Origin of the sequence: Mycobacterium sp. 852013-51886_SCH5428379 (genome assembly GCF_001665575.1) — a bacterium.
In the GTDB taxonomy this organism is placed as follows: Bacteria; Actinomycetota; Actinomycetes; order Mycobacteriales; family Mycobacteriaceae; genus Mycobacterium.
The window spans coordinates 172756-285068 of record NZ_LZSU01000042.1 but is presented as its reverse complement, the minus strand read 5'-3'; the positions used below and the strand labels follow the sequence as shown (position 1 = coordinate 285068).

The window sequence follows — 112313 nt, the reverse complement described above, 5'->3', positions numbered from 1 at the left end:
GGTCGAACATCGCCCGCGCCGCGCCCCCGGAGCGGCGGGCCACCATCAGATGCAGCCCGACGTCGCGGGCGTGCGGCAGCCAACTGACCAGCGGGCCGAGTCCGGGCCCCTCGGCAACGAGGTCGTAATCGTCGACCACCACGTAGAGCTCCGGACCCGACCACCACGATCGGGTCCGCAACTGCTGCTGCGTCACCTCCGGACCCGGAAGCCGCGCGCGGAGTCGGTCGACGAGTGCGGACATGGCCGTATCCAGTCCCGCCTGCGACATCACGTAGCCGGCGAGGTGTGCCCCCTCGACGACACCGAGCAGCGTCCGGCGAAAGTCGACGATCAGCAGTTGCGCGGCGTCCGGGGATAGGGTGTCCACCAGTTCCGTGCACAGGGTTCGCAACGTCGCGGTCTTTCCGCATTCGACGTCGCCGAGCACGAGGAGATGCGGCTGCGACGCGAAATCGAAGGCCACCGAACGGTGTTCACGTTCGTCGATACCGATGACGACGTGGGCCGGGTCGGACTCCGCTGTGATGTCCCGTCGGCGCACGAGCTCGGGGAGCACGGCGATCGGCGGGGCGCTGCGACCGGCGTAGCGATCCCGCAGGATCGCGGCGGCGTCGCCGGATCCCGCCGCAACTCTCCCGTCGAGTTGCGGCAGGGCGAGGACGAACTCGTGGCCCTGCCGGGTGATGCCGCGGCCGGGCGGGCGGTCGGCCAGTTGGCGTGCGCGTTTGCGGTCCATCTCCGATTCGGCCGGATCGCCGAGCCGCAGCTCGATCCTGGTGCCGAGCTGGTCCTTGAGTGCGGGCCGCAGGTCAGCCCACCGCGATGTCGCGATCACGATGTGCACGCCGTAGGAGAGCCCCTGCGCGGCCAGCGCGGTGATCGGAGCCTCGAGGTGTTCGAAGGCGCCCCGCAGCACCGCCCAGCCGTCGACGAACAGGAACACCTCACCGAACGGATCGTCGGCTACGCGCCGTCTGCGGTAGGCGTCCATCGACTCGATTCCGTCTCGGCGGAAGCGCATCTCGCGGGACCGCACCAGTGATTCGAGTTCGTTCACCGTGCGCCGCACCAGGTCGGCCTCGTGACGGCCCGCGACCGCACCCACGTGCGGCAGCCCTGCCGCTGTGCTCAGTGATCCGCCGCCGAAGTCCAGACCGTAGAGCTGGACGTCGCGCGGATCGTGGGTCGCCGCCAGGGACAGCATGAGGGTATGCAGGGCGGTGGACTTACCCGACCGCGGGCCGCCGACCACGGCGACATTGCCTGCGGATCCGGCAAGTTCGGCCATCAGCAGATCGCGGCGCTGGTCGAACGGCGAGTCGACGATGCCGATCGGGACCGTCAGGGGCGGTGTGCGATCGGTCGGACTGCGAGACAACAGGCTGTCCAGCGTGGGTGGACCCGACAGCGGCGGCAGCCACACCTGGTGGGCGGGGGTGCCGTGACCGGTGAGCCGGTCCAAGACCGTGTCGAGCAGCCTGAGTTGCGACTCCCGCGCGGGTGCCTGCGGTATCTCCGCGGCCGGGGCCAACTGTCGCGCCGTGAACACCTGCACCGCGGGTGCCGCTCGCTGCACCGGACTGGGGGCCGGCGGGCCGCTGACGTACGTCGTGCGGAACCGGGTCACCTCGCCGTCGGCGGTTTTGAGGAAGGCTACGCCGGGGGTGCCGGCCAGAGTGTGCGCGTCCGGAATGCCCAGTACCGCCCGCGATTCGGCGGCCGAGAAGGTCTTGAGGCATACGCGGTAAGACAGATGGGTGTCCAAACCGCGTAGCCTGCCCTCGTCGAGGCGCTGGCTGGCCAGCAGCAGATGCATCCCCAGCGAGCGACCCAGGCGGCCGATCGCCAGGAACAGTTCGGCGAAATCGGGATGTTGCGTGAGCAATTCGGAGAACTCGTCGACGACGATCACGAGCGCGGGCAGCGGCGCCAACTCCGGGCGGCGTTCGCGCAGTCGCGCGTAATCCCGCACGCCGACCGCGTTGCCGGCCGATCGGAGCAACTGCTGCCTGCGGTGCATCTCGCCGGCCAGCGCGTCCCGCATCCGGGCCACCAACTGCGCCTCCTCGGCGAGGTTGGTGATGACCGCCGATACGTGGGCGGCCCGCTCCATACCGAGAAACGTAGCCCCGCCTTTGAAGTCGACGAGGACCAGGTTGAGTTCCTCCGGCGGGTGCGAGGCGATGAGACCGAGCGTCAGCGTGCGCAGAAACTCGGATTTACCGGAACCGGTGGCGCCGACGCACAATCCGTGCGGCCCCATGCCACCCTCGGCAGCCTCCTTGAGGTCGAGGCGGACCGGCGTCTCGTCGTCGGCGAGCCCGACCGGAACGCTCAGATGGTCCGCGGCCCGCCGGGGCCGCCACGCGATGGCCGGATCCAGTCGGGTGGGGTCCTCGATGCCGAGAAGTTCCGGCCAGGTCCGCGCCCGACCGCCGACCCGCCCCTTCGGCGTCTCCCGGCGATATCGGGCCAACCGCCGGGCGCACGCCGTCGCCTCCGCCACGCTCAGACCGTCACCTCGTCCGGTGATGGTTCCGCCGTCGCCGTCGGGCAGCGACACCTCGTCGGCCTCGATCCGTATCGTCGGGTTGGCCCCACCGACCGACAGGACAGTGCCCGGGCGGGCGTCCGGCGGGGCGCCGTCGCGGACCGTCACCACATACGCGCCCGCGGACTCCGGCCGGACGTGGGGCAACCATTTGAGCCAATCCCATTCTGCCGCGGCTACATCCGAGATGTCGGCGGCGATGACGAGGTCGACCGGATCGTGGAGCACCGCGAGTTGACAGACCGCTGCCCGCAGCAACGCCCTGACGCGGGACGAATCTCCGGCCACGGCGATGACCGGGGTTTCGGTCACCGACATCGTGAGCGGCACGGCGTCCACGGTGGACCGGTGCTGAAGCAGTCGGCGCAACGCCTGGGCGGTGACGGGGTCGGCGTCCTCGGCCGGATCGCGGTCCGGCCCGACCAGGCGAACCGCCAGCGGCAGACGCCCGACGCCGATCCGCATCCGTCCGAAATCGCGGTCTCCTGGTCGCCGCGCCCATGCCCGCTCGGTGCCCACCACCGTCCACAGCGTGGCCGGATCGGGATCGGCGCGGTGCGCGTCGGTGTGCTGTCGGTACGCGGTTCCCGCGGCGGCCCGGTCGATGCCGTCGAGGTAGCGGAGGTAGTCGCGGCGCAGGCGGTCGATCTCCCCGCCGCGCTGGGTGCCCCGGGCGCCGTAGGCCAGTGTGCCGACCAGCGACATCACCATCATCAGCGGGAAGAAGCCGGCCATCGGCCCACGCTGGCCGGCCTGCCCTGAGGACAGAAAGAGCGCCATCATGCCGACGGCGGCGACGACCATCGCGACCGGCAACAGTCGTGCCAGCGGGTGGCCCGGCGACGCCTGCGGGAGCTCCGGCGGTGCGTCCACGACCAGCCGCGCGGGGGCCTGCGGCGCAAGGCGGGGTACGTCCATGCTCGATCAGACGCACATGGTGGGCATCAGGTTCCCTGTCCACAGGCCCGAAAACTGGTGCGGCGCCGTATCGGTGGGGGTGGATACGTTGGCTGCACGACGAGCTGACGGGAGGACGCGGTGTCGGAGGCGATGTGTCTGGTGTCGGTGCACACGAACGCTGAGACGGCGGATGGCGTCGATCTTGCTCTGCCCGCGGGTGTTCGGCTCGCGGAACTGCTCCCGGACATCGTGGATCTGACGGCCGCCCGTGACGGCGGCGCGGACGGCTGGCGGTTGTCCCGCGTCGGCGGTGCGGTGCTCGACACCGACCGGACACTGCGCGAACTCGACGTCCGCGACGGCGATCTGCTGCTGCTGGAGACGGCCGACGTCACCACTCCGCGACTCGGCCGCGACGATTGGGTGGCGCGGGTCATGGCGAGTACGCCGGATCCGGTCACCGTGAATCCCGCTGTCGCCGTATTAGGTCCGGTGTTCGCCGTGGTCGGCGCTCTGGCGTGTGCCGTACCGGGAACGGGACCGGTAACGGTGGGGCTCGTCGTGGTCCTGCTGTGCGGTGCCGCGGTGTGCGCGGCGGCGGCGGGGCGGTCTCAGTCCGCTGCGGCCACGCCGCTGAGCGTGCTGACCGTGGCGCTCGCAGCGGCGACCGGCATGCAGGTGGTTCCTGGTGAGATGGCCGCATCGCATGCCCTGCTCGCCGCGACGGCCGCGGCGGTGGCTTCGCTTGCGCTGCTGCGGTTCCACATCGGGGACACCACGCCGTTGACGGCGCTCGCCTCTACGAGCGCGTTGACGGCCGGCGCCGGTCTGGCTGCGGTGTCGGTACCACTGCCGCCGGCGTCCGCCGCCGCGTTGCTGACCGTTGTGTCGCTGGCCGCGCTGAGTGCGTCGCCGCGGGTGTCGCTGCTGTTGGCGGGCCTCGGTCCGGCCGCGGTCGATCCCGATCCGACCGCCGACGCCGATGACCGCTGCGCCTCCGGACACCGGATCCTGGCCGGCCTGGTCCTGGGCGGATCGGCGACCCTCACGCTGGCGTCGCTCGCGGTCGCGGCGGCCACGCTGCATCGCACGGGTCCGTGGGTCGCCGGCGCGCTGCTGTGCGGTGCGGCGGGCCTGGTCCTGCTGCTGCGGGGCCGGACGTTCGCGTCCGCGCGTGCGCGGTGGGCCTTCACGATCAACGGAACCTGTTGCCTGGTATTCGGTTTCGTGATCGTCGCCTCGGCGTTGCCGCGGCATACGCACTGGCTGGGTGCCGCACTGGTGTGCGCTGGGGTGGCCGCGATCATGCGGACCGGCCGGGGCGAGATGTCGCCGGTCGCGGTGCGCGCCCTCGACATCACGGAGTATCTGGCGATCGCGGCGGTACCGCCGCTGGCGTGTACCGTCCTCGGCCTGTACCGCCTCGTCCGTGATCTGGCCCTGACATGACACCGGCGGGTCGGTTCCTGGCCGGGGCGGCGGCAACCGCGCTGGTGGCGGTGACACCGATCGCCACCGCGCCCCCGGCCGCCGCAGTGACCCCGCCGCCACCGGATGACGCGTTTCTTCCGGCTGCCATACCGCCCGCACCGCCGCAGGCAACCGAACAGCGCGAGCCGTGCGTGGCCGGATCCAGCCACGCCGCCCCGACCGATCCTGCTGCCGCGCAACTGAACATGCTCGATCTGCCGGCAGTGTGGCCGCTCACCCGCGGCGCAGGCCAGACGGTCGCGGTGATCGACACCGGTGTGGCCCGCCATCGACTGCTGGGCCGGCTGCTGCCCGGCGGCGACTACGTGTCGAGCGGAGATGGCACCGACGACTGCGACGGCCACGGCACCGTGGTCGCCGGGATCATCGGCACCCGTGGCGCATTCAGCGGTATCGCTCCGGAGGCGGCGATACTGGCCATTCGCCAGTCGAGCAACCGATTCGGCGCCGTCGAGGATCCGGCCGTCTCCGGTTACGGCGACGTCCACACCCTGGCGCTGGCCGTCCGGCTGGCCGCCGATCTCGGTGCGACGGTGATCAACGTGTCGTCGGTGGCGTGCGTGGCGGCGGCGGATACCCTCGACGACCGTGCGCTGGGCGCGGCGCTGGCCTATGCCGTCGACGTCAAGAACGTGGTGGTGGTCGCCGCCGCAGGCAACGTGGGCGGCTCCGGCCAGTGCCCGGAACAGAATCCGGTGACACCCGGACGGCCGGACTGGCAGCGCGTGGCTGCGGTCGCGAGCCCGGCCTGGTACGACGATCTGGTACTCACCGTCGGATCGGTCGACCGGGACGGTGCGGCGTCGACGTTCAGCCTGGCCGGACCGTGGGTCGATGTCGCTGCCCCCGGCGAGGGCGTGATCTCCCTCGATCCCGACGGCGAGGGACTCGTCGACAGGCAGTTCGAAGATGACGAAAAGCCCATCGCGGGAACGAGTTACGCCGCACCGGTGGTGTCGGGTCTCGTTGCGCTGGTGCGGTCGCGGTGGCCGCAGCTGAGCGCGCGACAGGTCATGGCCCGCATCGAGGCCACCGCCCACCGGCCGCCTGCGGGGTGGGATCCGGTGGTCGGAAACGGCATTGTCGATGTAGTGGCGGCGGTCAGCGGTGGTGCGGAACCTGCCCCGGTGGCGCACCCCGAACGCCGGTTCGGCGCCCCGCCCGCAGAGGTGGCCGATCCGCGCCCGCGGCGGGTGGCTGTCGCTGGAGCGGGCCTGGGCGTCGCCGCGGCGATCCTGATCGCGGCCACCACCTCAGGGCGCCGCAGGGGCGGTGGGGACACCAGGAACGGCGTCGCGGACGACTGATGCGCTCTCCCGACTGAGCTCCGGACCGCGCGGCAGCCGCGCCAGCACCGGCCACGGCGCAGGCAGCGGTGCCTCGGCGATGCCGAGGCTGCCGGCGGTGTCGTCGTCGGGCACACCGAAGAGCACCCCGGAGTCGGTCAGCAAGAGACGCGGTTCCGCCGATCCCCCTGCGCCCGTGGCGCTGACCGGCCGTAGATAGGCGCTGCGCCCGGCGGGGACGCGCACCGCGTCGATGTTCGGTGCGGCGCCGTCGGCCTGGGCCAATTCGACGGTGCCCGGCGCCGCCAGGAGCTCCCGGCCGTCGCCGAGCACGGCGGCGGACCGGCCCTGGCCTGCGGTCCAGTGCACACAGGGCACCACCGGATCGGCGATCGCGATGCGCGCCGGGAACGTGGCGACCGGAAGCGGGTCGACGATGCCGGCGTCGGCCAGTACGTCCGGCGCGACGTCGGGCACCTCGCCGTGCGGTTGCCGGACGGTGAAGCGGATCAGGTCGGCGGTGACCTCGCCGATCCGCTGGAGACCGTCGGCCAACACGACGAAGAACTCGCTGCCACCGCCACGCGCCACACGGACCACGGTCCCGACGGGCCGGCCCGGCAGCACACCGGGGGCACCGGCGTCGGCGATTCGCGGCGCGGTGATCGGCGGACTCTCCGGGACCGCGTCGAGCAGGACACGCGACACCGGTCGCGGCACCACCCCCTCGACTCGCAGCGCCCGGACGACCGCCGGGTCGCGCAGGTCGACGGCCGCGCGGCGGCCGCCGTAGAGCAGGTAGGTCATCGCCGGGCCCTCCGAGCGGGCGACGACCAGCAGTGCGGCGTCGGGTTCGCTCTCGGCGGGCCGTGGACCGACCAGCACCGTCGTCGCCATCGCGGTGTCGCACACCGTCCAGGTCGACTCACCGGCGGAGATCGGCGCGCCCACCGCGGCCGGGGCGCCGGGGATGCCGACCATCGGCCCGCGCGGCAATCCGGCCAGCGCCGACGGCCCGACCGTCTTCGGCTCGGCCGGCGATCCGGTGATCAGGCGGGCCGAAGCCAGGTTCGGCACCGGATGCAGGGTCTCACCGATCCGCACATGCAGCGCCCCCGAGACGCGGTCGCGCACGATCGGCGCGTCACCCGGTACCCCCTGCGGCCGGAGCACGGCCATGACACCGCACGCGCCGAGCGCGACGGCCGCGATCACACATCCCGCCGTCAATGAAACCGATTGCGCGCGAAGCGGATCGTCGATCATCCGGACGTCTGCGCGGACCAGCGCGTGCGCGAGCCTACGCATCGTGAATCGGTACCCGCTGACCTGCAGACGGGTGGTCTGTCGCCCCATGTGCTCCCCCGACAGCGAGCCTAAGCGCCGCCGCGCCACCCCGCGTGCACCGATTCGGCACGATCAAGGTCGCCGACTCGATCCACATGTCACCGCGCGGCCTTAAAGTATGTGCACCGGGAGGTGAGGCCATGTTCAAAGCCGTGCGACACTACTGGCGCCAGCCCGAACACTTCTACTGGCTCACGTCCTTCCTCGCCGCCCGGGAAGCGCAAACCGCCACCTGCCGCCTGATCGCCGCCGTCGTGGCGACGCTCGGTGTCGTGCCGCTGATGATGCAATGGAGCGCCGCGGGACCCCAGACGCCCGTCGCGCGGCTGATCGGAGCGTGGGTCACCGTCTCGTCTCTGCTGCTGGCGCTGGGTTGGCTGCGGCCCCGCTGGCCGACGCCGCGGCAGTCCATCGGGTTCGTCGTGCTGACGTCGGCGAACATCGCCGCGGGATGTCTGATCATGTCCGATCCGCGGGCGGGACTGGTGCTCGCGGCGGGCTTCGCCGTCCTGGGCGGTTACATCGCGCTGTTCCACACCGCCGGATATCTGCTGTTCGCCCTGCTCGTCGCGGAGGCGACCACGCTGGCGCTCACGGCACAGCTGTGGACGGCCGGCGACGGGGTGTTCGCCGTGACGGCGCTGGTGATCGTGATGGCGGTCAACATCGCTGTACCTTTCGCCTGCCACCTGTTGCTGTACGCCTTCGACATCAACGTCGACAACGCCGACATCGATCCGCTGACCGGACTCCTCAACCGCGCAGCCATCTACCGGGCCGCCAGTGCCATGGTCGCCCGCTGCCGCGACGACGATCAGCGCCTCGTGCTGGTGCTGCTCCGGCTGGACAACATGCGCCTGCTCGGCGCGACGGACGGCGCGGTCGCAATCCAGCGCGCCCGCGTCGCGATCGCCCAGACGTTGCGGGAGACCACCCGGCACAACGCTTTCGTCGCCCGGCTCGAGGACGACGACTTCCTCATCGCCGACACGTTCTCCACGCCGGACTCGTTCCCGCTCGTAGAGCGGGTCCGTAAGGCGATCGCCGCGACGCCACCCCGCGTGACCGCGAGTTTCGGCGTGGTCAGCACACCGATGCGCGGCCTCGGATCGTGTCCGCCGGACGAGCTGCTCGACGAGCTCATCGCCAGCGCGTCGACCGCCATGGACACCGCCCGCGAGGCAGGGGGCAACCAGGCTCGCTACATCACGTGCGACCGGCCGTCGGTGTTGGGCACCGTCGACCCGCGCAGCGTGGAAGACCTCTAGCCGTCCTCCCTGGCCCGCCGCTCGCGGTAGGCGGCGACGTGCTGGCGATTGCCGCAGTTGCCGGTGTCGCAGAACATCCGCGACCGGTTGCGCGACAGGTCGATCAGGGCGGCGTGGCAATCCGGCGCCGCGCAGATCTTGAGGCGTCGTAGCTCACCGGCGCGGATGAGGTCGGCCAGCGCCATCGCCATCTCGGCGCCCATGCGCTGCCACAGCGGATCGTGGACCGACGCCAGATGCAGGTGCCACTCGGGCATCTCCGGATGCCGGGTCAGCCACGGGGAGGCGCGGGTGTCCGACAGCAGTGCGTTGACCAGACCGACGGTGCGCTCCTCGTCGTCGGCGGCCTCCCACAGCATGCCGAGCCGCTCGCGCAGCCGGTGCACGCCCGACAGTTCGGCGGCGTCCCGGTCCCGCCGGCCCGTCCACCCGAACCCGTCGAGGTACTCGTCCAGCGCCGCCATCTCGGCGAGCTGCTCGCCGTCCACCCGGTCGGTGTTGATCAACGCACACGCCGCCCGCAGAGTGAGCTCCGTGTCATAAGTGAAATTCATTTGACTCATGACTCCCTTCGCTCCTATGGTCACTACCAAACGTCATTTTACTCATTACATCGTCAATCACCGGAGGAAGCCGTGGTCGCGTCGCGCGCCGTCACCCCCCGAGCCGACCAATTCCGGCTCGGCCTCGCCTTCGCCATCGGCTCGGCACTCGCCTTCGGTATGTCCGGCCCGCTCGGCAAGTCACTGATGACCGCGGGCTGGAGCCCGACGGCGGCCGTGACGGCGCGACTGGCGGGCGGCGCACTGCTGATGGCGATCTTCGCGACGTGCGTGCGCCCCGGTTGGCTGCGCGACGCGCTGGCGCACTGGCGCATCGTGCTCGCCTACGGCCTGGTGCCGATCGCCGGCGCGCAACTCTTCTACTTCAACGCCGTCTCACATCTGTCGGTCGGCGTGGCGCTGCTGCTCGAGTACACCGCCCCGATCCTCGTGGTGGGCTGGCTGTGGGCGAGCACCCGTAGGCGTCCCTCGAACCTCACGCTGGCCGGTGTCGCGCTCGCCGTCGCCGGGATCATGCTCGTACTGGACGTGTTCTCCGGTGCGCATATCAACACCGTCGGGGTCGGCTGGGGCATGGCGGCAGCGGTCTGCGCGGCCTGCTACTTCCTGATGTCCGGCCGCGTGGCCACTGACGACGACGCCGACGCCGTCGACCCGGTCACCCTGGCCACCGCCGGCCTCGCCGTCGGCGGCACCGCGACCGCACTGCTCGGCCTGGTGGGCATCATGCCGATGACCTTCACCGCCAATGACACCGTGGTCGCCGGTGTGACCACATCCTGGATCGTCCCGGTGCTGGCACTCGGGCTCATCCCGACCGCGATCGCCTACACCCTCGGCATCATCGGGATCTCCCGACTGCGACCGCGATTCGCGTCCCTGGTCGGATTGTCCGAGGTGCTGTTCGCGGTCCTCGCAGCCTGGGTGCTGCTCGGCGAGTCGATCGGTCCACTACAGGCCGTGGGCGGCGCCGTCGTTCTGATCGGCCTCGCGCTGGCCCGTCAGGGTGATCGGCGGGACACCGAATCGACGCCGGTCGAGGACGCCATGTGGCCCGACACCCCGGCCGGCGAACACACGTCGGATCCCCCGGTGGGCGACGCGACCCGGTCTGCCCACGCAGGTGGTCCTAGCTAGCCGGTCTATGTGATTATGTGCCGGTGACCGTTCTCCGTGCCGGCGGCCGTCTCGCCGCCTCCGTGCTCACCGTCGCCGCGGCCTCCGCGCTGCTGGTCGGCGGCCCCATCCCCACCGCAAGCGCACAGGGCTGCTCGGACGTCGAGCTGATCTTCGCGCGCGGGACCAGCGAACCGGCGGGCATCGGCCGCGTCGGCCAGGCACTCGCCGACGCGCTGCGCCCACAGCTGGGCGGGATGACGCTGAGCACCTACGGCGTCAACTATCCGGCGACGTACGACTTCCTGACCACCGCCGCCGGCGCCAACGACGTCACCGCGCGCATCGCATCGGTGTCCGCGCAGTGTCCCGGCACCCGCTTCGTGCTGGGCGGCTACTCGCAGGGCGCCGCGGTGATCGACATGCTGGCCGGGGTGCCGCCGCTCGGCAACCGCATCGGCGACATCGGATCGGCCCCACCACTGCCCGGCAATTACGCCGACGACGTCGCCGCGGTGGCCGTCTTCGGTAATCCCGCAGCGAAATTCGGTAGTCCGCTCAGTGCCCGCGGCCAGTTCGCTGGCCGCAGTGTCGACGCGTGCGGCGACGGCGACCCGATCTGCTCGGACGGGCGCAATCCGTTCGCGCACACGCATTACGAGTCGTCACCGTTCATCGGTCAGGCCGCCGGCTTCGTCGCCGGCCGGATCTGAGCGACCTCCGCGATCGAAGGGTGGTGTCCCCCGTGTTCGTTACTATCGGCGAGGTGAGAAATCATCCCGCGTCGGTCTTCAGGTCTCGTCCGTTGCTGGCGCTCGTCGCCTGCGTCGTCGCAGCGGCCGGTCTCCTTGTGGCACCGGCACTGTCACCGCGCACCGCCGCCACCGCGTCCGCCCAGTCCTGCCCAGAGGCCGAGCTGATCTTCGCGCGCGGCCGCGTCGAGGCTCCCGGCGCGGGGGTGATCGGCAACAACCTCATCAGCGCGATACGCAACAAGACCAACAAGGACATCGACCTCTACGCGGTGCAGTATCCCGCCGACCATGAGATCGACATCGGCGCGAACGACATGAGTTCGCGCATCCAGGACATGGCGGCCCGCTGCCCCGACACCCGGCTGGTGCTCGGCGGGTACTCGCTCGGCGCCGCGGTCACCGACATCGTCCTGGCCGCGCCGATTGCCGCGTTCGGATTCGACAAGCCGCTGCCGCCGGGGATGGACCGCCACATCGCGGCCGTCGCGCTGTTCGGCAACGGCGCAGCCTGGGTGGGTCCGATCACGAACTTCAGCCCGCTCTACCGCGAACGCACGATCGAGCTCTGCCACGGTGCGGACCCGATCTGCAACCCCGCCGATCCGAACACCTGGGAGAACAACTGGCCCGACCATGCGGCCCGGGCGTACATCAACGCGGGCATGGTCAACCAGGCCGCCGACTTCATCGTCGGCCGGATCTGACCGTCTCCCGCCGCCCGCGGTTGCAGACCGCCCCAAGGGGGTATTGCGTTGCGGGCTGCCGTCGACGGCCCTGATATCGGCCCTCGCGAAAGGTTCTCGGCGTCGGTATGGATTCCGCCGGACGGTCAGACGATGAGGCAGGCCGCCTGACCATTCTGGCCGACTACGCGGTCGTCGGTACCCCTCCCGAGGCCGCGTTCGACGCGTTGGCCGCGCTGGCCGCCGACTTGTGTGACGCGCCGATCGCACTGATCACCTTCGTCGACGGCGCACGCCAGTGGCACAAGGCGCGGTACGGGATCGACGTCGACGAGTTGCCGCTCGCGTTGTCGTTCTGCCTGCACGCGATCACGACGGACACCGTCACCGAGGTACGCGACACTGCGCTCGATCCCCGGTTCGACCGCCACCCGCTGGTCCTGGCGGAACCCCGCGTGCGGTTCTATGCCGGTGCGCCGCTGATCACCCCGGGAGGTCACCGCCTCGGCACCCTGTGCGTGATGGACGTCGCACCCCGCTCGCTGTCCGATCGGCAGTGCGGACATCTGCGCGCGCTGGCCGACCAGGTGGTCCACCTGCTCGAGGTGCGCCGACAGATCCGGCCGACCACCGACACCGCACTGCGGCGCCAGCAACGGATGCTCGAGGGCGTGCTGGCGCACACCGACGTCCTCATCTTCGCCAAGGACCCCGACGGTCGGTTCGTGATGGCCAATCACGCCCTGGAATACGTCACGGGTCACGGTGGACTCACCGGGCGCACCGACCACGAGGTCTTCGACGCGGAGCTGGCCGACCAGTTCCGACGCCACGATCTGCACATCCTCGCGACCCGGGAGTGGCAGATCTTCAACGAAGACGTCATCCATCCCGACGGTTCGGTGCACATCTACCGGTCGACGAAGTTCCCGCTCATCGACGACGACGGTGACGTGATGGGCATCGGCGGCGTGTCGACTGACGTCACCGAGCTGGCGGCCGCGCGCGCGGCGCACGCCGAGGCCGAACTGCGCTGGCGCACCGTCCTCGAACAGTTGCCCACCGCTGTCATCGTCGTCGACCCGAGCCTGACGATCACCTACATGAACGCAGAGGCGATGACCCTGCTCGGAGCCCGGTCGCTCTCCGACGTCGAACCGACCACCGCGACGCACCTCATTCCCGACAGTCTTCGACCCATTGCCGAAGCGATGATGACCGACGTGCTGGCCGGCGGAGCCGACATCCGCGCCCAGCGCGGTGTGCTACGCCGGCTGGACGGGCGCGAACTCACCGTCGAGTTCAACGCCAGGGCCGTGGCGCACGACGGAGTGCGGAGCGTCCAGCTGGAGGTCCGCGACATCTCGGCCGTGGTGGCCGCGTACGCCGAGCTCAAACACAACGCCACCACCGACGCCCTGACCGGACTGCTCAACCGGCGCGCCTGGAACGACCGCATCGAGGTGCTCATCGCAGACGCCCGGCAGCGAGGCAGCACGCTGACCATCGCCGTCCTGGATTTCGACAATTTCAAGTCCTACAACGACACTCGCGGCCACAGCGCGGGAGACGTTCTGCTGCAGAGGTTCTCGGCCGCCGCCGCGGCCACGCTTCGACACGGCGACGTCATCGCGCGGTGGGGCGGCGAGGAGTTCATCATCGCCCTGGCCGACACCCCGGCCGAGCAGGCGTCGCATGCGCTGACCCGACTCGCGAAATGCATGCCGTACGGCCAGACCTGTTCGATCGGCTACACCATCCTGGGCCCCGGTGAAGTCCTGCAGGACGCCGTCGTGCGCGCCGACGAGGCGTTGTACCGCGCCAAACGCGAAGGCAAGAACCGGGTCCGCCGGTCCTGAGTCGCCCTAGGGGCGAACCCGCAGATCCCGGGTGATCAGGGTGCGCGCAGCCAGTTCGTCGTCGGGCGGATAGTCGACGCCGACGAGGGTGAGCCCGCGCGCGGGTGCGGCGGCGAATTCGCTCGACCGACTCGGAGCGTCCAGCAGACCCGCGCACCACGCGGGTTCGCGTCGGTGCTCCCCCACTGCGAGCAGTGCGCCCACCAGGGACCGAACCATGTTCCAGCAGAACGCGTCTGCGGTGACGTGCGCGGTGAGGATGTCCCCGTCGCGCGTCCAGTCCAGCCGCTGCAGATCGCGGATCGTCGTCGCACCTTCGCGGTACCGGCAGAACGCCGCGAAATCGTGCAGTCCGACCAGTACGCGGCCGGCCTCGGTCATCGCCTCGACGTCCAGGGGCCGCGGCCATGCCGTCACATACCGCGCCTGCTGCGGGGTGACCCCGAAATCCGCGGTGCCCAGGCGGTATTCGTAATGTCGGCGCAGCGCGGAGAAGCGAGCGTCGAAACCGGACGGTGCGCGCACTACCCGGGTGATCCGCACGTCCTCGGGCAGGAAGCGCCCCAACCGCCGCACCAGCGGCGAGAATTCGGGATCCGCCGGACGCGGGGTGCGGGGATAGGCGTGTTGAATCGCCTCGGACGGTACATCGACGTGCGCGACCTGCCCGGTGGCGTGCACCCCGGCGTCGGTGCGCCCGGCCGCCCGCACCGTCACCGGCGTCCGGAACACCGTCGACAGCGCCTCGTCGATCAGCCCGGCCACGGTGCGCTGCCCCGCCTGCGGCGCCCACCCCGCGAAGTCGGTGCCGTCATAGCTCACTTCGAGCCGAAGACGAACAAGCCCGCCATCGGAATCGATGGCGGGCTTGTTCATGTCGTGACTAGGACTTGTCAGCGTCCGAACCCTCGGTGTCCGTCGGATCGTCGGTCTCGGTGGACCGCGACGCCTCGGTCGCCGTGGTGTCCTCGGCCGTCAGCTCCTCCGCGTCCGGACCCTCGGCGGCCTCCGGCTCCACCGCGGCCTGCGGCGCAGCGGCGGCCGCGACCTTCTGCGACGCATCGGCATCCGGCTCGATGTCGCCACCGGAGCGGCTCCGACGCGCCCGGTTCGCCTCGCTGGTCACCGTCTTCTCCCGCACCAGCTCGATGACCGCCATCGGGGCGTTGTCGCCCTTGCGCGGCTCGACCTTGATGATGCGGGTGTAGCCGCCCTCACGGTCGGCGTAGAACGGGCCGATCTCGGCGAACAGGGTGTGCACGACATCCTTGTCGCGGATCTTCTTGAGCACCTCGCGCCGGTTGTGCAGCGCACCCTTCTTGGCGTGGGTGATCAGCTTCTCCGCGTAGGGCCGCAGCGCCCGCGCCTTCGGCTCGGTCGTCTTGATCCGGCCGTGCTCGAACAGCGACGTGGCCAGGTTGGCCAGCAGCGCCTTCTGGTGCGAGGACGACCCGCCGAGGCGAGGACCCTTGGTGGGTTTGGGCATTGCGACTATCTCCTAAATGGGGCCGGTCCCCGTATCAGGTAGGACCGGGACGGTTCTCTTTCGAGATTGGGCGGGCGAAGCTGGGTGGGAATGTGCCCCGGGGTCAGAGCTGTTCGGTTTCGGCGAAGTCCTGGTTGTCGTCAGACTCGTACGCCGAGTCGTAACCGGCGTCGCTGTTCCAGGTGCCGGTGGCGGCGTCGTATCCGGCGACCTCCGACGGATCGAACGTGGCCGGGCTGTCCTTGAGCGAGAGACCCAGCTGGTGCAGCTTGATCTTCACCTCGTCGATGGACTTCTGACCGAAGTTGCGGATGTCCAGCAGATCGGACTCCGTGCGGGCCACGAGCTCGCCCACGGTGTGCACGCCCTCGCGCTTGAGGCAGTTGTACGAGCGCACCGTGAGGTCGAGATCGTCGATCGGCAGCGCGAACGACGCGATGTGATCGGCCTCGGCAGGCGAGGGACCGATCTCGATGCCCTCGGCCTCGACGTTGAGTTCCCGGGCCAGACCGAACAGCTCGACCAGCGTCTTACCCGCCGAAGCGAGCGCGTCACGCGGGCTGATCGAGTTCTTGGTCTCGACGTCGAGGATCAGCTTGTCGAAGTCGGTGCGCTGCTCGACGCGGGTGGCCTCCACCTTGTAGGTCACCTTGAGCACCGGGCTGTAGATCGAGTCGACCGGGATGCGGCCGATCTCGGCGCCGGACGCCTTGTTCATCACGGCCGGCACGTAACCGCGGCCGCGCTCGACGACCAGCTCGACCTCGAGCTTGCCCTTGTCGTTCAGCGTCGCGATGTGCATATCCGGGTTGTGGACCGTCACACCGGCGGGCGGGACGATGTCGCCCGCGGTGACCTCACCGGGACCCTGCTTGCGCAGGTACATGGTGACCGGCTCGTCCTCCTCGGACGAGACCACCAGGCTCTTGAGGTTCAGGATGATGTCGGTGACGTCTTCCTTGACCCCGGGAACGGTGGTGAACTCGTGCAGCACACCGTCGATGCGGATGCTGGTGACGGCCGCGCCCGGGATGGACGACAGCAGCGTGCGCCGCAGCGAGTTACCCAGGGTGTAGCCGAAGCCGGGCTCCAGCGGCTCGATGACGAACCGTGAACGGTTTTCGGCGACCGACTCTTCGGCCAGTGTGGGGCGCTGAGAGATCAGCATGTGTTTTCTCCTTCTTCACGACACCCGCTATTTGATGTCGCACAAACCCTGCCGTCATCCGGACGGCCGGGGGTTACTTCGAGTAGAGCTCCACGATCAGCTGCTCGGTCAGCGGCACGTCGATCTGCGCGCGCTCGGGCAGCTGGTGGACGAGGATGCGCTGACGCTCGCCGACGACCTGCAGCCACGACGGAATCGGCCGGTCACCCGCGGTCTCCCGCGCGATGATGAACGGATCGGTGTTCAGCGACTTGTCGCGGACGTCGATGATGTCGTACTGCGCCACCCGGTAGCTCGGGATGTCGACCTTGACGCCGTTGACGGTGAAGTGGCCGTGGCTGACCAGCTGACGGGCCATCCGACGGGTCCGTGCCAAGCCGGCGCGGTAGACCACGTTGTCCAGGCGGGACTCCAGGATGCGCAGCAGGTTGTCACCGGTCTTGCCGGGCAGCCGGTTGGCCTCGTCGTAGTAACGACGGAACTGCTTCTCCAGGACGCCGTAGGTGAAGCGGGCCTTCTGCTTCTCCTGCAGCTGGGTGCGGTATTCGCTCTCCTTGATCCGCGCGCGACCGTGCTGGCCGGGCGGGTAGGGGCGCTTCTCGAACGACTGATCACCACCGACCAGGTCGACGCCGAGACGGCGCGACTTGCGGGTGGCGGGTCCGGTATAACGAGCCATATCTGAAGATCCTCCCTAGACCCTGCGCCGCTTCGGCGGACGGCAACCGTTGTGCGGCTGCGGTGTGACGTCGGCGATCGCGCCGACCTCGAGGCCCGCGGCCTGCAGCGAACGGATGGCGGTTTCACGGCCCGAACCCGGACCCTTGACGAACACGTCGACCTTCTTGACGCCGTGCTCCTGCGCCTTGCGCGCGGCGTTCTCGGCGGCCAGCTGCGCGGCGAACGGCGTCGACTTACGCGACCCCTTGAAGCCCACGTGACCCGAGGACGCCCAGGCGATCACGTTGCCCTGGGGATCGGTGATCGACACGATCGTGTTGTTGAAGGTGCTCTTGATGTGAGCGGCGCCGTGCGGGACGTTCTTCTTTTCCCTGCGGCGGGTCTTCTGACCCTTCTTGGCGGACGCGCCGCCCTTCTTTGCCTGTGCCATCCGGGGTTACCTGGCCTTCTTCTTGCCGGCGATGGTGCGCTTCGGGCCCTTGCGGGTACGCGCGTTGGTCTTGGTGCGCTGTCCGCGCACGGGCAGGCCACGACGGTGGCGCAGACCCTGGTAGCAGCCGATCTCGATCTTGCGGCGGATGTCTGCCTGCACCTCGCGGCGCAGGTCACCCTCCACCTTGAGAGTCGCCTCGATGTAGTCGCGCAGCTGGGTGACCTGGTCGTCGGTCAGATCCTTGCTGCGCAGGTTGCGGTCGATACCGGTGGCGTCCAGGATTTCCTGGGAGCGCGTCCGGCCGACGCCGTAGATGTAGGTAAGTGCGATCTCCATGCGCTTGTCGCGCGGCAGATCAACGCCCACTAGTCGGGCCATGGGTGTGCCATTCCTTTACTTGGCGGAGGTCTGATCCCAGTCCGTTCCCACTCAGGTGTGGGGCCCGGCCTCCGACCGGGCGCGTCCGAGCGGCCAATCCGCTCGGTGGTACTGGGAGGTCATCATTCAGTTGTGTGTGGCGTGGGCCAGCCCTGCGGTGCTCGTCAGCCCTGCCGCTGCTTGTGGCGCGGATCAGAGCAGATCACCATGACCCGCCCATGCCGACGGATCACCCTGCACTTGTCGCAGATGGGCTTGACGCTCGGGTTCACCTTCACGGCGTGGAGATCCTTCTTGCTTGGTTGCTGGTCTGTTTACTTGTACCGATAAACGATGCGGCCCCGGGACAGGTCGTAGGGAGACAACTCCACCACGACGCGGTCCTCGGGCAGGATGCGGATGTAGTGCTGCCGCATCTTGCCGCTGATGTGGGCGAGAACCTTGTGACCGTTCTCCAGCTCAATGCGGAACATCGCATTGGGCAGGGGTTCGACCACGCGACCCTCGACCTCTATGGCACCGTCTTTCTTGGCCATACTTTTCGGAGATCCTCCGGTTGTCTTCTGGTTGGTTTCGGCGCCGGCCGCCGCAAGCGGCGACTGCTGTGCACTGGGGGGTGCACCGGCGCAGTCCGGCCCCGACAACAAAACGTGAGCCGAGGCCGGGAAATTCCGCGAGGATTCCGTGGCGGGCACGCAAAGAGTCGGCGCGGTTCCGCACCGTTGGTCGATACTACCCGCTCGGCGCAGTCGGCCAAAATCGCCGAACGTGCTGCTCTGTGCCGCCCGGCGACACCCGAACGATCGTACGGTTCCGCATCTCCGGTCCTTCCCCCCGCTCGACCGCGTATTCGCTGGACGACCGGCGCATACTTGATCACGATGACCGGCCCCGCTACCGCCTCCCGTAAACCCGTGATCCTCACGGTCGACGACGACCCTGCGGTGTCCCGCGCGGTCGCGCGCGACCTGCGCAGGCATTACGGCGAGAACTTCCGCATCGTGCGCGCCGAATCCGGCCCCGACGCCCTCGAGACACTCAACGAACTCAAGCTGCGGGGGGAGACCGTCGCGGTGTTCGTCGCCGACTACCGGATGCCGCAGATGAGCGGTATCGAGTTCCTCGAAGAGGCGATGGACATCTTCCCGATGGCCCGCCGCGTGCTGCTCACCGCCTACGCCGACACCCATGCGGCCATCGACGCCATCAACGTCGTCGACCTCGACCACTACCTGCTCAAACCGTGGGACCCGCCGGAGGAGAAGCTGTATCCGGTGGTCGACGCGCTGGTCGAGGCGTGGCGGGAGACCGGCGACCGCGCCATCCCCCACACCAAGGTCATCGGGCATCCGTGGAACGCCCGGTCCTCCGAGGTGCGGGAGTTCCTGGCCCGCAACCGGCTGTACTACACGTGGTTCCGGGCCGACGAGCCCAAGGGCGTCCGGCTGCTGGAGGCGGCGAAACTCGACGGGCTGACGCTCCCGGTGATCATCACCGAACAGGGCGAGACGCTGGTGGACCCCACCGACGCCGACCTGGCCGCCACCCTGGGTCTGACCACCACCCCGGCCGAGGACTTCTACGACCTCGTGGTGATCGGCGGCGGTCCCGCCGGCCTGGCCGCGGCCGTCTACGGCGCGTCGGAGGGGTTGGAGACCGTGCTCATCGAGCGCACCGCCACCGGCGGGCAGGCCGGTCAGAGTTCGCGCATCGAGAACTATCTCGGCTTCCCCGACGGGCTGTCGGGGGCGCAGCTCGCCGAGCGTGCCCGGATGCAGGCCGAGAAGTTCGACGCGGAACTGATCACCGCCGCCGAGGTGACGGCACTGGAGGTGGACGGGTCGGCCCGCACTGTCCGGCTCTCCGACGGCCGCTCGATCGGCGCGCGCTCGGTGATCCTTGCGATGGGCGTCGAATACCGGCAACTTCCTGCCGAGGGCTGCGACAGTCTGACCGGCGCAGGCGTCTACTACGGTGCGACGGCGTCGGTTGCGGCAGACTGCGACGACGACGAGGTGTACGTGATCGGCGGAGCCAACTCCGCCGGTCAGGCCGCGATGCATCTGGCGCGCACGGCGAAGTCGGTGACCATCGTCAGCCGCCGCACACTCGAGGATTCGATGTCGCACTACCTGATCCAGCAGATCAGGGCCAACGACAAGATCCACGAACTGCCCAACACCGTCGTGCACGCCGTCAAGGGCAACGGCCACCTCGAGGGCATCTGCCTGCAGAACACGGAGACCGGCGAGCGTGAAGACCGCGCGTGCGGCCGCATGTTCATCTTCATCGGCGCCGAACCGCGCACCGACTGGCTCGACGGCATCGTGGTCCGCGACGACCACGGATTCATCCTGGCCGGCCCGGATCTGCGCGAGGTCGCGGGCTGGACGCTGGACCGTCCACCGCATCACCTCGAGACCAGCGTGCCGGGGGTGTTCGTCGCCGGGGACGTGCGCGCCGAATCCGCCAAACGGGTGGCCGCCGCCGTCGGCGAAGGGTCGATGGCGGTCATGTTGGTGCACCGGTATCTGGCCGAAGCCTGACCGAGACGCGGGAGGAGCGCGGCAATGGCGTGTGACGTCGAAGCGCTGCGGGATCTGTTCATCTTCGACGGCCTGACCGACGCGCAGCTTCGCCGACTGTGCGCCGACGGGCAGATCGCCGACCTCCCAGCCGGTGAGCTGTGCCGCGAGGGCGAACCCGCCGACACCTTCTACGTGTTGATCGAAGGCGAGATCGCGCTTTCGAAGCGCTCCGGCACCAGAGACATCGACATCCTGCGGGCGACGACGCCCGGGTCGTATTGCGGCGCGTGGTCGGCGTTCCTGCTCGACGACGACGTGCTCTACGAGAACACCGCGATCCTGACCCGCCCGTCGCGGATCTTCTCGCTGGACGCCACGATCCTCGGCACCTTTCTGCGCTCGGAGTTCCCGATGGCGACGCATCTGCTCGTCGGGCATTCGCACGGGCGGTTCTATCAGCGGCGCATCCTCGGCCCGCACGACCGGCTCGTCCAACTCGGCCAGCTGACCGCCGGCCTCACCCACGAGTTGAACAACCCGGCGGCCGCGGCGGTGCGGGCGGCCTCCGCGCTGCGCGCGCAGACCGCCACCATGCGGCACCGGCGGGCCGAACTGCCCGACCCCCTGCTGGACCGCGAGGCCATGGCGGCGCTGACCGAACTGCAGGACCGTGTCGCCGAGGTTGCCGGCAAGCCCAACGATCTGACCTCGGTGCAGAAGTCGGATCTCGAGGAGGCCATCGGCGACTGGCTCGACGCGCGCGGTGTGCCCGACGCCTGGGTCCACGCGGCGACGTTCGCCGAGGCCGGCCTGGACATCGACTGGATGGAACGCATCTCGGCGTCGGCCTGCGGCGTGACCCCCGAGTGCCTCGCCGCGGCGATCCGATGGCTCAGCAGCACCGTCGAGACCGAACTGCTGCTCACCGAGATCGGCGACGCGACCCGGCGGATCTCCACCCTCGTCGACCACGCCAAGCAGTACTCGCAGGTGGACCGGGCGCCGTTCGGTTTCGCCGACCTGCACGCACTGCTCGACAGCACGTTGGCGATGACGTCGCACCGGCTGGGCCCGGAGGTCACCGTGGTGCGCGACTACGACGTCACCCTTCCGGAGGTGCCGTGCTATCCGGCCGAGCTCAACCAGGCGTGGACGCACCTCATCGCCAATGCGCTCGACGCGCTGGCCAAGATGCCGTCGGGGGTGCTGACGCTGCGCACCCGCAGGTACGAGGACATGGTGCGGGTCGAGATCGGTGACACCGGCGGCGGCATCCCCGACGATCTGATGGCCCGGATCTTCGACCCCTTCTTCACCACGAAGCCGTTCGGCGAGGGCACCGGGCTGGGCCTCGACATCGCCGCGCGCGTCGTCGATCGGCACGGCGGCAGCCTGTGGGCGGAATCAATCCCGGGCGATACGCGTTTTATTGCAGCACTGCCTCTGTCCGTCGCGCCCGAGGACCCGGCCGTCCAGGAAGGATCACCATGGGCGAGAAATGCCTGAAAGAAGAGTTGCGTTCGCTGTTTCTCTTCGAGGCCCTGACCGACGAACAGCTCGAGACGCTCTGCGCGGACGGTCACATCGAGCACTTCCCGCCGGGCCCGCTGTGCCACGAGGGCGACGAGGCCACCTGCTTCTACGTGCTGATCGAGGGCGAGCTGGTGATGTCGAAGCGCTCCGGCGGTGTCGACATCGAGACCAACCGCACCTCGCAGCGCGGGGTGTACTGCGGCGCCTGGTCGGCCTACGTACCGGGTGAGGAGCACGTCTATCAGGCCTCGGTCCGGCTGACCCGGCCCTCGAGGTTCTTCGTCCTCGACGCGGCCGCGTTCGCCCGGTTCATGCAGAGCCAGTTCCCGATGGCCGTGCACCTGCTCGAGGGCCACATGGTCGGCGGCCGCAGACAGAGCCAGATCATCGGTCAGCGCGAGAAGCTGCTCGCGCTCGGCCAGCTGTCGGCCGGTCTGACCCATCAGCTCAACAACCCGGCGGCGGCCACCGCCCGAGCGGTCAGCGATCTGCAGGACCGCGTCGGCAAGATGCGCCACAAGCTGGCCATGCTCGCCGACGGCAAGTTCACCGCGGCGGCACTGCGCACGCTGGTGAGCGTCCAGGACGAGGTCGCCGAACAGGTCGCCAAATCCAAGAGCCAGGAACTCACCGCGCTGGAGACCTCCGACCGCGAAGACCACATCAGCGACTGGCTCGAGGATCACGGCATCTCGGGCGGCTGGGACTACGCCCCGACGTTCGTGGAGGCCGGCCTCGACGTCGACTGGCTGGAGCGGGTGTCGGCGTCGGTGGAGGACTGCACCGACGACGGCGACGCCACCTCCATGCTGCAGGGCGCGATCGGCTGGCTGAAGTACACGATCGAGACCGAACTGCTGATGACGCAGATCGCCGAGGCCAGCAAGCGGATCTCTGCGCTGTTGGCCGGCGCGAAGCAGTACTCGCAGATGGACCGGGCGCCGTACCAGAGCGCGAACGTCCACGAGCTCATCCACAGCACCCTGATGATGTTCGGCGGCAAGGTCGGCAAGGACACCCCGGTCAAGCTCGTCTGGGAGAAGGACAAGTCGCTGCCGGAACTGCTCTGCTACCCGGGCGATCTCAATCAGGTGTGGACCAACCTCATCGACAACGCCCTGCAGGCGATGAACGGCCATGGCACGTTGACGATTCGCACCATGCGGGAGAACGAGGCGATGGTGCACGTCGAGATCTGCGACGACGGGCCCGGCATCCCCGAGGACATCATCGAGCGGATCTTCACCCCGTTCTTCACCACCAAACCGTTCGGCGAGGGCACGGGACTGGGCCTCGACCTGGCCTGGCGCATCGTCGTCGAGAAGCACGGCGGCAACCTGTCGGTGCAGTCGAAGCCCGGGGACACCCGGTTCATCGTCTGCCTACCCTTGCAGGCGCCCGCACCGGAAAGTGAACCCCTCCAGAGCGGAAGTGTGTCGGCATGACCAAACCTGATCTGGGTCGATTCGGCGTGATGGGGCTCTACAGCCAGTTCGCCGAACTGTCCGCCCAGCAACTCCGCGACATCGAGACACTCGGCTACGGCGCGATCTGGGCCGGTGGTTCACCGCCGGCCGAACTCGATTGGGTCGAACCGATCCTCGACGCCACCGAGAACCTGCAGCTGGCCACCGCGATCGTCAACATCTGGACCGCGGAGGCGGGGCCGATCGCGGAGTCGTTCCACCGCATCGAACGGACGCATCCCGGCCGTTTCCTGCTCGGCATCGGCGTCGGTCATCCCGAGGCGCACCAGGAGTATCGCAAGCCCTACGACGCACTGACCGAATACCTCGACAAGCTCGACGAGTACGGCGTGCCGTCCGAGCGCCGGGTGCTGGCAGCGCTCGGTCCCCAGGTGCTCAAGCTGTCGGCGCGGCGCAGCGCCGGCGCGCATCCGTACCTCACCACGCCCGAGCACACCGCGGGAGCGCGCGAGCTCATCGGACCGGATGCGTTCCTCGCCCCCGAACACAAGGTGGTGCTGACGACCGATCCGGAGAAGGCCCGCACGGCCGGCAGGCGCGCCCTGGACATCTATCTGAATCTCGCGAATTACGTCAACAACTGGAAACGTCTCGGATTCAGTGATCAAGACGTCGCGAAACCGGGTAGTGACCGACTGGTGGACGCGGTGGTCGCGTACGGGACACCGGAGGCCATCGCGGCCCGGCTTCACGAGCACCTCGAAACGGGCGCCGACCACGTACCGGTGCAGGTGCTGACGGGCCCCGACAAGCTGGTGCCCGCATTGGCCGAACTCGCGGGCCCACTGGGCCTGCGGTAGCAGACCCCGACTGAAGGGACGGACATGACCGAAGGGGTTTCCCTCAAGCCAGGACTCGGCCGTTACGGCGTGTGGACCGGTGGCGCGCCCAAACCCGAGCAGGCCGCGGAGATCGAGAAACTCGGCTACGGCGCGGTCTGGGTGGGCGGCTCCCCCGCCGCGGAACTCGAGTTCGTCGAGCCGATCCTCGAGGCGACCGAGACCCTGCAGGTTGCGACCGGCATCGTCAACGTGTGGGCGTCGCCGGCCAAGGACGTCGCCGCGTCCTTCCACCGCATCGAGGACAAGTTCCCCAGCCGCTTCCTGCTCGGCATCGGCATCGGCCACCCCGAGGCCAGCGCCGAATACCAGAAGCCGTACGACGCGCTGGTGGAGTACATCGACGCCCTGGACGCGGCGAAGGTGCCCACCAGCCGACTCGTCGTCGCCGCGCTGGGCCCCCAGGTGCTCAAGCTCGCCGCCCAGCGCAGCGCGGGCGCGCACCCGTACCTCACCACCCCCGAACACACCGGGCAGGCCCGCAACACCGTCGGCCCCACGGTGTTCCTCGCTCCGGAGCACAAGGTGGTGCTGAGCACCGACGTCGAGGAAGCACGCGAGATCGGCCGCGGCACCGTCGACTTCTATCTCGGCCTGAGCAACTACGTGAAGAACTGGAAGCGGCTCGGGTTCACCGACGACGACGTCGCCAAGCCGGGCAGCGACAAGCTCATCGACGCGGTCGTCGCCCATGGCACCGCGGAGGCGGTCGCGGCGCGGCTGGAGGAACACCACGAGCGCGGCGCCGACCACGTCGCCATCCAGGTGCTGGGCGGCTGGGACAAGCTGATCCCGACGCTGACGGAGCTGGCGGGCCCGCTCGGCCTGAAGAGCTGAGTCGCATCGCCCGTTAAGGTCGGCGGCATGCGGTTGCTGGTCACCGGCGGCGCCGGCTTCATCGGCGCGAACTTCGTGCACCGTTGTGTGCGCACCGGCGCGTACACATCGGTCACCGTTCTCGATGCGCTGACGTATGCGGGCAGCCGCGAATCGCTGACCTCAGTGGCCGGACAGATCGAAGTGGTCGAGGGCGACATCACCGACACCCGGCTGGTCGACGAACTCGTCGCGCGATGCGACGCGGTCGTGCACTTCGCCGCCGAGACCCACGTCGACAACGGACTGGCCGATCCCGAGCCGTTTCTGCGTAGCAACGTGGTCGGCACCTACGCGATCCTCGAGGCCGTGCGCCGCCACGGGGTGCGGTTGCACCACATCTCCACCGACGAGGTCTACGGCGACCTCGACCTCGACACCGCCGAGCGGTTCACCGAGGCGACGCCCTACAACCCCTCGAGTCCGTATTCGGCGACCAAGGCCGCCGGGGATCTGCTGGTGCGGGCGTGGGTGCGGTCGTTCGGAGTGCGCGCGACGCTGTCGAACTGCTCCAACAACTACGGCCCCTATCAGCATGTCGAGAAGTTCATCCCGCGCCAGATCACCAACGTGCTGACCGGCAGGCGGCCCAAGCTCTACGGCACCGGCGCCAACGTGCGCGACTGGATCCACGTCGACGATCACAACAGCGCCGTCGACCGGATCCTCGCCGCCGGCACGATCGGCCGCACCTATCTGATCGGCGCGGAGGGTGAAGCCGACAACCTGACGGTGCTGCGCACGCTGCTGCGCATCATGGACCGCGATCCCGACGACTTCGACCACGTACCCGACCGGGCCGGGCACGACCTGCGGTACGCGATCGACCCGTCGGTGCTGTACCGGGAATTGGGCTGGCGGCCCGAACATCGCGACTTCGAAGCGGGACTGCGCGCGACCGTTGCGTGGTACCGGGACAACGAATCCTGGTGGCGCCCGATCAAAGACGAGGTCGAGGCGCGCTACGCGCAGCGGGGCCAGTGAACCTCTTGTCAATGCCCACCCTCGGTTACTAGGATGTCCTAGTATCTCAAGCGAGGGGGCCTTCCATGACCAGACAAATCCAGCACTTCATCAACGGCAAGCGCACCGACGGCGTGTCCACCCGGACCGCGGACGTGCTGAATCCGAGCACCGGCGAGGTGCAGGCCCAGGTGCTGCTCGGTTCGCGCGCCGACGTCGACGCCGCCGTCGCCCTCGCGGTCGAGGCACAGAAGGAATGGGCCGCCTGGAACCCGCAGCGCCGCGCCCGCGTGATGATGCGGTTCATCGAGCTGGTGAACAAGAACATAGAAGAGTTAGCCGAACTCCTTTCGCTCGAGCACGGCAAGACCGTCCCCGATTCCAAGGGCGACATCCAGCGCGGTATCGAGGTCATCGAGTTCGCGATCGGGATCCCGCACCTCATCAAGGGCGAGTACACCGAGGGCGCGGGCACCGGCATCGATGTCTACTCGATGCGCCAGCCGCTCGGCGTCGTCGCCGGCATCACCCCGTTCAACTTCCCCGCGATGATCCCGCTGTGGAAGGCCGGCCCCGCGCTGGCGTGCGGTAACGCGTTCATCCTGAAGCCCTCGGAGCGGGACCCGTCGGTGCCGGTCCGGCTGGCCGAGCTGTTCCTCGAGGCGGGCCTGCCCGCGGGCGTCTTCCAGGTGGTGCACGGCGACAAGGAGGCCGTCGACGCCATCCTCGAACATCCGGACATCCAGGCCGTCGGATTCGTCGGCAGTTCCGACATCGCGCACTACATCTACTCCGGCGCCGCCGCGAACGGTAAGCGCGCCCAGTGCTTCGGTGGCGCGAAGAACCACATGATCGTCATGCCCGACGCCGATCTCGACCAGGCCGTCGACGCGCTGATCGGTGCCGGTTACGGCAGCGCCGGGGAACGCTGCATGGCGATCAGCGTCGCGGTGCCCGTGGGCAAAGAAACGGCGGACCGCCTCCGCAACCGCCTCGTCGAGCGGGTGAACCAGTTGCGCGTCGGGCACAGCCTCGACCCGAAGGCCGACTACGGTCCGCTGGTCACCGAGGCCGCCCTCAACCGGGTCCGCGACTACATCAACCAGGGTGTCGAGGCCGGCGCCGAAGCGGTCGTCGACGGCCGTGAGCGGGCCAGCGACGAGCTGCAGTTCGGCGACGACAGCCTCGAGGGCGGCTACTTCATCGGCCCCACCCTCTTCGACCACGTCACCCCCGACATGTCGATCTACCGCGACGAGATCTTCGGACCCGTGCTGTGCATCGTGCGTGCCGACACCTACGAAGAGGCGCTCCGGCTGCCCACCGAACACGAATACGGCAACGGCGTGGCGATCTTCACCCGCGACGGCGACACCGCCCGTGATTTCGTGGCGCGGGTGCAGGTCGGCATGGTCGGCGTCAACGTGCCGATCCCGGTGCCAGTGTCGTACCACACCTTCGGCGGCTGGAAGCGGTCCGGCTTCGGCGACCTCAACCAGCACGGCCCGCATTCGATCCTGTTCTACACCAAGACCAAGACGGTCACGCAGCGCTGGCCGTCGGGCATCAAGGATGGCGCCGAGTTCGTCATCCCGACCATGAATTAGGTCTCGCCCGACGAGCGCTTGCGCGAGGAGAGTTCAACGTGGACTATTTCGGTCTCGACGACGACGAACGGGTGATCGCCGAGACGGCGGAGGCGTTCGCCGCGAAGCGGTTGGCGCCCAACGCGCTGGAGTGGGATCGCACGCACCACTTCCCCACCGACGTACTGCGGGAAGCGGCCGAACTCGGCATGGCGGCGATCTACTGTCGTGAGGACGCCGGCGGCAGCGGTCTGCGGCGCATCGACGCCGTCCGCATCTTCGAGATGCTGGCCGCCGCCGATCCGACGATCGCGGCGTTCCTGTCGATCCACAACATGTGTGCGTGGATGGTCGACGTGTACGGCTCCGAGGAGCAGCGCTCGACCTGGGTGCCGCGGCTGGCATCGATGGAGTCGATCGCGAGCTACTGCCTCACCGAACCCGGGGCCGGCTCCGACGCGAGCGCGCTGCGCACCCGCGCGGTCAGAGATGGTGACCACTACCGGCTCGACGGGGTGAAGCAGTTCATCTCCGGCGCAGGCACATCCGACGTGTACATCGTGATGGCCCGCACCGGTAGCGACGGCCCGAAGGGCATCTCGGCGTTCATCGTGGAAAAGGACACGCCGGGGCTCAGTTTCGGCGCCGACGAGGAGAAGATGGGCTGGAGCGCACAACCCACCGCGCAGGTGATCCTCGAGGGTGCGCGGGTGCCCGCGGCGAACATGCTCGGCGGAGAAGCCGGTGAGGGCAAGGGCTTCGGCATCGCGATGAACGGCCTCAACGGCGGCCGCATCAACATCGCCGCGTGTTCCCTCGGCGGCGCCCAGGCCGCCTACGACAAGGCGGCCAATTACGTGGCCGACCGGCAGGCGTTCGGCGGATCGCTGCTCGACGAGCCGACCATCCGGTTCACCCTGGCCGATATGGCCACCGCTCTGCAGACGTCGCGCACCCTGCTGTGGCGTGCGGCCACCGCACTGGACGACGGCCACCCGGACAAGGTGGAGCTGTGCGCGATGGCCAAGCGCTACGTCACCGACGCCTGTTTCGAGGTGGCCGATCAGGCGCTGCAACTGCACGGCGGATACGGATACCTCCGCGAGTACGGCATCGAGAAGATCGTGCGGGATCTGCGCGTACACCGGATTCTCGAGGGATCCAACGAGATCATGCGTGTGGTGATCGGGCGGGCAGCCGCGGGCCGCGCCCGCGCATCGGCATAGGAGAAGATGACAGTGACGACAATTGCGTTCTTCGGGCTCGGCCACATGGGCGGTCCGATGGCGGCCAACCTGGCCAAGGCCGGTCACACCGTGCGCGGATTCGATCCGGTACCGGCCCTGCGATCGGCCGCCGAAGACAACGGCGTCAGCACATTCGGCAGCGGCGCCGAGGCGGTCTCCGGCGCCGAGGTCGTCATCACGTCGCTGCCGAACGGGGCGGTGGTGAAGTCGGTCTACGCCGAGGTGCTGCCCGCCGCCCAGGCGGGTGCGCTGTTCATCGACACCTCCACCATCTCGGTCGCCGATGCGCGGGAGATCAACGCCGACACCACCTCCCGGGGTTTCGCCCAGATCGACGCACCGGTCTCCGGTGGGGTCAAGGGTGCGACGGCCGGGACGCTGGCGTTCATGGTCGGCGGTTCCGAAGACGCAGTCGCAGCGGCTCGGCCCGTGCTCGAACCGATGGCCGCGAAGGTCGTGCACTGCGGCGCATCCGGCAACGGTCAGGCCGCCAAGCTGTGCAACAACATGGTGCTCGCCGTCCAGCAGATCGCGATCGGTGAAGCCTTCGTGCTGGCCGAGAAACTCGGGTTGCCGGCACAGTCGCTGTTCGACGTCATCACCGGCGCGACCGGCAACTGCTGGTCGGTGCACACGAATTGCCCTGTGCCGGGACCGGTTCCGACGTCGCCGGCCAACAACGACTTCAAGCCGGGCTTCGCGACGGCGCTGATGAACAAGGATCTCGGACTGGCGATGGACGCGGTGCAGTCCACCGGTGCCGCGGCGCCGCTGGGCAGCCACGCCGCCCAGCTCTATGCGGGGTTCGTCAGGTCCGGTGCGTCCTACAACGACAAGGACTTCAGCGCAATCATCGAGATGCTGCGCGGCTGAGCCTCGCACGCCGTCGGGCGGCGGTCGGCGACCCCTCGGACACCGCCCGCCCCCGGCGCGACTTCAGGCGGCCGAATTCGTCTGCGCGGCCGGCCACCGGCCCCGCATCCGGCCCAGCGCGGCCAGCGTCAGCGGCACCGCACCCGCATAGTCGGCCACCACGGCCATGGCGGTCGACGCATCGCGCGCGGCGCCGGCGGACGCACCGACGAGCACCGTCGCCAGCTCCGCGGATCCCGCCATCCGCAGTCCGCGTGACGATCCGGCGAAGGCGACGGCGTGCTGCGGCCACACCCCCAGCTCGGCCAGCGCTTGACGGTAGGGGTCCGCACCGGGAGTGGTGACGTCGTCGGCGGTGACGATCACCTCGACCAGCCCCTCGCCGACGAGTTGGCGAATCAGCGGTTCGGCCCAGCTGCGCCGCCCGGCGGTCACGACGGCGACCGGGATGTCGGCGGCGAACGCCTCGTTCATCAGATCCGTCAGCCCCGCACGCGGGGACAGTTCCGCGTCGACCACCATCTCGTCGAACATGATCGTCTTGGTCGCGCAGACCTCGTCGGCGAGGAGCTCGGTGAGCACGTCACATTCGGGTCCGACGCAGTGCTTGCGGAGTTCGGCCAGCACGCGCTGCCGTTCATCGCGCAGCACGAGCAGTTGGCGGTACCGCGCGACCGACCACTCGATCGGCAGCCCGTGGGCGGCGAAGGCGGCGTTGAACACCACGCGGTGGGCGTCACGCTCCAGATCGGCCAGCGCGTCCAGATCGAAGATCAGGGCGCGGACCGGGCTGGCGTTCTGCTCAGCCGGTCCCCACCAGAACCGGCCGGCACACCATGTTCTCTGCTCTGTTGTGGACACGGTCCTACAGTGGTCTACGTCACACCTCGGCGTCCTCCCCCCTATGGGGGATTGGACCGGCGAAGTTGAGCTACCCGCGTCCGCGCCGCCTCTAATGTGTTGCGCATGGTCCAGCCCGTGCCGATGCCCGTGCGCATCGTCCTGGTGGACGACCACGAGATGGTCATCGAAGGCCTCAAGGCCATGCTGGCGTCGTTCGACGACCGGGTCTCGGTGGTGGGTCAGGCGGTGGGCGCCGAACGGGCGCTCGGCGTGGTCGACGAGCTGCGTCCGGACATCGTGCTGTGCGACGTGCGGATGCAGGGCGCCAGCGGATTGGACCTGTGCCTGCAGCTGCGTCAGCGCGATCCCGCGCAGAAGGTGGTCATGCTGTCGGTCTACGACGACGAGCAGTACCTGTTCCAGGCGCTGCGGGTGGGAGCGTCGGGCTATCTGCTCAAGAGCATCAACAGCGACGAACTGGTGCGCCAACTCGAGTTCGCGCACAGCGGCGAGATGGCCATCGACCCGAAGATGGCGGCCAGAGCCGTCGACACCGCGGCCCGGCTGCAGCGCGCCGAGTTCTGGCCGGGCGCCCGGCAGGGGCTCACCCAGCGCGAGAGCGAGATCCTGTCGTTCGTCGTCAACGGGCTGTCCAACCGCGGTATCGCCCACAAGTTGGTCATCGGCGAGGAGACCGTGAAGACCCACCTGCGGGCCATCTACCGCAAACTCGGGGTCAGCGACCGGGCCGGCGCCGTGGCGACCGCGCTGCGCGAGGGGATCTACCAGTGACCAGCGCCGATGATCTCCCGGGTCGCTCCGCTCCTGCCCGCCGGAACGTACTCACCGCCGACCGCGAACTGGCCCTGCTGCGTGAGTTGATCCAGGCCACCTCCAGCGGACCGGGCGTCGAACCGCTCGCCGCCGCGGCGGCCCGAATGATCACCGCGGCCACCGCCACCGACGTCTGCTTCGTGCACGTGCTCGACGATTCGGACCGGTCGCTGACGCTGACCGGCGCCACCCCGCCGTTCGACAGTGAGGTCGGCAAGATCCGCCTACCCCTGGGACACGGCATCTCCGGATGGGTGGCCAGCCACCGCGAACCGGTGGTGATCAGCCACGACAAGGAGTCCGATCCGCGGTATCTGCCGTTCCAGTCGCTACGCGGCCGCGATTTCACCTCGATGGTGTCGGTACCGATGCAGACCGATCCGGGCGGACTGGTCGGCGTGCTCAACGTGCACACGGTGGCGCGCCGGGAATTCACACCCCGCGACGTCGAACTGCTGCTGGTGATCGGCCGGTTGATCGCGGGCGCGCTGCATCAGGCGCGGCTGCACCGCCAGTTGGTGGCCCGCGAACGCGCGCACGAGAACTTCGTCGAGCAGGTGATCCAGGCCCAGGAGATCGAACGCCGACGCCTGGCCGGCGACATCCACGACGGCATCTCCCAGCGACTGGTCACGCTGTCCTACCGCCTCGACGCCGCCGCCCGGGCGATCGCCGATCCCGAAGCCGCGGCCGAACAGCTCGCCAAGGCCCGCGAACTGGCCGATCTGACGCTGGCCGAGGCGCGCGCGGCGATCAGCGGGCTGCGTCCGCCGGTCCTCGACGACCTCGGACTGGCCGGCGGGCTGGCCAGTCTCGCCCGCACGATCCCGGAGGTCGACCTCGCGGTGGATCTCGCGGAGGTGCGGCTGCCCGACCACACCGAGCTCGCGCTGTACCGCATCGCGCAGGAGTGCCTGCAGAACGTCGTCAAACACGCCAGAGCGCGGACGGCCGGGCTGACGTTCAGCGTGGAGGACGGCCCCGCGGGACCGACGGCGCGGCTGGAGATCGTCGACGACGGCGTCGGATTCGACACGTTCGAACATCCGGTGGGCGGGGACGAGATGGGCGGCTACGGCCTGCTGTCCATGGCCGAACGCGCGGAGATCGTCGGCGGCCGGCTCAACATCCGGTCCCGCCCGGGTGCCGGGACCGCGGTGACCGCGACGATCCCGCTGCCCGCACCGGTGGCGGACTGACGGTCACGCCAGAGAGCAGTCGGTGCCCCGATGGGTCTCGACCGCCGCGACGACGTCCTCGGCGATACCGCGCAGCACCTCCAGACGCTCCGGTCCGATCACGTCGATGAACAGCTCGCGGACTCGGGCCGCATTGGCCGGTGCGCACGCCTCCAGCGCGGCGCGTCCTGCGTCGGTCAGCACGACGACCGGATAGCGGCCCTCCCCCGGTTCCCGCGCCACCAGCCCCCGCGCGGCCATCCTGCTCAGATGATGCGACAACCGGCTCTTCTCCCACTGGGTGGCCGCCGCGAGGTCGACCGGGCGAAGCCGCGCACCGTCGGCTTCCGAGAGGTTCACCAGGATCTCGAAATCGGAGTCCGACAGGTTGAAGTCGCGCTGCAGGTGCTGGTGGAGGTGCCGGCTCAGGGTCTGCTGCATGGCGATGTAGGCGCGCCACGCCTGCTGCTCGTCGTCGGTGAGCCATCGCGTCGAGGCCATACCCCGATGTTAGCCGACGGGTTGACGCGTCAACCAGAGCACGCCTACTGTTGGAAACAGGTTGATACATCAACTTGGAAGGGATGAACGATATGACGGACAAGAAGATCATCGCGGTCGTCGGAGCAACCGGTTCCCAGGGCGGCGGTATGGTCCGCGCACTGCTCGACGACGACGCGTTCACCATCCGGGCACTGACCCGTGACCCGCAGTCGACGAAGGCGATGGCATTGACCGCCGCCGGCGCCGAGGTCGTCGCCGCTGACCTGGACGACGAGGAGAGCCTGGACGCCGCGTTCGCCGGGGCCCACGGCGCATTCGTCGTCACGAATTACTGGGCTCCGCTGCCGCAGGACGCGCAGCAGACAGCAGCGCAGCGGGAACTCGCCCAGGCACAGGCCGCGGTGCGGGCACTCGACCGGGCGGGCGTGCGTCATGTCGTCTGGTCGACGCTCGAGGACTCGCGCGGCCGATTCGCCGACGACGCCGCCGTCCCCGACGTCGAGGGGTACAAGGTGCCGCACTTCGACGCCAAGGCTGAGGCGGACCGGTTCTTCGCCGCGGTCCCCACCACGTATCTGCGGACCACCCTGTTCTACGAGAACTTCGCGAACTCGTTCCCGCCCCGGCCCGGCGACGACGGCACGTTGACACTCGGCATCCCCATGGCCGATCAGCCGTTGGCGGGTATCGCCGTCGAGGACATCGGCCGGACGGCGCTCGAGATCTTCCACCGCGGCGATCCGCTGATCGGCCGGACCGTCAGCATTGCCGGCGACATCCTCACCGGCGACGGCTACGCGGCCGCGTTGACCGAGGCGCTCGGCCGACGGGTGGTCTACCGGCCGATGACGTTCGACGAGTTCCGCGCACAGGGCTTCCCGTCAGCGGTCGAGATGGGCAACATGTTCCAGTACTACGCGGAGGACGCCGCGACCTTCACCGGCGACCGCGACCTGGACCGGGTGCGCGAACTCAACCCCGGGCTCCAGTCGTTCCCGGACTGGCTGGCGCAGCACGGCGACGACATTCCGCTGCCGTGAGCGAGGTGCTGGTAGACCTGCAACAGTGAGCGAATCCCACCGCGCGTACGACGTCTGCACCCACGCAGACGTCGTCCGCGTCCTCGACGACCACACGACGTTCTCCAACGCCGTCTCGACGCAGCACGTCGCCGTGCCCAACGGCATGGACCCGCCCCAGCACACAATGTTCCGCGCCGTCGTGGACCGGTACTTCACCGCCGACCGGCTGGCGGCGTTCGAGCCGAGATTGCGGGCGCTCACCGCCGAGCTGGTGGCAGGTCTGCCGCGCGACGCCGAGTTCGACTTCGTCGACGCGTTCGCCGAGCCCTACGCCGGCCGCGCGCAATGCGCGTTCATGGGATGGCCGGACGCGCTGCAGGACGCGCTGCGCGAATGGGTCAAGCGCAATCACGCGGCCGTTCACGCGCAGGACCGGCAGGCGATGGCCGCGGTGGCGCTGGCGTTCGACGGTTACATCCGCGAACAGCTCGATGCCCGGCGACAGCGCGGCGCCCCGACAGACACCACCACCGATCTGCTGAGCGAGACCGTCGACGGCCGGCCGCTGCGGGACGACGAGATCGTCTCGATAGTGCGGAACTGGACCGTCGGCGAGCTCGGCACCATCGCGGCCGGCGTCGGGATTCTGGCGCAAACCCTGGCGGCTTATCCGGAGGTGCAGGACCAGTTGCGCGCTGACCCGACGCTCATCGAGCCGGCCTGCGACGAGATCCTGCGGCTGCACGCGCCCCTGATCAGCAATCGTCGGCGCACCACCCGAGAGGTCACGCTCGGCGCGTCCCGCATCCCGGCCGATGCGCCGCTGACGGTGGTGTGGGCGGCCGCCAACCGCGACCCCCTGGCGTTCGACGACGTCGAGCAGTACCGATTGGATCGCGATCCGTCGCTGAACCTGCTGTACGGCCGCGGCATCCATATCTGCCCGGGCGCGCCGCTGGCGCGGATGGAGTTCCGGATCGTGCTCGAGGAACTGTTCGCCGGGACCCGACGCATCACCCTCGGCGGTCGGGCGGTTGCGGCGACCTATCCGTCGGCCGGCTTCTCCGAACTGTCCGTCCGGCTGGGTTGAGTCCCGTCAGAAATCGCCGGAATGCCGGCGCAACGTCTCGATGGAGGCGGCCAGCGCCCGGGATTCATCGGCCGACATGCCGATGTCGGCGAAGACCTCGTCGTTGAGCGTCACGGTCGCGTCCTCGACCGTGGACCGGCCCAGGTCGGTGATCCGCACCAGCGTCGTGCGGCCATCGGTCGGATGGGGCAGGCGCTCCACCAGGCCGGCGGCCTCGAGCCGGCGGACGGCGTGGGTGACGCTGGTGACGTGCACCTGCAGCCGGTCGGAAGCCTTGGTGATGGGTAGTTCACCGGAGCGGCTGAACGCCAGCAGTCGGAGCAGCTCGTAGCGGGAGAAGCTCAGATCGTAGGGCCGCAGCGCGTTCTCGACGCGGGCCAGCAGGATCTGATGTGCCCGCATCACCGACGTCACTGCGACCATGCCATCGGCGACGTCGCCCCAGCCGGCGGCCTCCCAGTTGGCGCGGGCCAGGGCGATCGGGTCTCGCAGTCCGGCCCCGTCGGTCACCGGACTTTCATACCATTGCGCGCTCAGAGCGTGAGGATCCGCGGTCCGTCGTCGGTGACGGCGACGGTGTGCTCCCAGTGCGCGGCGCGGGTGCCGTCGGCGGTGACGACCGTCCACTCGTCGGCGAGCACGATCGTCTTCGTGGTGCCCAGGGTCAGCATGGGCTCGATGGCCAGCACCGAGCCGGGCGCGAGGTGGGGGCCGCGGCCGGGCGATCCCTCGTTGGGCAGGAACGGGTCCATGTGCATCTGCCGGCCGATGCCGTGTCCGCCGTAGCCGTCGACGATGCCGAAGGCGCGGTCGTAGCGCTTTTCGGCGGCTCGGGTGCCGGTCTCGATCGCGTGGGAGACGTCGGTCAACCGGTTGCCGGGGACCATCGCGGCGATCCCCGCCTCCATCGATTCGCGGGTGGCCTCAGACAGGTTGTGGTCGGCGTCGATCAACGGCCCCACCCCGAAGGTGATCGCCGAATCGCCGTGCCAGTCGTCGAGGATGGCGCCGCAGTCGATGGACACCAGGTCACCGGAGGCCAGCACGTCGTCGGTCGACGGGATGCCGTGCACGACGCGGTCGTTGACCGAGGAGCAGATGCTGGCCGGGAAGCCGTGGTAGCCGAGGAACGACGGGGTGCCGCCGCCGTCGCGGATCACCGATTCGGCGATCGCGTCGAGGTCTTTGGTGGTGACGCCGGGGACGGCGGCCTCGCGCACCGCGCGTAGCGCGGCGGCGACGAGCGCACCGGCGGCGGCCATGGCGTCCAGCTCACCGGGGGTGCGCTGCGGGACGACCTTGCGGCTGCGCAACCTCAGATTGGCCACGTCACTGACCGAGTGCCTGCAGCGCCCGGGCGAAGACCTCGTCCATGGTGCCGACGGCGTCGACGGTCTTGAGCTCGTCGCGGTAGTGGTCGAGCAGCGGTGCGGTCTCGTCCCGGTAGACCTTCATCCGGTTGAGGATGACGTCCTCGGTGTCGTCGGCGCGGCCGCGGCTCTTGAGGCGGCCGAGCAGCTCGTCCTCGGACACCCGGAACTCGAGCACCGCGTCGAGGCTGGTGTTGCGCGCGGCCAGCATGTCGGTCAGCGCCTTGGCCTGCTCGACCGAGCGCGGGTAGCCGTCGAGGATGAACCCCTGGGCCGCGTCGTCGTCGTTGAGCCGGTCGTCGACCAGCGCGTTGGTGAGCGTCGACGGGACCAGGTCACCGGCGTCGAGGTACTTCTTGGCCTCGACGCCCAGTTCGGTCTCGTTGGTGATGTTGTGGCGGAACAGGTCGCCGGTCGAGATGTGCGGAATGCCGAGCTTCTCGGCGAGCTTCTGGGCCTGCGTGCCTTTGCCCGCCCCAGGCGGTCCGAGAAGAACGATCCTCACTTCAGGAACCCTTCGTAGTTGCGTTGCATGAGCTGGCTCTCGATCTGCTTCACGGTGTCCAGACCCACGCCGACCATGATCAGCACACCGACGCCGCCGAACGGCAGGTTCTGCACCGGGCCCGAGCTGCCGGCCTGCAGGAACAGGTTGGGCAGGACCGCGACCACGCCGAGGTAGATCGAGCCCGGGAGCGTGATGCGGCTGAGCACGTAGCGCAGGTAGTCCGCGGTCGGCCTGCCGGGCCGGATGCCCGGGATGAATCCGCCGAACTTCTTCATCTCGTCCGCACGCTCGTCGGGGTTGAACGTGATCGAGACGTAGAAGTAGGTGAAGAAGATGATCAGGCCGAAGTAGAAGGCGATGTAGACCGGGCTGCTCGGATTGCTGAGGTACTCGGCGACGAACCGGTCCCACCAGCCGGAGCCCGGGTTCGCGCTGTTGGACTGGATCAGCTGGGTGATCAGCTGCGGGATGTAGATCAACGACGACGCGAAGATCACCGGGATGACGCCGGCCTGGTTGACCTTCAGCGGCAGGTAGGTCGACGTACCGCCGTACATCTTCCGGCCGACCATGCGCTTGGCGTACTGCACCGGGATGCGGCGCTGACCCTGCTCGACGAACACCACGGCGATGATGATCGCCAGCGCGGCCACGCAGACCAGGCCGAAGACCAGGCCGCCGCGGCTGTCCAGGATCATCTTGCCTTCGGCGGGCATCGCCGCGGTGATGCTGGCGAAGATGATCAGCGACATGCCGTTGCCGATGCCGCGCTCGGTGACCAGCTCGCCCAGCCACATGACCAGGGCGGCGCCCGCGGTCATGACGATGACGATGACGACCAGCGAGAAGATCGACGAATCCTCGATGATGTCGAGGGTGCAGCCCTGCAGGAGGCCGCCGTTGGCGGCCAGCGCCACGATGCTGGTGGCCTGCAGGAGCGCCAGCGCGATCGCGAGATAACGCGTGTACTGCGTCATCTTCGCCTGACCCGCCTGGCCCTCCTTGCGGAGCTGTTCGAAGCGCGGGATCACCACGGTCAGCAGCTGCACGATGATGCTCGCGGTGATGAAGGGCATGATGCCGACCGCGAACACCGACAGCTGCAACAGCGCACCGCCGGAGAACAGGTTGATCAGCGAATAGATCTGACCGGAATCACCGCCGCTGACCTGGGCGATGCACTCCTGCACATTGGGGTAGTTCACGCCGGGCGACGGAACCTGAGCGCCGATGCGATAGAGGATGACGGCACCCAGGGTGAACAGGATCTTGCGCCTGAGGTCGGCCGTTCGCAGCGACGAGATGAAAGCCGAAAGCACTCTTCCTCCTGCGCAGCCGACCTCATGGAGCGCGGCGTGCGGATGGGGCTGGACGACCCAGCGTCGTGGTCAAGTCATGCGCGCCGCTACGGCAGACGTCTAGCCTGCTCGAGTCGCGCATCGAACAGTCTACGAGATTAACAGTCATCGCCCGTCATCCCCGCATCGACGGCGGTCACAGCGGGCGTTCAGAAACGACGCGTACCCTCGCCGATAGCTGATGAGACCAGCTAACTAAAACAGGACGATTCGCGAGGAAGGGTGGTCACCATGGCCCGCACCGACAACGACACGTGGGATCTGGCGTCCAGCGTCGGAGCCACTGCAACCATGGTGGCCGCTGCGCGCGCGGTGGCCACCAGGGCCCCCGACGCGGTGATCGACGATCCGTTCGCCGAACCGCTGGTGCGTGCGGTCGGCGTCGACTTCTTCACGCGTCTCGCCGCGGGCGAACTCGCCCTCGAAGATCTCGACCCCGACGCCACCGGCGGTGCGGGCAACATGGACCGGTTCGCCGACGGGATGGCCGCACGGACCCGCTTCTTCGACGAGTTCTTCGCGGCGGCCACCAAGGCCGGCATCCGGCAGGCGGTGATCCTGGCCGCCGGTCTGGACGCCCGGGCCTACCGGCTGACCTGGCCCGCCGGCACCGTGGTGTTCGAGGTGGACCAGCCCGAGGTGATCTCCTTCAAGACCGAGACGCTGGCCGGGCTCGGCGCCGAGCCGACCACCGAGCGCCGCACCGTCGCCGTCGATCTGCGCGACGACTGGATCGGCGCGCTGCAGGCCGCCGGCTTCGACGAGACCAAGCCGACCGCCTGGATCGCCGAAGGACTGTTCGGATACCTGCCGCCCGAGGCGCAGGACCGGCTGCTCGACCAGATCACCGAATACAGCGCACCCGGGAGCCGGGCGGCGGTCGAAGGGGTCGTCGCCCCCTCCGACGTCGAAGACGACGAGATCCGGGCCCGGATGCAGGCGGTGTCGGAGCAGTGGCGCAAGCACGGCTTCGACCTGGACTTCTCGGAACTGGTCTACACCGGTGAACGCGCCGAGGCGGCCGAGTACCTGACCGGGAAGGGCTGGAGGACCGACAGCATCGCCGGCGTCGATCTCCTCGTGAAGTACGGACTCACGGCGCCCGACGACGATGCGGGGTTCGCCGACGTCCGCTACGTCACCGCGGTCAGGTAGGCCGGCGGTGGTGCGCAGCGACGCAGACAGCTGGGATCTGGCCTCCAGCGTCGGGGCGACGGCGACGATGGTCGCCACGGCCCGGGCGGTGGCGAGCCGCGAGCCGGACGCGTTGATCAACGATCCGTACGCCGAGGCCCTCGTGCGCGCGGTGGGCGTGGACTACTTCGTCAAAGTGCTCGACGGCTCGATCACGCTGGAACCCGACAACGCCACGATGCTCGCGATCATGACCGACGTGATGGCGGTGCGGACCCGGTTCTTCGACGACTTCTTCCTCGATTCGGGAGTGGACTCCGGGGTCCGGCAGGCGGTCATCCTGGCCTCCGGGCTGGACGCCCGCGCCTACCGGTTGTCGTGGCCGGCGGACACCGTGGTGTACGAGATCGACCAGCCGGAGGTCATCGAGTTCAAGACCCGCACGCTGGCCGATCTCGGTGCCTCCTCCACCGCCGAGCTCCGCACCGTCGCCATCGACCTGCGTGAGGACTGGCCCGCAGCCCTCCGGACCGCGGGGTTCGACGACACCGCGCCCACGGCGTGGATCGCCGAAGGCCTGCTGATCTACCTGCCGCCCGACGCGCAGGACCGGCTGTTCGACAACATCACGGCGCTCTCGGCGCCCGGCAGCCGACTGGCCACCGAGTTCCACCCCGACCCCGCCGCCCGCATCGGCCCCAGTTCGCAACGGATGAGCCAGGAGTGGCGCCGCCACGGGCTCGATCTCGACATGGCCGACCTCATGTACGAGGGCGAGCGCAATCCCGTCGTCGACTATCTGCAGGAGCGGGGCTGGGACGTCAGCGCCCGCAGCAGACCCGACGTGTTCGCCCACTACGGCCGCCCCTTCCCCACCGCCGACGAGGTCGCCGCGCTGCGCGACTCACTCGCCGTCACAGCCATCAAGAGATAGGGAGCCCGCATGTCCCGCACCGATGGAGACACCTGGGACCTGGCGTCCAGCGTCGGCGCGACCGCCACGGCCGTAGCCGCATCCCGCGCCCTGGCCTCGCAGGGTGACGACGCCCTGCTCGACGACCGGCTCGCCGATCCGCTGGTCCGCGCCGTCGGCGTCGACACCTTCATCAAACTCATCGACGGTGAGCTGCCTGCAGCGGACGACCGCGCGGCCGCTCCGGCAGCAGATCCAGCCATGAACCGGCAGACGATGCGCGAAGCGATCACCGTGCGCACCCGCTACTTCGACGACTTCTTCCTCGCCGCTTCGGCGGCGGGTGTCCGGCAGGCCGTGATCCTCGCCTCGGGTCTCGACACGCGCGCCTACCGGCTGCGGTGGCCGGCGGGCACGGTCGTCTACGAGATCGACCAGCCGCAGGTGATCGAATTCAAGACCAGGGTGCTCGACGAGTTGGGCGCTGCGCCCGCGGCCGACCTCCGAACGGTCCGCATCGATCTGCGCGACGACTGGCCGGCCGCGCTGCGGGCGAGCGGTTTCGACCCTTCCGCTCCGACGGCCTGGATCGCGGAGGGCCTTCTCATCTATCTGCCGCCCGAGGCGCAGGACGCCCTGCTCGACAACATCACTGAGCTTTCGGCGCCCGGGAGCCGATTGGCGACCGAGCACATGGACGCCGGCTCGCTCCCGGCGGATTGGGCGCAGCGGCTGTCCGAGCGGTCCAAGCGGTTCGGCTCGGACATCGATCTCGCGGAGCTCTTCTATCTCGAGGATCGGCGTGCGGCGGGTGATTATCTGAGCGAGCGGGGCTGGCAGACCACGATCACCTCCACCGACGACGCATTCGCCGCGCACGGGTTCTCGGTTCCGGATGACGAACTGCGGGCCTTGGTCAGCACGTCGGGCTATCTGACCGCGACCCTGCCCTAGGGGTGCGATGCGCGCGGTTCGACGAGTTCGTCGATGTTGGCGCTGACGAACGTCATGATCTCGTGCAAACGGGTCAGGAAGGTCTCGAACTCCTCGAGCACCTCCGGTGATGTCTGCGACATCAGGGCGTCGATGGACATCCTGGTCAGCGGCGCAGGGATCGCCGGGCCCGCCACGGCCTACTGGCTGCAACGGGCCGGCCACCGGGTCACGGTGGTCGAGCGCGCGGCCGAACTGCGCACCGGCGGACAGAACGTCGATGTCCGCGGCGGCGCCCGCGACGTACTGCGTCGCATGGGCCTTGAGGACGCCGCGCTGGCCGCGCGCACGGGCGAGACCGGGTTGCGCTTCGTCGACCACGCCGGCGCGGCCATCGCCGAATTCCCCGCCGGTACCGGCGACAGCGACGGCCCGACGGCCGAGCTCGAGGTGCTGCGCGGCGCGCTGTCCGGTCTGTTGGTCGACGCGGGCGGTCCCGGGATCGACTACCGCTTCGGCGTGCAGATCACCGTTGTGTCGCAGGATGATTCGGGTGTGGACGTCGACTTCTCCGATGGGACGCGGAGGCGCTTCGACATCCTCGTGATCGCCGACGGGGTGCGGTCGGCGACCCGTCGACTGGTGTTCGGCGACGTGGATGTGCGTGCCTTGGGTCTCTATACGGCCTACGGGACGATCACGCGGTCCGCGACCGATGACCTCTGGTGGAGCTGGTACAACGCGCCCGGCGGCCGGTCGATCACGGTACGGCCGGACAACGTCGGGACAACCCGCGTGGCGCTGTCCTTCCTGTCCGAGGGCCGCGGCTACGAGAATATGGACGGCGGTTCGTTGCGCGCGGCGCTGCGGACCCGCTACCGCGACGCCGGGTGGATCGCCCCACGCATCCTCGACGAACTGGACGTGACCGAGGAGCTCTACGTGGACTACCTCGGTCAGGTGCGCATGCCGCGGTGGTCGTCGGGACGGGTCGTGGCGCTCGGCGATGCCGCTTGGTGCGCAACCCCGATCAGCGGGATGGGCACCTCACTCGCGCTCACGGGTGCGTACGTCCTCGCGGGCGAAGTGGCCACCCGGCCGACTGTCGACCAGGCGCTCGCCGGATACGAGGCGGTGATGCGGCCCATGGTCGAGCGCGCCCAGCGGCTGCCACCGGGGACACCACGGCTCGCGCATCCCCGCTCCCGCCTCGGAGTGGCCCTGTTGCGCAATGTCATCCGCGTTGCGGGCTCGGCGCCGGCCCGGGCGATCGGACGCCACCTCCCCTCCGGCGGCGGTGAGGCCGAGCCTCTGGCGGAGTACCGGTTCGACGGCTGACCCCGTGCGGTCTCACCTTGCCGTGACTTCTCCGCCGACGCCGAAGACGCGTGGGCGCGGATCATTGCCTTCTTCGTCACCATCTGCGGGTTGGGTAGCGTCACGGTCGGGGTCACACTTCTCGAGGAGGTAGCCATGGCACGCACCGAGGGCGACAGCTGGGATCTGGCATCGAGCGTCGGCGCCACCGCCACGCTGGTGGCGGCGGGCCGCGCGGCCGCGAGCCGCGATCCGCGAGGTTTGATCGACGATCCGTTCGCCGCACCGCTGGTGCGGGCGGTCGGCATCGAATTCTTCACCAAGCTGGTCGACGACGAGTTCGACATGTCGGCGCTGCCCGCGGCGTCGAGTGCCGGCATTCAGGCACGCATCGACGAGATGGCGCTGCGCACACGTTTTTTCGATGAGTACTTCATCGACTCGACCGACAGCGGGATCCGGCAGGCGGTGATCCTCGCCTCCGGGCTCGATGCTCGCGCCTACCGGCTGCCGTGGCCGGCGAACACCGTCGTATACGAGATCGACCAGCCGGCGGTGATCGAGTTCAAGACCAGCACGCTCGCCGGTATCGGCGCGCAGCCGACGGCCGAACGGCGCACGGTGTCGATCGATCTGCGGGAAGATTGGCCCGCCGCGCTGCGGGCCGCCGGATTCGACAACTCCGCCCCGACCGCCTGGTGCGCCGAGGGTCTGCTGATCTATCTGCCGCCCGAAGCCCAGGATCTGTTGTTCGACAACATCACCGCGTTGAGTGCGCCGGGAAGCACCGTGGCCACCGAATACGTTCCCGGGCTGAAGGATTTCGATCCGGAGAAGGCGCGCGCATCCACGGCGCAGATGCAGGAGCTGGGCCTGGATCTGGACATGCCGTCGCTGGTCTACCGCGGTGAGCGCAACAACGTGATGGAGTATCTGACGTCGCTGGGTTGGTCGGTGCGCGGTCTGCCCCGTCCAGAGCTGTTCGCCCGGCACGGGGTTGAGCTGCCCGTGGTACCCGACGAGGAGGACCCGCTCGGCGAGATCGTGTACGTCAGCGCCACTTTGGGCGGCTAGAAGCGGTACTCCCCCAGCCACAGCGCGGTCGTACCCTCCACCGAGCGGCCGGCCTGGTCGAGCAGACCGACCACGGACCGGCCGACCAGCGCACCCACCGCATCGGGCAGCGAGGCCGCGACCGGTTGCGAGGATGCCTTCGGACGCAACGCGTCCAGCAGCGATGAGCCCGGATATCCGACGATACGCACCTCGGCGTCGGCATCGAGTCCCGCGGCGACTTTCGCCCGGGTGATGGCGGTACGCAGCCCACCGAGTTCGTCGACCAGGCCCCGCTCCTTGGCGTCGGCTCCGGTCCACACCCGTCCGCGGGCCACCGCCTCGACCTCCTCGACCGTCAGTCCGCGGCCGGCCGCGACCCGTTCGACGAAGTCGGCGTAGAACAGATCGGCCTCGGCCTCGACGTGCGCCCGCTGCTCATCGGTGAAGGGCGCATTGGGTGACCAGGCATCGGCATTGGCGTTGGTGCGCACCGAATCCGAGCCCACTCCGAGCCGATCCTTGAGTTCGCGCGCCACCAGCTTGCCCGTCACCACACCGATGGAACCGGTGATCGTCCCGGGATTGGCGACGATCGCATCGGCGCCCATCGACACGTAGTAGCCGCCGGAGGCCGCCACCGCACCCATCGACGCGATCACCGGGGTGCCACCCTCGCGGGTTCGCACGACCTCCCGCCAGATGGTCTCGGATCCGGTGACCGATCCACCCGGACTGTCCACCCGCAGCACGATCGCCGAGACCGCGCCGTCGGCGGCCGCCTCACGCAGGGCCGCGGCGATGGTGTCGCCGCCCGCGCTCGAATTGCCCAGCGGAGGGAAGCCGGGGCCCCCGCGGCCGCTGACGATCGACCCGTGCAGGGTGACCACCGCGATGGTCGGTTTGGTCTTGCGCAGCGGATTCGGCCCCGACGGGCGCGCACCGGTTCCGCGGGCATAGCGGGACAGGAACAGCCGGGGCGGCGCATCGGGGCTGTCGGCGCCCCCGCGTTCCGGCGAGATAACCTTCGCCCCAACGAGTTCGGCGATCCGCGTGTAGGCCTCGTCGCGGAACCCGACCCGGTCCAGCAGACCGCCGTCGATCGCGGCGTCGCGCAGCAGCGGCGCCTTGTCCGCGAGCGCGTCGATCGCGGCGGAGTCCAGTTTGCGGGATTCGGCGACCGCGGCGAGCACCTGCTGGTGGAGGCTCTCGATCAGCCGGCTGTCGGCTTCGCGGTGCGGTTCGGTGTAGCGGTCCTGCGTGAACAGGTTCGCCGCCGACTTGTATTCACCGCGGGCGACGAACTGGGCCTCGATACCGGCTTTGTCCAGGGCGTCGCGCAGGAACATCGCGCTGGTGGCGAAGCCGATCAGCCCGACCGTGCCCGACGGCTGCATCCACACCTCGCGGAACGCGGAGGCCAGGTAGTAGGACAGCGTGCCCGGATAGGTCTCCGCCCAGGCCAGGGAGGGTTTCACTGCGCTGAACGCGGCGACCGCCTCGCGGAGCTCCTGCACCGGACCGGGAGGAGCGGCGGTGATCTGCACGCGCGAGATGAGACCCGCGACGCGGTCGTCCTCGGCGGCGCGGTGGATCGCGGCCACGGCCTGGCGCAGCGTCAGCGGCCGCCCGCCGCTGGAGATCATCGCGAGCGGATCGAAGCCGGTGGTCTCGGGTGGGGCGCTCATCAGATCGAGTTCGAGCACACATCCGTCCGGCACCCCCTTGTGGCGGGCGGTGTCGACACGCCGGACCAGGGCACGCAGGTCGTCGGCGCCGGGGACGTCGGGCAGGAGTGCGAACATCTTTCGAGCCTACCGACGCTCGGCGTGGGCAACGGGTGCCGTCGTACGGTGGTCGGGTGAGGTTCTCCATCTCCATCCCGCAACTGGACGTGGACGGTTTCGACGGCGATGGCGTGCGCAGCTATCTGCGTCGGGCCGAGGTGCTCGGGTTCGAGGGCGGCTGGGTGGTGGAGCAGCCGATCGGGCCGACGCCGCTGATCGCGCCGCTCGAGCTGCTGGCGTACTCGGCCGCATGCACGACGACCTTGCGACTGGGCGTCGGTGTGATGGTGTCGTCTCTGCACGATCCGCTGCAACTCGCTGCGGCCGCCACCGCGGTGGACCGTCTCAGCCACGGCCGGCTGGATCTCGGGGTGGCCTCAGGCGGCGGCACCCGCAAGTTCGCGGCCTACGGGGTGGCACAGGAGACGTTCGTCAGTTATTTCGTCGAGGGCCTGGAGTTGATGAAGGCGGCGTGGTCGGACGAGCCCCGCGTGACGTACCGGGGGCGCTTCCGGCAGATGCACGATCTGCCGATCCAGCCCAAACCCGTTCAGCGGCCGCACCCGCCGATCTGGTTCGGCGCCAACGCTCCTGCCGCGTTGAAGCGTGCGGTCCGCTACGGTGACGCGTTTCTCGGCGCGGGATCGTCGACGACGGAACGATTCGCCGGAGCGGTCGATCTGCTGCGCCGCGAATTGGAGCAGACCGGAACGGACAGAGCGGAATTCAGGATCGGTAAACGGGTCTACCTGACGGTCGACGACGATGCCGCACGCGCCGAACGGCGGGTGCTGGCCGGTCTGCACCGCATCTACGGCGACATGGCAGGAATCGAGGCGGTTCCGGTGTTCGGCACACCCGCCCAGGTCGCCGACGGCCTCCGCGCCGTCATCGACGCCGGGGCGGAGATGGTGCTGTGCAACCCCGTCGGCGACACCGTCGCCGAAGATCGCGAGCAGATGGAAATCATTGCCGCTGAGGTGATTCCGCAGTTGCGGTGACGCCAGAACTGTCGGTCCCCCCACCTAGAATCGAAGCATGTTCGATCCGGCGCAGGCGAGTTTCGACCAACTGCTTGCCCCGACGCGTCCCGAACCCGCGCAGGCCGGCGAATTGATCGCCGCCATCACGGCTGCTGCCCGTCGCGAAAACCAGGACGCTGCTGCACGATTGACCGCCATCGGCGATCTCTACGCGCTGCGCATCGCCCAGCGCGACGAGATCAGCGATCAGTGGGCGGTCGACACCCAATGTGCCGTGACCGCCGAGGTCGCCGCCGCCTTGTCCATCGGTTACGGGTCCGCCTCCACGCAGGTCAGCATCGCGCGAGGCTTACGCGAGAGACTTCCCGCGGTGGCCGCGGTGTTCCGCGCGGGCGACCTGAACGCGGCGACCGTCGACACGCTGCTGCACCGCACCGAACTCATCACCGACCCTGACGTCTTGGCGTGCGTCGATGCGAAATTGGCCGCCGCAGCGGCGCGGCTGATGGGCTTGAGCCTCGGCCAGGTGGGCAGCCATGTCGACCGGATCATCGCCCGGCAGGATCAGGACGCGGTGCGACGGCGGAAGAAAGCCGCTGACCGACGCGAGATCTGGTTCAGTTACGGGCTCGACGGTATGAGCGATTTCGGCGGCACGATGCCCGCCGCCGAGGCCGCGATCGTCGAGGGGAACCTCAATGCGATGGCCGATACCGTGTGCAAAGACGATCCGCGCACGAAGAAACAACGCCGTATCGACGCCATGATGGCGATGTCCAACGGCGACGTCCGCATGCAGTGCCGCTGTGGTCGATCCGACTGCGCCCAACGCGACGCGACGGCCGTCCCCGCCGTGATCCATGTGATCACCGGCCCCGCACCGACAGAGCCGGCGGCATCGTTGGTGCGCAACGACGGCGCCCTTCCTGCCGAGCAGGTGTCACGGTTGGAGCAGACAGCCACCACCCGCCCCCTCGTCCATCCAGGTGACGCTGCGCCCGAACCCCGCTACACGCCGTCGCGCGCGCTGGCCGACTTCGTACGCTGCCGCGACATGTCCTGCCGCTTCCCCGGCTGCGACGTACCGGCCTGGAACACCGACATCGACCACACCATTCCATACGGACAGGGCGGTCCCACGCAGGCGTCCAATCTCAAATGCCTTTGCCGCCTTCACCATTTGCTCAAAACATTCTGGGGTTGGACCGACCACCAGCGCCGCGACGGCACCGTTGTCTGGACCAGTCCGGCCGGCGAAACCTACGTCACCACCCCGGGCAGCGCCGCGCTGTTTCCCTCGCTCTGCGTCCCCACCGCTCCGGTCCGCACCCGCCCAGTCGTCGATGACCAGCCCGGCGATCGCGCAGCGATGATGCCCCGCCGCCGACGCACCCGCGCGCAGAACAGGTCTGCCCGGTTCGCCGCGGAACGCGCGGCCAACCGGGAACGCCGGCGGGCCCGACTACGCGCCACCCATCCGTACTTCCAACCCGCGCCACCACCGGCGCCGGGTGACGATCCGCCACCCTTCTGACGCATGACGCCGGCTCCCTTCAGGAGTTCCGGCGAAACTCACTCGGCGAGCGACCGGTGAGCTTGCTGAACGCGGTCGTGAACGCGCCCGCCGACTGATATCCCACCCGCCGGGCGAGCTCGGCCATCGACGGTTGCTCGGTGCGCAGAATCTCCTGAGCCAGCGCCATCCGCAATTGCAGCAGATACTGCATCGGTGACATTCCTGTTGTGCGGCTGAACCTTTCGGCGAAAACGGTCCGTGACACGCTGGCCTCGCGGGCGAGTTGCGCCACCGTCCACCCACGAGCCACATCCGCGTGCAGCTGCCGCAGCGCGGGCGCCAGCACGGAGTCGGACAGCCCCGCGATCAGACCCCGCTGCGCACCACCGGTCGTCACGCGCAGGCGCATCGCCTCGATCAGCAGCACTTCGACGAGGCGGTCGAGGATCAGCTCGCTCGGTGCCGCCGACGCCGTCTCGTCGGCGATGAGCTCGACGATCCGGTGCAACCGCACCGCCGCCTGCTCGTCCTGGTGCACCACCAGCACACGCGGCAGCATCGGCGTCAACAACGCCGCATTCGTCGCGTCGAACCGGAAGTATCCGCCGAGCATGCGCATCGTCTCCGGGCCGTCCGGGCTGCCGTGCCGGACCGGTTGCGACGCCGGCTCCACAGTGAGCGCCGGCACCACACCGTCGTGTCCGCTCTCCATGACGAAGCCGGGCATGTCGGCGACGAACAGGAAGTCGCCGCGGCACAGCTCGATCTGATCGTGGTCGTCCAACCGCAGTACGCAGGACCCCTCGAGCATCACGCAGAACGCAGGGTCGGCATATCGTGGTACCCGTACGGCCCACTCCCCCGAGCCGCTGATGACCTTGGCCCCGACCGTCGCCGGGCGCAGCAGGGAGACCAGCATCCCCACGGGATCGACTCTCTCGGCGACGGCGGCCACACCGGCCAAACTACGCGGACGCCGCCAAGGCCACTGCGTCTTCACCGGCCGGAAACCTCATCCGCGCCGACGTGTCGGTCGCCGCCCGCAGCACCACGTCGGCCACGTCATCGGCGGTCGTCACCAGTCCCGGCTCACCGAAGCCCGCGAAGACCGGCTCCGCGAATGCCGCATACGCCTCCGGGATCACACCTTCCATCCGGGCGCTGCCGTTGCTCGTGAAGTTCGTCGACGGCCCATACCCGGGCTCGACGAGTTTGGCGCGCGCACCGAAGAACTCGAGCTCCAGCGCGAGCGCGGTCGTGAAACCCTCGATCGCCATCTTGCTCGCCGTGTACGCCGCCGTGAGGGGCATCGGAGCCAGCGTCACACTCGACGTCACGTTCACCACCACCCCCGAGCGACGTTGGCGCATCTGCGGGATGACGGCCTGGGTCATCGCCATCACCCCGAAGGTGTTGGTCTCGAACAGTTCTCGCACCAACGCCATCGGCGTGGCCTCGAACGCCCCGACGCCGCCGATGCCCGCGTTGTTGACCAGCACGTCGATCGTCCCGGCGGCCTCGACCGCGGCGGCGATGCTCGCCGGATCGGTGACGTCGAGTGGCAGGACGGTCAGCCGCTCCTGCGCGGCGAGCACTTCGGCGCGGGGCCGCCGCATGGTCGCGACGACGTTCCACCCCGCGTCGTGGAATCGGCGTGCGGTCGCCAACCCATAGCCTGACGAGCACCCGGTGATCAGTACAGTTCTCATGCAGTCGACGCTAGGGCGCGTCCTCAGGGTGGGAAAGATCGCGGCGTCCGGACTTCTTTCGCGTTCGTCCGGGATGGGCCGAACCGTTTAGCGGCCGGTGAGCCGGTAGTGCTGAGGGCAGTAGACGGCGACCGAGGCCTTCATGAAGCCCACCGCCTGCTGACGCGTCAGGTTGCTGTTCTCCAGCGACGTGATGATCCCCCGCACCAGGGGCGCCGGGTTGGGGTTGACGGCCATCTGTTGGGTCAGCGTGTTGCAGACGGACTGTCCCATCGCGGGCAGGTCCGTGTCGGGCCCGGCCTTGATGTCCATGGACGTCAGCATCTCCTGGAAGCGCTCGTCGTTGGGTTGTGCGGCGGCGGTCGCCGCGCTACCGCACACGGCCACGCCGGCGACGGCCAGCGCTGCGACGGTACGACGGGTCCAGGACATCGGCTGCTCCTCGATTGGGTCTTCGAAAGTGTAATCGCACTTAGGTGGTCGTGTCGTTACGGACCAACGCGAAGAGACCCCGCACGCCGATGCGTGCGGGGTCTCTCTGACGAACCGGGCGTCAGGACAGTTCGGTGGCCGAACCGCCTGCAGCCGAGATCTTCTCGCGGGCGCTGCCGCTGAACTTGTGCGCCGTGACGTTGACCTTCACGGACAGCTTGCCGTCGCCGAGCACCTTGACGAGCGTGTTCTTGCGAACGGCACCCGCTGCGACGAGCTCGTCGACGCCGACCTCGCCACCGTTCGGGAACAGCCGGTTGATGTCCTCGACATTGACGACCTGGTACTCGGTCCGGAACCGGTTACGGAAGCCCTTGAGCTTCGGCAGCCGCATGTGGATCGGCATCTGGCCGCCCTCGAACATCGGGTTGACGTTCTTGCGGGCCTTCGTGCCCTTAGTGCCGCGACCCGAGGTCTTACCCTTCGAGCCCTCTCCACGACCGACGCGCGTCCTGGCCTTCTTCTCACCGGGAGCCGGCTTCAGATCATGCAGTTTGATGGTCATTTCTCCACCGCTTCCACTTCTACGAGGTGATGCACGGTCTTGATCAGCCCACGGGTCTGCGCGTTGTCCTCACGGACCACCGACTGGCGGATCTTCCGCAAGCCGAGTGTGCGCAGACTCTCCCGCTGCTTCCAGCGGGCACCGATGGTGCCGCGGACCTGGGTGATCTTCACTTCTGCCATGGTCACGAATTCCCTTCACGCGCAGCGGATGCGGCCAGCGCATCGGCTTCACGCCGGGCCTTGAGCATCCGGGCCGGCGCGACGTCCTCGACGGACAGACCGCGACGGGCCGCCACCTCTTCGGGCCGCTGGATCAGCTTGAGCGCGGCCACGGTGGCATGCACCACGTTGATCGCGTTGTCGCTGCCCAGCGACTTGGCCAGGATGTCGTGCACGCCGGCGCATTCCAGCACCGCACGGCACGCGCCACCGGCGATCACACCGGTACCGGGGCTGGCCGGGCGCAGCATCACGACACCGGCCGCCGCCTCACCCTGCACCGGGTGGACGATGGTGCCGCCGATGAGCGGCACGCGGAAGAAGTTCTTGCGCGCTTCCTCGACGCCCTTGGCGATGGCGGCCGGAACTTCCTTGGCCTTGCCGTAGCCGACGCCGACCATGCCGTTGCCGTCGCCGACGATCACCAGCGCGGTGAAGCTGAACCGGCGACCACCCTTGACGACCTTGGAGACGCGGTTGATCGAGACGACCCGCTCCAGGTAATTGCTCTTGTCGCCGCCGTCGCGGCCACCACGGCCACCACGGTCGTCGCGACGGCCACGGCCGTCACGGTCACCGCGTGCGCCGCGGCCGTCCTGCGTGCCGCCGGCACCAGTTGCCTGCTCGGCCATCATGCAGTCCTTCCACTGTTGTTCACGTCCATCATCAGAATTTCAGCCCGCCCTCGCGCGCGGCATCCGCCAGCGCGGCGATCCGGCCGCCGTAGGTGTATCCACCGCGGTCGAACACGACCTCGTCGATGCCGGCGGACTTCGCGCGCTCGGCGATCAACTGACCGACCCGCACGCTGTGCGCCTTCTTGTCGCCCTCGACGGCCCGGACGTCGGCCTCGATCGAGGAGGCCGCCGCCAGCGTGGTGCCGGTCAGATCGTCGACCAGCTGCACGTGGATGTGACGGGACGAGCGGTGCACCACCAGACGCGGACGCTCGGCGGTGCCGGCGACCTTCTTGCGGAGCCGGGCGTGCCGACGGATGCGGTCGCGGCGGCGCGTCTGGGAGATGTTGGTCCCGACCGGCTTGTATGCCGTTGCCTGTCCGTTGCTTGTAGCCATGGCTTACTTACCTGTCTTTCCGACCTTGCGGCGGATCTGCTCACCCTCGTAACGCACGCCCTTGCCCTTGTACGGGTCGGGGCGGCGCAGGCGGCGGATGATCGCCGAGATCTGACCGACCTTCTGCTTGTCGATGCCCGTGACCGAGAACTTGGTGGGCGTCTCGACCGCGAACGTGATGCCTTCCGGCGGCTCGATGACCACGGGGTGGCTGTAGCCCAGCGCGAACTCCAGGTTCGAACCCTTGAGCTGCACGCGGTAACCGACCCCGTAGATCTCCATCTTCGTGGTGTAGCCCTGCGTCACCCCGGTGACCAGGTTGGCCACCAGCGTGCGGGACAGACCGTGCAGCGAGCGGTTGCGGCGCTCGTCGTTCGGCCGCGTCACCACGATCGAACCCGTGTCGTCACGGTCCACCACGATGGGCTCCGCGACGGCCAGCGACAGGGTGCCCTTGGGACCCTTGACCGACACGTTCTGGCCTTCGATCGTCACGTCGACTCCGGCGGGAACCGGAACCGGCTGCTTACCAATACGAGACATGGCTTGCTCCTTTCCTGGTTCCGGCTACCAGACGTAGGCGAGGACTTCGCCGCCTACGCCGGATCGTGCTGCCTGACGGTCGGTGAGCAGGCCCGAGGACGTGGAGATGATCGCCACGCCCAGGCCGCCGAGCACCCGAGGCAGATTGGTGGACTTCGCGTAGACCCGCAGACCGGGCTTGGACACGCGCCGCAGACCGGCGATGCTGCGCTCGCGGCTGGGGCCGTACTTCAGCTGGACGACCAGGGACTTGCCCACGCGGGCGTCCTCGGTGCGGTAGTCGGAGATGTAGCCCTCGGACTTGAGGATCTCGGCGATGTTGGCCTTGATCTTCGAGTGCGGCAAGGCCACCTCATCGTGGTACGCCGAGTTGGCGTTGCGCAGACGCGTCAAGAAGTCTGCGATCGGATCCGTCATGGTCATGACAGCCGGTTCACCTTTCTCGCGGCGGTTCCCTGCATGTCAGGGCCTTCCGCAACTGTTTTCGTAGTGGTTGGCTGGCTTACCAGCTGGACTTCTGCACACCGGGCAGTTCGCCGGCGTGGGCCATCTCGCGCAGGCAGATCCGGCACAGGCCGAACTTGCGGAAGACGGCGTGCGGACGGCCGCAGCGCTGGCAGCGGGTGTAGGCCCGCACCGCGAACTTCGGCTTCTTGTTGGCCTTGTTGACCAGTGCTTTCTTCGCCATGCTCAGTTCTCCTTGAAGGGGAAGCCCAGGGCCCGCAGCAGCGCTCGTCCCTCGTCGTCGTTGGTCGCCGAGGTGACGACGGTGATGTCCATACCGCGCGGGCGGTCGATGCTGTCGACGTCGATCTCGTGGAACATCGACTGCTCGTTCAGGCCGAAGGTGTAGTTCCCGGTCCCGTCGAACTGCTTGGGGTTCAGGCCGCGGAAGTCGCGGATACGCGGCAGCGCGATGGCCACGAGGCGGTCCAGGAACTCCCACATCCGGTCGCCGCGCAGCGTGACGCGGGCGCCGATCGGCATCCCCTCACGCAGCTTGAACTGGGCGATGGACTTGCGGGCCCGGCGGATCTCCGGCTTCTGGCCGGTGATCAGCGCGAGGTCGTTGACCGCACCGTTGATCAGCTTCGCGTCGCGGGCGGCGTCACCGACACCCATGTTGACGACGACCTTCACCACGCCCGGGATCTGCATCACGTTGGCGAAGTTGAACTGCTGCTGGAGCGTGTCGCGGATCTCTTCGCGGTAGCGCTGCTTGAGCCGCGGCTGCGTCTTTGCTGTGTTTTCTACCGTGGTCATGTCAGCCGATGTCCTTGCCGTTGCGCTTGGAGACGCGCACCTTCTTGCCGGTCTCTTCGTCGAAGCGGTAGCCGACGCGGGTGGGGTTGCCCTCGGAGTCGACGACCATCACGTTCGACACGTCGATGAGTGCCTCCTGCGTGACGATGCCGCCGGAGGAGGCGCCCCGCTCGTTGGCCGACTGCGCGGTGTGCTTCTTGATCCTGTTGACGCCCTCGACGAGGACCTTGTTACGGGCCGGGTAAGCCTGGATGACCTTGCCCTTGGCGCCCTTGTCCTTACCGGAGATCACCAGCACGGTGTCGCCCTTGTGGACCTTCATCTACAACACCTCCGGGGCGAGCGAGACGATCTTCATGAAGCGCTTCTCCCGCAGCTCGCGGCCGACGGGGCCGAAGATGCGGGTGCCGCGCGGGTCGTTGTCGTTCTTGATGATCACCGCGGCGTTCTCGTCGAACCGGATGTAGCTGCCGTCGGCGCGACGGCGTTCCTTGACGGTGCGCACGATGACGGCCTTCACCACGTCGCCGCGCTTGACGTTGCCGCCGGGGATGGCGTCCTTGACGGTCGCCACGATGACGTCACCGATACCGGCGTATCGCCGGCCTGAGCCGCCGAGCACACGGATGCACAAGATCTCCTTGGCGCCCGTGTTGTCGGCGACCTTCAACCGCGATTCCTGCTGAATCACTCGATCTCCTTGACCTGGGTTATGTCTGCACGCCAGATACCGACCTGACGTACGCGGTCCTTGCTGTCACCGAAGAGCACGCAGGGCCGGTCTGAGCGCTTACGCGTAAGATGCGTCAAGCAGTGGATCGGCCGAGGTCTGCCCAAGGCAACCGTTTGATTCTAGGCGACGACCTGGGCTAAACCAAATCGTCGCTGGTCAGCCTCGGACCACTCCGAAGCACCCCGTCAGGGTGTCCGGATGCCGAAATCGGACAGGATCACGTCCGCTGCGGCCGACACCGCCTCGCCGCCCTGTGGACCTTCGACGCGGATCGCGACCAGATAGGACGGGCCGCCGGTCCAGACGTGGGCGATCCGGTCCCGGTACTCGACCGCCGGCCCGGCCCCTCCCGACAACATCCCCAGCATCTTCTGTCCGCTGTATCCGCACAGTTCGGCGGGCAGCACGCTCACCGAGGATATCGGTGCGCCGGCCGTGCGGTCGTCGGAGTACGTCTCGAAAGCCTCCGCCGGTCCCAGGTCGGTGGGTGTGACGGTCAGGACGCCCGTCGTTCCGTCCGGGCCCGTCAGTGTCAGCGCGGAGCCATCCGGGGCCGGCTCGGACGTCCACGCGGCAGGCAGTGCGATCGCGATCTCTGGGGCGTCGAGGGCGGACGGCGCGAGGAATGCCACGCTGCCACCGGCTGGCGGCGCCGGCTCCGGACACGTCCAGGTCGCCGGTTCGAGGGGCCGGCGGGTGGTCTCGACGACACCGAAGTCCGGCATTCCGGACGACGGCGACGCACTCGAGGTGGCGGGGGCCGCACCGGTGGTGGCGGGCGCCGAGGTGGTCTCTGCCGCTGACGTGGTGCCGGTTGCCGACGCGGTCACGTCGGTGGACGTGCCGTCGGTGTGCTGCGTGCACGCGCCGAGCAGCGCGATCGCGGCGACACCGGCGAGTACCACCCTGACCACGTCGTCAGTCCTTGGCGAAGGCGCGCGCGAAATCCCGCTCGATGTCGAGGTAGGGCTTACCGGAGACATCGAACGTGACGAGCGCGATGGTGCCGCCGGTGAAGGCGAACGGCGTCCGGTAGGCGCGCGACACCGGCGAACCGGTGTTGCGTCCGATACTCAGCGTGGCCCCGGCCAGACCGAATGTGCCCGGATGGACCATCAGGCCCGGATACGACGCCACCTCGTAGCCGTCGATGTAGAGCGCCGCGTCACCGACCGGGGTGTGGCTGCCGTCCACGGTGCCCGTGCGGGTGTAGGCGACACCGAAGGTGTGCCTGCCGAGCGGGATGGGTTCCGACGACGTCAGCCGCTGCTCGACCTCGCCGAGGAAGTTGTAGACGTAGTTCAGATGACCGTCCTGGACGAACAGCACATGCCCGCCATGTCCCCCACCGTGTTTGAACAGCACGCCTTGCGCACCCTCGGCGTCGACGCCGACTTCGGCCAGCACCGCGAACGACCGGCCGCCGAGCTCCACCGCGGCGCCTGTCCCGATGTCGGCGGTCCCCGGGTAGTACCGGTAGGACTGCCGGGCACCCGAGAGGTGCGGCCGGTACCGCGACAGTGTCTCCATGATGTTCAGATCGCCGAGCGGCAGCCCGTTGTACTTTTCGGCCTCGGCGAACCACAGCGCCTTGAGTTCCTCGAGTTTCTCGGGATGCTGGTCGGCCAGATCGTGACACTGGCTGCGGTCCCTCTCGATGTGGAAGAGCTCCCAGCGGTCGGTGTCGAAATGCGACCAGCCCGCCGGTGACGCGGCGTGGATCGCGCCCGCGAACCAGCCGCGGTGCCAGATCCCGCGGGTGCCGAGCATGGTGTAGAACTGCGTCTCCTTGCCCGTCGGCGTGTTCTGGTCGGCGAGGGACACCTTGAAGCTCACGCCGTCCAGCGGCTTCTGCGCGACGCCGCGCACCGTGGCCGGCGGGGTGATGTCGAGCAGGTCGTACACCGTCGGCGTGATGTCGCTGACGCTGACATAGTTGTCGCGGACCTCACCGTGCGCGGGAATTCCCTTGGGCCAGGAGATGATCGCCGGATCGGCGATACCGCCCTCATGGGAGGCGTAGCGCTTGAACAGTTTGTACGGCGTGTTGAACGCCATGGCCCAGCCGGTCGGATAGTGGTTATAGGTGTCGGGCCCGCCGAGGTCGTCGATGCGCTTGAGGCCCTCCTCGGCGGTGTCGACGTAACCGTTGAAGAACTTCACCTCGTTGACCGAACCGTTGGGTCCGCCTTCACCGCTGGCGCCGTTGTCGGAGATGACCACGATGATGGTGTTGTCCAGCTGGCCCGACTCCTCGAGATAGTCGAGGATCCGGCCGATCTGGGCGTCGGTGTAGGACAGGAATCCGGCGAACACCTCGGCCATCCGCGCGAACAACCGCTTCTCGTCGTCGGTCAGATCCTCCCAGGGACGCACCGTGTCCTGGTCCGGCCACGCCTCTCCGTTGGGTCCGGTGACACCGACATAAGGGTTCATCGGGGACATTTCAGTGTCGGGAGGGACGATGCCCAGCCGTTTCTGGTTCTCCAGCACGATGTCTCGGTACCGCTCGTAGCCCATGTCGAAGCGTCCGGCGTAGTGGTCGGCCCAGTCCTTGAACGTGTGGTGCGGCGCATGGCCGGCGCCCGGGCACAGATAGGTGAACCACGGTTTGTCGGGCGCGATCACCTTGGCGTCGCGGATGAATTCGATCGTCTTGTCCGCCAGGTCTTTTGACAGGTGGTAGCCCTCTTCTGGCGTGGCGGGCGCCGACACCGGGTGGTTGTCGTAGACCAGTTCCGGATACCACTGGTCGGTCTCTCCACCCATGAACCCGTAGAACCGCTCGAAGCCGCGCGCGAGCGGCCAATGCCGCTTGGTGGACGCCAGATTCGACTCTTCGAGCGGAGTGAGATGCCACTTGCCGACGCAGTAGGTGTTGTATCCGTTCTCGACGAGGACCTCCGACAACAGTGCGGTGTCGAACGGTATGCGCCCGTTGCAGTTCGGGAACCCGTCGGTGAACTCCTCGATCGTGGCCATGCCCACGGTGGTGGGGTTGCGGCCGGTCAACAGTGACGCCCTGGTGGGTGAACACAGTGCGGTGGTGTGGAACTGCGAGAATCTGATGCCACGTTCGGCGATCCGCGACATCGCCGGCATCTCGACCAGACCGCCGAAGCAGTCCCACGTCGCGATGCCGGTGTCGTCCCAGACGAGGTAGAGCACGTTGGGGGCGTCCGGTGCCGCCGTCGGGGCGGCATATGGTCCCCAGTCCGGCTCGGAGTCGCGGATGTCGAGCTCGATCGTGCCCTTGAAGGCGTCTCCCGGTGCCATGCCAGCCTCATCTGCAGTACGTGCGTAGGTGGCCCGGAGATTACACCCCACCGCGTTTCGGATTCTGGATAACAGGAACCATGGCGCGCCCCTCCCGCAGACGGAAAGACCCCGCGCGCCGAAGCGTGCGGGGTCTTTCGTGCGTCCCTTTTCGGGACGGATGCCTACTTGGCGCGCTCGAGCACCTCGACCAGGCGCCAGCGCTTGGTGGCCGACAGCGGTCGGGTCTCCATCAGCGAGACACGATCGCCGATGCCGGCGTCGCCGTTCTCGTCGTGGGCCTTGACCTTGGTGGTGGTCCGGATGATCTTGCCGTAGAGCGGATGGCTCTTACGGGATTCCAGCTCCACCACGATGGTCTTCTGCATCTTGTCACTGACCACGTAGCCGATCGCCGTCTTGCGGCGGTTACGCGGCTTCTCGGCCCGCGGCGTGCGGGCCGGACCCTTTTCGGTCTTGTTCTCTGCCATTACGATTCCTCACCCGTGGGTCCGGAAGCCAGACCCAGCTCACGTTCGCGCAGCACGGTGTACACGCGCGCAATCTCCTGTCGCACCGTGCGCAGCCTGCGGTTGTTGGAGAGCTGACCGGTGGCCATCTGGAAGCGAAGGTTGAACAGCTCTTCCTTCGAATCGCGCAGACGCTCGGTCAACTCGTCGTCGCTCAGCTCGCGCAGTTCACCAGGCGAAATGCCGACTGCCATCAGAACTGCTCCTCTCGCGTAACGATGCGTGCCTTGATCGGCAGCTTGTGGATCGCGCGAGTCAGCGCCTCGCGCGCGGTCTTCTCGTCCGGGTAGCTGAGCTCGAAGAGCACGCGACCCGGCTTGACGTTGGATACCCACCATTCCGGCGAACCCTTACCGGAACCCATGCGGGTCTCGGCGGGCTTCTTGGTCAGCGGGCGGTCCGGGAAGATGTTGATCCACACCTTGCCGCCACGCTTGATGTGCCGGTTGATGGCGATACGGGCGGACTCGATCTGCCGGTTCGTGACGTAGGCGTGCTCGAGTGCCTGGATGCCATAGTCACCGAAGCTCACCGAGGTGCCGCCGCTGGCGATGCCGCGCTGCCTCGGGTGATGCTGCTTGCGGTGCTTGACCTTACGAGGGATCAGCATGACTAGCTCCCAGAATTCTCAGTTGTCTCGGCTGCTGCTCCCGCAGCGGCCTCGGTGCCCTGAGTCGCTTCCGCGACCGCAGGAGCCTCGGCGGCACGACCGGCGTCGGTGCTCGTCGCGGTGGTGCCTGACGCGCCGCTGCGGCGCGGACGGGTGCCCGACGGACGCTCACGACGCGGACGGTCCGCGGCGGGTGCGGCGGCGGTCAGCTCGCGCTTGCCACCGACGATGTCGCCCTTGTAGATCCACACCTTCACACCGATGCGGCCGAAGGTGGTCTTGGCCTCGTAGAGGCCGTAGTCGATGTCCGCGCGCAGCGTGTGCAGCGGAACGCGACCCTCGCGGTAGAACTCCGAGCGGCTCATCTCGGCGCCGCCGAGGCGGCCCGAGCACTGCACCCGGATGCCCTTGACGTTGGGCTGGCGCATCGCGGACTGGATCGCCTTGCGCATCGCGCGGCGGAAGGCCACGCGGTTGCTCAGCTGCTCGGCCACACCCTGCGCGACGAGCTGGGCCACCGACTCGGGGTTCTTCACCTCGAGGATGTTCAGCTGCACCTGCTTCTTGGTGAGCTTCTCCAGGTCGGCGCGGATGCGGTCGGCCTCGGTGCCGCGGCGACCGATGACGATGCCGGGACGCGCGGTGTGGATGTCGACGCGCACCCGGTCGCGGGTCCGCTCGATCTCCACGTCGGCGATGCCGGCGCGCTCGAGACCGGTGGCCAGCAGACGGCGGATCGCGACGTCTTCCTTGACGTAATCCTTGTACTGCTTGTCGGCGTACCACCGGGACTTCCAGTCGGTGGTGATACCGAGGCGGAAGCCGTGCGGATTGATCTTCTGGCCCACTACTCCGAGCCCTCCTTCGCTTCTGCGGAAGCCTTGGTGGTGGGAGCCGCCGTCTTGGTCGAAGCGGCCTTGCTGCCCTGCGCACGACGCGCACGTGCCGCACTCGCCGAGGCGCCCTGCTGACGCGTCTGCTTGCTGGGCCGGCTCTCCACGATCACGGTGATGTGGCTGGTGCGCTTGCGGATCCGGAACGCACGCCCCTGGGCGCGCGGACGGATGCGCTTGGCGGTCGGGCCCTCGTCGGCGTGGATCGTCGCGACGACCAGCGTGGCGGGATCCAGGCCCTCGTTGTTCTGGGCGTTGGCCGCAGCGCTGGCGATCACCTTGGCGACCGGCTCGCTGGCCTGCTGTGGTGCCCACCGCAGGATGTCGAGGGCCTGCTCGACGCTCTTGCCGCGGACCAGGTCGATGACGCGGCGCGCCTTGCTGGCCGAGATGCCCACATAGCGGGCGACGGCCGTCGCGGACGGATACTCAATCGTCGTAGTCATTACCGGCGCTTCGCCTTCCGGTCATCCTTGATGTGACCCTTGAACGTGCGGGTGGGGGCGAACTCGCCCAGCTTGTGTCCAACCATCGCCTCGGTGACGAACACCGGGACGTGCTTGCGGCCGTCGTGCACCGCGAACGTGTGTCCGATGAAGTCCGGGATGATGGTCGACCGGCGCGACCAGGTCTTGATGACCTGCTTGCTGTTCTTCTCGTTCTGTACGTCGACCTTCTTGAGCAGATGGTCGTCGACGAACGGGCCCTTCTTCAGGCTGCGTGGCATCGTGGAATCCTTTCCGGCCTAGCGCTTCTTGCCGGTGCGCCGGCGGCGGACGATGAGCTTGTCGCTCGGCTTGTTGGGCTTGCGGGTGCGGCCCTCGGGCTTACCCCACGGGCTCACCGGGTGACGGCCGCCGGAGGTCTTGCCCTCGCCGCCGCCGTGCGGGTGGTCGACCGGGTTCATGACGACGCCACGGACGGTGGGACGCTTGCCCTTCCACCGCATACGGCCGGCCTTGCCCCAGTTGATGTTGGCCTGCTCGGCGTTGCCGACCTCGCCGACGGTGGCGCGGCAGCGCACGTCGACGCGGCGGATCTCACCGCTGGGCATACGCAGGGAGGCGTAGGTGCCCTCCTTGCCCAGCAGCTGGATGCTGACGCCGGCCGAGCGGGCCAGCTTGGCGCCGCCACCGGGGCGCAGCTCCACGGCGTGGATCACGGTGCCCGCGGGGATGTTGCGCAGCGGCAGGTTGTTGCCGGGCTTGATGTCGGCGTTGGCGCCCTGCTCGATCACGTCGCCCTGCTTGAGACCCTGCGGCGCGATGATGTAGCGCTTCTCGCCGTCCAGGTAGTGCAGCAGTGCGATGTTCGCGGTGCGGTTCGGGTCGTACTCGATGTGTGCGACCTTGGCGTTGACGCCGTCCTTGTCGTGGCGACGGAAGTCGATGACGCGGTAGGCGCGCTTGTGGCCACCACCCTTGTGACGAGTGGTGATGCGGCCGTGGGCGTTACGGCCACCGTGCCCGTGCAGGGGGCGCACCAGCGACTTCTCCGGAGTCGAGCGAGTGATCTCGGCGAAATCGGAGACGCTGGCACCGCGACGACCCGGGGTCGTCGGCTTGTACTTGCGAATTGCCATGATTCTCTAGGTCTCTCTGCTATCCCCGGCCGTCAGGCCGGAGCTCCGAAGAGGTCGATCGGCTTGCTCCCGGCGGCCAGCGTGACGATGGCGCGCTTGGTGCTCTTGCGTTGGCCGTACCCGGAGCGGGTGCGCTTGCGCTTGCCCTGCCGGTTGGCGGTGTTGACCGAGTCGACCTTCACCTTGAAGATCTTCTCGATCGCGATCTTGATCTGGGTCTTGTTCGAGTCCGGGTGCACGATGAACGTGTACACGTTGTCCTCGATCAGCCCGTAGGACTTCTCTGAGATCACCGGCGCGAGGATGATGTCGCGGGGATCGGTCACGGTTGCCATCTACGCAGATACCTCCTGCTTGCTGTTGGCCTCGATGTAGGCGTTCAGCGCCTCGACGCTGAACACCACGTCGTCGGCCTTGAGCACGTCGTAGGTGTTGAGCTGATCGGGCGACAGCACGTGCACACCGGGCAAGTTGCGCACGCTCTTGAGGCCCGTCTCATCGGTGCGGCCGATGACGATCAGCACCTGCTTGCGCTCGGTCAGCGTCGACAGGAACGTCTTCGCACTCTTCGTCGACGGCGTCTGGCCGGCCACCACCTCGGTCACCGCGTGGATCCGGCCGTTACGCGCCCGGTCCGAGAGCGCCCCGCGCAGGGCGGCGGCGATCATCTTCTTGGGGGTGCGCTGGCTGTAGTCGCGCGGCTGCGGGCCGTGGACGACGCCGCCGCCGGTGAACTGCGGCGCACGGGTCGAACCCTGGCGGGCGCGGCCGGTGCCCTTCTGCCGGTACGGCTTCTTACCGCCGCCGGAGACCTCACCGCGGGTCTTGGTCGCGTGCGTGCCCTGCCGCTTGGCGGCCAGCTGCGCGTTCACGACCTGATGCATCAGCGCGATGTTCGGCTCGACGTCGAACAGCTCGCCGGGCAACTCCACAGAGCCGTCGGTCTTGCCGTCCGGGGTGCGGACGTCAATCGTGACTGCCATTACTTCTCACCTCGTTTGATCGCGCTGCGAACCATGACGAGACCGCCGTTGCGGCCGGGGATGGCGCCCTTGATCAACAGCACGCCCTTCTCGGCGTCGACCTTGTGCACCAGCAGGTTCTGCGTGGTGATGCGGTCGCTGCCCATGCGGCCGGACATCCGGGTGCCCTTGAAGACGCGGCCCGGGGTGGAGCAACCACCGATCGAGCCGGGGCGACGGTGCACCGCCTGGGCGCCGTGGGCGGCACCCTGGCCCTTGAAGCCGTGCCGCTTCATGGTGCCCGCGAAACCCTTACCCTTCGAGGTCCCCGTGACGTCGACGTACGCGCCGTCGGTGAAGATCTCGGCGGTCAGTTCCTGACCGAGCTCGTACTCGGCGGCCGCGGCCTCGTCGTCGAGCCGCAGCTCGGCGAGGTGGCGGCGCGGGTTGACACCCGCGGCGGCGTACTGACCCGTGACGGGCTTGGTCACCTTGCGGGGGCTGATCTCGCCGTAGGCGAGCTGCACCGCGCTGTAGCCGTCGCGCTCCGTGGTCCGGATCCGGGTCACGACGTTCGGGCCGGCCTTGACGACCGTCACCGGCACGACCCGGTTGTTCTCGTCGAACACCTGCGTCATGCCCAGCTTGGTGCCCAGAATGCCGCGGCGCGGAGCGCCGGACTTAGCACTGTTAGCCATTCTCTGAACTCTCCTACTGGATGTTGACGTCGACGCTGGCCGGCAGATCGATGCGCATGAGTGCGTCAACGGTCTTCGGAGTCGGGTCGAGGATGTCGATCAGGCGCTTGTGGGTGCGCATCTCGAAATGCTCCCGCGAGTCCTTGTACTTGTGCGGAGACCGGATGACGCAATACACGTTCTTCTCGGTCGGCAGCGGCACCGGGCCCACCACGCTGGCACCGGTACGGGTGACCGTCTCCACGATCTTGCGCGCCGAGGCGTCGATGGCCTCGTGGTCGTAGGCCTTGAGCCTGATGCGGATCTTTTGTCCCGCCACGCTTTTCCTACCTCACTCCTGCTTGTGGTCCGCGCTGGGAGAATCCCAGCACGGACTGGTGTCCGTTGCGCTCGCCGTTTGACCGCACCCGTGAGGGCCGCCTCGCAACGCGCGCTGGCTGTTGCCGCCGCTGTTTACCTGTCTGTGGTCCACCGGCCCCCGCGGTCGGGTGTGTCGCCCTACGCGCACTCGATCGCGCCGGGAAATCCGTCACGCTCGTAGTCTGGGACCGATGCGCCCGCTGGGGGCGCAGGTCGTATGCCTCGGCCAGACGGTCTCGAACAGCCACCGACCCGGCTCAAGGCAACCCGAACAGTATGCCCCAGATCGGCGGCTCATCCAAATCCTCCCGGACGGCCTCCCGAGCGGCCCAGCAGCTGCCCGGTTCAGCCCTCCAGAGAGGCCCAGAACCCGCACTGGTGCTCGTCGGCGAAGCCCGTAGTCACCTGATTTCCGTCGGGGCGCAGAGACAGGTACGGGCCGCCGACGGGGTCCGAACCGAACCGCGGCCAGGCGGGTCCGTCGGCCGAAGCGGGGACGCCGTCGGCGACGAAGCTGCTCCAGTAGTCGATCATCTGGTCGGACAGCGTCTGCTGCGCCGGCGACAGCGGCGGTGCGCCGCCGACGTCGAACAGATACCGCAGCTCCAGGGAGTGACTGGCCCCGACCGGGAACGGCAGGGTGCGCAGCGGCTCGGGCGCAGGCGCCTGGCGGTCGTCGAACTCGTAGGCGTAGACGGGCTGGTGCGCGGACAGGTCGCGGGCCATCCGGTCGCTAACACACGCGAATGCGCCGTCGGTCACCGCGGCCGCGTACGCCAGGGCGGGGCTGTCGTACCGCTCGAGCGGGTAGCGGGCCGCCACCGCGCCGGCGTTCGGTCCGAAGGTGTCGGCCAGCAGACCCGGATACTCCTCGGCGGTGTAGCGCTGCCCCTCCTGCAGATACCGCAGGGCGACGAACAGGGTGAATTCGTCGCGGGTGGTCCCGATCAGCACCGGCAACCGGGCCGCCGCCCCTTCGGCGAACGCCACCGGCGGGGCCGTCGGCAGCACCGCCGACCCGGTCACCGGCCCGGCCAGCTCGTCGGCGCCGATCCCGTAGAACCACACCGGCCTGCGAAGTTTGTCGGTGGGCAGGGTGCGCAGGCAGTCCGCCGCCGTGGCGGGGTCGCCGCAGCCGACGCCTGCGGCGTAGTCGAGGCTGCGCTGCTCTCCGGTCGGCAGGTCAGCCTGGGCCTGACAGGGTCCGCTCTGGATGACGGCGGCGCGGAACAGCCCGGATGACGCGGGAGCGACGAGGTGGTCGCACACCGACATCGCGCCCGCGGACTCACCGGCCAGCGTCACCTTCTGCGGGTCGCCGCCGAATGCGGAGATGTTGTCGCGGACCCAGCGCAGCGCCGCCTGCTGATCGGCCAGCCCGTAATTGCCGACGTCGCCGGGGGCGCCGAGCGCCGGGTGCGCGAGGAAGCCCAGGGTGCCGAGCCGGTAGTTGACGGTGACGACCACGATGTCGCCGCGCGCGGCCAGCCACCGGGCGTCGTAGACGTTGCTGCTGCCGTTGACGAAGGCACCGCCGTGGATCCACACCATCACCGGCCGCTTCTGCTCCGACACCGGCGGCGTCCAGACGTTGAGGCTCAGGCAGTCCTCGTCGGTGTTGGTGCCGAATTCCGGATCGGGGCCGGGGTTCTGCACGCAGCGGGGTCCGGCCCGGGTGGCGTCGCGTTCGCCGGCCCAGCCGCGCGAAGGTTCGGGCGGCCGGAAGCGCAGCGGCCCGACGGGCGGCGCGGCATACGGGATCCCCGCGAAAAACCGGTGGTCGTCGGCGACCACTCCGCGCAGGACTCCGGCGGCGGTGTGCACGACGGCCGGGTCCGATTCTGGTTCTGGCGGCTCGGGCGCCGCGCCGGAGGTGCAGCCGACGATCAATACGAACGCGAGGATCAACGCAGGCAGCCAGGGCAGGCGAACCGGTCCGGGCGGCACGTTTCCGACCTTACTGACGACGGCGGGCACCCTGGTTCGCAATCGTGTCGACGATCACATAAGCTCGCTTTTGACACCCGTCAAGTTCACCGAGCGAGGAACTATGAGCAGCCCGACCATCGACGACGCGGCGAGCGTACTGGCCGATCCCAAGGCCTACACCGACGAGGCCCGGCTGTACGCCGCTCTGGCCCATCTGCGGGCCCACGAGCCGGTGGCTTACGTGGACGTCCCGGACTACCGCCCGTTCTGGGCCGTCACCAAGCATGCCGACGTCATGGCGATCGAGCGCGCGAACGATCTGTGGATCAACGCGCCGCGCCCGATGCTGGTCACCGCCGCGACCGACGATCTGTCGCAGGCCAACCTCGCCGCAGGCGGCGGACTGCGCACGCTCATCCACATGGACGATCCGCTGCACCGCGACATCCGCAAGATCGGTGCGGACTGGTTCCGCCCGAAGGCCATGCGCGCGCTGAAGACCCGCGTTGACGAGCTGGCCAAGATCTACGTCGACAAGATGGTGGAGAAGGGCGGCGAATGCGACTTCGTCCAGGAGGTCGCCGTCAACTTCCCGCTGTACGTGATCCTGTCGCTGCTCGGCCTGCCCGAGTCCGACTTCGGCCGCATGCTCAAACTCACCCAGGAGATGTTCGGCGGCGACGACGACGAACTGACCCGCGGTAAGAGCCCGCAGGAGCTGCACGAGGTCATCACCGACTTCTTCCGCTACTTCACCGCGCTGACCGCCGAACGCCGCCAGAACCCCACCGAGGATCTGGCCTCGGCGATCGCCAACGCCAAACTCGACGGCGAGTACCTCAACGACATCGACTGCCTGTCGTACTACGTGATCGTCGCCAGCGCCGGCCACGACACCACCAGCGCCGCCATCTCCGGCGGACTGCTCGCGCTGATCCAGAACCCGGATCAGCTGGCGCGGCTGAAGGCGCACCCGGAACTGATGGGCACCGCGGTCGAGGAGATCATCCGCTGGACCGCCCCGGTCAAGGAGTTCATGCGCACGGCCACCGCCGACACCGAGGTGCGCGGCGTGCCGATCAAACAGGGCGAGTCGGTCCTGCTGTCCTACGTCTCGGCGAACCGGGACGAGGACATCTTCGATCACCCGGAGCGCTTCGACGTCGGCCGCGACCCCAACAAGCACCTGTCGTTCGGCTACGGCGTGCACTTCTGCCTCGGCGCCGCGTTGGCCCGGATGGAGATCAACAGCTTCTTCACCGAACTGCTGCCGCGCCTGGACTCGATCGAGCTGGCCGGCGACCCGGAATTCATCGCGACGATCTTCGTCGGCGGGCTCAAACACCTGCCGATCCGGTACTCACTGCGCTGATTCGCCGGCGCAGTGGCGCCGATCACATAGGCTGTCGTTGACACCCGTCAAGAACAGCTGTGTGAGGAGCGCGATGACCACGTCGACGACGGCCCAGGATGCGCAGGAGGCCGCGAAAGTCCTCGCCGACCCGTCGGCGTACGCCGACGACGACCGCCTGCACACGGCGTTGGCGTACCTGCGCGCCCACGAACCGGTCGCCTACGTCGACCACGGGCCGTACCGCCCGTTCTGGGCGATCACCAAGCACGCCGACATCATGGCCGTCGAGCGGGCCAACGACCTGTTCCTGTCCGAACCGCGGCCGCTGTTGGCCACCGCTGAGGCCGACGATCTGGCCAAGGCGCAGCAGGAGATGGGGCTCGGGCTGCGCACGCTGATCCACATGGACGACCCGCACCACCGCAAGGTGCGGGCCATCGGTGCGGACTGGTTCCGACCGAAAGCCATGCGGGACTTGAAGGTACGCGTCGACGAACTCGCCAAGCGCTACGTCGACACCATGCGCGACATCGGCCCGGAATGCGACTTCGTCACCGAGATCGCTGTGAACTTCCCGCTGTACGTGATCCTGTCGCTGCTCGGCCTGCCCGAAGACGACTTCGGCCGGATGCACATGCTGACCCAGGAGATGTTCGGCGGGGATGACGACGAGTACAAGCGGGGCACCACGCCCGAAGAGCAGATGGCGGTACTGACCGATTTCTTCAACTACTTCTCGGCGCTGACCGCGTCGCGGCGCGAGAACCCGACCGACGACCTGTCCTCGGCGATCGCGAACGGCCTGGTCGACGGCGAACCGATGTCGGACATGGACACGCTCTCGTACTACGTAATCGTCGCCAGCGCCGGCCACGACACCACCAAGGACGCGATTTCGGGCGGCCTGCACGCGCTGATCGAGAACCCGGGTGAGCTGACCCGGCTACAGAACAACCTCGATCTGATGCCCACGGCGGTCGAGGAGATGATCCGCTGGTCCACCCCGGTCAAAGAGTTCATGCGCACCGCCGCCGAGGACACCGAGGTGCGCGGCGTGCCGATCGCCAAGGGCGAAAGTGTTTACCTCGCATACGTTTCCGGCAACCGGGACGAGGAGATCTTCGACGAGCCGTTCCGGTTCGATGTGAGCCGAGATCCGAACAAGCACCTGGCTTTCGGCTACGGCGTGCACTTCTGTCTGGGAGCGGCGCTGGCCCGCATGGAGATCAACAGCCTGTTCACCGAGCTGCTGCCCCGGCTGGAATCGATCGAGCTGGCCGGAACGCCCGAACTGTCGGCGACGACGTTCGTCGGCGGGCTCAAACACCTGCCTGTTCGGTACTCGCTGCGGTGACACCGGACGGCCGGCCGTGGACGGCCAAAAAGCCGTCGACGGCCGCCTCCGCGCACGCCGTGTAGTCGAAGTCGGCCAGCGTACTCATCCGGCCGAGGATCAACGGCCCGATGAGCAGCGCGATGACCTCGATGCGCTGCAGCCGCCCCAGGTCGAGCCGGTCGGCGTTCGGACCGTCGAAGATCGCGTCGAACGGCGCCGAGTACAGCTGCAGGATGCGTTCGCGCAGCGTCCGAACCGCACACCCGGCCTCGCCGTCGCGGCCGGCCTCCCGCGCCTCGGCCCACGGCCCCAGATCCGGCCCGGACGCCAGCCACGTCATCGCGGCCAGTGTGGTCGGCACCTCGGCGATCGCCTCGGCCCAGCCGACGACGACCGCGATCAGCTGATCCCGCAGATCGCCCTCTTCCGGAGGCATGGGCGCCGGCTGCAGCAGGCTCTGGAAGGCGGCCGCCAGCAGGTCGTTGGCGCTGGAGAAATGCCGATAGAGCGTGGCCCTGGCCACGTTCGACGTCCGGGTGACGGCGTCGATGGTGACCGCGCTCGGCCCACCGGCCCGCAGCAGCGTGGTGGCGGCTTCGAGCAACCGGGCCCGCGAGCGTGCCGGTCTGGGGTCACCCGACACGTCCGACATCGTTTGCATCGTCTCCTCGCGGGCTATAAGACTGTTCGTCTCGGTACGAGACCAATAGTCTCGAACCTAACCCGAGCCCCGGAGGGCGCATGGCGAACACCTTGACCCGGCCCGACCAGCCTACCGACCCGAAGATGACCGAACTGTCATCTCGGGCCAGGAACTGGCTGCTCACCGTCGCCTGCCTCGACGTGCTCATGGTGGTGGCCTCGATGGTGGCCCTCAACGCCGCGCTGCCCGATCTGGCGCTGGAGACCTCCGCCACCCAAACCCAACTCACCTGGGTGATCGACGGCTACACCCTGGTACTGGCGTGTCTGCTGCTGCCCGCGGGCGCGATCGGCGACCGCTACGGTCGCCGCGGCGCCCTGCTGGCCGGCCTGGTGATCTTCGCCGTCGCTTCCCTGGCGCCGCTGCACTTCGACAGCCCAATGGAGATCATCCTCAGTCGCTGCCTCGCGGGGGCGGGCGCGGCGCTGATCATGCCCGCCACCCTGTCGTTGCTGACCGCCGCCTGGCCGAAAGCCGAGCGCAACAAGGCCGTCGGCATCTGGTCCGGTGTCGTGGGCGCCGGCGCGGTCGCGGGGTTCCTCGGCACCGGCATCCTGTTGAACTACTTCGAATGGCAGTCGATCTTCTGGGCGTTCGCGATCGCCTCGGCCGTTCTCTTCGCCATCACCTGCACCATCCCGTCTTCCCGCGACGAGACGGGCAAGCCGATCGACTGGCTCGGTGGCGCACTCGTCGCGGCCGCGGTCGCGGTCTTCGTCTTCGGCGTCATCGAGGCGCCGATCCGCGGCTGGGCGCACCCGTCGGTGTGGGGCTGCATAGCGGGCGGGCTCGCGCTGGCCGCCGCGTTCACCGTCGTGCAGGTGCGCCGCCGCCACCCGCTGCTGGACGTGCGGCTGTTCCGCCGCCCGGATTTCGCGACCGGCGCGATCGGCATCGTCTTCCTCTTCGCCGCGAATTTCGGCTTCTTCTTCGTGGTCATGCAGCACATGCAGCTCGTCATGGAGTACAGCGCGCTCAAGACGGCTCTCGCGTTGGCGCCGCTGGTGGTCCCCGTCGTCGCGTTGGGCGGCACCACGCATCTGTGGCTCCCCCGCATCGGTCTGCGTGCCGCGCTCGTCGTCGGATTGACCACGATCGCCGTCGGGCTGGTCTGCATGCGCGTGCTCGACATCGGTTCGCCCTACATCGATCTCGCGTGGCCACTGCTGATCATCAGCACCGGGATCGGCTTCTGTACCGCTCCGACGACGTCGGCGATCATGAACGCCGTCCCCGACGACAAGCAGGGTGTCGCGTCGGCGGTGAACGACACGACCCGTGAGGTCGGTGCCGCGCTGGGCATCGCCGCGGCGGGGTCCGTTCTCGCTGCGCACTACCAGGCGGTCCTGCGGCCGGCCCTCGAGGCGTTCCCGGAAGCTGCGCGCGGGCCCGCAATGGACTCCCTGGCCCAGGCGCTCGGGGTGGCCGAGAAACTCGGCCCCGCGGGTGACTCGCTCGCCCTCGAGGCGCAGCGGGCGTTCCTGTCCGCGATGGACCTGTCCCTGTCGGTGCTGGCGGGCCTGGTTCTCGTCGCGGCGGTCTTCGTCGGGGTGTGGGCGCCGGGCCGCGACGGCAGGCAGCTGCGGATCGTGCGGGAACGCCTGGCCCGCGACACGGACGACTGACGCGGCGGCGCACTATCCTGGCCGGGTGCGGTTGCTCCTGGTGAATCCCAACACCACGGCGTCGATGACCTCGGCGATCGCCGCCGACGAACACCGCTGTGTTCCACATCTTCTGGACGTCATCCGGGAGGCGCAGGCACGGCCGCGCGAGCAGCGCCCCGCACCAGTGTCTGGGCGTGTACGCCTGCGACATCCCGGTGCTGCGTATCGACTCCGATCCCCGCACCATCGACCCGATCGGCGAACTGTGCGAGCGCGCACTGCGTGAGGACGGCAGCCGCTCGATCGTGCTCGGCTGCGCGGCGATGGCGCGCTTCGCCGGACCGCTGCGGGAGCGTCTCGGTGTCCCGGTCTTCGACGGCGTCGCGGCGGCCACCCGGCTCGCGGAGGCCCTCGGTCCTCTCAGCCACTGACGAACTCGGCCGCGCGGTGCCCGATCATCGTGATCGTGGCGTGCGGCCCGCGGCTGGTGATGGCGGGCATGATCGATCCATCGACCACCCAGAGTCCGTCGACTCCCCTTACGCGGCAACGATTGTCGAGGACAGCCCTAGGGTCGCCGTCGTCGCCCATCGGGGCAGTGCCGGCGAGATGCTGTGACGTGGACCAGGAGGGATCACCGAAATCGACCGTGCCGCTGACGATGTCGCGGGCGATGTCGGCGCCGACGGTCAGATCGTCGACGTCGGCAGGTTCGGTGTCGTAGCGGTGTTCGACCAGCGGCGGCGTCAGCGGATCGGCGGACACGAGCATCACCCGGCCACGCGCCCTGGGCCGCATCAGCGCCACACCGATGTGCGGACGATCCAGCGGATCGTCGCGATGGCCGTGCACCATCGCCTCGAAACCCGCTGTGTACGGCCTGATCTCGACGCCGGCGTCGGTCGTCAGCAGCGCCTCCAGGGGTGGCACCCCACGCGTCGGCGTCCAGCCCACCGGGATCACCCACTCTGGATGATCGACCGTTGCAACGCCGACCGGCAGGTCCGCAAGCGCGCGAATACCCAACTGACGCAACATCTCCGTCGGACCTACGCCGGACAGCATCAGCAGTTGCGCGGTGCCGATCGCTCCGGCGGACAGCACGATGCGGTCGGCCGACAGTAACTGCGCGCCGTCCGGACCCACGCACTCCACACCGACCGCGCGGCCGGAATCGAACCGCACCCGCACTGCGCGGGTGTCGGGTAGCAGTGTCAGGTTCGCCCGGTTCAGCGCCGGTTGCAGGAACGCTCCGCCCGGTCCCACCCGGGTGCCGCTGTCGATGTTGAGCGGTACCGCTCCCACGCCGGCGGGCAGCGGCGCGGCGCTGTCGCCACCGGACAGATCGTCGATCCAGGGGTGTCCGGCCGCTTCGGCCGCCGCGACGAACGATGCGGTACAGCCGTCGAACTCGCGGACCCGCCGGACCGTGATCGGTCCGCTGTCACCGTGCAGCGGACCGGCGAAGTCGAGGTCGTTCTCGATGGCGCGGAAGTGCGGCAGCACGTCGGGCCACGTCCACCCGGCCAGTCCCCAGCCGTCGAAGTCGGCGGGCAGCCCGCGGCAGAAGTAGCCGCCGTTGACCGCACCCGATCCGCCGACGACCGCGCCGCGCATGATGTGCGTGTGCCGCGGCGGCGACTCGGTGAGGGTGGTCCGATAATGTCGCACGACCGCGCTGGCGGTACCGATCGGCAGCCTCAGGGCGTCGCTGATGTGCGCGGCGACGCGCGGATCGGTGGGCGCGGGACCTGCGTCGAGGATGGTCACCCGGCACCGGGAATCTGCGGAAAGGCGTTCTGCCAACACTGATCCGGCACTTCCGGCGCCGACTATCAGCACATCACTGTGCACGGCGGCTACGTTCGGATCTGGGGTTTGAGCGCACCGAGATGTCGTTCGCGGACCACACCGGTCCACAACCCGAGACCGTAGGCGATGTCGTCGAGACGCCGCAGCAGCAGATACGCCGGAAGGCTGACCTGTTTGGTGTCGTCGTCTGCGTTGCCGTGCCGGGACGCCCAGTCCACCACCCCGTCGACGACGGCGGCCACCAGCAGGGTCTGCCGGCACCGTCGCGACAGCACCGCCGCCAGCAGCGCGATCGGCCAGTAGTGCCGGCACAGCGCCGAGGCCAGCTGCAGCGCGGCGGACCACAGTCCGCGGGCGGCGACCGCGGCGACCTGTTTGGGTTCGGTCTGCACCGGCCGCAGCGAGGTGGCCACCCGCCGCGCGGTGAACGCGGCGACGAGCACCGAGGCCAGATATCCCAGACAGGAGCCCATCGCCATCAGCACCCAGACCACCAGGGTCCAGCCCGAGATCACCAGCGGCGCGGTCTTGCCGGGATGGCGCACCGACAGGGGTGCGGCCGATTCGCCGTAGAAGGCCTTGCGCACGAACCACTCCCGCAGGCCGGTCCGGTGTTCGTGGGCCACCAGCGCGATCGGCTCGTAGCGCAACCGCTGCCCCGCCTCGACGAACCGCCAGCACAGATCCACGTCCTCACCGGAACGCAGCGACTCGTCGAAGCCGCCCACCTCCTCGAGCACGCGGCGCCTGCAGATGATGGCGGCGCTGGGCACGTAGGACACCGGACCGTACGGCACCACGGGTGCCTCGCGCTGTCCGAGGTCGAGCGAGGAGCGCACCGCCTCGTACCGCGCCACCAGATTGCCTGCGGGCTCGAGTCCGACGATGCGCGGCGCGACCAGCGCGACGGCCGGATCGCAGAAGTGGCCGAGCAGAGCCTCCAGCCAGCCTCGCCGCGGCACCACGTCGGAGTCCAGGAACGCGATGAAGTCGGTGGTGCAGGCTCGGGCGCCGATGTTGCGCGCCGCGGCCGGACCCAAGCTGTCCTCGTGTCTGAGAACCGTGACGTCGCAGTGCAACTCACCGAAGTCGCTCTGCTGGACGGGGATCGCGGAGCCGTCGTCGACGACGATCACGCGCAGCCCGCGCAGCGAGGTCAGCAGCCGGTGCAGACCCGCAGCGTTGTCCCGGACCGGGACGACGACGGTGACATCGCGGTGCGACGGTCCACCGGCGGGGCGTGGATGGGCCACGGTCGCGTCGAGCAGCGTGCGTGCCAACTGGGCGCTCTGCGCGTCGTGCACCTCGAGGCGGCCGCTGGTGAGCATGGTCTGCGCGGCCGGGGCGAGCTTGAGCAGTCGGGTGGGCGACCCGCCGAGCAGGGCCGCGCCCTCCCCCAGCACCTTGACCCGCCGATCCACCTGCACCGCGAACCCGTCCGGTAGTCGCGGCCCGGTCACCTCAGCATCCCGTCGGGACCGGGGTTCCACCGGACGATCCGGTCGGTGCAGCCCTGCACCATCTCGGTGAAGATCCGGGCGCCCTCGGCCGCGGTCGCGGTGGTCGGGTCACCGAGCACCCCGAGTTCGCTCACCGCGGCCACTCCGCCGCGGCGCATCGCCGGCATGAGCTCGCTCAGCGGTGCGGTGTTCCCGCGCCGCCGTTCGGTCAGGTTGACGTCCGACGGCGAGATGTACAGCAGAACAGACGTTTCGGTGTGGCCGGCGTGGGGGTCGGAGTCCGCGGCGATGCACGGGCACCAGGTGGCGTCGCGGCCTTCCTCGCACAGCAGGGCGGTGGCCGCACGCAGTGCCTCGGTGTTCCCGCCGTGACCGTTGACGAACACCAGGCGCGACGCCCAGTTCATCGCCGAGCGGCCGTACTCGACGAGGACGGCCTGCAGGGCCGAGGTACCGATCGAGATGGTGCCCGGAAAGCCCTCGTGTTCGCCGCTGGCGCCGTATCCGATCGCGGGCGCGACCATCCAGTCCGTCTGCCCGGTATCGGTGAGCAGACCCGCGGTCGCGCCGGCCACTGCCGTCGCGATGCGGGTGTCGGTGTCCAACGGCAGGTGGGGACCGTGTTGTTCGGTCGAACCCACTGGAACGATCAACGCAGGCGACGTGCTGTGCAGCTGCCTCGACGTCGAGTTCCCAAGCTCGTTGGGGAGAACCACCCGCCGATGGTAAGCCGAATTCACCAGGCGTGCGCCGATTGTTGGCGCAACCGCAGGGATTGATTTCGGACCCGGCTGCTCAGAAGCGCCGTTCGCGGTCACGTCCGCCCCGCCAGCCACCTCCGTCACAGCGCCGACGGATTACGCCCCGTCGGCCGGGACGCCCAGCGCGCGGGTGAAGCCGTCGGGCACCAGGACGTCGCCGGGTCCCAGATCGTGCACCGACGCGCGGCCGAGCCCCATCAGCGCCGAGTCGATGCCCCCGCGCAGGATGTCGAGAACGTTCTCGACACCCGTCTGTCCCTCGGCGGCCAGACCCCACAGGTAGGCCCGCCCGATCATCACCGCACGGGCGCCCAGCGCCAGAGCCTTGACCACGTCGCTGCCCCGGCGGATACCGCCGTCGAGCAGAACCTCGACCTGATCGCCGACGGCGTCGGCGATCACGGGGAGCGCCCGGATCGACGCCGGGGTTCCGTCGAGGTTGTTCCCGCCGTGGTTCGACACCGAGATGGCCGAAACACCAGCATCGACAGCACGTTTGGCGTCGTCGACGCGCATGACACCCTTGAGCATGAACGGCCCGCCCCAGAGTTCGCGCAGCCAGGCGACGTCCTCCCAGGTCGGCGGGGGCGTACCCATCCACTCGCCGTAGGCCTGGAAGAACGGCGGACCCGCCTCCCCCTTCGCGGACTGGTTCGGCACCGACAGGGCGGGCGGCCCCATGGTCTTGGCCCACTGCAACAGCCAACGGGGCTTGGTCAGGACCTCCGGGCTCATCTTGACCATGGTCTTGATGTCCATCTGCTCGGGGATCTTCGGGCTGCCCCAGTCCCGCCCGTGCGAGAAGCTCCAGTCGGTGGTCAGGATAAGTCCGGCGGCCCCGGCGGCGCGGGCCCGCTCGACGCGGGCGGCAATGGCGTCGCGGTCGCCCAGCCAGTAGATCTGGAAGAACAGCTTCGGATTGGCCGCGACGACCTCTTCGATGGGCTTGCTGGCGAACGACGACAGACCCATCGCGGTGCCGCGTGCTGCGGCCGCACGGGCGACCGCGACCTCACCGTCAGGGTGCACGGCCTGCACGCCGGTCGGCGAGATCAGCACGGGCAGCGAGATCTCCTGGCCCATAACGGTTGTCGCCAGATCGCGTTTGGCGACCGCACCGATGACATGGGGTGCGAAGCCGATCTCGTTGAACGCCTCGTTGTTCCCGTTGACCGTCAGCCCCTTCTCACTGCCGCCGATCAACGCGCCGTAGGCGGATTTGGGGAGTCGCTTGCGCGCACGTTCCTGCGCGATCGCGACGGTCTCGAACCATTTGTCGCGGGCCATGGTCACACCGGACTTTCGTTGCACAGCCGCGCGGGCGGCTTGGAGGGCGGCGCCAGGAGCGTGAGCGGGACCGGCCCGCGCCCCGGCGATTGTTTGGTGCCGCGGGAATGGTCACCACTGGGCTTGGGTTTGACGCGTTCGGCGGCCAGCGCCGGAGCGCCGTAGCCTTCGACGCATTCAGGGTCAGGTCCGTCCAGCGGCAGACCGGTGAAGAACTTCGCGGCCATGCATCCGCCGCGGCATGCGTCGTAGTGCGCACAGCCGCCGCAGGCGCCGGCCGACTGCGGCTCGCGCAGCTCACGGAACAGCGGCGCGTTCTGCCAGACGCTCTGAAAACCGCCGTCGGACAGGATGTTTCCGGCCAGGAACTTGTCGTGGATGGCGAACGGGCAGGCGTACACGTCGCCGATCGGATCGATCAGGCAGACCACCCGGCCCGCACCGCACAGGTTCAGCCCCGCCAGTGCGCCGGGCGCCCCCAGGCCGGACAGGTGGAAGAACGAGTCTCCGGTGAGCACCCGCTCACCCTTGGCCACCAGCCAGTTGTAGAGCTGCACCTGCTGCTCGGCGGTGGGGTGCAGTTCGTCCCACACGTCGGCGCCCCGACCGGAGGGACGCAGCCGCGTGATCCGCAGCGTGGCGCCGTAGCGGTCGGCCAGCGCCTTGAAGTCGTCGAGCTGATCGACGTTGTGGCGGGTGACCACCACCGAGATCTTGGCGTCGGAGAATCCGGCGGCGGCAAGGTTCTCCAGGGCGCGCACCGCCATCGCGAAGGAGCCCGTGCCCCGCACGGCGTCGTTGACCTCGGCGGTCGCGCCGTCGAGCGAGATCTGCACGTCGACGTAGTCGCTGGCGGCCAGCTTCGCGGCCACCTCGGGGGTGATGCGGACGCCGTTGGTGGAGAACTTCACGCCGACGTGGTGCTCGGTGGCGTAATCCACCAGCTCCCAGAAGTCCGGGCGCACAGTCGGTTCCCCGCCACCGATGTTGACGTAGAACACCTGCATACGCTCGAGCTCGTCGATGATGTCCTTGCACTGCTGGGTCGACAGCTCGCGCGGATCGCGTTTGCCCGACGCCGAGAGGCAGTGCACGCACGCCAGGTTGCAGGCGTAGGTCAGCTCCCACGTCAGGCAGATCGGCGCATCGAGACCGCGCTCGAACTGGTCGATGAGGCGGGGCACGGGCGCGCCGCTCGGGGCAGGAAGAACGGATGTCATGACTTCTCCTCGCGGACGAGCATCTGGGACGTCACCAGCACGCCGAGTGCGTGCAGATAGGGCGCCAGCGCTGCATCGTCGATTCCGGCTGCGCGGCAGGCGGATCGAGCGTCGGGGTGGTCGGCCAGCGAGCTGACCACCTCGACGATCGTCCGGTTCTTCAGGAACGACAGCTTGCGCGTCCCGAAGTGGTAGAGCAGTGCCCCGAACGGCTCCGGGCGCACTGCCACCTGAGGATGCAGCCGCCAGGGCAGATCGGGGTCGAAGGTGACCCCGCGGACGGTCGAGTCCGAATCGGGGACTGTCACGGTCAGTAGACCCCGCACATCCCGTCGATCGACACCTCTTCGACGAGGGTCTCGGTGACGAGCTCGGTGTCCTCGACGTGCTGATTCGGCTCCATGTTCGCTGCCTTTCGTCGCGTAGGGTCCACGGAAGTGTGACCTAGGTCGCCTACAATATGGCATCGAGTGCACAAACGGAAGGGCGGGCCCATGGAACACCAGTCCGCGCCCCGACTGGGCCGTCGCCCGTCCACCACCCAGGACCACATCGCCGATGCCGCCCTCGACCTGTTCGCCGCCCGCGGCTTCGACGAGGTGAGCGTGGACGATGTCGCCGCGGCCGCAGGCATCGCCCGGCGCACGCTGTTCCGCTACTACCCGTCGAAGAACGCGATCCCGTGGGGCGACTTCGACTCGCACCTCGACCACATGCGCCGCCTGCTCGACGGGGTCGATCCGGAGGTCCCGATCGGCGCCGCGCTGCGCGCTGCGTTGTTGGCGTTCAATGACTTCGACGAAGCAGAGACTGCCAGGCACCGCCAGCGGATGCGGGTGATCCTGCAGACCGATGCGCTGCAGGCGCATTCAATGACGATGTACGCGGGCTGGCGCGGGGTGATCGCCGCATTCGTCGCCCGCCGGTTGGGGGCCAAGGACTCCGACCTGGTTCCGCAGACCGTCGCGTGGACGATGCTCGGCGTCGCGCTGTCGGCCTACGAGCAGTGGCTCGCCGACGAATCGGTGTCGCTGGCCCAGTCGCTGGCCGGCGCGTTCGACACCGTCAGCCACGGCCTGCGCGCCCTCGACGACGCGCCCTGAAAAAAACTTCGCTCATCGGCGTCGGAGTTTCGTCCGGGACGGCGACGATGAGGGTGTGAGCGCCGAACCTGACGGCACCGACGCTCCGCGGGCCCTGCTGGCGCTCTACGACGAAGCCCTGCCGATCGTGTACGGGTACTTCGTCAGACGGTGCCCCGACCGCGGAACGGCCGAAGACCTGACGTCGGAGACCTTCCTGGCGGCGATGGACGCCGCCAGGCGCGACGCCGCGCCGCCGCTGAGCGTGCCGTGGCTGATCGGGGTGGCGCGACACAAACTGGCGGACCACTACCGCCGCAGGCACGACCGGTTCAGCGTGCCGGTTCCGGAGGTGCCCGAACCCGGCCCGCCGGAGGACGATTGGGACGCCGAACTGGACCGGATCGTCGCTGAGAGCGTGCTGGCGCGACTGCCCGAGCAGCACCGCACCGTGCTGGCACTGCGTTATCTCGACGACTGTTCGGTCCCCGAATGCGCCGAACTGATCGGCCGCACCGTGCACGCCACCGAGGCGTTGCTGGTCCGCGCCCGCCGCGCGTTCCGTGCGCACTATCCGGAGGGAGGGCTCCCATGACCGACCAGCGAGATCCGCTGACGGCGCTGCGCGGCGGGGACCTCCCGGTGGCGCCCGACCCGGCGTTCGCGGCCGCATTGCGGGCGCGACTGGAGGCGGCGCTGCGCATCCCCGACAGAACAGGAGAAATCGAGATGAGTGGAACCGATACCGCGATCGCCGAGATGCGGTCGACCACTGCAGCTGACGAGTCCGCACTCCCACGACCGGCCGCACTGCCCTACCTCACCGTCGCCGACGCCCGCGCCGCGATCGACTGGTACGTCGACGTGTTCGGCGCGACGCTGGTCGGCGCACCGATCGTGATGGACGACGGCCGTATCGGCCACGCCGAGCTGGCCCTGGCGGGCGGAGTGCTCTACCTCGCCGACGAATATCCGGAGATCGGGCTGGCTGCGCCTGCGCCCCAACATGTCTCGGTCAGCCTGATGGTGCAGGTCCCCGACACCGACGCCGCACTGCGACGGGCCCGCGAGCGGGACGCGCACGTACAGCGCGAACCGTACGAGGACCACGGCGCCCGGTCGGCGGCCGTCATCGACCCCTTCGGGCACCGCTGGATGCTGTCCGGTCCGGTGACGGGCGCGGCGACGCCGATCCAGCACGGCGACGTCGGATACGTCGCACTGTGGACACCCGACGCCGACCGGGCGGCGGCCTTCTACGGCCACGTGCTGGGCTGGGTGTACGACAGCCAGACCGGTCGCGTCACCAACGTCGGGCAGCGCATCGGTATCCACCCCACGACCGAGCGCAGCACGCTGTTGTGCTGCTACGCCGTCACCGACCTGACCGGCGCGCGGCAATCCATCATGGATGCCGGCGGCGAGGTCGGCGCCGTCACCGATTCCGACATCGGCACCGTGCTCGAGGCCGTCGACTCCCAGGGCAATCCGTTTGCGGTGTTCGAACCGGCCTCGGGCACACCGCGTCCGGATCTCAACGGCGGTGCACCGGGCCAACTCTCGTACATCACCCACGAGGTCGCCGATTCCGGGCGGTTCCGGGAGTTCTACAGCGGACTGCTGTTCTGGACCTTCGAGCCCGGCCGCGTCGAAGACGGCTGGCAGGTCGACGGCCCGCACCCGATGACCGGTGTCGCCGGCGGATCCAGCGCCCCGGCCACGGTGCCGATGTGGACGGTCGCCGATATCGACGACGCGGTGCGACGGGTCACCGCCGCGGGCGGAACCGTGCTGCAGCGGCCCGCGCGTCAGCCCTACGGTCTGATGGCCGAATGCGTCGACGACCAGGGCAGTCGGTTCTACCTCGGCGAATTCTGAGTGATTTGGCCGCGAAACAGCATTCCGGATGGCGAGGCGACCGGCTTCGCAACCCGGAATGCTGTTTCGCGTAGATCGCCACTATCCCAGGACGTCGGCGATCGGGGCGCCGTTGGCGATCTTCACCCGCGCCTTCATCACCTTGCCCGGCAGGCCGCCGCCGACCACACCCGCCACGATCCCGTCGCGCTCGTAGTAGGCGAGGAACTTACGGCCGTCGTCCTGGACGATGTGCACGACGTCGTCGGCCTCGGGCTCCCCGAGGCACTGGATCTTGACGTCGTACTGGTCGCTCCAGAAGTACGGCACGGAGACCGTCGGTGCGATGTCCTTGCCGAGCAGCGCGGGCACCAGCACCCGGGCCTGATCGGCCACGTTGCTCCAATGTTCCACGCGCACCTGGTTTCCGACCGTGTCGCGCCACGACGCGACGTCGCCGATGGCCCAGACGTTCGGCGCGCTGGACCGCCCCTCCGCGTCACACACCACACCGTTGTCGAGAGCGATGCCGCTGCCGTCCAACCAGTCGGTGGCCGGACGCGACCCGATGCCGACGATGACGAGATCGGCCTCGACCTCGGAGCCGTCGGAGAGCACGACCGAGGCGACCTTGTCCTCGCCTCTGACCTCGCTGACCCCGACCCCGCAGCGCACGTCGACACCTTCAGCTCGGTGCAGACGGGCGACCAACTCGCCGATCTGAGTCCCGAGCACCGAGGCCAGCGGCGCGGGCTGGGGCTCGACGAGGACCACGTCGACGCCGAGTTTGCGCAGGCTCGCCGCCACCTCGCAGCCGATGAAGCCGGCGCCGATGACGACCGCGCGGCGCGCCGATCCGGCCTCCTCGCGCAGTTTGATGCTCTCGTCGAGCGACCGCAGGACGTGGATACCGGTCAGGTCCGGGAACGACGGGATGCGCTTGGGCACCAGGCCCGTCGCAATCACCAACTCGTCGTAGGGGACGTCGCTTCCGTCGGTGAGCCGCACCGTCTTCGCGGCGGTGTCCACTGCGGTCGCACCCGCGCCCAGACGCATGGTGATGTCGTTCTCGGCGTAGAACTCCGCGGGCTTGAGCGTGACGTCGTCGACCTCGCTTCGCAGTACCTCTTTGGACAGCGGCGGCCGGTCGTACGGGAGATGGTCCTCGTCACTGACGATCGTGACCGGTCCGGCGTACTCCGAACGTCGAAGCTGTTCAGCCGTACGCGCCGCGGCCAGCCCGCCGCCCACGATGACGACACCTGCAGATGTGCTCACGTGCTGGTTCTACACGATGGGGCGCGCGATCGGTACGCCCCCCTACTGTTCGGAGGCCTGATCGGCGACCTCGGGCAGGGCGCGTTCGATCAGGTTCGACAGCACCACGATGCTCTCGCTGCGCTCGATGTCCGCGGCGGCCCGGATACGTTCCAGTGCGTCTTCGAGGTGGCCCATATCGCGGGCGAGCACGTGCAAAATCGCGTCGGCGGTACCGGTCACGGTCGCCGCGCTGACGACCTCCGGGATGGCGATCCACGCCGCCCTCAGTTCGGCCGGCGCGATCGCGCCGTGGCAGAAGACCTGCACGAACGCTTCGGTCCGCCAGCCGAGCGCGTTGCGGTCGACCACCGTGGTGAAACCCCGGATGACGCCGTCGTCGAGCATGCGGTCCACGCGCCGCTTCACCGCGGGCGCGGACAGATTCACCTGCTGGCCGATCTCCGCGTACGTCGCGCGGGCGTGTTCGGCGAGCACCGCGAGAATGCGTTCATCGGTGTCGTCCAACCGGTCCATGATCACCTCGTGCAATAAAGCGCTGAAACGGGGTTCTTCGCGCAATAGATCGAGCATAGACAAGCAACAGACAGCGATTGATTGCATCGAGGCCGATTCCTATGGTCGATCCATGACGATTCGCGTCACCCGAACCGCCCGCCCTCGCCACTACGTCATGACCGCGCCGACCTTCTTCGCCGTCGACTATGCGATCAACCCCTGGATGGACCCGTCGGCGACGGTCGACCCGCACGTCGCCCTCGACCAGTGGGAGACCCTGCGCCGCACCTACAAGGAACTCGGCCACACCGTCGAACTGGTGGAGCCGGTCGAGGGGCTGCCCGACATGGTCTACGCCGCCAACGGCGCGCTGATCGTCGGCGACGCCGCCGTCGTCGCGCGGTTCGCCTATCCGCAGCGCGCCGCCGAGGCGGACGCCTACGCGGAGTGGATGAGCCGACACGGCTACCAGCCGGTGACCACGCGCCACGTCAACGAAGGGCAGGGCGATCTACTGGTCGCGGGCCACATTCTGTTGGCGGGGTACGGGTTTCGGACCGACCGCCGGGCGCACGACGAGATCGCCGCGCTGACAGGGATGCCCGTGATCAGCCTGGAACTGATCGATCCGCGCTTCTACCATCTCGACACCGCCCTGGCCGTTCTCGACGACACGACGATCGCGTTCTACCCGCCGGCGTTCACCGCGACCTCCCGTAACCGGCTGCGCGTACTGTTCCCCGACGCCCTCGAGGTGGCCGACGCCGACGCGATCGCGTTCGGACTCAATGCCGTCTCCGACGGCCGCCACGTCGTCCTGCCCACCGCGGCGGCCGGTTTCGCCGAACAGCTGCACGCTGCCGGTTTCGTTCCGGTCGGCGTCGAACTGTCCGAACTGCTCAAGGGCGGCGGTTCCGTCAAATGCTGCACGCTGGAGGTGCATCTGTGACCATGCTCGACCACGCCCGCCTGACCGACGCGGTGATCGCCGCCGACGCACGCCATGTCGCCCACAACTACTCCCCGCTGCCGGTGGTGGCCGCCACCGCCGAAGGCGCCTGGATCACCGACGTCGAGGGCAGGCGCTACCTCGACTGCCTGGCCGCGTACTCGGCGGTCAACTTCGGTCATCGCCATCCGCGCATCGTCGCGGCGGCGCACGCCCAGCTCGACGCCGTGACGCTGGTGAGCCGGGCGTTCCACTCCGATCGCCTCGCGCCGTTCTGCGCCGCGCTGGCCGATCTGTGCGCCAAGGACATGGTGCTGCCGATGAACAGCGGCGCCGAGGCGGTGGAAAGCGCCATCAAGGTGGCCCGCAAATGGGGTACCGACGTCAAGGGCGTGCCGGCCGGACAGGCCAACATCATCGTGGCGCGCAACAACTTCCACGGCCGCACCACCACCATCGTCAGCTTCTCCGACGACGACACCGCACGCCGCGGATTCGGCCCGTACACCCCCGGCTTCCGGTCCGTGCCGTTCGGCGATTCCCAGGCGCTGGCCGCCGCGATCGACGAGCACACCGTGGCCGTGCTGCTCGAACCGATCCAGGGTGAGGCCGGCATCATCGTGCCGCCCGACGACTATCTCCCGCGGGTGCGGGCCGTGTGCACCGAACGCGGTGTGCTGATGATCGCCGACGAGATCCAGTCCGGACTGGCTCGGACCGGACGCACGTTCGCGTGCGATCACTGGGGCGTGGTGCCCGACGTCTATCTGCTCGGCAAGGCGCTCGGCGGCGGGGTCATCCCGCTGTCGGCGGTGGTCGCCGACCGCGACGTCCTGGGCGTGCTGCATCCCGGAGAACACGGGTCGACCTTCGGCGGCAACCCCTTGGCCGCCGCCGTGGGCAGCACCGTTATCGACCTGCTCCGCACCGGTGAATACCAGACGGCAGCAACAGAACTCGGTGCACACCTCCACGACCGACTCTCGGCGTTGATCGGACACGGGGTGCTGGCCGTGCGGGGCCGGGGACTGTGGGCCGGGGTGGACGTCGAACCCCGCCTCGGCACCGGTAAGCAGATCTCGCTGGCGCTCGCCGAACGAGGTGTGCTGGTCAAGGACACGCACGGTTCGACGCTCCGCTTCGCTCCGCCCATCGTCGTCACCTCAGCCGAGATCGACTGGGCGGTAAAGCAGTTGGCCGACGTCCTGACGGACTAGTACTTCATCGTCCCGCGGTCGACGGCGATCTGCGATCCCGAAATGGTGGCAGACCCATCGCCGGCCAACCAGGCGACCACGTCGGCGACCTCTTCGGGGGCCATGAAATCGTTGAGTCCGGCATTGCCTTCCCGCGCAACGGCTTTGTACGGCATCGGCCCGAAGCTGTGCAGGAACGTCGGATGCTTGGAGAAGATCTCCATCATCGCGTCCTTCTCGACCATCGGGGTGTCGATCGAGTAGGGGTGGATCGAGTTGACCCGGATACCGAACTCGCCCGCCTCGAGCGCCAGGGAGTTGGTCAGTGCCGTCAGGCCGTGCTTGGACGCCGAGTAGTGCCCGTTGCCCGGGGTGGCCTTGAGCCCCGCCGACGAGCTGACGATGATGATCGACCCGCCGTTGCCCGCCTCGATCATCGCCGGGACGGCGGCGCGGACGGTCTTCCAGGTGCCGTTGAGGTTGACGTCGATGACGGTGTTCCACTGGTCTTCCGACATCTCCCACAGCCGGCTCCAGCTCAGCACACCGGCGTTGGCAACCACGATGTCCAGCCGGCCGAACTGTTCGACGCCGTCGGCGACCACCTGCTGCAGCGCCGCCAGATCGCGGATGTCGACCTCACGGGCCAGCACCTTGCGTCCGGTCGCCTCGACGGCGCGCACGGTCTCGGCGAGGTCCTCCGATGTGGGCGCCGGATAGGTGATCGTGTCCGACACCGGGCGGCAGATGTCGATCGCGATGATGTCGGCGCCGTCGGCGGCCAACCGCACCGCATGGGCGCGGCCCTGACCTCGAGCGGCGCCGGTGATGAATGCCACTCGGCCTTCCAACGGACCCTCAACCGATGTCACCGCTGCTCCTTTCGACGAACTGCGGACAGGCTAACAGCCGAACTGAAACGTGTTCTAGCAACGGGGGGACCGGACGGTGCTGGCCGCCCCCGGCGCGGACGCATACGATCGGCAGCAATCGATCGAAGGGGACAGCATGCCGCTCGGCGTGATCATCGGATACGACGGCTCACCCGCTGCGACGGCAGCGATCGACGTCGGCGCACAACTGCTCCCGCAGGCCCACGCCTGGGTGACCCAACTGTGGACGCCGCCCTTCGCCAGCGAGGCGCTGCGTCGCCGGCTGCGCGCCACCGCCCGCAGCGCCGGAGACCTGGTGGAGCGCACCGAGGCCGAGGGTGAGCGCGAGGCCCAGCGGATCGCCGCGAACGGAACCACGCTGGCCCGTGCCGCGGGTCTCGACGCGGAGCCGTTGGTGAAACGGTCCTGGGGCGGTGAGGGTCTGGTGCTCGCGCAGCTCGCCGAGCAGGTCGGCGCGGACGTGGTGCTGGTCGGATCGCGCGGGCTGGGCGGTGCGCAGGCGATGTTCGGCAGCGTCTCCGACACCGCCGTGCACTACGCGTCACGTCCGACGCTGGTGGTACCGCCGGCGCTGCTCGCCGACGAGTACGAGGCGCTGGCCGCCGGCCCGGTGATCGTCGGGTCGGACGGTTCGGCAGGCGCGCACGCGGCGCTCGCAGCGGCGCAACACGTCTTCACGGGCCGCGAGATCGTCGTGGTGACCGTCGGCGACGGTCACGCGGAGACAGCCGCGACCGAGGGTGTCGTCGTCGAGCAGATCGCGCCGTCGCAGGGCAGTTCGCCGAAGGCCACGGCCGAGGCACTCGCCGGGACGGCCGCGCACCGGCGTGCCGCGGCGGTCGTCGTCGGGTCTCGCGGACGTTCGGCCGTGCGTCAGGCGTTGCTCGGCAGTGTCGCCAAGGCGACGCTGCAAACGGCGCACCGGCCGGTGCTGGTGGTACCCGGCCCGTAGTCCGCGCGTAAGGACCTCAGAGCGCGTCGATGATCTCACGCCGTTTGGCGGCGTACTCCTCGTCGGTGATGGCGCCGGTGGCGCGCAAGGTCTCCAGCTCCTGCAGCCGCTGCGCGGCCGTGGGTGGAGGGGGTGCGGGCATCGGGGGCATCGGGGATGCGGGCGCGGTCTGCGCGGGCATGTGGTTGTGGGCGGCGTGCCGCACCACGGCCTGAACCTGTTCGCGCGCACCAGGATTGGCCCGCAGATCGATCATGTTGTTCATCCCGATGCCGTGCGCTTTGAGGATGTGCAGGATCTCCAGCAGCGGAGCGGCCTGCCCGGTCAGATCGTAGGTCTGGCCGTCCTCCGCGACGGTGAACGTTGCCGGCATCACGCCACTGACGAGTCCGCTTCTCTCCCAGTCGATCTGGAATTCATTGGTGGACGGGTCGACCAGCGCGACGAGTCTGCGGCTGGTGATCATCGGTAGCCGCGAGATCGAGGCCACCACCCGGTCCTGCGCGGCGAACGGGGTCAGGCCGGGACCGCTGATCTGGAGGTCGAGCTTCACCAGCGGCTGGTCGTTGATGCGGGTGCCCGTCTCGTGGATGGTGGTGACCTGCGCCAGGGCCAGGACGCCGCGGGCTTCGAGTTCTGTCTTCCTGGCTTCCGCATGTGACCCGTAGGCGGTCATCGCCAGCGCGATCAGCACGTCGGCCGCGGTGATCACGAGCCCCCACCAGAACATCCACTTCATCATCGGGTCGGCGCCGGTGGCGAAGTAGATACCGAGGAAGATAGGGCCGACGATGCCGCACAGCAACACATAGGCCTGGATGCGGATGTAGCGCCAGACTGTGGACATGGCGGTGCTCCTGTCGTTCGCGACGGCGCACTCAGCGTAACGCCATCGCGGACCACGAGCGGGGTACTTCAGCCGGCGGCGGCGCTCACCTGGTTGGCGGTGGGCGCGGCGCCGATCAGCTGGTAGAGCGGTGCGGTCCACCGGTAGCCACCGGCGGCGGACCGGGCGTAGCTGGTGTGGATGGCCACGGCCGTCGGGTTCATCGCGTCCTCGGCCTCCGGGTCGTAATCGCAGACGGCGTCGCCGAGGTCGCACACGCTCACGGTGCGTGCCGCGACGTCCAACGGCAGCGGCGCGGGCGCATGGGCGAGGATCGGCCAGTCCTGTGCGACGCCCTTACCGGCGCCGGGCACCGAGGTCACCGAACCCAGGTTGTAGGTGGCGTCGGTCGGCAGCCGGTCGCCGTCGGCGACCAGCAGCGCGGCGGCCAGGTTCGGGCTCTGGGAGAACGCCTGCAGATTGCGGTGCACCACCATCGCGCCCTGCGAATAGCCGGCGAGCACCACCTTGCTCGAGGGGCAGCGCTGGACGAACGCGGCATACTGCGCGTTGAGCGCTGCGGTGCCGGCGTCCACGCTGTTGATGAAGCCGGCCCAGCCCAGGATGCTGTCGTCGGCAGGCACGGGAGTGGCGGGGTAGTTCACGGCTTCGGCGGTCATGGTGCGGCCGTCGCGCTGGACCAACTGATGCAGGTCCTGCATCGAGTTGAAGACGACGCGGCCCATCCCGTCGTTCATCGTCACCTCGGCGCCCCGCTCCCCCGAACCGGCGGCGCCGATCCAGTGCAGATCCGGGCAGGCCGGCTGCGCTGCGGCAGTACCGGCGGTGACAAGTGCGGATCCGGCCACGGCGATGGCGCCGGCCAGCACGGCAATACGACGAAACACGAACCCCGACCCTCTCTCGGCCGTGACACGGCCACTGCCATGTTCATCGCCTCGACGGCAGGCCGCGTTACCCGCTGCGCGCCGAGATACGCAATGGCGGCATCCACTCGCACTTCTGCGCCGAAACGTTCGTTTGGACGAAAAGGGGAAGCGCACCCGGGGGGCACAACGCGAAACGGCGCCCACCCGCGAGGGTGAGCGCCGCTTCGGCGTAGAGAACTTACTTGTTGATCTTGGTCACGCGGCCGGCGCCGACGGTACGACCGCCCTCGCGGATCGCGAACCGCAGGCCCTCGTCCATGGCGACGGGCTGGATCAGCTTGACGGAGATGTCGGTGTTGTCACCGGGCATCACCATCTCGGTGCCCTCGGGAAGGGTCACCACGCCGGTCACGTCCGTGGTCCGGAAGTAGAACTGCGGGCGGTAGTTGTTGAAGAACGGCGTGTGACGGCCGCCTTCGTCCTTCGACAGGATGTAGACGCTGCCGTCGAACTCGGTGTGCGGGGTGGTGGTGCCGGGCTTGACCACGACCTGGCCACGCTCGACGTCCTCGCGCTTGATACCGCGAACCAGCAGACCGACGTTGTCACCGGCCTGGCCCTGGTCGAGCAGCTTGCGGAACATCTCGACACCGGTGACGGTGGTCTTGGTGACGCCCGGACGGATGCCGACGATCTCGACCTCTTCGTTCACGTTGATCACGCCGCGCTCCACACGACCGGTGACCACGGTGCCGCGGCCGGTGATCGTGAAGACGTCCTCGACGGGCATCAGGAACGGCTTGTCGGTTTCGCGAACCGGATCCGGGATCGACTCGTCGACAGCAGCCATGAGCTCCTGAACCGACTTGACCCACTTCTCGTCGCCCTCGAGCGCCTTGAGCGCCGAGACGCGGACGACGGGGGCGTCCTCGTCGAAGTCCTGGGCGGCCAGCAGTTCGCGGACCTCCATCTCGACGAGCTCGAGGAGCTCCTCGTCGTCGACCATGTCGGACTTGTTCAGCGCGACCAGGATGTAAGGCACGCCGACCTGACGAGCGAGCAGCACGTGCTCGCGGGTCTGGGGCATCGGGCCATCGGTGGCGGCGACCACGAGGATGGCGCCGTCCATCTGCGCGGCACCGGTGATCATGTTCTTGATGTAGTCAGCGTGACCGGGGGCGTCGACGTGCGCGTAGTGACGCTTCTCGGTCTGGTACTCCACGTGGGAGATGTTGATCGTGATACCGCGCTGACGCTCCTCGGGCGCATTGTCGATCTGGTCGAATGCGCGCGACTCGTTCAAATCGGGGTACTGGTCGTGCAGCACCTTGGTGATTGCTGCGGTCAGCGTGGTCTTGCCGTGGTCAACGTGACCGATGGTCCCGATGTTGACGTGCGGCTTCGTCCGCTCGAACTTCGCCTTCGCCACTGTGGTGTCCTCCTGGACTGTGTTGGTGCTTTCTTACAAAGCAGGTTTGGTCTTTTCAGTTGTGTGGCCCGAAGGCCCGGGCCAGGTTACTGACCCGTCGCCTTCGCGATGATTTCCTTCGACACGTTCGCCGGAACCTCGGCGTACGAGTCGAACACCATGGAGTAGTTTGCCCGGCCCTGGGTCTTCGACCGAAGGTCGCCGACGTAGCCGAACATCTCCGACAGCGGAACCTGCGCCTTGACGACGCGGGCACCGGAGCGCTCCTCCATGGCCTGGATCTGACCACGGCGGGAGTTCAAATCGCCGATCACCTCACCCATGTAATCCTCGGGTGTGGTCACCTCGACGGCCATGATGGGCTCGAGGATCACCGGCTGGGCCGCCTGGGCGGCCTTCTTCAGCGCCTGCGAACCCGCGACCTTGAACGCCATTTCCGACGAGTCGACCTCGTGGTAGGCGCCGTCGAGCAGCGTCACCTTGATGTTGACCAGCGGGTAACCGGCGAGCACGCCGTACTGCATGGCGTCCTGCGCACCGGCGTCCACCGACGGGATGTACTCGCGCGGGATGCGGCCACCGGTGACCTTGTTCTCGAACTCGTAGGTCGCGCCGTCCTCGCCGTGGAAGGGCTCCAGGGCGATGAGCACCTTCGCGAACTGGCCCGAGCCGCCCGTCTGCTTCTTGTGGGTGAACTCGACCTTGTCGACTGCGCGCTTGATGGTCTCGCGATAGGCCACCTGGGGCTTGCCGACGTTGGCCTCGACCTTGAACTCGCGACGCATCCGGTCGACCAGGATGTCCAGGTGCAGCTCGCCCATACCGCCGATGACGGTCTGGCCGGTGTCCTGATCGAGGTGCACCTTGAAGGTGGGGTCCTCTTCGGCCAGCTTCTGGATCGCCGTGCCCAGCTTTTCCTGGTCACTCTTGGTCTTGGGCTCGATGGCCACCTCGATCACCGGATCGGGGAAGGTCATCGACTCCAGCACGATCTGTTGGTTCGGATCGCACAGCGTGTCGCCGGTGGTGGTGTCTTTCAGGCCGATGACCGCGTAGATGTGGCCGGCCGACGCACGCTCGACAGGGTTCTCCTTGTTGGCGTGCATCTGGAACAGCTTGCCCAGCCGCTCCTTCTTGCCCTTGGTCGAGTTGACCACCTGGGAACCTGATTCGACAGTGCCCGAGTACACGCGGACGTAGGTCAGCTTGCCGAAGAACGGGTGTACAGCGATCTTGAACGCCAGCGCTGAGAACGGCTCGTCGACCGACGGCTTCCGGGTGATGACCTCGTCCTCTTTGCCGGGCACGTGTCCTTCCACGGACTCGACGTCCAGCGGTGAGGGCAGGTAGTCGACAACCGCGTCGAGCATGGGCTGCACGCCCTTGTTCTTGAACGCGCTGCCGCACAGCACCGGGTACAGCTCGGAGTTGACCGTGAGCTTGCGGATCGCGCCCTTGATCTCGTCGGTCGTGAGTTCTTCGCCACCGAAGTACTTCTCCAGGAGTGCCTCGTCGGTCTCGGCGACCGTCTCGAGCAGCTTGGTGCGGTACTCCTGCGCCCTGTCTGCCAGGTCGGCGGGGATGTCGGCGACCTCGTACTTCTCGCCCATCGCGGTCTCACCGCGCCAGACCTTGGCCTTCATCTCGACCAGGTCGACGATGCCCTCGAAGTCGTTCTCGGCACCGATCGGCAGCTGGATCACGAGGGGAGTCGCACCCAGCCTTTCTTCGATGGTGCGGACCGTGAAGTAGAAGTCGGCACCGAGCTTGTCCATCTTGTTGACGAAGCAGATGCGCGGCACGTCGTACTTGTCGGCCTGCCGCCAGACCTGCTCGGACTGCGGCTCGACGCCCTCCTTGCCGTCGAAGACGGCAACGGCGCCGTCGAGCACACGCAGCGAGCGCTCGACCTCGACGGTGAAGTCGACGTGGCCGGGGGTGTCGATGATGTTGATCTGGTTGTTGTCCCAGAAGCAGGTCACCGCGGCCGAGGTGATGGTGATGCCGCGCTCCTGCTCCTGTTCCATCCAGTCGGTGGTCGAGGCACCGTCGTGCGTCTCACCGATCTTGTAGTTGACGCCGGTGTAGAACAGGATGCGTTCGGTCGTCGTCGTCTTGCCGGCGTCGATGTGCGCCATGATGCCGATGTTGCGGACCTTGTTCAGGTCGGTCAACACGTCCTTCTGTGCCACAGAAGTCTTCTCTTTCGCTTGGTAGTTGCTGTTGTCTGTACGCCCCGGCCATACCGCCGCGGCGTCACGTCACCAGCGGTAGTGCGCGAACGCGCGGTTGGCCTCGGCCATCTTGTGGGTGTCCTCGCGTCGCTTGACGGCGGCACCCAGACCATTGCTGGCGTCGAGGATCTCGTTCGCCAGACGTTCGATCATGGTCTTCTCACGGCGGGCCTTGGAGAAGCTGACCAGCCAGCGCAGCGCCAGGGTGACGGAACGCTCGGGCCGCACCTCGACGGGCACCTGGTAGGTGGCGCCACCGACGCGACGGCTACGCACCTCGAGGGCGGGCTTGACGTTGTCCATGGCGCGCTTGAGGGTCACCACCGGATCGGTGCCCGTCTTGTCGCGAGCCTGCTCGAGCGCACCGTAGACAATGCGTTCGGCGAGCGATTTCTTCCCGTCCAGCAGCACCTTGTTCACCAGCTGGGTGACCAGCTGCGAACCGTAGACCGGGTCGTTGACCAGCGGTCGCTTGGGTGCGGGCCCCTTACGCGGCATCAGCTCTTCTCCTTCTTCGCGCCGTAGCGGCTGCGGGCCTGCTTACGGTTCTTGACGCCCTGGGTGTCCAGCGAGCCGCGGATGATCTTGTAGCGGACGCCGGGCAGATCCTTCACACGACCGCCGCGCACCAGCACCATCGAGTGCTCCTGCAGGTTGTGGCCCTCGCCCGGGATGTAGGCGGTGACCTCGACCTGGCTGGTCAGCTTCACGCGGGCGACCTTACGAAGCGCCGAGTTCGGCTTCTTCGGGGTCGTGGTGTACACGCGGGTGCACACGCCGCGACGCTGCGGGCTGCCCTTGAGTGCCGCGGTCTTCACCTTGGCGATCTTGTCGCGGCGCCCCTTGCGGACCAGCTGCTGGATGGTTGGCATGTACCGGCTTTCTGTGTTGCTCTGCTGTGTTCTTGGCTCTGTGTACTGCTGTCGTTCTGTGAAGTCTCTGTACTGCTAAGTCTCTGTACTGCTGTTTCCGCTCGCCGGCGACCCCCGCGTCCGGGCGTGTCGCACCCGCCTGCACCCGATCGTTTCCGATGCGTGATAGACATGCGAAGTCGCCCGGCGTGTGGCCATGCTGTCCGGATTGCCCCAGCGCATGCGCCTCGACGGCCAGGCACGATCCCCCACGATACCAGGATGGTCCGCGCCACTCCAAAATCCGTCCCCGGGGCGGATCAGCCGAGCTCGACCCCCAGGCCCGAGCGGCGTTCCATCCCCGCGGCCAGCCGCAGCACCATGTCGGTGTAGACCCCGTCGGTGTCGATGCCGTTCATCACCCCGGTCATCTCGAGCAGCACGAATCCGTGCATCGCCGACCAGAACTCCAGCGCCGCGTAGAACGCCTCCTCGCCTTCCAGGCCATAGGAGGCGAGCACGTCGATGACGGGCGCAGCCGCGGCGCGGGTGGCGTCGGTGAATTCGGGGTCGTCGCCGCCGAGCGGCATCCTGGTGAACGCCGAGTAGCGGCCCGGATGGTGGTGGGCGTAGCTGCGGTAGGCGCTGGCCACGACCATCACCGCATCGTCGCGGGACCTGCCCTGGCCGACGGTGTTGAGCATCGCGATGATGTCTGCGACCACCCGCATCCGCACGGTGCGCCGCAGGTCGTCGAGGCTGTGCACGTGGTTGTAGAGCGACGGCCCCTTGGTGCCCAGCTGGGTCGCCAGCGCGTTGATGGTCAGGGCGTCCCAGCCCTCGCGATCCAGGAACGTCAGCGCCGCGTTCACGATGGAGTCACGGCTGAGCCGGCCGGCCCGCGCAGGGCTGCGGGCCCGACCCCCCTGCGGCTCGGGCCGAGCTGACATGTCCGGTCCACCCTTCGTCATCGGTGCCCCACCGTCACCCACCCAGGCGGGGTCAGCGATGAACTCTAGCCCTCACACCCGCGCGGCCGGTCAGTTCACCCGCTCCTGGCTGAGCTGCGCGAGTTGCTCGGTGATCGTGCACAGGTCGGGCAGCATCGCCGAGTTCATCGTCTGGATCGACCAGGTTATGACGTCCCCACCCTTGGCGACGTAAATGCTGCACGCGCTGGTGTCGGAGGCCTTGAATCCGGGGTTGCCGTCCACCGACAGTTCGGTCAGCGTGCGGCCGGCCTGTTCCTCGAGTTCACGTTCGGTGGTCATATCGCTGCCCCGGTACCACCACGTCGAGATGCCCATACCGGCACCGAACGTGCCGATCATGGTGTCCTCCTGCCAGAAGCAGCCGACGTCGGAGTCGACGACCTTGGTGAACATCTTCATCCCGACGGCCTTGGTGATGTCCTCGTCGCTGACCCCGTTGCATCGGCCACTCTCGAAACCGCGCGCGACGGCGGGCGCGTCGGAATCGGCTTCCCGCGGGGCCGAGGTGCCGCAGCCGGCCAGCGCGAGCGATGCCACGACGACTCCGGCAAGGAGTCGCGGTGACGTCGACCGAGGTGTCCTGTTCACTGAGCCGCTCTCATGACCGCTCACATGTCCGAGGACAACGTGGCCGACAACAACTTCTCAGCGTCCGCGCAGGCATCTTTGTTCTCCTCATCGCGCCACTGCACCCACCAGCTGAGTACCCCGGGGCCGGCCGCGGCAGTCATCGAGCACGCCGACGGTCCGGAGGCGTCGCGGGCGACGAAGGCAGGGTGCCGCAGGACGGTGGTGTCGGTCACCTCGGCGTCGCGTTCGACGGCAAGGGCCCGCTCGCGTGCGAGGCTGCCGCTCTTGAACCAGGCGAACGTCACATCGATCATGGTCGGCCCGCTGGCCAGGACGTATTGGCACACCGCACCGCTGTAGGGGCGCAGTACCTCGTCGGCGCCGAGCGTTTCGGCGACGGTCGAATCCTCGAGCAGTCCGCAACGGTTGTCGACGTAGCCGTAGTTGCGGTCCGGGTCCGGGACGTCGGGGGCGCCCTTCTGGGCCGTCCCGTCCACGTTGCGCGCACACCCCGATAGGGCCACCGTCGCGGTGACCGCCACAGCCAGAACCACACCGCCACCGGTGACACGTCGACGCATCGAGGTTCACGGTACCCACCACCAGCGCGGTTAGCGACCGATGCGCGCAGGGTGAGCAGAACCGCAGAAGGCCGTCACCGCAGAACCGGCGCCACGTAGGCTGACATCCCGATCGGGCCTCTCGACAGGCCCGCTCGAACCGGCAGGCCGTCAGAGGGGGATACGACAGTGCGATCGCTCGCGGTGGGGTTCGTTGTCCTGTGCGCCGTCGCCCTCGCCGGGGCACCTGGTGCCTCGGCGAAGAACGGTGACACCCACATCACCGGCCAGGGCCTGGTGCAGACCATCGACTGCAAGGGCGGCACGCTGCACGTCAACGGCGCCAACAACCAGGTCTTCGCGCTGGGCTCCTGCTGGGCGGTGACGACGCAGGGTTCGGGCAACATCGTGATCGCCGACAACGTCGTCAACGACATCACGGTCTACGGCTGGGACCAGACGGTTCTCTACAAGAGCGGTGACCCCATCCTGTGGGATCGGGGCCGTGAACTCGGCATGACCAACCGGATCGGCCGGGCACCGGCTTGACGAGTCGCTTCCTCCGTACCGCAGTGGGGACGCTGACAGGCGCCGCCGTGGTCGTTCTGACCGGCTGCGGTTCGCAGAGCACGGACACCAACACCCCGACGGCGACGGCGGGTACGTCGGGCGCGCAGGTCGAGATCGGCAACACCATCAACTACGGCTCGGTGGGCACCACCGCCGAGGTGGACTGCGCGGACGGCAAGTCGCTCAACGTCGGTGGCTCGAACAACAGGCTGACGGTGACCGGTACATGCGCGAACGTCAACATCGGCGGGACCGACAACACGATCACCTTCACCCGGGTCGACAAGGAGATCACCGTCGTCGGGTTGAACAACACGGTGACCTACGCCGACGGTGACCCGGCGATCGAGGACCTCGGCTCGAGCAACAAGATCTCCAAGGGCTGACTTCCCGCGCGATCACTCGCTGGCGCCGTGCCGGCCCGCTCCCGCGGAGAATCGGCCCGCGCCCTCGAGCGCCTCGTGTTTCACCCGCGAGATGCTCGCGAACTCCCGGTCGATCGCCTCGTCCTCGGGCAGCCCCCACTGACCGAGCACCGAGAGTCGGTCCGAGCGCAGGCACTGTTGCGGCAGTCGCGCGAGTTCGGCGGCGAGTTCCTCGGCGCGCCGGCGCGCCTCCCCTTTGGGCACGACGCGGTTGGCCAGTCCGATCGCGTGCGCCTCCGCGGCGTCGACGGATCGGCCGGTCAGGATCATGTCCATGGCTCGGCTCTGGCCGATCAGGCGCGGCAGCCGCACCGTGCCGCCGTCGATGAGCGGGACACCCCAGCGGCGGCAGTACACGCCGAACACCGCGTCCTCTTCGACCACCCGCAGATCGCACCACACCGCCAGCTCGAGCCCGCCTGCGACGGCGTGGCCGCTGACCGCGGCGATCACCGGTTTGGACAGCACCATGCGCGTGGGGCCCATCGGACCGGGGCCGGTGCGGTGCACCGCGTTGGCGTCGGGTGTCCCGAAGGCCTTGAGATCGGCTCCGGCACAGAACGTTCCGTGGTCACCCCACAGCACGGCCACCGATGCCGTGTCGTCGCGGTCGAAGTCGTCGAATGCCCGGTACAGCGCCTCGGCCGTGGGCCGGTCGACGGCGTTGCGGGCCTGCGGCCTGTCGATGATGACGGTGGTCACCGCGCCGGTGCGTTCGACCCGGACGGGTTCGGTCATATCGCGCTCCTGTCTGTCATCTCGTCGCGCCGTGCGACCAGTTCGGCCGCGAAGGCGGTGTAGGCCCGTCGCAGCTCCTCCCCCGGCCAGCCGTCGGGCAGCAGCTCCGCGGGCAGCACCGGATCGGTGAGCAGGTGCCGGACGATCGCCGCCGCGGTGACGAATCGGGCGGGTACATCGGTGGCGGCGGCCATGTCGGCCAGCAGCGCGCGGCCGGTGTCTGCCCAGTCGTCGAGGGCCCAGAGCCGCGCGGCCAGATCGGCGGGATCGTCGTCGTGGGCGTGCAGCACCCGCACCCGCTGTGCGACGTCGTCGGGCAGCGCGGCGTCGAGGTTGTCCGGGCGCAGCCACACCCCTTCGCGTAGTTCGGCGAAACGGTTGTCCGACAATGTGTTCCGTACGGATGCCCGGGTGCGGGCATCGGTGCCGACGCTGGTGATCACCAGGGTGGTCCAGGTGCCGTCCCAGCGGCGCAGCCGCGGGTCGATGGCATCGTCCTGCCGGCGCTGCCGGCTCAGCAGCCGGTCCGACAGCCGGTAGCCGTCGGCCGAGCGGACGAGGTCACCGGCGCTCACCATGCGGGTCAACGCCACCCGCACCGTGGACTCCCGGATGTCGAAGTCGGCGGTGAGGCGGATCAGATCCGCGGCGGTGGCCCACGCCGGATGAGCCCCGAGCAGCACCGAGAGCACCACCGACCGCGCCGTCAACCGCGACAGCACCTCGACCACGGCTAGACCCCGGAGGTCCGGCGGCCGTGATCGCCGAACGGTTCATCGCGCTGCCGGACAGACTCGCGGAAGCCGTGTTCGCGTGACTGCGCGACGAACGCGTGACCCTCCGGGGTGTGCCGGGCGATGCCGTCGAACACGGTGCTGACCATGCGGCTGGTGGCCACGCCCTGTTGCAGCAGCGCGGCGTTCATCGCGAGCTTGACCATGATGAGTTGGTTGATTGGTACGGCCGCGATGCGCTCGACGAGCCGTTCAGTGCGCTCATCCAGATCCTCCGGTTCGGGCGCCTCGACAGCCAGCCCCCACTCCGCGGCCTGCTTACCGGTCAGGCAATCCCCGGTCAGCAGAAGGCGTTTGGCGCGCTGGTCGCCGAGCCGGTGGGCCCACATACCCGCCGCGGGCACCCCCCAGACGCGGGTGGGCGGGTAACCGATCTTGGCGTCGGCGGCGGCGATCACCTGATCGGCGTGCAGCGCGATGTCGGTGCCGCCGGCCACGCAGTAGCCGTGGATTTTGACCACTGTCGGTTTGTCGCAGTGCAGCAGGCTGGAGAAGCCGCGGACGAACCGGCTCATCATCTGGTAGTCGATCATCGGATCCCAGGGCTGGTCCGGCAGATGGTTGATCGCCTGGGTTTTGCCGGAGAGCACGGTGTCGCGGTACGGGCTGCCGCCCCCGGCCGACGAGGAGCCCTCGGCATACGCGCCGAGGTCGAATCCGGCGCAGAATCCCTCGCCGCGGCCCGACACCAGGATCACGTGGACGTTGGGGTCGAGGTCGGCGCGTTCGACGAGCGCCGACAGTTCCAAGGGCGTGTCGGCGACGATCGCGTTGCCCTTCTCGGGGCGGTTGAACGTGATTCGCGCGATGCGGCCGGTGACCTCGTAGGTCATCGTCTTGAGGTGGTCGAAGTCGACGGGCCTGATTGCGTGGGTCACGCGCTCACCCTATTGCGCCGAAACAGCATTCCCGGTCGCGAAGCTTGCGTCTTGACCGCCGGGAATGCTGTTTCGCGGCGAGCCGTCACGCGCTCACCCGCGCGCGGTCGATGATGGGGTCGAGGTCCAGGCCGACGGGCAGGGTGCCGAACGCCCCGCCCCACCGGCGGTCGAGCCGGGTCGCCAGGAACGCCTCCGCGACCGCCGGATGTCCGTGCCGCACCAGCAGCGCGCCCTGCAGCGCCAGGCAGATGTCCTCGGCGACCTTGCGGGCGCGGTACTGGATGGTCTCGACGTCGCCGAGCGCCTGCTTGAGTTCGTCGACGTGCACGCCGAGTCGGGGGTCGTCGCCGGAGACCTGTGCGAGCTCGTCGAACAGCACCTCGACGCTGTCGGGTCGGGTCACCATGGCGCGCAACGTATCCAGCGCGCTGACGTTGCCGGAGCCCTCCCAGATACCCATCAGCGGCGCCTCGCGGTAGAGCCGCGGCATACCGGAGTCCTCGACGTAGCCGTTGCCGCCCAGGCATTCCATCGCCTCGGCGGCGTGCGGCGTGGCGCGTTTGCACACCCAGTACTTCGCGGCCGCCAACCCGATGCGCCGCAGCAGCGCCTCACGGGAGTCACCGCGGACGGCGCGGTCGGTGGCGCCGGCCATCCGCATAGCGACCATCGTGGCGGCCTCGGCCTCGACGGCCAGATCGGCCAGCACGTTGCGCATCAGCGGCTGGTCGATCAGGTACTCGCCGAACGCCTTGCGGTGCTGCGCGTGGTGCATCGCCCGAGTGAGCCCACTGCGCATGCTGGTCGCCGAGCCGAGCGTGCAGTCCAGCCGCGTCAGGTTGACCATCTCGATGATGGTCGGCACGCCGCGGCCTTCCTCGCCGACCAGCCAGGCCGTCGCGCCGTCATATTCGACCTCGCTGGAGGCGTTGGCGTGGTTGCCGAGCTTGTCCTTGAGGCGCTGCAACAACATCCGGTTGCGGCTGCCGTCGGGCAGGATGCGCGGCAGGAAGAAGCATGACAACCCGCCCGGCGCCTGCGCGAGTACCAGGAAGATGTCGCACATCGGCGCCGAGGTGAACCACTTGTGCCCGGTCAACGAGTACGTGCCGTCCCCGTTGGGCACGGCCTGGGTGGTGCCGGCACGCACGTCGGAGCCGCCTTGTTTCTCGGTCATCGACATGCCCGCGGTGATACCGGCCTTCGTCGACGGGACCTTGAGCTCCGGGTCGTACACGCGACTGGTCAGCAGTGGTTCGTAGACGGCGGCGAGCTCGGGGTTGCACCGCAGCGCGGGGACGACGGCGTAGGTCATCGAGATCGGGCAGATGTGCCCGGGTTCGGGCGTCCACACCGAGGTCTTGGCCGCGCGGACGACGTGGGCGCCGGCCCGGTCGTCGGCCCACGGCGCGGCATGCAGCCCGTGGCCGACGGCGACGGTCATCAGCGAGTGGTAGGCGGGGTCGAACTCGACCTCGTCGACACGGTGGCCGACGCGGTCGTGGGTGTGCAGGACCGGCCGGTTGCGGTCGGCGAGTTCCCCCCAGCGTTGCGCCTGCGCGCTGCCCGCGAGCGCCCCGAGTTCGGTCACCTCGTCGAGGCCCCACTCCCCGCCCTCGCGGATCAGCGCCTCGGTGAGCACCGGGGCGGACGCCGGATTGTGGTCCTCCAAGAGTGGAACCTGATTGGTGACGACGTGCGTGTCTGCCATACCGGAAGTGTTACACCTTCAGCGACAGCCGCACAAGAGCTGTAACACCGGCATACTGTCGCGATGCAGCCGAATACGGTCGTTCACGCCGCCACCCTCGCGCTCAGCCACGGGCCGGTGCCCGGAGGTCAGACGGTCGATGGGGCACCCACCACGGCGACGACCGCCATCGGCGACTTCGACGGCCTCGAGGTGGGGATCTGGGAGATGAGCACCGGCGCGATGCGCGACATCGAGGTCAACGAGGTGTTCGTGGTGCTTTCGGGGTCAGCGACCGTCGAGTTCGCCGACGGCAGCCCGGCGCTGCGGCTCGGACCGGGTGACGTCGTCCGCCTCGACGCCGGCGCCGAGACCGTCTGGACCGTTACCGAGACCCTGCGCAAGGTCTATCTCACCTGACCGGCCCTGCCGCCACCGGTCGTAGCGGCGCAGCGCGGCGATCACCACCGCCGCGAGCGCCCAGCCCAGCAGGATGTCGACCACGAAGTGCTCGGCGGTGTACACAAGCGTGAACGCCATGATCAGCACGTAGGCGGCCAGCACCGGCCGCCAGCCGCGTCGCACGCGGTGCCACAGGAAGGCCGCGACGGCCGCGGTCATGCCTGCGTGCAGCGACGGAATGGCTGCGACCAGGTTGACGCTGGCCTGCCCGGCGTCGAGCAGCGCGGTCGCCGAGTGCAGGTTCAACTTGCCCCAGCCCCGGCCGACGATCCGCTCCACCCACTGGTTCGCGCCGTCCTGGCTGAACTGCATCGCACCGAGCACCCCGCCGTCGGGAACGCCGCGCGCGGAGCGGAACATGCAAGCGGCCTCCGACGGCCCGTCCGCCACCTCGGCCGGCGTGCAGCGCGCAGCCGCCCACGGCGGGGCCGCGGGGAACAGTGCGTAGATGAGCAGCCCCGCGACGTTGAGCCCGACGAACAGGCGGACGAACGCCTTCCACTCCTCGCGGTTGCGCAGCCACAGCACGGCCGCGACCACGTAGGGCAACACGAAGAACGACATGTAGACCGAGCTCATGACGACTTCCCACCACGGCGGCTGCGGCTGTTTGAGTCGCTCCTGCAGCCACACCGTGGGCATGACGCCGAAGAACAGCCAGCGGTCGGCGTCGACCTGCCAGTGCCACATCGTCGGGCGGCCGACCAGTGTCGCGGCGCCGCGGCTGAGGTCGTAGGCGAGGAGCAGCAGTGCGAAGGGTAGCCAGTCCCGGACCACGTAGAGCATGCGCCGGCCCTGACCGATGCTGGCGGCGAGCAGCCCGGTCGCGATGTAGAGCAGCAGCAGTTCCCGGTTGAACGCGAAGCCGTCGGTGATCGTGCGATAGATGACGATTGCCGCCCACAGCCCGACGGCCGACCACCGCAGGATCCTGAGTCGCCGCTCGCGGGCCGGCGGTTCAGAATCGTCAGCGGAGGCCAGCGCCACCGACGAGTCGTCGATCAGCGACACAGCGGCCTTTCGCAATTCGGGCGTTCGGGGTTCCCGACGTCCGCCCAGTTAACCCGTTGGCCACCGCCCGATCACGGGTTGTTAGTCAATCGTCACCTTGGACGTGCTCGCGCAGGAACGCGATGTCATCCTTGCGGCCCTCGTCGGCCGTCTCGCAGATCACGGGTGCGTCCGCCGCCTCGACGACGCCGACCAGCAGTTGCGGGTCGATCTGACCGAGGCCGAAGTTGGCGTGCCGGTCCGCGCCGGAGCCGGCGGCGTCCCGCGAGTCGTTGCAGTGCACCAGGTCGATACGGCCGGTGATGCGCTTGATTCGGGAGACGGCGTCGATGAGGGCCTCGCCGGCCGCCCACGCGTGGCAGGTGTCCAGGCAGAAGCCGATCCCGAACTCACCGATGTGGTCCCACAGCCGGGCGATGGTGTCGAAGTGGCGGGCCATCGCGTGATCACCGCCCGCGGTGTTCTCGAGATAGACCGGAACCGTGGTCTCCAACCGGTCGAGCGCCTTGACCCAGCGCTCGAAGCCGGCCTCCATGTCCTTGTCGTCGGCATGCCCGCCGTGCACGATCACCGCGGTGGCGCCCACGTCGGCCGCCGCATCGCAGGTGTCCTGCAGGATCTTGCGCGACGGGATGCGCACGCGGTTGTTCGCCGAGGCGACGTTGATCAGGTACGGCGCGTGCACGTACAGCGGGACGTTCGACGCCTTGAGCAGCTCGGCGTCCTCGCGCGGCTTGGGCTTCTTCCAACTCTGCGGATCGCCGAGGAAGAACTGCACCACGTCGGCGCCGTCGGCCTCGGCGGCGGCCAGGGGGTCGTCGCTGCGGACATGTGAACCGATGAGCACGGTGTCGAGTCTAGTGAGGTGCTCCGACACCCCGGCCCCCTGTCGCGTCGCGGCACCGCGCCCATTCCGACTGATAGGAATGTACGGTTCTGATGATCACGGCCGGTCCGGAAGTAGGAGCGATGGCGCAAGCGCGCGGCAAGCGAGCGGGGACGACACCGCGCGTCCGGGACCCCGACGCGACGCGCGCCGCTCTGCTCAACAGTGCGGTCAAGCTGTTCGCGAAGCAGGGGTATGACGCCACGTCGGTGCAGGAGGTCGTGGACGACGCCGAGCGGACGAAGGGCGCGTTCTACCACTACTTCGACAGCAAAGAGGACCTCCTCCAACAGCTGCACGACAACTCCGTGGACTATCAGCTCGAATTGGTGCGCGAGGTCCTCAAGCGCGACGATCCGGCCGACATCCTGCTCCGGGAGCTCGTCACCACGGTCCTGATGGAACCGATGGGCCTGTACAAGTCCGAGATCTCGGTGTTCCTGCACGAGGTCCGGCGCCTGACCGACAAGGGCTTCGAGGGCGTGCTGGCCAAGCGCGACGAGTTCGAGAGCTGCGTCGTCGAGATCATCGAGCGCGGGGTCCGGACCGGGGTCTTCAAGGATCTGGGCCCGCCGCGGCTGCTGGCCTTCGGGATCATCGGCATGTGCTCGTGGTCGCACAACTGGCTCGAACCCGACGGTGAGCTCACCCCGCGGCAGATCGGCGAGCTGTTCGCCGACCTCCTGGTGTCCGGCCTGAAGGCGGAGGGCTAGCGCAGTTCGTCGATACGGCTCGGCATCCGCATATCGCCCGGATCCGCCACAGGCGTGGCGCTGAAGCGGAAAGCGGGCCGCGCGGTCAGATAGCGGCCGTTCTCGTCGCCGACCTCATGGAAGAAGTCCACCGCCTTGAGCTGCTCGTCGTCGAAGAGCTCGTCGAGTGTCTTCACCCGTGCCACCGGTACGTCGATCCGGTCGAACAATTCGAGCCAGTCGGCGGTCGTCCGCGTCGTCAACTCCTCGGCCAGGAGCCGGTAGAGCGCATCGATGTTGTCGTTTCGTGCTGCGGCGGTCCGGAATTCGTCGCGGTCGAGCAGATCTGCCCGACCGATCGCGCCGAGGAAGCGCCGCCAGTGCCCTTCGTGGTACACCAGCACCGAGATGACGCCGTCGCTGGTCCGGTAGGGCCGTCGGTACTCCGAGCGCAGGCGCGCATATCCGGTGTCGCCGAGCGCGGGGACGAACGCGCGACCGCCCCACTGCTCGGTGAGGTTGAATCCGACCATCGTCTCGAACATGGGCACTTCGACGGCCTGCCCCACACCGGACCGTTGCGCTGAGTACAGCGCCGCGATCAGCGCCATGGCCGCGGACATCCCGGTGATCTTGTCGACGACTGCGCTCGCGACGTACGTCGGCTCACCCCCGGACAGCCCCTGCAGCCAGGCCAGCCCGCTCATCGCCTGCACGGTGTCGTCATAGGCCGGCCGCCGGCCGTAGGGCCCGGTGGTGTCGTAGCCGGTGATGGCGACGTGCACCAACCGCGGGTTGACGTCGAGTGCCCGTTCGGGACCGATTCCCAGCTTCTCGGCGGCGGGCAGTCTCATGTTGTGGACGAGGGCGTCGGCGTTCTGCAGAAGCGCGTCGAGGCGGTCCCGGTCGGACGCGTTCTTCAGATCCAGTACGAGACTGGACTTTCCGCGGTTACACGCGAGAAAAACCGACGCCATACCCGGTTCGCGGCTGGTGCCGAGGTTGCGGGTGATGTCGCCGCCGGGGGCCTCGATCTTGACGACGTCGGCGCCCAGGTCGGCGAGTTGCAGCGTGCAGTACGGGCCGGAGAAGGTGGTGGAGAAGTCCAGTACCCTGACTCCGGCCAACGGGCCTGGCATTACCGTCCGGTGGCGGCGACGCCGGGCTTCTGCTCCCAGGCCGCCGAGCCCTTGCGGCCCAGCGACCACATCTGGACGCCCCGCTCGACCTCGACGGCCGCGGCCCAGGATATCCCGGCGTCGAGTTCGATGGTGGCGGACTGTTTGATGCGGCGCGCGAGTTCAGGATCGGCCGCCGGCAGACGACACAGGTTCAGCGCGGTGTCGAGCAGTTCGTCGGCCGGCACTGCGGCCCAGGCGAATCCGCGCGCCACTGCGTCCTCGCCGGACAGTGCCGCACCGCAGACCGCCATCGCGACGGCCTGCTGGTATCCCATCGACCGGCCGAGCATCCGCACGTGGCCTCCCCCCGGGTGAATCCTGCGGGCGAGGAATCCGCTGTCCAGCACCGCATCTGGTGTCACGAGTATGATGTCCGCGGCCATGGCCATGTTCAGTCCTGCGCCGACGGCGCCCCCCTCGACGAGCGCGATCGTGGGCACCGGCAGCATCCCGACGCGGACGAACGAACTGTAGACCGCCGAGGTCCGCGCCACGGCCTCCGGCGACGCCGGCGCCCCCGACGTGGCTGCGAGGTCGCGGGTATCAGCACCGCTGCAGAAGTAGGCGCCCGCCGAATCGATGATCACCGCACCGATCGACGTGTCCGTCTCGACCATCTGACAGAACTCGGCGATCTGCTCGGTCATCGGCAGCGTGATCGCGTTCTTGCGCTTCGGATTGTTCAGCGTCAGCCGGGCGATTCCGTTGTCGACGCTGACGTCGACGCGAGGCTCGTCGCTCATCCCCGAACTCCATTCTCTCGTCGGTGCCGGCGTACGGCGACTACTGCTGTCCGGTCACCAGTTGCCAGAGGTCCTGGCCGCGGGCGAGTTCCCCCAGCCGCTGATGCCAGTACCGCTCGTTGCCGTACTCCTCTCGCCACGCCCACAGCCGCGTCGTGAGGGAGCCCAACACGTGCTCCTGGGTGAAGCCGATGGCGCCGTGCGCCTGGTGGGCCGCGGCGGTGACGGGCCGCGCCAGGGAGGCGGTCTCGGCCTTCGCAGCGGCGACGAGCATCTCCACGGCGTCGGATCCGTCGAGCATCGCCAACGTGGCCGCGGTCGACGCGGTCTGCATCGCGGTGGCGTCGGCCGCCATTCGCGCGACAGCGTGCTGGACGACCTGGAACTTCATCAGCGGTCGGCCGAACTGCACCCGTTCGGAGACGTATCGGGCGGTCTGGTCGACGATGGCCGCCGCTACTCCGGCCGACGCGACGGCCCGTGCCAGCGCGCCGCGCAGCTGCCACGTCGCGACGTCCGCCTCGGTCAGCTCGGCCGAGGCGACGGGGGTCACGTTGCGCAGCGTCACCGCATCGCGGGGTTCGCCGGCGAGGTTCTCGCCATGGGTGATACTCACGCCATCGGCGCTCAGCGCGATCAGGTGTAACGCCGGCCGATCGCCCGGGACGAGCAGGACCAGCGACTCGCAGTCGCGGGCGTACGGAATACGTTGCGCCTCACCGCTGATCGCGTCACCGTCAGCGGTCACCACACCGGCCCCCGCGGTGAACGGACCGCTCGGCAGGTCAATGCCGGCCCGCCCCAGGGCGGGGGCGGCGATGAGCGCCGCGTCGGCGTACGGGATTCGGGCGGTGGTGAGCTCGGTGAGCACGGTTGCGGCGTCGAGCAGGTCCCCGTCGGATCCGCCGATCGCCGCCGGGGCGCACAGCCCCACGAAGCCGAGCTTTTCCAGTTCGTCCCACAGCCCACGATCGAGCTCCGGGTTCGGCTGGGTGTCGACAGCCAGGTGCGTCGCCGCCACCCCGCGGGCGGCGTCGCGCAGGTCGTCGAGGTGTTCATGGGTGTCGAACATGGGCATGGTCACGCCAGTCCCTTCGCGACGATGGATCGGAGCACTTCGTTGGTGCCGCCACGGAGCGTGAAGGCCGGCGTATGCCGGACGCCGTCGGCGAGCAGTGCGTCGAAAGGCGTTGCGCCACTACCCGGTTCGGTGTTCGCCATCCGGCGGATGGTCTCGACGAGATCTCCCTCGAACGTCGTGCCCAGATCCTTGACCAGGGCCGCCTCCACGGCTGGCTGCTCACCGGCGGTCAGTTGGCGGGCCACCCCGAGCGACATCTGCCGCAGCACGATCAACCGGGACAGCACGCGACCCAGCTCCAGGGTGGCCGGCGCGTCGCCGGCGTCGACCTCACGCCCCCACGCCGCAAGCAGCGGGAAGGGGCTGAGCAGGCGTTCGGGTCCAGAGCGCTCATTGGCGAGTTCGCCGGTGACCTGCCGCCATCCGGCGCCACGGGTACCCAGCAGCGCGTCGGCGTCGAGGACGGCGTCGTCGAAGACGACCTCGTTGAAGTGGTGTTCGCCGTCGATGGTGATGATCGGGTTGACGGCGATGCCGGGGTTGGGCAGGTCCACGACGAACTGCGAGAGGCCCTGATGTCGCTCACCGTCGTCGGTGCGCGCGAGCACGATCATGTTGGTGGCGACGTGCGCCGAGGTCGTCCACAGCTTCGTACCGCTGATCCGCCAGTTGGCCCCGTCGGGAGTCGCCCGGGTACGCACCGAGGCCAGATCCGAACCGGAGTCGGGCTCGCTCATACCGATGGCGAAGAAGCGCTCGGCACGCGCGATGCCGGGGAGGTATTTCTGTTTCTGCGCCTCGGTGCCGTGACTGAGGATCGACGGCGCCATCTGCCGGTCGGCGATCCAGTGCGCTGCCACCGGCGCGCCGTGAGCGAGCAGTTCCTCGGTGACCACGAACCGCTCCAGCGGGGTGCGTCCGTGCCCGCCGTACTCGGTGGGGATGGTCATGCCGATCCAGCCGCGCTCGGCGAGCCGTCGGCTGAACTCGATGTCGATGCTGGACTGCCATGCGTCGGCCTTGGGGACGAAGACACCGTTCGAGATGGATTCGCGTAGGAATTGCCTTACCTCGGAACGCAATTGACGTAACTCGGCCGTGTCGACGGATGCAGGAACCAACGTCGTTCGCATCTGAACTTCCTCTCCACCGCCAATACCACCTGGTACATACCGGCCGGTATGCAGTCAAGCTAGCACACTCTTCACACACATCGAGAACGCGATCGCAGCCAACGTCTGTGTAGCACCGCCGGCCTCTGAGCGGGCAGTCCCTGACTGCTCACCGGGAGGCGGGCTACCGCACAGTGAGCACCGGTTCGGTGGTGTTCTCTGCGTGCGTGCATTGTTTACGGTGCCGACCATCCCGAACTCACGGAGGCCCGACATGGACCTGACCACGTTGCAGCACGACGTCGAGGACGGCGTTCTCATCGTCACGTTGAACCGTCCCGAGCAGTTGAACGCCTTCACCGTCACCATGGCCGAGGAGTTGGAATGGACCTTCGGACACGTGAACGATCGCGACGACATCAGGGCGGTGATCGTCACCGGCGCCGGCCGCGCGTTCTGTGCCGGCATGGACCTCGCCGCATCGGGTAACGCGTTCGGACTCGACGAGAACCAGGCGCCGACGCTGGCGGACATGGCCGATCTGTCCGACCCCAGACTGGAGAGGGTTCGAGACACCGGCGGACGCGTCACCCTGGCCATCCACGCCTGCCGCAAACCGGTGATCGCCGCGATCAACGGCGCCGCGGTGGGGATCGGCGCCACCATGACCCTGGCCATGGACGCGCGCCTCATCGGCGACCGCGGCCGCATGGGTTTCGTGTTCGGGAAGCTCGGCATCACCCCGGAGGCGGCGTCGAGTTGGTTCCTACCGCGGATCGTCGGCATGGATGTCGCGCTGGATCTCGTGTACTCCGCCGACATCCTCGACGCCGAGAGCGCACACCGGATAGGACTGGTCCGTTCGGTGCACGGCGGCGACGACTTGCTGGGCGCCGCAAAGGCTCTCGCGGACCGTTGGACGAAGGGACGCTCAGCGGTCGCGGTGGCGCTGACCCGACAGCTGATGTATCGCAACGCCGTCCTGGAACATCCGGTCGACGCGCACCGGGTGGACTCGCTGGCGATGTTCTACGCGAGCATCGCCGACGGCGCGGAGGGCGTCGCGGCCTTCCGGGAGAAGCGGGATGCACAGTTCACCGCGCGTGCGTCCACGGGTATGCCGCCGTTCTACGACGACTGGGTCAGCGGCACGTAACGGGCATCCGGCGCCGACGCCGGTCAGGTCTGCGTGCTCAGCAGGAACACCAGATAGGCGAGGTAAGCGAACACCATGGCACCGCCCTCCCCGCGGGAGACCCGGCGGCCGGTCATGAAGATCGGGATGCAGGCCAGCGCGACGATCACCATGATCGGGATGTCGATGTTCACGAGACTGGACGGCAGCACGAGTCCGCCCGCGGGCACCAGGCAGGTCACGCCGAGGATCAGGGCGATGTTGTAGATGCTGCTGCCGACGAGGTTGCCGATCGCGATGTCACGGTCACCGCGCAGCGTGGACATCACGGTGGTGACCAGCTCGGGCGCGGAGGTGCCGATCGCGACCACCGTCAGCCCGATCAGGGCGTCGGAGACCCCGAACTGCCGGGCCATCCCGACGGCGCCGTCGACCAGCCAGTCGGCTCCGATCACGACCAGGACGATCCCGCCGAGCAGCATGGTGGACTCCCGCAGCGCCTGCCGACGGGCGACCACCGTCGAGACGGCCGCGTGCTCCTCGGGGAACATGTCGGCGAACTCCTCGGCGACCGCGCCCGACTCGTGGCGTGCGGACCAGATCACCGCGACCGTGTAGCCGAGGGCGACGACCAACAGGATCACGCCGTCCACCCGCGACATCACCCCGTCGGCGGCGAGCACCCACAGCAGGACTGCGGCTGCCGCCATCAGCGGGAGTTCGAGCCGGATGGTGCGGGCCTGCAGCGCCAGCGGCACCATCCAGGCGCTCAGCCCGAGGATCAGCAGCAGGTTCACGACGTTGGTGCCGGCGATGTTGCCGACTGCCAGCGCGCCACTGCCGTCCGCCGCGGCCACGACCCCGACCGCGAGCTCCGGCATGCTGGTGCCGATCGACACCACCGTCAGGCCGACGATGATCGGGCTGATGCCGAGCCGGCCGGCCAGCCGCGTGCCGCCTCGCACCATGACCTCGGCCCCGACGACGAGCGTGCCCAGGCCAACGGCGAACCACAGAATGTCGGCGAGCATCGCCGACAATCATCCCATCCGACGCCCGCGAACTAGCCGAGTTGTGCGGTCACCGCCGCCAGCACCGGCTGCGCCGCGGCGTAGAAGGCGCCAAAGTGGGTCTGCCCGGGGATCTGGTGAAACGTCGCGCCCACCGCGGCGACGTCGGCGAGCACGTGCGGCACGATCCAGTCCCGCGCCCCGGCGTAGTAGATCGCCGGGCAGGTGACCGATGCGGGGTCGACGTAGCGGGTGGGGGCCATCGATCCGGCGACGGCCGCCGCGACGGCGTGCGGATCGTTGTCGGCTTCCATCATCGCCGCGAAGGCCGTGTCGGACACCCCGAAGGCCCGCCACACCGCGGTCCAATCACCCGTCCGGAGATGCTCGGCCAGCGGGGTCAGCGCGCGGGTGACCTCGTCGCGGTACGCGTGCATGGCGAAGCCGCCGACCACCAGTCTCTCCACCCGCAGCGGCTGACGGCTCGCCATGCTGCACGCCAGCCACCCGCCCCGCGAATAGCCCCACACCGTCGCCCGCTCGACACCCTCGGCGTCGAGCACCGCGACGAGGTCGGCGGTCACCCCCTCTGCCCGGTAGTCGTCGGGGTCGTGGGGCCGGTCGCTGTGGCCGTGGCCGAGCGGGTCGACGGTGATCACCCGCCGGCCGGCGGCCAGCGCGTCCACGTAGCCGGCGTCCGCCCAGTGCCGGGCCGCCATCATCGTCCCCGGCACGAGCAGCAGGGGCGGGCCGTCGCCGGTCACGGTGTAGTGGATCCCGAAACCGCGCGACGTGGTCCACATGGCGTCGAGTCTCACGGCCGCGGACCGGATCCGGGGATCTGACACGCGCACGAAAAAGCCCCCGCTCGAAAGCGGGGGCTTCTCCGTTGACGTGACTATGGCCGGATTGTCCGACTACCGGTAGTCCGAGTATCCGTAGTCGTCCAGCGGCACCGCGGCGCCGGTGGCCTGGCCGAAGTCCGGGCTGTAGTACTGATCCTCGTAGGACGGGATCGTGTACGCGGCAGCCCGCGCCTCCTCGGTCGGCTGAACCTGGATGTTGCGGTACCGGTTGATACCGGTACCGGCCGGGATCAGCTTGCCGATGATGACGTTCTCCTTCAGACCCTGCAGCTTGTCGCTGCGGCAGTTGATCGCCGCATCGGTGAGCACGCGGGTGGTCTCCTGGAAGGACGCCGCCGACAGCCACGAATCGGTGGCCAGCGAGGCCTTCGTGATGCCCATCAGCACCGGGCGGCCCGCGGCGGGCTCGGCGCCCTCCGCGACGACGCGACGGTTCTCCGACTCGAACTCGGCACGCTCGGTCAGCGAGCCGGGCAGGAACTCCGTACTGCCCGAATCGATGATCGTGACGCGACGCAGCATCTGCCGGACGATGACCTCGATGTGCTTGTCGTGGATCGACACGCCCTGGGCCCGGTAGACCTCCTGGACCTCGTGGACCAGGTGGATCTGCACCTCGCGCGGGCCCTGCACACGCAGCACCTCGTGCGGATCGGCCGAACCCTCCATGAGCTGATCGCCGACCTCGACGTGGTCGCCGTCGGAGAGCACGCCCTCGGAGCCGTCCTCGTGCTTGATGACACGCAGCCGCTGACGCTTGGAGAGCTTGTCGTACACCACTTCCTCGCCACCGTCGTCGGGGACGATGGTGATCTTGTAGAAGCGGTCACCCTCCTCGAGCTGCACGCGTCCGCTGACGTCGGCGATCGGCGCCTTGTTGCGCGGCACGCGGGCCTCGAACAGCTCCTGCACGCGGGGCAGACCGCCGGTGATGTCCTCACCGACACCGCCCTGGTGGAAGGTACGCATCGTCAGCTGCGTGCCCGGCTCACCGATCGACTGCGCGGCGACGATACCGACCGCCTCGCCGATGTCGACGAGCTTGCCGGTCGCCATCGAGCGGCCGTAGCACTTCGCGCACACGCCGGTGGCCGACGTGCAGGTCAGCACCGAACGCACCTTGACCGAGGTGATACCCGCGGCCAGCAGGGTGTCGATCGCCGGATCGCCGAGGTCGTGACCCCGGGCGATGACGACATTGCCGTCCGCGTCCACCGCGTCGGTGGCCAGCGTGCGGGCGAACGCCGAGGTCTCGACGTGCGGATCCCGGACCAGCGTGCCGTCCGCCATCCGCTCGGCCAGCGTGACGTTGATGCCGCGCTCGGTCTCGCAGTCGTTCTCGCGGACGATGACGTCCTGGCTGACGTCGACCAGACGACGGGTCAGGTAACCCGAGTCGGCCGTACGCAGCGCCGTGTCCGCCAGACCCTTACGGGCGCCGTGGGTGTTGATGAAGTACTCCAGCACCGTCAGACCCTCGCGGAACGAGGACTTGATCGGACGCGGGATGAACTCACCCTTCGGGTTGGTCACCAGACCCTTCATGCCCGCGAGTGTGCGGGTCTGGGTCAGGTTGCCCGTGGCGCCGGACTTCACGATCGTGATGATCGGGTTGTCCTCGGGGTAGTACGACTCGAGAGCCTTACCGACCTCTTCGGTGGCGTCCTGCCAGATCTTGACCAGCGAGTCGTTGCGCTCCTTGTGGTTCAGGGCGCCACGCTGGTACTTGCGCTCGATGCCGTCGGCCTCGCGCTCGTACCGGTCGAGGATCTCCTGCTTCTGCGGCGGCACGAGCACGTCGGCCATCGAGACGGTGACACCCGAGCGGGTGGCCCAGTAGAAGCCGGCGTCCTTGAGCTTGTCGACGGTCTGCGCGACGACGATCATCGGGTAGCGCTCGGCCAGATCGTTGATGATCCGGGCCTGGACCTTCTTGTGCATCTGCTCGTTGACGAACGGATAGCCCTTGGGCAGCAATTCGTTGAACAGCACCCGGCCCAGCGTCGTGTCGGCGGTCCAGGCGTCGCCCGGGGTCCAGCCGTTCTCGAACAGTTCAGCCTCCAGCGCGACCGGCGGACGCTGCTGCGTCAGCCGCACCCTGATCGGTGCCCGCACGCTGAGCGCACCGCGGTCCATCGCCATGATGGCCTCGGCCGGCGAGCTGTACACACCGCTCTCGGGCTGATCCTCGGCAGCGGCCACGTACGCGCCGGTGTCGCCGTCGATCTTCGTGGTCAGGAAGTACAGCCCGGTGACCATGTCCAGACGCGGCATGGCCAGCGGCTTACCCGACGCGGGCGACAGGATGTTGTTCGAGGACAGCATCAGGATGCGGGCCTCGGCCTGCGCCTCCGCGGACAGCGGAAGGTGCACGGCCATCTGGTCGCCGTCGAAGTCGGCGTTGAACGCCTCACAGACCAGCGGGTGCAGCTGGATGGCCTTACCCTCCACCAGCTGCGGCTCGAAGGCCTGGATTCCCAGACGGTGCAGCGTAGGTGCACGGTTCAGCAGCACCGGGTGCTCGGCGATGACCTCTTCGAGGACATCCCACACCTGGGGACGCTGACGCTCCACCATCCGCTTGGCGCTCTTGATGTTCTGCGCGTGGTTCAGATCGACCAGACGCTTCATCACGAACGGCTTGAACAGCTCGAGTGCCATCAGCTTGGGCAGACCGCACTGGTGCAGCTTGAGCTGCGGACCGACCACGATGACCGAACGGCCCGAGTAGTCGACGCGCTTACCGAGCAGGTTCTGGCGGAACCGGCCCTGCTTGCCCTTGAGCAGATCGGACAGCGACTTGAGCGGACGGTTGCCGGGCCCGGTCACGGGCCGGC

General features: G+C 68.6%; 120 protein-coding genes and 1 pseudogene (2 of these 121 only partly in view). 42 read left to right on the top strand and 79 right to left on the bottom strand.

From position 1 onward, the window contains the following. On the bottom strand, positions 1 to 3472 hold the 5' portion of the coding sequence (eccCa, locus tag A5757_RS18745; protein WP_066836855.1) for a type VII secretion protein EccCa. It extends 179 nt beyond the left edge of the window; the window shows 3472 of its 3651 coding nt (coding positions 1-3472); the start codon lies at positions 3470 to 3472; its stop codon lies beyond the left edge, outside the window. Between the two features lie 120 nt (positions 3473 to 3592). Between eccCa and eccD the strand changes: the two genes are divergently transcribed. Together eccD and mycP are read left to right on the top strand one after the other, a co-directional pair. Beyond that, the gene (eccD, locus tag A5757_RS18740) at positions 3593 to 4903 is read left to right on the top strand and encodes a type VII secretion integral membrane protein EccD (protein WP_082929557.1); all 1311 of its coding nucleotides are present in this window, start codon (positions 3593 to 3595) and stop codon (positions 4901 to 4903) included. After that, positions 4900 to 6252 carry a type VII secretion-associated serine protease mycosin gene (gene mycP, locus A5757_RS18735; RefSeq protein ID WP_066836852.1) on the top strand — a complete coding sequence of 451 codons (1353 nt, stop codon included), beginning with the start codon at positions 4900 to 4902 and terminating at the stop codon, positions 6250 to 6252. Before eccD ends, mycP begins: the two co-directional genes overlap by 4 nt. Here mycP and eccB read toward each other — a convergent pair. After that, entirely contained in the window at positions 6199 to 7587 is a 1389-nt protein-coding gene (gene eccB / locus A5757_RS18730) for a type VII secretion protein EccB (RefSeq protein WP_066836850.1), read from the bottom strand. The two genes, mycP and eccB, sit on opposite strands and share 54 nt — an antisense overlap. A gap of 131 nt (positions 7588 to 7718) precedes the next feature. On the opposite strand from eccB, the gene A5757_RS18725 reads away from it, so the two are divergent. After that, positions 7719 to 8846: a diguanylate cyclase gene (locus tag A5757_RS18725; RefSeq protein ID WP_066837009.1), complete on the top strand. Its 1128-nt coding sequence runs from the start codon at positions 7719 to 7721 to the stop codon at positions 8844 to 8846. On the opposite strand, the gene A5757_RS18720 is transcribed toward A5757_RS18725, so the two are convergent. Continuing rightward, complete coding sequence (locus A5757_RS18720; RefSeq protein ID WP_066836848.1) at positions 8843 to 9400, bottom strand: CGNR zinc finger domain-containing protein; 558 nt, start codon at positions 9398 to 9400, stop codon at positions 8843 to 8845. The genes A5757_RS18725 and A5757_RS18720 overlap by 4 nt on opposite strands. Before the next feature lie 81 nt (positions 9401 to 9481). Here A5757_RS18720 and A5757_RS18715 point away from each other — a divergent pair, with 81 nt between their 5' ends. The 4 genes from A5757_RS18715 to A5757_RS18700 all read left to right on the top strand — a co-directional run bounded on the left by A5757_RS18715 (position 9482) and on the right by A5757_RS18700 (position 13822). Beyond that, positions 9482 to 10546 (top strand): DMT family transporter, encoded by a 1065-nt coding sequence (locus A5757_RS18715; RefSeq protein WP_066836846.1) that lies wholly within the window; start codon positions 9482 to 9484, stop codon positions 10544 to 10546. Between the two features lie 17 nt (positions 10547 to 10563). Continuing rightward, positions 10564 to 11238 carry a cutinase family protein gene (locus A5757_RS18710; RefSeq protein WP_066836843.1) on the top strand — a complete coding sequence of 225 codons (675 nt, stop codon included), beginning with the start codon at positions 10564 to 10566 and terminating at the stop codon, positions 11236 to 11238. 53 nt (positions 11239 to 11291) lie between these two features. Then, complete coding sequence (locus tag A5757_RS18705; RefSeq protein ID WP_066837006.1) at positions 11292 to 11984, top strand: cutinase family protein; 693 nt, start codon at positions 11292 to 11294, stop codon at positions 11982 to 11984. Between the two features lie 107 nt (positions 11985 to 12091). After that, positions 12092 to 13822, top strand: a complete 1731-nt coding sequence (locus A5757_RS18700) for a diguanylate cyclase domain-containing protein (RefSeq protein WP_066836842.1) — start codon at positions 12092 to 12094, stop codon at positions 13820 to 13822. Between the two features lie 6 nt (positions 13823 to 13828). Here A5757_RS18700 and truA read toward each other — a convergent pair whose 3' ends face one another. The 8 genes from truA to infA form a co-directional block, all read right to left on the bottom strand. Next, a complete protein-coding gene (truA, locus tag A5757_RS18695; RefSeq protein WP_066836840.1) occupies positions 13829 to 14698 on the bottom strand; it encodes a tRNA pseudouridine(38-40) synthase TruA in 870 nt (289 codons plus the stop codon). A gap of 7 nt (positions 14699 to 14705) precedes the next feature. Further along, positions 14706 to 15308, bottom strand: a complete 603-nt coding sequence (rplQ, locus tag A5757_RS18690; protein ID WP_066836831.1) for a 50S ribosomal protein L17 — start codon at positions 15306 to 15308, stop codon at positions 14706 to 14708. 103 nt (positions 15309 to 15411) lie between these two features. Beyond that, complete coding sequence (locus A5757_RS18685) at positions 15412 to 16476, bottom strand: DNA-directed RNA polymerase subunit alpha (protein ID WP_066836827.1); 1065 nt, start codon at positions 16474 to 16476, stop codon at positions 15412 to 15414. Between the two features lie 73 nt (positions 16477 to 16549). Then, complete coding sequence (rpsD, locus tag A5757_RS18680; RefSeq protein ID WP_066836825.1) at positions 16550 to 17155, bottom strand: 30S ribosomal protein S4; 606 nt, start codon at positions 17153 to 17155, stop codon at positions 16550 to 16552. 15 nt (positions 17156 to 17170) lie between these two features. Continuing rightward, complete coding sequence (rpsK, locus tag A5757_RS18675; RefSeq protein ID WP_066836822.1) at positions 17171 to 17587, bottom strand: 30S ribosomal protein S11; 417 nt, start codon at positions 17585 to 17587, stop codon at positions 17171 to 17173. A 6-nt stretch (positions 17588 to 17593) separates the two neighbouring features. Next, a complete protein-coding gene (rpsM, locus tag A5757_RS18670) occupies positions 17594 to 17968 on the bottom strand; it encodes a 30S ribosomal protein S13 (protein WP_066836819.1) in 375 nt (124 codons plus the stop codon). Between the two features lie 164 nt (positions 17969 to 18132). After that, positions 18133 to 18246, bottom strand: coding sequence for a 50S ribosomal protein L36 (gene rpmJ, locus A5757_RS22970; protein ID WP_003879483.1), 114 nt, complete (start codon positions 18244 to 18246; stop codon positions 18133 to 18135). Positions 18247 to 18282: 36 nt separating this feature from the next. Then, positions 18283 to 18504, bottom strand: a complete 222-nt coding sequence (infA, locus tag A5757_RS18665; protein ID WP_003418601.1) for a translation initiation factor IF-1 — start codon at positions 18502 to 18504, stop codon at positions 18283 to 18285. Between the two features lie 345 nt (positions 18505 to 18849). Between infA and A5757_RS18660 the strand changes: the two genes are divergently transcribed. The 9 genes from A5757_RS18660 (at position 18850) to mmsB (ending at position 29900) form a co-directional block, all read left to right on the top strand. Further along, positions 18850 to 20514, top strand: a complete 1665-nt coding sequence (locus A5757_RS18660) for an FAD-dependent oxidoreductase (protein ID WP_066837004.1) — start codon at positions 18850 to 18852, stop codon at positions 20512 to 20514. Positions 20515 to 20538: 24 nt separating this feature from the next. Beyond that, on the top strand, positions 20539 to 22002 hold the full coding sequence (locus A5757_RS18655; RefSeq protein WP_066836817.1) for an ATP-binding protein: 1464 nt from the start codon (positions 20539 to 20541) through the stop codon (positions 22000 to 22002). Then, positions 21984 to 23474, top strand: a complete 1491-nt coding sequence (locus A5757_RS18650; protein WP_066836814.1) for an ATP-binding protein — start codon at positions 21984 to 21986, stop codon at positions 23472 to 23474. The genes A5757_RS18655 and A5757_RS18650 overlap by 19 nt, the downstream gene beginning before the upstream one ends. Then, entirely contained in the window at positions 23471 to 24316 is an 846-nt protein-coding gene (locus A5757_RS18645) for an LLM class F420-dependent oxidoreductase (RefSeq protein ID WP_066836811.1), read from the top strand. Before A5757_RS18650 ends, A5757_RS18645 begins: the two co-directional genes overlap by 4 nt. Positions 24317 to 24340: 24 nt before the next feature. Then, complete coding sequence (locus A5757_RS18640) at positions 24341 to 25192, top strand: LLM class F420-dependent oxidoreductase (protein WP_066836808.1); 852 nt, start codon at positions 24341 to 24343, stop codon at positions 25190 to 25192. Positions 25193 to 25219: 27 nt separating this feature from the next. Next, the gene (gene rfbB / locus A5757_RS18635; RefSeq protein WP_066836805.1) at positions 25220 to 26215 is read left to right on the top strand and encodes a dTDP-glucose 4,6-dehydratase; all 996 of its coding nucleotides are present in this window, start codon (positions 25220 to 25222) and stop codon (positions 26213 to 26215) included. A gap of 65 nt (positions 26216 to 26280) precedes the next feature. Then, positions 26281 to 27801, top strand: a complete 1521-nt coding sequence (locus A5757_RS18630) for a CoA-acylating methylmalonate-semialdehyde dehydrogenase (protein ID WP_066836802.1) — start codon at positions 26281 to 26283, stop codon at positions 27799 to 27801. A 38-nt stretch (positions 27802 to 27839) separates the two neighbouring features. Next, complete coding sequence (locus A5757_RS18625; protein WP_066836799.1) at positions 27840 to 29006, top strand: acyl-CoA dehydrogenase family protein; 1167 nt, start codon at positions 27840 to 27842, stop codon at positions 29004 to 29006. Positions 29007 to 29018: 12 nt separating this feature from the next. After that, the gene (gene mmsB / locus A5757_RS18620; protein ID WP_066836796.1) at positions 29019 to 29900 is read left to right on the top strand and encodes a 3-hydroxyisobutyrate dehydrogenase; all 882 of its coding nucleotides are present in this window, start codon (positions 29019 to 29021) and stop codon (positions 29898 to 29900) included. Positions 29901 to 29963: 63 nt separating this feature from the next. On the opposite strand, the gene A5757_RS18615 is transcribed toward mmsB, so the two are convergent. Beyond that, positions 29964 to 30761 carry an HAD family hydrolase gene (locus tag A5757_RS18615; RefSeq protein WP_066836795.1) on the bottom strand — a complete coding sequence of 266 codons (798 nt, stop codon included), beginning with the start codon at positions 30759 to 30761 and terminating at the stop codon, positions 29964 to 29966. Positions 30762 to 30866: 105 nt separating this feature from the next. Between A5757_RS18615 and A5757_RS18610 the strand changes: the two genes are divergently transcribed. Together A5757_RS18610 and A5757_RS18605 are read left to right on the top strand one after the other, a co-directional pair. Continuing rightward, positions 30867 to 31535 (top strand): response regulator transcription factor, encoded by a 669-nt coding sequence (locus A5757_RS18610; protein ID WP_231984048.1) that lies wholly within the window; start codon positions 30867 to 30869, stop codon positions 31533 to 31535. Continuing rightward, positions 31532 to 32776, top strand: coding sequence for a GAF domain-containing sensor histidine kinase (locus A5757_RS18605; RefSeq protein ID WP_066836793.1), 1245 nt, complete (start codon positions 31532 to 31534; stop codon positions 32774 to 32776). Before A5757_RS18610 ends, A5757_RS18605 begins: the two co-directional genes overlap by 4 nt. 3 nt (positions 32777 to 32779) lie before the next feature. Here A5757_RS18605 and A5757_RS18600 read toward each other — a convergent pair whose 3' ends face one another. Continuing rightward, positions 32780 to 33256 (bottom strand): MarR family winged helix-turn-helix transcriptional regulator, encoded by a 477-nt coding sequence (locus A5757_RS18600; RefSeq protein ID WP_066836790.1) that lies wholly within the window; start codon positions 33254 to 33256, stop codon positions 32780 to 32782. 83 nt (positions 33257 to 33339) lie between these two features. Here A5757_RS18600 and A5757_RS18595 point away from each other — a divergent pair, with 83 nt between their 5' ends. Continuing rightward, positions 33340 to 34299 (top strand): NmrA/HSCARG family protein, encoded by a 960-nt coding sequence (locus tag A5757_RS18595; protein WP_231984047.1) that lies wholly within the window; start codon positions 33340 to 33342, stop codon positions 34297 to 34299. Positions 34300 to 34324: 25 nt separating this feature from the next. Beyond that, positions 34325 to 35371 (top strand): cytochrome P450, encoded by a 1047-nt coding sequence (locus tag A5757_RS18590; protein ID WP_066836787.1) that lies wholly within the window; start codon positions 34325 to 34327, stop codon positions 35369 to 35371. 6 nt (positions 35372 to 35377) lie between these two features. Here A5757_RS18590 and A5757_RS18585 read toward each other — a convergent pair whose 3' ends face one another. The 4 genes from A5757_RS18585 to secY are packed head-to-tail and all read right to left on the bottom strand — an operon-like array spanning position 35378 to position 38568. Continuing rightward, the gene (locus A5757_RS18585) at positions 35378 to 35863 is read right to left on the bottom strand and encodes a MarR family winged helix-turn-helix transcriptional regulator (RefSeq protein ID WP_197497384.1); all 486 of its coding nucleotides are present in this window, start codon (positions 35861 to 35863) and stop codon (positions 35378 to 35380) included. Between the two features lie 41 nt (positions 35864 to 35904). Beyond that, a complete protein-coding gene (gene map / locus A5757_RS18580) occupies positions 35905 to 36699 on the bottom strand; it encodes a type I methionyl aminopeptidase (protein WP_066836784.1) in 795 nt (264 codons plus the stop codon). A 1-nt stretch (position 36700) separates the two neighbouring features. Further along, a complete protein-coding gene (locus tag A5757_RS18575; RefSeq protein ID WP_066836782.1) occupies positions 36701 to 37246 on the bottom strand; it encodes an adenylate kinase in 546 nt (181 codons plus the stop codon). Then, the gene (secY, locus tag A5757_RS18570) at positions 37243 to 38568 is read right to left on the bottom strand and encodes a preprotein translocase subunit SecY (protein ID WP_066836779.1); all 1326 of its coding nucleotides are present in this window, start codon (positions 38566 to 38568) and stop codon (positions 37243 to 37245) included. Before secY ends, A5757_RS18575 begins: the two co-directional genes overlap by 4 nt. A 270-nt stretch (positions 38569 to 38838) precedes the next feature. On the opposite strand from secY, the gene A5757_RS18565 reads away from it, so the two are divergent. From A5757_RS18565 to A5757_RS18555, 3 genes are read left to right on the top strand one after another with little or no spacing between them, the layout of a single operon-like run. Next, entirely contained in the window at positions 38839 to 39762 is a 924-nt protein-coding gene (locus A5757_RS18565; protein WP_066836995.1) for an SAM-dependent methyltransferase, read from the top strand. A gap of 7 nt (positions 39763 to 39769) precedes the next feature. Next, positions 39770 to 40675, top strand: a complete 906-nt coding sequence (locus tag A5757_RS18560) for a class I SAM-dependent methyltransferase (RefSeq protein ID WP_066836775.1) — start codon at positions 39770 to 39772, stop codon at positions 40673 to 40675. 9 nt (positions 40676 to 40684) lie between these two features. Continuing rightward, positions 40685 to 41608, top strand: a complete 924-nt coding sequence (locus tag A5757_RS18555) for an SAM-dependent methyltransferase (RefSeq protein WP_066836773.1) — start codon at positions 40685 to 40687, stop codon at positions 41606 to 41608. Here the strand turns inward: A5757_RS18555 and A5757_RS23485 are convergent. Further along, the gene (locus tag A5757_RS23485; RefSeq protein WP_197497380.1) at positions 41605 to 41748 is read right to left on the bottom strand and encodes a hypothetical protein; all 144 of its coding nucleotides are present in this window, start codon (positions 41746 to 41748) and stop codon (positions 41605 to 41607) included. The two genes, A5757_RS18555 and A5757_RS23485, sit on opposite strands and share 4 nt — an antisense overlap. On the opposite strand from A5757_RS23485, the gene A5757_RS18550 reads away from it, so the two are divergent. Both A5757_RS18550 and A5757_RS18545 read left to right on the top strand, forming a co-directional pair. Continuing rightward, positions 41741 to 42925, top strand: coding sequence for an FAD-dependent oxidoreductase (locus A5757_RS18550; RefSeq protein ID WP_066836771.1), 1185 nt, complete (start codon positions 41741 to 41743; stop codon positions 42923 to 42925). The genes A5757_RS23485 and A5757_RS18550 overlap by 8 nt on opposite strands. A gap of 135 nt (positions 42926 to 43060) precedes the next feature. Beyond that, a complete protein-coding gene (locus A5757_RS18545; RefSeq protein WP_066836767.1) occupies positions 43061 to 43978 on the top strand; it encodes a class I SAM-dependent methyltransferase in 918 nt (305 codons plus the stop codon). Here A5757_RS18545 and sppA read toward each other — a convergent pair. Next, a complete protein-coding gene (gene sppA / locus A5757_RS18540; protein WP_066836764.1) occupies positions 43975 to 45762 on the bottom strand; it encodes a signal peptide peptidase SppA in 1788 nt (595 codons plus the stop codon). The genes A5757_RS18545 and sppA overlap by 4 nt on opposite strands. 56 nt (positions 45763 to 45818) lie before the next feature. Between sppA and A5757_RS18535 the strand changes: the two genes are divergently transcribed. Further along, the gene (locus tag A5757_RS18535) at positions 45819 to 46745 is read left to right on the top strand and encodes an LLM class flavin-dependent oxidoreductase (RefSeq protein WP_066836993.1); all 927 of its coding nucleotides are present in this window, start codon (positions 45819 to 45821) and stop codon (positions 46743 to 46745) included. Positions 46746 to 46782: 37 nt separating this feature from the next. Next, positions 46783 to 48261: an HNH endonuclease signature motif containing protein gene (locus A5757_RS18530; protein ID WP_082929555.1), complete on the top strand. Its 1479-nt coding sequence runs from the start codon at positions 46783 to 46785 to the stop codon at positions 48259 to 48261. 19 nt (positions 48262 to 48280) lie between these two features. Here A5757_RS18530 and A5757_RS18525 read toward each other — a convergent pair whose 3' ends face one another. The 27 genes from A5757_RS18525 to A5757_RS18395 form a co-directional block, all read right to left on the bottom strand. After that, positions 48281 to 49198, bottom strand: a complete 918-nt coding sequence (locus A5757_RS18525) for an AraC family transcriptional regulator (RefSeq protein ID WP_231984046.1) — start codon at positions 49196 to 49198, stop codon at positions 48281 to 48283. A gap of 10 nt (positions 49199 to 49208) precedes the next feature. Next, complete coding sequence (locus tag A5757_RS18520; protein ID WP_066836761.1) at positions 49209 to 49952, bottom strand: SDR family oxidoreductase; 744 nt, start codon at positions 49950 to 49952, stop codon at positions 49209 to 49211. 87 nt (positions 49953 to 50039) lie between these two features. Next, positions 50040 to 50384: a DUF732 domain-containing protein gene (locus tag A5757_RS18515; protein WP_066836759.1), complete on the bottom strand. Its 345-nt coding sequence runs from the start codon at positions 50382 to 50384 to the stop codon at positions 50040 to 50042. Between the two features lie 121 nt (positions 50385 to 50505). After that, complete coding sequence (gene rplO / locus A5757_RS18510; RefSeq protein ID WP_066836756.1) at positions 50506 to 50949, bottom strand: 50S ribosomal protein L15; 444 nt, start codon at positions 50947 to 50949, stop codon at positions 50506 to 50508. Next, positions 50946 to 51131 (bottom strand): 50S ribosomal protein L30, encoded by a 186-nt coding sequence (gene rpmD / locus A5757_RS18505; RefSeq protein ID WP_066836753.1) that lies wholly within the window; start codon positions 51129 to 51131, stop codon positions 50946 to 50948. The genes rplO and rpmD overlap by 4 nt, the downstream gene beginning before the upstream one ends. 2 nt (positions 51132 to 51133) lie before the next feature. Then, positions 51134 to 51802, bottom strand: coding sequence for a 30S ribosomal protein S5 (gene rpsE / locus A5757_RS18500; protein ID WP_066836987.1), 669 nt, complete (start codon positions 51800 to 51802; stop codon positions 51134 to 51136). A gap of 34 nt (positions 51803 to 51836) precedes the next feature. Next, on the bottom strand, positions 51837 to 52244 hold the full coding sequence (gene rplR, locus A5757_RS18495) for a 50S ribosomal protein L18 (protein ID WP_066836751.1): 408 nt from the start codon (positions 52242 to 52244) through the stop codon (positions 51837 to 51839). Between the two features lie 3 nt (positions 52245 to 52247). After that, on the bottom strand, positions 52248 to 52787 hold the full coding sequence (rplF, locus tag A5757_RS18490) for a 50S ribosomal protein L6 (RefSeq protein WP_066836745.1): 540 nt from the start codon (positions 52785 to 52787) through the stop codon (positions 52248 to 52250). 24 nt (positions 52788 to 52811) lie between these two features. Next, a complete protein-coding gene (gene rpsH / locus A5757_RS18485) occupies positions 52812 to 53210 on the bottom strand; it encodes a 30S ribosomal protein S8 (protein ID WP_066836742.1) in 399 nt (132 codons plus the stop codon). A 79-nt stretch (positions 53211 to 53289) separates the two neighbouring features. Next, positions 53290 to 53475: a type Z 30S ribosomal protein S14 gene (locus A5757_RS18480; RefSeq protein ID WP_066836739.1), complete on the bottom strand. Its 186-nt coding sequence runs from the start codon at positions 53473 to 53475 to the stop codon at positions 53290 to 53292. 2 nt (positions 53476 to 53477) lie between these two features. Next, a complete protein-coding gene (rplE, locus tag A5757_RS18475; RefSeq protein ID WP_066836732.1) occupies positions 53478 to 54050 on the bottom strand; it encodes a 50S ribosomal protein L5 in 573 nt (190 codons plus the stop codon). Position 54051: 1 nt separating this feature from the next. Beyond that, positions 54052 to 54372: a 50S ribosomal protein L24 gene (rplX, locus tag A5757_RS18470; protein WP_066836729.1), complete on the bottom strand. Its 321-nt coding sequence runs from the start codon at positions 54370 to 54372 to the stop codon at positions 54052 to 54054. After that, positions 54373 to 54741: a 50S ribosomal protein L14 gene (gene rplN / locus A5757_RS18465; RefSeq protein WP_066836726.1), complete on the bottom strand. Its 369-nt coding sequence runs from the start codon at positions 54739 to 54741 to the stop codon at positions 54373 to 54375. It abuts the gene before it with no gap. A gap of 227 nt (positions 54742 to 54968) precedes the next feature. Beyond that, positions 54969 to 55697: a hypothetical protein gene (locus A5757_RS22965; RefSeq protein WP_082929553.1), complete on the bottom strand. Its 729-nt coding sequence runs from the start codon at positions 55695 to 55697 to the stop codon at positions 54969 to 54971. A gap of 4 nt (positions 55698 to 55701) precedes the next feature. After that, entirely contained in the window at positions 55702 to 58059 is a 2358-nt protein-coding gene (locus A5757_RS18455; protein ID WP_066836720.1) for an arylsulfatase, read from the bottom strand. Positions 58060 to 58223: 164 nt separating this feature from the next. Continuing rightward, positions 58224 to 58529, bottom strand: coding sequence for a 30S ribosomal protein S17 (gene rpsQ, locus A5757_RS18450; protein ID WP_066836719.1), 306 nt, complete (start codon positions 58527 to 58529; stop codon positions 58224 to 58226). Next, a complete protein-coding gene (gene rpmC / locus A5757_RS18445) occupies positions 58529 to 58762 on the bottom strand; it encodes a 50S ribosomal protein L29 (RefSeq protein ID WP_066836717.1) in 234 nt (77 codons plus the stop codon). Before rpmC ends, rpsQ begins: the two co-directional genes overlap by 1 nt. After that, complete coding sequence (rplP, locus tag A5757_RS18440) at positions 58762 to 59178, bottom strand: 50S ribosomal protein L16 (RefSeq protein WP_066836715.1); 417 nt, start codon at positions 59176 to 59178, stop codon at positions 58762 to 58764. The genes rpmC and rplP overlap by 1 nt, the downstream gene beginning before the upstream one ends. 2 nt (positions 59179 to 59180) lie before the next feature. Further along, positions 59181 to 60026 (bottom strand): 30S ribosomal protein S3, encoded by an 846-nt coding sequence (rpsC, locus tag A5757_RS18435; RefSeq protein WP_066836712.1) that lies wholly within the window; start codon positions 60024 to 60026, stop codon positions 59181 to 59183. Beyond that, the gene (gene rplV / locus A5757_RS18430) at positions 60026 to 60517 is read right to left on the bottom strand and encodes a 50S ribosomal protein L22 (protein ID WP_066836710.1); all 492 of its coding nucleotides are present in this window, start codon (positions 60515 to 60517) and stop codon (positions 60026 to 60028) included. Before rplV ends, rpsC begins: the two co-directional genes overlap by 1 nt. Then, positions 60517 to 60798, bottom strand: coding sequence for a 30S ribosomal protein S19 (gene rpsS, locus A5757_RS18425; protein WP_025738376.1), 282 nt, complete (start codon positions 60796 to 60798; stop codon positions 60517 to 60519). Before rpsS ends, rplV begins: the two co-directional genes overlap by 1 nt. A gap of 18 nt (positions 60799 to 60816) precedes the next feature. Then, a complete protein-coding gene (rplB, locus tag A5757_RS18420) occupies positions 60817 to 61653 on the bottom strand; it encodes a 50S ribosomal protein L2 (protein ID WP_066836708.1) in 837 nt (278 codons plus the stop codon). Positions 61654 to 61685: 32 nt separating this feature from the next. Continuing rightward, positions 61686 to 61988 (bottom strand): 50S ribosomal protein L23, encoded by a 303-nt coding sequence (rplW, locus tag A5757_RS18415; protein ID WP_066836705.1) that lies wholly within the window; start codon positions 61986 to 61988, stop codon positions 61686 to 61688. Next, on the bottom strand, positions 61989 to 62636 hold the full coding sequence (gene rplD / locus A5757_RS18410) for a 50S ribosomal protein L4 (RefSeq protein ID WP_066836703.1): 648 nt from the start codon (positions 62634 to 62636) through the stop codon (positions 61989 to 61991). Beyond that, a complete protein-coding gene (gene rplC, locus A5757_RS18405; protein ID WP_066836701.1) occupies positions 62636 to 63313 on the bottom strand; it encodes a 50S ribosomal protein L3 in 678 nt (225 codons plus the stop codon). Before rplC ends, rplD begins: the two co-directional genes overlap by 1 nt. A 13-nt stretch (positions 63314 to 63326) precedes the next feature. Further along, positions 63327 to 63632: a 30S ribosomal protein S10 gene (gene rpsJ / locus A5757_RS18400; protein ID WP_003883485.1), complete on the bottom strand. Its 306-nt coding sequence runs from the start codon at positions 63630 to 63632 to the stop codon at positions 63327 to 63329. Between the two features lie 386 nt (positions 63633 to 64018). Then, positions 64019 to 65620, bottom strand: coding sequence for a carboxylesterase/lipase family protein (locus tag A5757_RS18395; protein WP_066836983.1), 1602 nt, complete (start codon positions 65618 to 65620; stop codon positions 64019 to 64021). 103 nt (positions 65621 to 65723) lie between these two features. Here A5757_RS18395 and A5757_RS18390 point away from each other — a divergent pair, with 103 nt between their 5' ends. Together A5757_RS18390 and A5757_RS18385 are read left to right on the top strand one after the other, a co-directional pair. Next, positions 65724 to 66974 (top strand): cytochrome P450, encoded by a 1251-nt coding sequence (locus tag A5757_RS18390; RefSeq protein WP_066836699.1) that lies wholly within the window; start codon positions 65724 to 65726, stop codon positions 66972 to 66974. A gap of 73 nt (positions 66975 to 67047) precedes the next feature. Then, complete coding sequence (locus tag A5757_RS18385; protein WP_066836697.1) at positions 67048 to 68310, top strand: cytochrome P450; 1263 nt, start codon at positions 67048 to 67050, stop codon at positions 68308 to 68310. Here the strand turns inward: A5757_RS18385 and A5757_RS18380 are convergent. After that, the gene (locus tag A5757_RS18380) at positions 68276 to 68944 is read right to left on the bottom strand and encodes a TetR/AcrR family transcriptional regulator (RefSeq protein ID WP_066836695.1); all 669 of its coding nucleotides are present in this window, start codon (positions 68942 to 68944) and stop codon (positions 68276 to 68278) included. The genes A5757_RS18385 and A5757_RS18380 overlap by 35 nt on opposite strands. 89 nt (positions 68945 to 69033) lie before the next feature. On the opposite strand from A5757_RS18380, the gene A5757_RS18375 reads away from it, so the two are divergent. Both A5757_RS18375 and A5757_RS23810 read left to right on the top strand, forming a co-directional pair. Continuing rightward, complete coding sequence (locus A5757_RS18375; protein ID WP_066836693.1) at positions 69034 to 70620, top strand: MFS transporter; 1587 nt, start codon at positions 69034 to 69036, stop codon at positions 70618 to 70620. A gap of 176 nt (positions 70621 to 70796) precedes the next feature. Next, positions 70797 to 71033: an aspartate/glutamate racemase family protein gene (locus A5757_RS23810; protein WP_066836691.1), complete on the top strand. Its 237-nt coding sequence runs from the start codon at positions 70797 to 70799 to the stop codon at positions 71031 to 71033. Here A5757_RS23810 and mftG read toward each other — a convergent pair. The 7 genes from mftG to mftA form a co-directional block, all read right to left on the bottom strand. Then, positions 71023 to 72456: a mycofactocin system GMC family oxidoreductase MftG gene (mftG, locus tag A5757_RS18365; RefSeq protein ID WP_066836689.1), complete on the bottom strand. Its 1434-nt coding sequence runs from the start codon at positions 72454 to 72456 to the stop codon at positions 71023 to 71025. The genes A5757_RS23810 and mftG overlap by 11 nt on opposite strands. Before the next feature lie 5 nt (positions 72457 to 72461). After that, positions 72462 to 73874: a mycofactocin biosynthesis glycosyltransferase MftF gene (gene mftF / locus A5757_RS18360; RefSeq protein WP_066836686.1), complete on the bottom strand. Its 1413-nt coding sequence runs from the start codon at positions 73872 to 73874 to the stop codon at positions 72462 to 72464. Beyond that, positions 73871 to 74614 (bottom strand): mycofactocin biosynthesis peptidyl-dipeptidase MftE, encoded by a 744-nt coding sequence (gene mftE, locus A5757_RS18355; RefSeq protein ID WP_082929552.1) that lies wholly within the window; start codon positions 74612 to 74614, stop codon positions 73871 to 73873. Before mftE ends, mftF begins: the two co-directional genes overlap by 4 nt. Before the next feature lie 117 nt (positions 74615 to 74731). Then, complete coding sequence (gene mftD, locus A5757_RS18350) at positions 74732 to 75922, bottom strand: pre-mycofactocin synthase MftD (protein ID WP_066836685.1); 1191 nt, start codon at positions 75920 to 75922, stop codon at positions 74732 to 74734. 2 nt (positions 75923 to 75924) lie between these two features. Continuing rightward, positions 75925 to 77142 (bottom strand): mycofactocin radical SAM maturase, encoded by a 1218-nt coding sequence (gene mftC / locus A5757_RS18345; protein WP_066836683.1) that lies wholly within the window; start codon positions 77140 to 77142, stop codon positions 75925 to 75927. Next, positions 77139 to 77468: a mycofactocin biosynthesis chaperone MftB gene (gene mftB / locus A5757_RS18340; RefSeq protein WP_066836680.1), complete on the bottom strand. Its 330-nt coding sequence runs from the start codon at positions 77466 to 77468 to the stop codon at positions 77139 to 77141. Before mftB ends, mftC begins: the two co-directional genes overlap by 4 nt. Next, positions 77453 to 77545 (bottom strand): mycofactocin precursor MftA, encoded by a 93-nt coding sequence (gene mftA / locus A5757_RS22955; RefSeq protein WP_082929551.1) that lies wholly within the window; start codon positions 77543 to 77545, stop codon positions 77453 to 77455. The genes mftB and mftA overlap by 16 nt, the downstream gene beginning before the upstream one ends. A 91-nt stretch (positions 77546 to 77636) precedes the next feature. On the opposite strand from mftA, the gene mftR reads away from it, so the two are divergent. Genes mftR through A5757_RS18320 form a run of 3 tightly spaced genes read left to right on the top strand, consistent with a single transcriptional unit; the run spans position 77637 to position 80102 of the window. After that, positions 77637 to 78245 carry a mycofactocin system transcriptional regulator gene (gene mftR / locus A5757_RS18330; RefSeq protein WP_066836676.1) on the top strand — a complete coding sequence of 203 codons (609 nt, stop codon included), beginning with the start codon at positions 77637 to 77639 and terminating at the stop codon, positions 78243 to 78245. A 55-nt stretch (positions 78246 to 78300) separates the two neighbouring features. Then, positions 78301 to 78819, top strand: a complete 519-nt coding sequence (locus tag A5757_RS18325; RefSeq protein ID WP_066836674.1) for an RNA polymerase sigma factor — start codon at positions 78301 to 78303, stop codon at positions 78817 to 78819. After that, complete coding sequence (locus A5757_RS18320; protein WP_066836673.1) at positions 78816 to 80102, top strand: VOC family protein; 1287 nt, start codon at positions 78816 to 78818, stop codon at positions 80100 to 80102. The genes A5757_RS18325 and A5757_RS18320 overlap by 4 nt, the downstream gene beginning before the upstream one ends. Before the next feature lie 81 nt (positions 80103 to 80183). Here the strand turns inward: A5757_RS18320 and A5757_RS18315 are convergent, their stop codons facing one another. After that, positions 80184 to 81359, bottom strand: coding sequence for an NAD(P)/FAD-dependent oxidoreductase (locus tag A5757_RS18315; RefSeq protein ID WP_066836671.1), 1176 nt, complete (start codon positions 81357 to 81359; stop codon positions 80184 to 80186). Positions 81360 to 81401: 42 nt separating this feature from the next. After that, the gene (locus tag A5757_RS18310; protein ID WP_066836978.1) at positions 81402 to 81875 is read right to left on the bottom strand and encodes an Lrp/AsnC family transcriptional regulator; all 474 of its coding nucleotides are present in this window, start codon (positions 81873 to 81875) and stop codon (positions 81402 to 81404) included. A gap of 112 nt (positions 81876 to 81987) precedes the next feature. Between A5757_RS18310 and ddaH the strand changes: the two genes are divergently transcribed. Further along, positions 81988 to 82806, top strand: coding sequence for a dimethylargininase (ddaH, locus tag A5757_RS18305; RefSeq protein ID WP_066836669.1), 819 nt, complete (start codon positions 81988 to 81990; stop codon positions 82804 to 82806). Positions 82807 to 82808: 2 nt separating this feature from the next. Continuing rightward, a complete protein-coding gene (gene rocD / locus A5757_RS18300; protein WP_066836976.1) occupies positions 82809 to 84023 on the top strand; it encodes an ornithine--oxo-acid transaminase in 1215 nt (404 codons plus the stop codon). Here rocD and A5757_RS18295 read toward each other — a convergent pair. Then, positions 84020 to 84874 (bottom strand): mycofactocin-coupled SDR family oxidoreductase, encoded by an 855-nt coding sequence (locus A5757_RS18295; protein ID WP_197497379.1) that lies wholly within the window; start codon positions 84872 to 84874, stop codon positions 84020 to 84022. The two genes, rocD and A5757_RS18295, sit on opposite strands and share 4 nt — an antisense overlap. Positions 84875 to 85010: 136 nt before the next feature. On the opposite strand from A5757_RS18295, the gene A5757_RS18290 reads away from it, so the two are divergent. Further along, a complete protein-coding gene (locus A5757_RS18290) occupies positions 85011 to 85847 on the top strand; it encodes a universal stress protein (protein ID WP_066836973.1) in 837 nt (278 codons plus the stop codon). A 16-nt stretch (positions 85848 to 85863) separates the two neighbouring features. On the opposite strand, the gene A5757_RS18285 is transcribed toward A5757_RS18290, so the two are convergent. From A5757_RS18285 to A5757_RS18245, 9 genes are all read right to left on the bottom strand, one after another. Beyond that, positions 85864 to 86694 carry an SHOCT domain-containing protein gene (locus A5757_RS18285; RefSeq protein WP_066836666.1) on the bottom strand — a complete coding sequence of 277 codons (831 nt, stop codon included), beginning with the start codon at positions 86692 to 86694 and terminating at the stop codon, positions 85864 to 85866. Between the two features lie 68 nt (positions 86695 to 86762). Continuing rightward, a complete protein-coding gene (locus tag A5757_RS18280; RefSeq protein WP_082929549.1) occupies positions 86763 to 87581 on the bottom strand; it encodes a cutinase family protein in 819 nt (272 codons plus the stop codon). Between the two features lie 220 nt (positions 87582 to 87801). Beyond that, the gene (gene tuf, locus A5757_RS18275; RefSeq protein WP_066836663.1) at positions 87802 to 88992 is read right to left on the bottom strand and encodes an elongation factor Tu; all 1191 of its coding nucleotides are present in this window, start codon (positions 88990 to 88992) and stop codon (positions 87802 to 87804) included. Between the two features lie 86 nt (positions 88993 to 89078). Further along, positions 89079 to 91184: an elongation factor G gene (fusA, locus tag A5757_RS18270; protein ID WP_082929548.1), complete on the bottom strand. Its 2106-nt coding sequence runs from the start codon at positions 91182 to 91184 to the stop codon at positions 89079 to 89081. A gap of 69 nt (positions 91185 to 91253) precedes the next feature. After that, on the bottom strand, positions 91254 to 91724 hold the full coding sequence (rpsG, locus tag A5757_RS18265) for a 30S ribosomal protein S7 (RefSeq protein WP_066836661.1): 471 nt from the start codon (positions 91722 to 91724) through the stop codon (positions 91254 to 91256). Further along, positions 91724 to 92098 (bottom strand): 30S ribosomal protein S12, encoded by a 375-nt coding sequence (gene rpsL / locus A5757_RS18260; protein WP_007167812.1) that lies wholly within the window; start codon positions 92096 to 92098, stop codon positions 91724 to 91726. Before rpsL ends, rpsG begins: the two co-directional genes overlap by 1 nt. A gap of 299 nt (positions 92099 to 92397) precedes the next feature. Next, positions 92398 to 93027, bottom strand: a complete 630-nt coding sequence (locus A5757_RS18255) for a TetR/AcrR family transcriptional regulator (RefSeq protein WP_066836659.1) — start codon at positions 93025 to 93027, stop codon at positions 92398 to 92400. A gap of 90 nt (positions 93028 to 93117) precedes the next feature. Continuing rightward, complete coding sequence (locus A5757_RS18250) at positions 93118 to 93606, bottom strand: DUF3558 domain-containing protein (protein ID WP_156618524.1); 489 nt, start codon at positions 93604 to 93606, stop codon at positions 93118 to 93120. Positions 93607 to 93677: 71 nt separating this feature from the next. Next, a complete protein-coding gene (locus A5757_RS18245) occupies positions 93678 to 94220 on the bottom strand; it encodes a DUF3558 domain-containing protein (protein WP_066836655.1) in 543 nt (180 codons plus the stop codon). 183 nt (positions 94221 to 94403) lie between these two features. On the opposite strand from A5757_RS18245, the gene A5757_RS18240 reads away from it, so the two are divergent. Together A5757_RS18240 and A5757_RS18235 are read left to right on the top strand one after the other, a co-directional pair. Further along, entirely contained in the window at positions 94404 to 94748 is a 345-nt protein-coding gene (locus A5757_RS18240; RefSeq protein WP_231984045.1) for a DUF3060 domain-containing protein, read from the top strand. Positions 94749 to 94771: 23 nt separating this feature from the next. Further along, the gene (locus A5757_RS18235) at positions 94772 to 95155 is read left to right on the top strand and encodes a DUF3060 domain-containing protein (protein WP_231984044.1); all 384 of its coding nucleotides are present in this window, start codon (positions 94772 to 94774) and stop codon (positions 95153 to 95155) included. A gap of 12 nt (positions 95156 to 95167) precedes the next feature. On the opposite strand, the gene A5757_RS18230 is transcribed toward A5757_RS18235, so the two are convergent. The 4 genes from A5757_RS18230 to A5757_RS18215 all read right to left on the bottom strand — a co-directional run bounded on the left by A5757_RS18230 (position 95168) and on the right by A5757_RS18215 (position 99318). Beyond that, complete coding sequence (locus A5757_RS18230; protein WP_066836650.1) at positions 95168 to 95932, bottom strand: crotonase/enoyl-CoA hydratase family protein; 765 nt, start codon at positions 95930 to 95932, stop codon at positions 95168 to 95170. Next, positions 95929 to 96663, bottom strand: a complete 735-nt coding sequence (locus A5757_RS18225) for a PaaX family transcriptional regulator C-terminal domain-containing protein (RefSeq protein WP_156618522.1) — start codon at positions 96661 to 96663, stop codon at positions 95929 to 95931. The genes A5757_RS18230 and A5757_RS18225 overlap by 4 nt, the downstream gene beginning before the upstream one ends. 2 nt (positions 96664 to 96665) lie before the next feature. Then, a complete protein-coding gene (locus A5757_RS18220) occupies positions 96666 to 97604 on the bottom strand; it encodes a crotonase/enoyl-CoA hydratase family protein (protein WP_066836645.1) in 939 nt (312 codons plus the stop codon). An 85-nt stretch (positions 97605 to 97689) separates the two neighbouring features. Further along, positions 97690 to 99318 carry an acyl-CoA dehydrogenase family protein gene (locus A5757_RS18215; RefSeq protein WP_066836643.1) on the bottom strand — a complete coding sequence of 543 codons (1629 nt, stop codon included), beginning with the start codon at positions 99316 to 99318 and terminating at the stop codon, positions 97690 to 97692. A 63-nt stretch (positions 99319 to 99381) separates the two neighbouring features. Here A5757_RS18215 and A5757_RS23805 point away from each other — a divergent pair. Beyond that, a pseudogene (locus A5757_RS23805) lies at positions 99382 to 99648 on the top strand (cupin domain-containing protein); the annotation flags it as partial. On the opposite strand, the gene A5757_RS18210 reads toward A5757_RS23805, so the two are convergent. Beyond that, the gene (locus tag A5757_RS18210; protein ID WP_066836641.1) at positions 99586 to 100770 is read right to left on the bottom strand and encodes a phosphatase PAP2 family protein; all 1185 of its coding nucleotides are present in this window, start codon (positions 100768 to 100770) and stop codon (positions 99586 to 99588) included. The pseudogene A5757_RS23805 and the gene A5757_RS18210 overlap by 63 nt on opposite strands. A gap of 85 nt (positions 100771 to 100855) precedes the next feature. Further along, positions 100856 to 101617 (bottom strand): deoxyribonuclease IV, encoded by a 762-nt coding sequence (locus A5757_RS18205; RefSeq protein WP_066836639.1) that lies wholly within the window; start codon positions 101615 to 101617, stop codon positions 100856 to 100858. A 122-nt stretch (positions 101618 to 101739) separates the two neighbouring features. Here A5757_RS18205 and A5757_RS18200 point away from each other — a divergent pair, with 122 nt between their 5' ends. After that, entirely contained in the window at positions 101740 to 102369 is a 630-nt protein-coding gene (locus A5757_RS18200; RefSeq protein WP_231984043.1) for a TetR/AcrR family transcriptional regulator, read from the top strand. On the opposite strand, the gene A5757_RS18195 is transcribed toward A5757_RS18200, so the two are convergent. Genes A5757_RS18195 through A5757_RS18180 form a run of 4 tightly spaced genes read right to left on the bottom strand, consistent with a single transcriptional unit; the run spans position 102366 to position 106486 of the window. Then, positions 102366 to 103487 carry a CaiB/BaiF CoA-transferase family protein gene (locus A5757_RS18195; RefSeq protein WP_066836631.1) on the bottom strand — a complete coding sequence of 374 codons (1122 nt, stop codon included), beginning with the start codon at positions 103485 to 103487 and terminating at the stop codon, positions 102366 to 102368. The two genes, A5757_RS18200 and A5757_RS18195, sit on opposite strands and share 4 nt — an antisense overlap. Continuing rightward, on the bottom strand, positions 103487 to 104272 hold the full coding sequence (locus tag A5757_RS18190) for an enoyl-CoA hydratase-related protein (protein WP_066836629.1): 786 nt from the start codon (positions 104270 to 104272) through the stop codon (positions 103487 to 103489). The genes A5757_RS18195 and A5757_RS18190 overlap by 1 nt, the downstream gene beginning before the upstream one ends. A gap of 40 nt (positions 104273 to 104312) precedes the next feature. Next, a complete protein-coding gene (locus tag A5757_RS18185; RefSeq protein ID WP_066836627.1) occupies positions 104313 to 105350 on the bottom strand; it encodes an acyl-CoA dehydrogenase family protein in 1038 nt (345 codons plus the stop codon). A gap of 2 nt (positions 105351 to 105352) precedes the next feature. Further along, a complete protein-coding gene (locus A5757_RS18180; RefSeq protein WP_066836625.1) occupies positions 105353 to 106486 on the bottom strand; it encodes an acyl-CoA dehydrogenase family protein in 1134 nt (377 codons plus the stop codon). Positions 106487 to 106739: 253 nt separating this feature from the next. Here A5757_RS18180 and A5757_RS18175 point away from each other — a divergent pair, with 253 nt between their 5' ends. After that, positions 106740 to 107621, top strand: coding sequence for a crotonase/enoyl-CoA hydratase family protein (locus tag A5757_RS18175; protein WP_066836623.1), 882 nt, complete (start codon positions 106740 to 106742; stop codon positions 107619 to 107621). Positions 107622 to 107644: 23 nt separating this feature from the next. Here the strand turns inward: A5757_RS18175 and A5757_RS18170 are convergent, their stop codons facing one another. The 3 genes from A5757_RS18170 to A5757_RS18160 all read right to left on the bottom strand — a co-directional run. Then, positions 107645 to 108631 (bottom strand): calcium/sodium antiporter, encoded by a 987-nt coding sequence (locus A5757_RS18170; protein WP_066836621.1) that lies wholly within the window; start codon positions 108629 to 108631, stop codon positions 107645 to 107647. 32 nt (positions 108632 to 108663) lie between these two features. Further along, positions 108664 to 109413 (bottom strand): alpha/beta fold hydrolase, encoded by a 750-nt coding sequence (locus A5757_RS18165; RefSeq protein WP_066836619.1) that lies wholly within the window; start codon positions 109411 to 109413, stop codon positions 108664 to 108666. 114 nt (positions 109414 to 109527) lie between these two features. Then, positions 109528 to 112313, bottom strand: the 3' portion of a protein-coding gene (locus A5757_RS18160; RefSeq protein ID WP_066836617.1) for a DNA-directed RNA polymerase subunit beta'. Its footprint extends 1162 nt past the window's final position; only the last 2786 of its 3948 coding nucleotides appear in the window; its start codon lies beyond the right edge, outside the window; the stop codon is at positions 109528 to 109530.

Excerpts from the sequence above, each read along its gene's own strand:
- mycP (WP_066836852.1), top strand. The coding sequence starts at position 4,900 with ATGACACCGGCGGGTCGGTTCCTGGCCGGGGCGGCGGCAACCGCGCTG.
- eccB (WP_066836850.1), bottom strand. The coding sequence starts at position 7,587 with ATGGGGCGACAGACCACCCGTCTGCAGGTCAGCGGGTACCGATTCACG.
- A5757_RS18725 (WP_066837009.1), top strand. The coding sequence starts at position 7,719 with ATGTTCAAAGCCGTGCGACACTACTGGCGCCAGCCCGAACACTTCTAC.
- A5757_RS18720 (WP_066836848.1), bottom strand. The coding sequence starts at position 9,400 with ATGAATTTCACTTATGACACGGAGCTCACTCTGCGGGCGGCGTGTGCG.
- A5757_RS18700 (WP_066836842.1), top strand. The coding sequence starts at position 12,092 with ATGGATTCCGCCGGACGGTCAGACGATGAGGCAGGCCGCCTGACCATT.
- truA (WP_066836840.1), bottom strand. The coding sequence starts at position 14,698 with ATGAACAAGCCCGCCATCGATTCCGATGGCGGGCTTGTTCGTCTTCGG.
- rplQ (WP_066836831.1), bottom strand. The coding sequence starts at position 15,308 with ATGCCCAAACCCACCAAGGGTCCTCGCCTCGGCGGGTCGTCCTCGCAC.
- A5757_RS18685 (WP_066836827.1), bottom strand. The coding sequence starts at position 16,476 with ATGCTGATCTCTCAGCGCCCCACACTGGCCGAAGAGTCGGTCGCCGAA.
- rpsD (WP_066836825.1), bottom strand. The coding sequence starts at position 17,155 with ATGGCTCGTTATACCGGACCCGCCACCCGCAAGTCGCGCCGTCTCGGC.
- rpsK (WP_066836822.1), bottom strand. The coding sequence starts at position 17,587 with ATGGCACAGGCAAAGAAGGGCGGCGCGTCCGCCAAGAAGGGTCAGAAG.
- rpsM (WP_066836819.1), bottom strand. The coding sequence starts at position 17,968 with ATGGCCCGACTAGTGGGCGTTGATCTGCCGCGCGACAAGCGCATGGAG.
- infA (WP_003418601.1), bottom strand. The coding sequence starts at position 18,504 with ATGGCCAAGAAAGACGGTGCCATAGAGGTCGAGGGTCGCGTGGTCGAA.
- A5757_RS18660 (WP_066837004.1), top strand. The coding sequence starts at position 18,850 with ATGACCGGCCCCGCTACCGCCTCCCGTAAACCCGTGATCCTCACGGTC.
- A5757_RS18655 (WP_066836817.1), top strand. The coding sequence starts at position 20,539 with ATGGCGTGTGACGTCGAAGCGCTGCGGGATCTGTTCATCTTCGACGGC.
- A5757_RS18650 (WP_066836814.1), top strand. The coding sequence starts at position 21,984 with ATGGGCGAGAAATGCCTGAAAGAAGAGTTGCGTTCGCTGTTTCTCTTC.
- A5757_RS18645 (WP_066836811.1), top strand. The coding sequence starts at position 23,471 with ATGACCAAACCTGATCTGGGTCGATTCGGCGTGATGGGGCTCTACAGC.
- A5757_RS18640 (WP_066836808.1), top strand. The coding sequence starts at position 24,341 with ATGACCGAAGGGGTTTCCCTCAAGCCAGGACTCGGCCGTTACGGCGTG.
- rfbB (WP_066836805.1), top strand. The coding sequence starts at position 25,220 with ATGCGGTTGCTGGTCACCGGCGGCGCCGGCTTCATCGGCGCGAACTTC.
- A5757_RS18630 (WP_066836802.1), top strand. The coding sequence starts at position 26,281 with ATGACCAGACAAATCCAGCACTTCATCAACGGCAAGCGCACCGACGGC.
- A5757_RS18610 (WP_231984048.1), top strand. The coding sequence starts at position 30,867 with ATGGTCCAGCCCGTGCCGATGCCCGTGCGCATCGTCCTGGTGGACGAC.
- A5757_RS18600 (WP_066836790.1), bottom strand. The coding sequence starts at position 33,256 with ATGGCCTCGACGCGATGGCTCACCGACGACGAGCAGCAGGCGTGGCGC.
- A5757_RS18595 (WP_231984047.1), top strand. The coding sequence starts at position 33,340 with ATGAACGATATGACGGACAAGAAGATCATCGCGGTCGTCGGAGCAACC.
- A5757_RS18565 (WP_066836995.1), top strand. The coding sequence starts at position 38,839 with ATGGCCCGCACCGACAACGACACGTGGGATCTGGCGTCCAGCGTCGGA.
- A5757_RS18555 (WP_066836773.1), top strand. The coding sequence starts at position 40,685 with ATGTCCCGCACCGATGGAGACACCTGGGACCTGGCGTCCAGCGTCGGC.
- A5757_RS18550 (WP_066836771.1), top strand. The coding sequence starts at position 41,741 with ATGGACATCCTGGTCAGCGGCGCAGGGATCGCCGGGCCCGCCACGGCC.
- A5757_RS23485 (WP_197497380.1), bottom strand. The coding sequence starts at position 41,748 with ATGTCCATCGACGCCCTGATGTCGCAGACATCACCGGAGGTGCTCGAG.
- A5757_RS18545 (WP_066836767.1), top strand. The coding sequence starts at position 43,061 with ATGGCACGCACCGAGGGCGACAGCTGGGATCTGGCATCGAGCGTCGGC.
- sppA (WP_066836764.1), bottom strand. The coding sequence starts at position 45,762 with ATGTTCGCACTCCTGCCCGACGTCCCCGGCGCCGACGACCTGCGTGCC.
- A5757_RS18530 (WP_082929555.1), top strand. The coding sequence starts at position 46,783 with ATGTTCGATCCGGCGCAGGCGAGTTTCGACCAACTGCTTGCCCCGACG.
- A5757_RS18520 (WP_066836761.1), bottom strand. The coding sequence starts at position 49,952 with ATGAGAACTGTACTGATCACCGGGTGCTCGTCAGGCTATGGGTTGGCG.
- A5757_RS18515 (WP_066836759.1), bottom strand. The coding sequence starts at position 50,384 with ATGTCCTGGACCCGTCGTACCGTCGCAGCGCTGGCCGTCGCCGGCGTG.
- rplO (WP_066836756.1), bottom strand. The coding sequence starts at position 50,949 with ATGACCATCAAACTGCATGATCTGAAGCCGGCTCCCGGTGAGAAGAAG.
- rpmD (WP_066836753.1), bottom strand. The coding sequence starts at position 51,131 with ATGGCAGAAGTGAAGATCACCCAGGTCCGCGGCACCATCGGTGCCCGC.
- rpsE (WP_066836987.1), bottom strand. The coding sequence starts at position 51,802 with ATGGCCGAGCAGGCAACTGGTGCCGGCGGCACGCAGGACGGCCGCGGC.
- rplR (WP_066836751.1), bottom strand. The coding sequence starts at position 52,244 with ATGGCTACAAGCAACGGACAGGCAACGGCATACAAGCCGGTCGGGACC.
- rplF (WP_066836745.1), bottom strand. The coding sequence starts at position 52,787 with ATGTCTCGTATTGGTAAGCAGCCGGTTCCGGTTCCCGCCGGAGTCGAC.
- rpsH (WP_066836742.1), bottom strand. The coding sequence starts at position 53,210 with ATGACCATGACGGATCCGATCGCAGACTTCTTGACGCGTCTGCGCAAC.
- A5757_RS18480 (WP_066836739.1), bottom strand. The coding sequence starts at position 53,475 with ATGGCGAAGAAAGCACTGGTCAACAAGGCCAACAAGAAGCCGAAGTTC.
- rplE (WP_066836732.1), bottom strand. The coding sequence starts at position 54,050 with ATGACCACGGTAGAAAACACAGCAAAGACGCAGCCGCGGCTCAAGCAG.
- rplX (WP_066836729.1), bottom strand. The coding sequence starts at position 54,372 with ATGAAGGTCCACAAGGGCGACACCGTGCTGGTGATCTCCGGTAAGGAC.
- A5757_RS18455 (WP_066836720.1), bottom strand. The coding sequence starts at position 58,059 with ATGGCACCGGGAGACGCCTTCAAGGGCACGATCGAGCTCGACATCCGC.
- rpsQ (WP_066836719.1), bottom strand. The coding sequence starts at position 58,529 with ATGGCAGAGAACAAGACCGAAAAGGGTCCGGCCCGCACGCCGCGGGCC.
- rpmC (WP_066836717.1), bottom strand. The coding sequence starts at position 58,762 with ATGGCAGTCGGCATTTCGCCTGGTGAACTGCGCGAGCTGAGCGACGAC.
- rplP (WP_066836715.1), bottom strand. The coding sequence starts at position 59,178 with ATGCTGATCCCTCGTAAGGTCAAGCACCGCAAGCAGCATCACCCGAGG.
- rplV (WP_066836710.1), bottom strand. The coding sequence starts at position 60,517 with ATGACTACGACGATTGAGTATCCGTCCGCGACGGCCGTCGCCCGCTAT.
- rpsS (WP_025738376.1), bottom strand. The coding sequence starts at position 60,798 with ATGCCACGCAGCCTGAAGAAGGGCCCGTTCGTCGACGACCATCTGCTC.
- rplB (WP_066836708.1), bottom strand. The coding sequence starts at position 61,653 with ATGGCAATTCGCAAGTACAAGCCGACGACCCCGGGTCGTCGCGGTGCC.
- rplW (WP_066836705.1), bottom strand. The coding sequence starts at position 61,988 with ATGGCAACCGTGACCGATCCCCGCGACATCATCCTCGCGCCGGTGATC.
- rplD (WP_066836703.1), bottom strand. The coding sequence starts at position 62,636 with ATGGCAGTCACGATTGACGTCCGCACCCCGGACGGCAAGACCGACGGC.
- rplC (WP_066836701.1), bottom strand. The coding sequence starts at position 63,313 with ATGGCTAACAGTGCTAAGTCCGGCGCTCCGCGCCGCGGCATTCTGGGC.
- A5757_RS18390 (WP_066836699.1), top strand. The coding sequence starts at position 65,724 with ATGAGCAGCCCGACCATCGACGACGCGGCGAGCGTACTGGCCGATCCC.
- A5757_RS18385 (WP_066836697.1), top strand. The coding sequence starts at position 67,048 with ATGACCACGTCGACGACGGCCCAGGATGCGCAGGAGGCCGCGAAAGTC.
- A5757_RS18380 (WP_066836695.1), bottom strand. The coding sequence starts at position 68,944 with ATGTCGGACGTGTCGGGTGACCCCAGACCGGCACGCTCGCGGGCCCGG.
- A5757_RS18375 (WP_066836693.1), top strand. The coding sequence starts at position 69,034 with ATGGCGAACACCTTGACCCGGCCCGACCAGCCTACCGACCCGAAGATG.
- mftD (WP_066836685.1), bottom strand. The coding sequence starts at position 75,922 with ATGGCCCGCGACAAATGGTTCGAGACCGTCGCGATCGCGCAGGAACGT.
- mftC (WP_066836683.1), bottom strand. The coding sequence starts at position 77,142 with ATGACATCCGTTCTTCCTGCCCCGAGCGGCGCGCCCGTGCCCCGCCTC.
- mftA (WP_082929551.1), bottom strand. The coding sequence starts at position 77,545 with ATGGAGCCGAATCAGCACGTCGAGGACACCGAGCTCGTCACCGAGACC.
- mftR (WP_066836676.1), top strand. The coding sequence starts at position 77,637 with ATGGAACACCAGTCCGCGCCCCGACTGGGCCGTCGCCCGTCCACCACC.
- A5757_RS18320 (WP_066836673.1), top strand. The coding sequence starts at position 78,816 with ATGACCGACCAGCGAGATCCGCTGACGGCGCTGCGCGGCGGGGACCTC.
- A5757_RS18310 (WP_066836978.1), bottom strand. The coding sequence starts at position 81,875 with ATGGACCGGTTGGACGACACCGATGAACGCATTCTCGCGGTGCTCGCC.
- ddaH (WP_066836669.1), top strand. The coding sequence starts at position 81,988 with ATGACGATTCGCGTCACCCGAACCGCCCGCCCTCGCCACTACGTCATG.
- rocD (WP_066836976.1), top strand. The coding sequence starts at position 82,809 with ATGCTCGACCACGCCCGCCTGACCGACGCGGTGATCGCCGCCGACGCA.
- A5757_RS18290 (WP_066836973.1), top strand. The coding sequence starts at position 85,011 with ATGCCGCTCGGCGTGATCATCGGATACGACGGCTCACCCGCTGCGACG.
- A5757_RS18285 (WP_066836666.1), bottom strand. The coding sequence starts at position 86,694 with ATGTCCACAGTCTGGCGCTACATCCGCATCCAGGCCTATGTGTTGCTG.
- rpsG (WP_066836661.1), bottom strand. The coding sequence starts at position 91,724 with ATGCCGCGTAAGGGGCCCGCACCCAAGCGACCGCTGGTCAACGACCCG.
- rpsL (WP_007167812.1), bottom strand. The coding sequence starts at position 92,098 with ATGCCAACCATCCAGCAGCTGGTCCGCAAGGGGCGCCGCGACAAGATC.
- A5757_RS18255 (WP_066836659.1), bottom strand. The coding sequence starts at position 93,027 with ATGTCAGCTCGGCCCGAGCCGCAGGGGGGTCGGGCCCGCAGCCCTGCG.
- A5757_RS18245 (WP_066836655.1), bottom strand. The coding sequence starts at position 94,220 with ATGCGTCGACGTGTCACCGGTGGCGGTGTGGTTCTGGCTGTGGCGGTC.
- A5757_RS18230 (WP_066836650.1), bottom strand. The coding sequence starts at position 95,932 with ATGACCGAACCCGTCCGGGTCGAACGCACCGGCGCGGTGACCACCGTC.
- A5757_RS18215 (WP_066836643.1), bottom strand. The coding sequence starts at position 99,318 with ATGGCAGACACGCACGTCGTCACCAATCAGGTTCCACTCTTGGAGGAC.
- A5757_RS18200 (WP_231984043.1), top strand. The coding sequence starts at position 101,740 with ATGGCGCAAGCGCGCGGCAAGCGAGCGGGGACGACACCGCGCGTCCGG.
- A5757_RS18195 (WP_066836631.1), bottom strand. The coding sequence starts at position 103,487 with ATGCCAGGCCCGTTGGCCGGAGTCAGGGTACTGGACTTCTCCACCACC.
- A5757_RS18190 (WP_066836629.1), bottom strand. The coding sequence starts at position 104,272 with ATGAGCGACGAGCCTCGCGTCGACGTCAGCGTCGACAACGGAATCGCC.
- A5757_RS18185 (WP_066836627.1), bottom strand. The coding sequence starts at position 105,350 with ATGCCCATGTTCGACACCCATGAACACCTCGACGACCTGCGCGACGCC.
- A5757_RS18180 (WP_066836625.1), bottom strand. The coding sequence starts at position 106,486 with ATGCGAACGACGTTGGTTCCTGCATCCGTCGACACGGCCGAGTTACGT.
- A5757_RS18175 (WP_066836623.1), top strand. The coding sequence starts at position 106,740 with ATGGACCTGACCACGTTGCAGCACGACGTCGAGGACGGCGTTCTCATC.
- A5757_RS18170 (WP_066836621.1), bottom strand. The coding sequence starts at position 108,631 with ATGCTCGCCGACATTCTGTGGTTCGCCGTTGGCCTGGGCACGCTCGTC.
- A5757_RS18165 (WP_066836619.1), bottom strand. The coding sequence starts at position 109,413 with ATGTGGACCACGTCGCGCGGTTTCGGGATCCACTACACCGTGACCGGC.